General features: G+C 72.8%; 93 protein-coding genes, 3 tRNA genes and 2 pseudogenes (2 of these 98 running past the window's edge). 51 read left to right on the plus strand and 47 right to left on the minus strand.

Annotation, left to right across the window (positions count from 1 at the left end):
- The 5 genes from AB0I16_RS10270 to AB0I16_RS10290 all read left to right on the plus strand — a co-directional run.
- Positions 1–772, plus strand: partial view of a hypothetical protein gene (locus AB0I16_RS10270; RefSeq protein ID WP_363248866.1) — the 3' portion only. Its footprint begins 548 nt before the window's first position; the window shows 772 of its 1,320 coding nt (coding positions 549–1,320); the start codon falls outside the window, past its left edge; its stop codon occupies positions 770–772.
- A 47-nt stretch (positions 773–819) separates the two neighbouring features.
- The gene (locus tag AB0I16_RS10275; RefSeq protein WP_363249023.1) at positions 820–3,282 is read left to right on the plus strand and encodes a tetratricopeptide repeat protein; all 2,463 of its coding nucleotides are present in this window, start codon (positions 820–822) and stop codon (positions 3,280–3,282) included.
- A 3-nt stretch (positions 3,283–3,285) separates the two neighbouring features.
- Positions 3,286–4,587: a PP2C family serine/threonine-protein phosphatase gene (locus AB0I16_RS10280; RefSeq protein ID WP_363248867.1), complete on the plus strand. Its 1,302-nt coding sequence runs from the start codon at positions 3,286–3,288 to the stop codon at positions 4,585–4,587.
- Positions 4,588–4,703: 116 nt separating this feature from the next.
- Positions 4,704–6,059 (plus strand): VWA domain-containing protein, encoded by a 1,356-nt coding sequence (locus tag AB0I16_RS10285; RefSeq protein WP_363248868.1) that lies wholly within the window; start codon positions 4,704–4,706, stop codon positions 6,057–6,059.
- A gap of 70 nt (positions 6,060–6,129) precedes the next feature.
- Entirely contained in the window at positions 6,130–7,554 is a 1,425-nt protein-coding gene (locus AB0I16_RS10290) for an FHA domain-containing protein (protein WP_363248869.1), read from the plus strand.
- A 37-nt stretch (positions 7,555–7,591) separates the two neighbouring features.
- Here the strand turns inward: AB0I16_RS10290 and AB0I16_RS10295 are convergent, their stop codons facing one another.
- Positions 7,592–8,557, minus strand: a complete 966-nt coding sequence (locus AB0I16_RS10295; protein ID WP_363248870.1) for a methyltransferase domain-containing protein — start codon at positions 8,555–8,557, stop codon at positions 7,592–7,594.
- A 114-nt stretch (positions 8,558–8,671) separates the two neighbouring features.
- Between AB0I16_RS10295 and AB0I16_RS10300 the strand changes: the two genes are divergently transcribed.
- A complete protein-coding gene (locus AB0I16_RS10300; protein ID WP_363248871.1) occupies positions 8,672–9,085 on the plus strand; it encodes a globin in 414 nt (137 codons plus the stop codon).
- A 10-nt stretch (positions 9,086–9,095) separates the two neighbouring features.
- On the opposite strand, the gene AB0I16_RS10305 is transcribed toward AB0I16_RS10300, so the two are convergent.
- From AB0I16_RS10305 to AB0I16_RS10335, 7 genes are all read right to left on the minus strand, one after another.
- Positions 9,096–9,782, minus strand: coding sequence for a hypothetical protein (locus AB0I16_RS10305; protein WP_363248872.1), 687 nt, complete (start codon positions 9,780–9,782; stop codon positions 9,096–9,098).
- Complete coding sequence (locus tag AB0I16_RS10310) at positions 9,779–10,219, minus strand: thioesterase family protein (protein WP_363248873.1); 441 nt, start codon at positions 10,217–10,219, stop codon at positions 9,779–9,781. Before AB0I16_RS10310 ends, AB0I16_RS10305 begins: the two co-directional genes overlap by 4 nt.
- Before the next feature lie 7 nt (positions 10,220–10,226).
- The gene (gene ettA, locus AB0I16_RS10315; protein ID WP_363248874.1) at positions 10,227–11,891 is read right to left on the minus strand and encodes an energy-dependent translational throttle protein EttA; all 1,665 of its coding nucleotides are present in this window, start codon (positions 11,889–11,891) and stop codon (positions 10,227–10,229) included.
- Positions 11,892–11,990: 99 nt separating this feature from the next.
- Positions 11,991–13,376, minus strand: a complete 1,386-nt coding sequence (locus tag AB0I16_RS10320) for a Cys-Gln thioester bond-forming surface protein (protein WP_363248875.1) — start codon at positions 13,374–13,376, stop codon at positions 11,991–11,993.
- Between the two features lie 420 nt (positions 13,377–13,796).
- Positions 13,797–14,219 carry a single-stranded DNA-binding protein gene (locus AB0I16_RS10325; RefSeq protein WP_363248876.1) on the minus strand — a complete coding sequence of 141 codons (423 nt, stop codon included), beginning with the start codon at positions 14,217–14,219 and terminating at the stop codon, positions 13,797–13,799.
- Between the two features lie 151 nt (positions 14,220–14,370).
- On the minus strand, positions 14,371–16,182 hold the full coding sequence (locus tag AB0I16_RS10330) for a GTPase (protein ID WP_363248877.1): 1,812 nt from the start codon (positions 16,180–16,182) through the stop codon (positions 14,371–14,373).
- Between the two features lie 4 nt (positions 16,183–16,186).
- Positions 16,187–17,848 carry a dynamin family protein gene (locus tag AB0I16_RS10335; protein ID WP_363248878.1) on the minus strand — a complete coding sequence of 554 codons (1,662 nt, stop codon included), beginning with the start codon at positions 17,846–17,848 and terminating at the stop codon, positions 16,187–16,189.
- A gap of 309 nt (positions 17,849–18,157) precedes the next feature.
- On the opposite strand from AB0I16_RS10335, the gene AB0I16_RS10340 reads away from it, so the two are divergent.
- A tRNA-Arg gene (locus tag AB0I16_RS10340) sits at positions 18,158–18,230 on the plus strand.
- A gap of 141 nt (positions 18,231–18,371) precedes the next feature.
- Here AB0I16_RS10340 and AB0I16_RS10345 read toward each other — a convergent pair.
- The 3 genes from AB0I16_RS10345 to AB0I16_RS10355 form a co-directional block, all read right to left on the minus strand.
- Entirely contained in the window at positions 18,372–19,148 is a 777-nt protein-coding gene (locus AB0I16_RS10345) for a hypothetical protein (protein WP_363248879.1), read from the minus strand.
- Positions 19,145–19,420 carry a hypothetical protein gene (locus AB0I16_RS10350; RefSeq protein WP_261678799.1) on the minus strand — a complete coding sequence of 92 codons (276 nt, stop codon included), beginning with the start codon at positions 19,418–19,420 and terminating at the stop codon, positions 19,145–19,147. Before AB0I16_RS10350 ends, AB0I16_RS10345 begins: the two co-directional genes overlap by 4 nt.
- A gap of 212 nt (positions 19,421–19,632) precedes the next feature.
- Positions 19,633–19,968 (minus strand): hypothetical protein, encoded by a 336-nt coding sequence (locus tag AB0I16_RS10355; RefSeq protein WP_363248880.1) that lies wholly within the window; start codon positions 19,966–19,968, stop codon positions 19,633–19,635.
- Between the two features lie 271 nt (positions 19,969–20,239).
- Between AB0I16_RS10355 and AB0I16_RS10360 the strand changes: the two genes are divergently transcribed.
- The gene (locus tag AB0I16_RS10360) at positions 20,240–20,674 is read left to right on the plus strand and encodes a VOC family protein (protein ID WP_363248881.1); all 435 of its coding nucleotides are present in this window, start codon (positions 20,240–20,242) and stop codon (positions 20,672–20,674) included.
- 38 nt (positions 20,675–20,712) lie between these two features.
- Here AB0I16_RS10360 and AB0I16_RS10365 read toward each other — a convergent pair whose 3' ends face one another.
- Positions 20,713–22,635 (minus strand): AMP-dependent synthetase/ligase, encoded by a 1,923-nt coding sequence (locus AB0I16_RS10365; protein WP_363248882.1) that lies wholly within the window; start codon positions 22,633–22,635, stop codon positions 20,713–20,715.
- A 138-nt stretch (positions 22,636–22,773) separates the two neighbouring features.
- Here AB0I16_RS10365 and AB0I16_RS10370 point away from each other — a divergent pair, with 138 nt between their 5' ends.
- A complete protein-coding gene (locus AB0I16_RS10370; protein WP_363248883.1) occupies positions 22,774–23,250 on the plus strand; it encodes an SCP2 sterol-binding domain-containing protein in 477 nt (158 codons plus the stop codon).
- A 167-nt stretch (positions 23,251–23,417) separates the two neighbouring features.
- Positions 23,418–25,166, plus strand: a complete 1,749-nt coding sequence (locus AB0I16_RS10375) for a hypothetical protein (protein ID WP_363248884.1) — start codon at positions 23,418–23,420, stop codon at positions 25,164–25,166.
- A gap of 6 nt (positions 25,167–25,172) precedes the next feature.
- On the opposite strand, the gene AB0I16_RS10380 is transcribed toward AB0I16_RS10375, so the two are convergent.
- The gene (locus tag AB0I16_RS10380; protein WP_363248885.1) at positions 25,173–26,042 is read right to left on the minus strand and encodes an ABC transporter permease; all 870 of its coding nucleotides are present in this window, start codon (positions 26,040–26,042) and stop codon (positions 25,173–25,175) included.
- Positions 26,039–28,726, minus strand: coding sequence for an alpha/beta fold hydrolase (locus tag AB0I16_RS10385; RefSeq protein WP_363248886.1), 2,688 nt, complete (start codon positions 28,724–28,726; stop codon positions 26,039–26,041). The genes AB0I16_RS10380 and AB0I16_RS10385 overlap by 4 nt, the downstream gene beginning before the upstream one ends.
- Positions 28,727–28,875: 149 nt before the next feature.
- Between AB0I16_RS10385 and AB0I16_RS10390 the strand changes: the two genes are divergently transcribed.
- Positions 28,876–30,105, plus strand: a complete 1,230-nt coding sequence (locus AB0I16_RS10390) for a pyridoxal-phosphate dependent enzyme (RefSeq protein ID WP_363248887.1) — start codon at positions 28,876–28,878, stop codon at positions 30,103–30,105.
- Positions 30,106–30,148: 43 nt separating this feature from the next.
- On the opposite strand, the gene AB0I16_RS10395 is transcribed toward AB0I16_RS10390, so the two are convergent.
- From AB0I16_RS10395 to iolC, 6 genes are all read right to left on the minus strand, one after another.
- A complete protein-coding gene (locus AB0I16_RS10395) occupies positions 30,149–31,564 on the minus strand; it encodes an APC family permease (RefSeq protein ID WP_363248888.1) in 1,416 nt (471 codons plus the stop codon).
- A 383-nt stretch (positions 31,565–31,947) separates the two neighbouring features.
- A complete protein-coding gene (gene mmsA, locus AB0I16_RS10400; protein ID WP_363248889.1) occupies positions 31,948–33,459 on the minus strand; it encodes a CoA-acylating methylmalonate-semialdehyde dehydrogenase in 1,512 nt (503 codons plus the stop codon).
- A 17-nt stretch (positions 33,460–33,476) separates the two neighbouring features.
- Entirely contained in the window at positions 33,477–35,366 is a 1,890-nt protein-coding gene (gene iolD, locus AB0I16_RS10405) for a 3D-(3,5/4)-trihydroxycyclohexane-1,2-dione acylhydrolase (decyclizing) (protein WP_363248890.1), read from the minus strand.
- Positions 35,363–36,175, minus strand: coding sequence for a 5-deoxy-glucuronate isomerase (iolB, locus tag AB0I16_RS10410; protein ID WP_363248891.1), 813 nt, complete (start codon positions 36,173–36,175; stop codon positions 35,363–35,365). Before iolB ends, iolD begins: the two co-directional genes overlap by 4 nt.
- Before the next feature lie 28 nt (positions 36,176–36,203).
- Positions 36,204–37,088, minus strand: coding sequence for a deoxyribose-phosphate aldolase (locus tag AB0I16_RS10415; protein WP_363248892.1), 885 nt, complete (start codon positions 37,086–37,088; stop codon positions 36,204–36,206).
- Positions 37,089–37,429: 341 nt separating this feature from the next.
- The gene (iolC, locus tag AB0I16_RS10420) at positions 37,430–38,383 is read right to left on the minus strand and encodes a 5-dehydro-2-deoxygluconokinase (protein ID WP_363248894.1); all 954 of its coding nucleotides are present in this window, start codon (positions 38,381–38,383) and stop codon (positions 37,430–37,432) included.
- 137 nt (positions 38,384–38,520) lie between these two features.
- Here iolC and AB0I16_RS10425 point away from each other — a divergent pair, with 137 nt between their 5' ends.
- The 4 genes from AB0I16_RS10425 (at position 38,521) to AB0I16_RS10440 (ending at position 42,773) form a co-directional block, all read left to right on the plus strand.
- The gene (locus AB0I16_RS10425; protein WP_363248895.1) at positions 38,521–39,420 is read left to right on the plus strand and encodes a sugar phosphate isomerase/epimerase; all 900 of its coding nucleotides are present in this window, start codon (positions 38,521–38,523) and stop codon (positions 39,418–39,420) included.
- Between the two features lie 225 nt (positions 39,421–39,645).
- The gene (locus tag AB0I16_RS10430; protein ID WP_062778237.1) at positions 39,646–39,843 is read left to right on the plus strand and encodes a MerR family transcriptional regulator; all 198 of its coding nucleotides are present in this window, start codon (positions 39,646–39,648) and stop codon (positions 39,841–39,843) included.
- A gap of 143 nt (positions 39,844–39,986) precedes the next feature.
- A complete protein-coding gene (locus AB0I16_RS10435) occupies positions 39,987–40,310 on the plus strand; it encodes a heavy-metal-associated domain-containing protein (protein WP_363248896.1) in 324 nt (107 codons plus the stop codon).
- Between the two features lie 108 nt (positions 40,311–40,418).
- Positions 40,419–42,773: a heavy metal translocating P-type ATPase gene (locus tag AB0I16_RS10440; RefSeq protein ID WP_363248897.1), complete on the plus strand. Its 2,355-nt coding sequence runs from the start codon at positions 40,419–40,421 to the stop codon at positions 42,771–42,773.
- A 443-nt stretch (positions 42,774–43,216) separates the two neighbouring features.
- On the opposite strand, the gene AB0I16_RS10445 is transcribed toward AB0I16_RS10440, so the two are convergent.
- The 5 genes from AB0I16_RS10445 to AB0I16_RS10465 form a co-directional block, all read right to left on the minus strand.
- Entirely contained in the window at positions 43,217–44,515 is a 1,299-nt protein-coding gene (locus AB0I16_RS10445; protein ID WP_062778233.1) for a citrate synthase, read from the minus strand.
- A gap of 197 nt (positions 44,516–44,712) precedes the next feature.
- Positions 44,713–46,956 carry an ATP-dependent RecD-like DNA helicase gene (locus AB0I16_RS10450; RefSeq protein ID WP_363248898.1) on the minus strand — a complete coding sequence of 748 codons (2,244 nt, stop codon included), beginning with the start codon at positions 46,954–46,956 and terminating at the stop codon, positions 44,713–44,715.
- 252 nt (positions 46,957–47,208) lie between these two features.
- Positions 47,209–48,045 carry a sugar phosphate isomerase/epimerase family protein gene (locus tag AB0I16_RS10455; protein WP_363248899.1) on the minus strand — a complete coding sequence of 279 codons (837 nt, stop codon included), beginning with the start codon at positions 48,043–48,045 and terminating at the stop codon, positions 47,209–47,211.
- Complete coding sequence (locus tag AB0I16_RS10460) at positions 48,042–49,202, minus strand: dihydrodipicolinate synthase family protein (protein WP_363248900.1); 1,161 nt, start codon at positions 49,200–49,202, stop codon at positions 48,042–48,044. Before AB0I16_RS10460 ends, AB0I16_RS10455 begins: the two co-directional genes overlap by 4 nt.
- A complete protein-coding gene (locus AB0I16_RS10465) occupies positions 49,199–50,350 on the minus strand; it encodes a Gfo/Idh/MocA family oxidoreductase (protein WP_363248901.1) in 1,152 nt (383 codons plus the stop codon). Before AB0I16_RS10465 ends, AB0I16_RS10460 begins: the two co-directional genes overlap by 4 nt.
- Before the next feature lie 127 nt (positions 50,351–50,477).
- On the opposite strand from AB0I16_RS10465, the gene AB0I16_RS10470 reads away from it, so the two are divergent.
- Positions 50,478–51,521: a LacI family DNA-binding transcriptional regulator gene (locus AB0I16_RS10470; RefSeq protein ID WP_363248902.1), complete on the plus strand. Its 1,044-nt coding sequence runs from the start codon at positions 50,478–50,480 to the stop codon at positions 51,519–51,521.
- Between the two features lie 35 nt (positions 51,522–51,556).
- Here AB0I16_RS10470 and AB0I16_RS10475 read toward each other — a convergent pair whose 3' ends face one another.
- Positions 51,557–53,041 carry a PLP-dependent aminotransferase family protein gene (locus tag AB0I16_RS10475; RefSeq protein ID WP_363249024.1) on the minus strand — a complete coding sequence of 495 codons (1,485 nt, stop codon included), beginning with the start codon at positions 53,039–53,041 and terminating at the stop codon, positions 51,557–51,559.
- A gap of 229 nt (positions 53,042–53,270) precedes the next feature.
- Between AB0I16_RS10475 and AB0I16_RS10480 the strand changes: the two genes are divergently transcribed.
- The 3 genes from AB0I16_RS10480 to AB0I16_RS10490 all read left to right on the plus strand — a co-directional run bounded on the left by AB0I16_RS10480 (position 53,271) and on the right by AB0I16_RS10490 (position 55,769).
- Positions 53,271–53,870, plus strand: coding sequence for a LysE family translocator (locus AB0I16_RS10480; RefSeq protein WP_363248903.1), 600 nt, complete (start codon positions 53,271–53,273; stop codon positions 53,868–53,870).
- A gap of 76 nt (positions 53,871–53,946) precedes the next feature.
- Positions 53,947–54,924 carry a bifunctional helix-turn-helix transcriptional regulator/GNAT family N-acetyltransferase gene (locus AB0I16_RS10485; RefSeq protein WP_363248904.1) on the plus strand — a complete coding sequence of 326 codons (978 nt, stop codon included), beginning with the start codon at positions 53,947–53,949 and terminating at the stop codon, positions 54,922–54,924.
- 44 nt (positions 54,925–54,968) lie between these two features.
- Positions 54,969–55,769: a sugar phosphate isomerase/epimerase family protein gene (locus AB0I16_RS10490; RefSeq protein ID WP_363248905.1), complete on the plus strand. Its 801-nt coding sequence runs from the start codon at positions 54,969–54,971 to the stop codon at positions 55,767–55,769.
- Between the two features lie 10 nt (positions 55,770–55,779).
- On the opposite strand, the pseudogene AB0I16_RS10495 reads toward AB0I16_RS10490, so the two are convergent.
- Positions 55,780–56,626: pseudogene (locus AB0I16_RS10495) on the minus strand (EamA family transporter); the annotation flags it as partial.
- A 148-nt stretch (positions 56,627–56,774) separates the two neighbouring features.
- Between AB0I16_RS10495 and AB0I16_RS10500 the strand changes: the two are divergent.
- The 3 genes and pseudogenes from AB0I16_RS10500 (at position 56,775) to AB0I16_RS10510 (ending at position 60,570) form a co-directional block, all read left to right on the plus strand.
- Positions 56,775–57,670, plus strand: a pseudogene (locus AB0I16_RS10500) (LysR substrate-binding domain-containing protein).
- Between the two features lie 356 nt (positions 57,671–58,026).
- Entirely contained in the window at positions 58,027–59,796 is a 1,770-nt protein-coding gene (locus AB0I16_RS10505; protein ID WP_363249025.1) for a glycoside hydrolase family 3 protein, read from the plus strand.
- 114 nt (positions 59,797–59,910) lie between these two features.
- Positions 59,911–60,570 (plus strand): hypothetical protein, encoded by a 660-nt coding sequence (locus AB0I16_RS10510; RefSeq protein WP_363248906.1) that lies wholly within the window; start codon positions 59,911–59,913, stop codon positions 60,568–60,570.
- On the opposite strand, the gene AB0I16_RS10515 is transcribed toward AB0I16_RS10510, so the two are convergent.
- From AB0I16_RS10515 to AB0I16_RS10540, 6 genes are all read right to left on the minus strand, one after another.
- Positions 60,542–61,984 (minus strand): aminopeptidase, encoded by a 1,443-nt coding sequence (locus AB0I16_RS10515; protein WP_363248907.1) that lies wholly within the window; start codon positions 61,982–61,984, stop codon positions 60,542–60,544. The two genes, AB0I16_RS10510 and AB0I16_RS10515, sit on opposite strands and share 29 nt — an antisense overlap.
- A gap of 134 nt (positions 61,985–62,118) precedes the next feature.
- Positions 62,119–62,526 (minus strand): hypothetical protein, encoded by a 408-nt coding sequence (locus AB0I16_RS10520; RefSeq protein WP_363248908.1) that lies wholly within the window; start codon positions 62,524–62,526, stop codon positions 62,119–62,121.
- Positions 62,527–62,635: 109 nt separating this feature from the next.
- Positions 62,636–66,376: an ABC transporter ATP-binding protein gene (locus AB0I16_RS10525; RefSeq protein ID WP_363248909.1), complete on the minus strand. Its 3,741-nt coding sequence runs from the start codon at positions 66,374–66,376 to the stop codon at positions 62,636–62,638.
- A 105-nt stretch (positions 66,377–66,481) separates the two neighbouring features.
- Entirely contained in the window at positions 66,482–67,414 is a 933-nt protein-coding gene (locus AB0I16_RS10530; protein ID WP_363248910.1) for a serine hydrolase, read from the minus strand.
- Between the two features lie 73 nt (positions 67,415–67,487).
- Positions 67,488–67,829 carry a hypothetical protein gene (locus tag AB0I16_RS10535; RefSeq protein WP_363248911.1) on the minus strand — a complete coding sequence of 114 codons (342 nt, stop codon included), beginning with the start codon at positions 67,827–67,829 and terminating at the stop codon, positions 67,488–67,490.
- Positions 67,826–67,954, minus strand: a complete 129-nt coding sequence (locus AB0I16_RS10540; protein WP_363248912.1) for a hypothetical protein — start codon at positions 67,952–67,954, stop codon at positions 67,826–67,828. Before AB0I16_RS10540 ends, AB0I16_RS10535 begins: the two co-directional genes overlap by 4 nt.
- 135 nt (positions 67,955–68,089) lie before the next feature.
- Between AB0I16_RS10540 and AB0I16_RS10545 the strand changes: the two genes are divergently transcribed.
- Genes AB0I16_RS10545 through AB0I16_RS10555 form a run of 3 tightly spaced genes read left to right on the plus strand, consistent with a single transcriptional unit; the run spans position 68,090 to position 69,328 of the window.
- Positions 68,090–68,884 carry a helix-turn-helix transcriptional regulator gene (locus tag AB0I16_RS10545; RefSeq protein WP_363248913.1) on the plus strand — a complete coding sequence of 265 codons (795 nt, stop codon included), beginning with the start codon at positions 68,090–68,092 and terminating at the stop codon, positions 68,882–68,884.
- The gene (locus tag AB0I16_RS10550) at positions 68,877–69,098 is read left to right on the plus strand and encodes a DUF397 domain-containing protein (protein WP_363248914.1); all 222 of its coding nucleotides are present in this window, start codon (positions 68,877–68,879) and stop codon (positions 69,096–69,098) included. The genes AB0I16_RS10545 and AB0I16_RS10550 overlap by 8 nt, the downstream gene beginning before the upstream one ends.
- 8 nt (positions 69,099–69,106) lie before the next feature.
- A complete protein-coding gene (locus AB0I16_RS10555) occupies positions 69,107–69,328 on the plus strand; it encodes a DUF397 domain-containing protein (RefSeq protein ID WP_363248915.1) in 222 nt (73 codons plus the stop codon).
- 95 nt (positions 69,329–69,423) lie between these two features.
- On the opposite strand, the gene AB0I16_RS10560 is transcribed toward AB0I16_RS10555, so the two are convergent.
- From AB0I16_RS10560 to AB0I16_RS10570, 3 genes are all read right to left on the minus strand, one after another.
- Positions 69,424–71,109, minus strand: coding sequence for a thiamine pyrophosphate-binding protein (locus AB0I16_RS10560; protein ID WP_363248916.1), 1,686 nt, complete (start codon positions 71,107–71,109; stop codon positions 69,424–69,426).
- Positions 71,106–72,107 (minus strand): agmatinase, encoded by a 1,002-nt coding sequence (gene speB, locus AB0I16_RS10565; protein WP_363248917.1) that lies wholly within the window; start codon positions 72,105–72,107, stop codon positions 71,106–71,108. The genes AB0I16_RS10560 and speB overlap by 4 nt, the downstream gene beginning before the upstream one ends.
- Positions 72,108–72,217: 110 nt before the next feature.
- On the minus strand, positions 72,218–73,696 hold the full coding sequence (locus tag AB0I16_RS10570) for a sodium:solute symporter (protein ID WP_363248918.1): 1,479 nt from the start codon (positions 73,694–73,696) through the stop codon (positions 72,218–72,220).
- Positions 73,697–73,876: 180 nt separating this feature from the next.
- Between AB0I16_RS10570 and AB0I16_RS10575 the strand changes: the two genes are divergently transcribed.
- Positions 73,877–75,412, plus strand: coding sequence for a PucR family transcriptional regulator ligand-binding domain-containing protein (locus AB0I16_RS10575; RefSeq protein WP_363248919.1), 1,536 nt, complete (start codon positions 73,877–73,879; stop codon positions 75,410–75,412).
- 142 nt (positions 75,413–75,554) lie between these two features.
- Complete coding sequence (locus tag AB0I16_RS10580; RefSeq protein WP_363248920.1) at positions 75,555–76,343, plus strand: phosphatase; 789 nt, start codon at positions 75,555–75,557, stop codon at positions 76,341–76,343.
- Here AB0I16_RS10580 and AB0I16_RS10585 read toward each other — a convergent pair.
- The 4 genes from AB0I16_RS10585 to AB0I16_RS10600 form a co-directional block, all read right to left on the minus strand.
- Complete coding sequence (locus AB0I16_RS10585; protein WP_363248921.1) at positions 76,304–77,299, minus strand: cation diffusion facilitator family transporter; 996 nt, start codon at positions 77,297–77,299, stop codon at positions 76,304–76,306. The two genes, AB0I16_RS10580 and AB0I16_RS10585, sit on opposite strands and share 40 nt — an antisense overlap.
- Before the next feature lie 60 nt (positions 77,300–77,359).
- On the minus strand, positions 77,360–78,220 hold the full coding sequence (gene tesB / locus AB0I16_RS10590; protein ID WP_363248922.1) for an acyl-CoA thioesterase II: 861 nt from the start codon (positions 78,218–78,220) through the stop codon (positions 77,360–77,362).
- Between the two features lie 46 nt (positions 78,221–78,266).
- Entirely contained in the window at positions 78,267–79,424 is a 1,158-nt protein-coding gene (locus tag AB0I16_RS10595; RefSeq protein ID WP_363248923.1) for an acyl-CoA dehydrogenase family protein, read from the minus strand.
- 95 nt (positions 79,425–79,519) lie between these two features.
- Positions 79,520–80,110, minus strand: coding sequence for a TetR/AcrR family transcriptional regulator (locus AB0I16_RS10600; protein ID WP_363248924.1), 591 nt, complete (start codon positions 80,108–80,110; stop codon positions 79,520–79,522).
- A gap of 87 nt (positions 80,111–80,197) precedes the next feature.
- Between AB0I16_RS10600 and AB0I16_RS10605 the strand changes: the two genes are divergently transcribed.
- The 5 genes from AB0I16_RS10605 (at position 80,198) to AB0I16_RS10625 (ending at position 87,153) form a co-directional block, all read left to right on the plus strand.
- A complete protein-coding gene (locus AB0I16_RS10605) occupies positions 80,198–81,829 on the plus strand; it encodes a carboxyl transferase domain-containing protein (protein WP_363248925.1) in 1,632 nt (543 codons plus the stop codon).
- A gap of 73 nt (positions 81,830–81,902) precedes the next feature.
- Positions 81,903–83,858: an acetyl-CoA carboxylase biotin carboxylase subunit gene (locus AB0I16_RS10610; RefSeq protein ID WP_363248926.1), complete on the plus strand. Its 1,956-nt coding sequence runs from the start codon at positions 81,903–81,905 to the stop codon at positions 83,856–83,858.
- Positions 83,855–84,811 carry a hydroxymethylglutaryl-CoA lyase gene (locus AB0I16_RS10615; protein ID WP_363248927.1) on the plus strand — a complete coding sequence of 319 codons (957 nt, stop codon included), beginning with the start codon at positions 83,855–83,857 and terminating at the stop codon, positions 84,809–84,811. The genes AB0I16_RS10610 and AB0I16_RS10615 overlap by 4 nt, the downstream gene beginning before the upstream one ends.
- 7 nt (positions 84,812–84,818) lie before the next feature.
- The gene (locus AB0I16_RS10620; protein ID WP_363248928.1) at positions 84,819–85,973 is read left to right on the plus strand and encodes an acyl-CoA dehydrogenase family protein; all 1,155 of its coding nucleotides are present in this window, start codon (positions 84,819–84,821) and stop codon (positions 85,971–85,973) included.
- 124 nt (positions 85,974–86,097) lie between these two features.
- Complete coding sequence (locus tag AB0I16_RS10625) at positions 86,098–87,153, plus strand: ABC transporter substrate-binding protein (protein ID WP_363248929.1); 1,056 nt, start codon at positions 86,098–86,100, stop codon at positions 87,151–87,153.
- A 75-nt stretch (positions 87,154–87,228) separates the two neighbouring features.
- On the opposite strand, the gene AB0I16_RS10630 is transcribed toward AB0I16_RS10625, so the two are convergent.
- On the minus strand, positions 87,229–88,842 hold the full coding sequence (locus AB0I16_RS10630) for a beta-N-acetylhexosaminidase (protein WP_363249026.1): 1,614 nt from the start codon (positions 88,840–88,842) through the stop codon (positions 87,229–87,231).
- Between the two features lie 142 nt (positions 88,843–88,984).
- Between AB0I16_RS10630 and AB0I16_RS10635 the strand changes: the two genes are divergently transcribed.
- The 3 genes from AB0I16_RS10635 to glmS all read left to right on the plus strand — a co-directional run bounded on the left by AB0I16_RS10635 (position 88,985) and on the right by glmS (position 92,047).
- Positions 88,985–89,875 (plus strand): DUF4429 domain-containing protein, encoded by an 891-nt coding sequence (locus AB0I16_RS10635; RefSeq protein ID WP_363248930.1) that lies wholly within the window; start codon positions 88,985–88,987, stop codon positions 89,873–89,875.
- Between the two features lie 86 nt (positions 89,876–89,961).
- Positions 89,962–90,219, plus strand: coding sequence for a hypothetical protein (locus AB0I16_RS10640; RefSeq protein ID WP_363248931.1), 258 nt, complete (start codon positions 89,962–89,964; stop codon positions 90,217–90,219).
- Between the two features lie 10 nt (positions 90,220–90,229).
- A complete protein-coding gene (gene glmS, locus AB0I16_RS10645; RefSeq protein ID WP_363248932.1) occupies positions 90,230–92,047 on the plus strand; it encodes a glutamine--fructose-6-phosphate transaminase (isomerizing) in 1,818 nt (605 codons plus the stop codon).
- A gap of 245 nt (positions 92,048–92,292) precedes the next feature.
- On the opposite strand, the gene AB0I16_RS10650 is transcribed toward glmS, so the two are convergent.
- Positions 92,293–92,817, minus strand: a complete 525-nt coding sequence (locus AB0I16_RS10650; RefSeq protein ID WP_363248933.1) for a universal stress protein — start codon at positions 92,815–92,817, stop codon at positions 92,293–92,295.
- Positions 92,818–93,317: 500 nt separating this feature from the next.
- On the opposite strand from AB0I16_RS10650, the gene AB0I16_RS10655 reads away from it, so the two are divergent.
- The 4 genes from AB0I16_RS10655 to AB0I16_RS10670 all read left to right on the plus strand — a co-directional run bounded on the left by AB0I16_RS10655 (position 93,318) and on the right by AB0I16_RS10670 (position 96,043).
- Positions 93,318–93,581 carry a hypothetical protein gene (locus tag AB0I16_RS10655; protein WP_363248934.1) on the plus strand — a complete coding sequence of 88 codons (264 nt, stop codon included), beginning with the start codon at positions 93,318–93,320 and terminating at the stop codon, positions 93,579–93,581.
- A 432-nt stretch (positions 93,582–94,013) separates the two neighbouring features.
- Positions 94,014–95,246 carry a helix-turn-helix domain-containing protein gene (locus AB0I16_RS10660; RefSeq protein ID WP_363248935.1) on the plus strand — a complete coding sequence of 411 codons (1,233 nt, stop codon included), beginning with the start codon at positions 94,014–94,016 and terminating at the stop codon, positions 95,244–95,246.
- 10 nt (positions 95,247–95,256) lie between these two features.
- Positions 95,257–95,859, plus strand: coding sequence for an oligoribonuclease (orn, locus tag AB0I16_RS10665; protein WP_363248936.1), 603 nt, complete (start codon positions 95,257–95,259; stop codon positions 95,857–95,859).
- Positions 95,860–95,970: 111 nt separating this feature from the next.
- Positions 95,971–96,043, plus strand: a tRNA-His gene (locus tag AB0I16_RS10670).
- A gap of 131 nt (positions 96,044–96,174) precedes the next feature.
- Here the strand turns inward: AB0I16_RS10670 and AB0I16_RS10675 are convergent.
- Positions 96,175–97,230 carry a LacI family DNA-binding transcriptional regulator gene (locus tag AB0I16_RS10675; RefSeq protein ID WP_363248937.1) on the minus strand — a complete coding sequence of 352 codons (1,056 nt, stop codon included), beginning with the start codon at positions 97,228–97,230 and terminating at the stop codon, positions 96,175–96,177.
- A gap of 303 nt (positions 97,231–97,533) precedes the next feature.
- On the opposite strand from AB0I16_RS10675, the gene AB0I16_RS10680 reads away from it, so the two are divergent.
- The 4 genes from AB0I16_RS10680 (at position 97,534) to AB0I16_RS10695 (ending at position 102,338) form a co-directional block, all read left to right on the plus strand.
- Positions 97,534–98,847: an ABC transporter substrate-binding protein gene (locus AB0I16_RS10680; protein ID WP_363248938.1), complete on the plus strand. Its 1,314-nt coding sequence runs from the start codon at positions 97,534–97,536 to the stop codon at positions 98,845–98,847.
- A gap of 5 nt (positions 98,848–98,852) precedes the next feature.
- Entirely contained in the window at positions 98,853–99,857 is a 1,005-nt protein-coding gene (locus AB0I16_RS10685; RefSeq protein WP_363248939.1) for a sugar ABC transporter permease, read from the plus strand.
- A gap of 116 nt (positions 99,858–99,973) precedes the next feature.
- Positions 99,974–100,786, plus strand: a complete 813-nt coding sequence (locus AB0I16_RS10690; RefSeq protein ID WP_363249027.1) for a carbohydrate ABC transporter permease — start codon at positions 99,974–99,976, stop codon at positions 100,784–100,786.
- 133 nt (positions 100,787–100,919) lie between these two features.
- Positions 100,920–102,338 carry a GH1 family beta-glucosidase gene (locus tag AB0I16_RS10695; protein ID WP_363248940.1) on the plus strand — a complete coding sequence of 473 codons (1,419 nt, stop codon included), beginning with the start codon at positions 100,920–100,922 and terminating at the stop codon, positions 102,336–102,338.
- 135 nt (positions 102,339–102,473) lie between these two features.
- On the opposite strand, the gene AB0I16_RS10700 is transcribed toward AB0I16_RS10695, so the two are convergent.
- On the minus strand, positions 102,474–103,334 hold the full coding sequence (locus tag AB0I16_RS10700; protein WP_363248941.1) for a fused MFS/spermidine synthase: 861 nt from the start codon (positions 103,332–103,334) through the stop codon (positions 102,474–102,476).
- A 67-nt stretch (positions 103,335–103,401) separates the two neighbouring features.
- Complete coding sequence (locus tag AB0I16_RS10705; RefSeq protein ID WP_363249028.1) at positions 103,402–103,905, minus strand: hypothetical protein; 504 nt, start codon at positions 103,903–103,905, stop codon at positions 103,402–103,404.
- Between the two features lie 294 nt (positions 103,906–104,199).
- Between AB0I16_RS10705 and AB0I16_RS10710 the strand changes: the two genes are divergently transcribed.
- A complete protein-coding gene (locus AB0I16_RS10710) occupies positions 104,200–105,690 on the plus strand; it encodes a tetratricopeptide repeat protein (RefSeq protein ID WP_363248942.1) in 1,491 nt (496 codons plus the stop codon).
- A gap of 10 nt (positions 105,691–105,700) precedes the next feature.
- On the opposite strand, the gene AB0I16_RS10715 is transcribed toward AB0I16_RS10710, so the two are convergent.
- Positions 105,701–106,294, minus strand: coding sequence for a histidine phosphatase family protein (locus AB0I16_RS10715; RefSeq protein ID WP_363248943.1), 594 nt, complete (start codon positions 106,292–106,294; stop codon positions 105,701–105,703).
- A 272-nt stretch (positions 106,295–106,566) separates the two neighbouring features.
- Between AB0I16_RS10715 and AB0I16_RS10720 the strand changes: the two genes are divergently transcribed.
- From AB0I16_RS10720 to AB0I16_RS10750, 7 genes are all read left to right on the plus strand, one after another.
- Positions 106,567–107,523: a phosphatase PAP2 family protein gene (locus tag AB0I16_RS10720; RefSeq protein ID WP_363248944.1), complete on the plus strand. Its 957-nt coding sequence runs from the start codon at positions 106,567–106,569 to the stop codon at positions 107,521–107,523.
- Positions 107,474–108,604 (plus strand): hypothetical protein, encoded by a 1,131-nt coding sequence (locus AB0I16_RS10725; RefSeq protein WP_363249029.1) that lies wholly within the window; start codon positions 107,474–107,476, stop codon positions 108,602–108,604. Before AB0I16_RS10720 ends, AB0I16_RS10725 begins: the two co-directional genes overlap by 50 nt.
- Positions 108,595–110,184 carry a hypothetical protein gene (locus tag AB0I16_RS10730; protein ID WP_363248945.1) on the plus strand — a complete coding sequence of 530 codons (1,590 nt, stop codon included), beginning with the start codon at positions 108,595–108,597 and terminating at the stop codon, positions 110,182–110,184. Before AB0I16_RS10725 ends, AB0I16_RS10730 begins: the two co-directional genes overlap by 10 nt.
- A 58-nt stretch (positions 110,185–110,242) precedes the next feature.
- Positions 110,243–111,604, plus strand: a complete 1,362-nt coding sequence (locus AB0I16_RS10735) for an AAA domain-containing protein (RefSeq protein WP_363248946.1) — start codon at positions 110,243–110,245, stop codon at positions 111,602–111,604.
- A 103-nt stretch (positions 111,605–111,707) separates the two neighbouring features.
- Complete coding sequence (locus tag AB0I16_RS10740; protein WP_363248947.1) at positions 111,708–112,061, plus strand: hypothetical protein; 354 nt, start codon at positions 111,708–111,710, stop codon at positions 112,059–112,061.
- Positions 112,062–112,520: 459 nt separating this feature from the next.
- The gene (locus AB0I16_RS10745) at positions 112,521–113,162 is read left to right on the plus strand and encodes a hypothetical protein (protein WP_363248948.1); all 642 of its coding nucleotides are present in this window, start codon (positions 112,521–112,523) and stop codon (positions 113,160–113,162) included.
- Positions 113,153–113,226 (plus strand) — tRNA-Lys (locus AB0I16_RS10750). Before AB0I16_RS10745 ends, AB0I16_RS10750 begins: the two co-directional genes overlap by 10 nt.
- A gap of 91 nt (positions 113,227–113,317) precedes the next feature.
- Here AB0I16_RS10750 and AB0I16_RS10755 read toward each other — a convergent pair.
- Positions 113,318–113,997, minus strand: partial view of a M6 family metalloprotease domain-containing protein gene (locus AB0I16_RS10755; RefSeq protein WP_363248949.1) — the 3' portion only. The gene runs 604 nt beyond the window's last position; 680 of the gene's 1,284 nt are visible here — the last part of the coding sequence; the start codon falls outside the window, past its right edge; its stop codon occupies positions 113,318–113,320.

Genomic DNA, 113,997 nt, shown 5'->3' on the forward strand with positions numbered 1-113,997 from the left:
CTCCGTGGGCGTGCGCCCGGGCGAGCACCCGTCGGGCGACGACCTGGAGCGCATCACGCGCAGCCTGACCGCCCTGCGGGAGCAGGTGATCAGCGATCCGCTCGCCTTCTGGCAGCGGGCCGAGGGCAGTTCGGCGCCGGGCGGCGGCCGTGCGCACACCGATCGCTACGACCGCGAGGCGCGCGCCCTGGAGGAGGTGCGCCGCGAGATCGAGGCGGTGCTCACCGTCCGCCAGGACGCGGAGGCCAGGCTCGGCAGGCTGCGCGACGTGCTCTCCCGCGCCGACCGCACCCTCGCCGAGGCGAGGAACGCCCGCGGTGAGGTCCTCGCGAAGATCGCCGCCTCCGAGGTGCCCGCGGTCAGCGGCCCGCCGACCGCGCTCCAGGAGCAGCTGGCGATGGCGTCGGACTACCGCAGGAACGCCCAGTGGCACCGCCTCTCGCCGCTCCTGGAGTCGCTGGAGCAGAAGGCCGAGGAGGAGCTGCTGCGGGCCCGCGAGTCGCTGACCGCCGTCACGGCGCCGCTCGCGGTCCGCGCGGAGCTGCGGGGCCGCCTCGACGCGTACAAGGCGAAGGTGGCGCGGCTCGGCCACGCCGAGGACCCGCTCCTGATCGAGCGGTACGACGCGGCGCGCCGGATGCTGTGGAGCGCCCCCTGTGACCTGCGCGTCGCCGAGGAGGCGGTGCTGCGCTACCAGCGGGCCGCCGCCGAGGTGCTCGTGCCCGGGGTCCCGCAGCAGGGCGGGACCGCCGACCGGAGGGAGGAAGCGTGAGCCAGCGGCAGTGCCAGCGGCCCGGATGTGCGGGGTCGTACGAGGACATGGGCGGCGGCGAGCTGTACTGCGACACGTGCGGTCTGGCTCCCGTGGTCTCGCCCACCGGCATGGTGGGGTCGTCGCCGACCGGCGTCACGGGCGGCGGCAAGGGCTCGCGGGGCTCGGGCAGCGGCTCGGGACCGTCGTCGCGCTCGTCGCGTTCCGCCCGTTCGCAGTCCTCGCGCAGGTCGGTGTCGGGGCGGCTCTCGCGCTCCGTCTCCGGCCGCTCGACGTCGCGTTCGGTCTCGGTGCGCAGCTCGGGCTCGGCGGCCCCGTCCTCGGGGCGCGGGCGGCTCGGCGTCGGCCTGGTCGCGGTGCCGGACGTGCCGCGCCCCGACCCGCGCGGCGCGGTGCAGGACAACCCGGAGGTGCCCGAGCGGAAGCGGTTCTGCTCGCGCTCGGACTGCGGGGCGCCGGTGGGGCGGGCGCGGGGGGACCGGCCGGGGCGCACCGAGGGGTTCTGCACCAAGTGCGGCCACCCGTACTCCTTCGTGCCGAAGCTGAACCCCGGTGACATCGTGCACGGGCAGTACGAGGTCGTGGGCTGCCTGGCGCACGGCGGCCTCGGGTGGGTGTATCTCGCGATAGACCGCGCGGTGTCGGACCGCTGGGTGGTGCTGAAGGGCCTGCTCGACACGGGCGACCAGGACGCGATGGCCGCCGCGATCTCCGAGCGCCGCTTCCTCGCCGAGATCGAGCACGCCAACATCGTCCGCATCTACAACTTCGTCGAGCACCTGGACCAGCGCACCGGCTCCATGGACGGGTACATCGTCATGGAGTACGTCGGCGGCAAGTCCCTGAAGGAGATCGCCAACAGCCGCCGCTCGGCGGACGGCAGGCGGGACCCGCTCCCGGTCGAGCAGGCGTGCGCGTACGGCATCGAGGCGCTGGAGGCCCTGGGGCACCTGCACAGCCGCAACCTCCTGTACTGCGACTTCAAGGTGGACAACGCCATCCAGACCGAGGGCCAGCTCAAGGTCATCGACATGGGCGCGGTCCGCAGGATGGACGACGACGAGTCCGCGATCTACGGCACGGTCGGCTACCAGGCCCCCGAGGTGGCGGAGGTCGGGCCGTCGGTGGCCTCCGACCTCTACACGGTCGCGCGGACGCTCGCCGTCCTGACCTTCGACTTCCAGGGCTACACGAACGTCTTCGCGGACTCCCTGCCCGACCCCGACAACATCGAGGTCTTCCGTACCTACGAGTCCTTCTACCGGCTCCTGGTGCGCGCCACCGACCCGGACCCGGCCCGCCGCTTCGCCTCCGCGCAGGAGATGGCCGAGCAGCTCACGGGCGTCCTGCGGGAGGTCGTCGCGCTCCAGACGGGCAAGCCGCGCCCGTACCTGTCCACCCTGTTCGGGCCCGAGGTGAAGGTCACGGACACCGAGCTGTTCGCGGAGCTGTCGGGCGACGTGTCGCGGCTCGGGGTGCGCCCGGCCCCCCCGGAGGGCGGCAACGGCCACCGGGCGCTGCCTCCCGCGCCCCCGGTGTCCACGCTCGTGCGTCCGCTGGACGCGGCGGCGACCGCGCTGGCCCTTCCGGTGCCGCACGTCGACCCGAACGACCCGAACGCGGGTCTCCTCGCCGGGCTCCTGACGTCCGCGCCCGCCGAGCTGATCACCGCGCTCGCGGCGGCGCCCGCCGACTCGGTGGAGCTGCGGCTCCGCGGCCTGCGGGCCCGGCTCGCCATGGGGGAAACGGCCTCCGCTTCGCAGGCCCTCGCCGATCTGGAGCGGCAGCGTCCGGACGACTGGCGGGTGGTCTGGTACCGGGGCGTGGCGGCCCTGGCCACCGGCGACTTCGAGACCGCGGCGCTCTCGTTCGACGCGGTCTACGACGCGTTCCCCGGCGAGCCCGCGCCGAAGCTGGCACTCGGCGTCTGCGCGGAGGTCCTCGGCCAGCTCGACAACGCCGCCGAGTACTACCGCCTGGTGTGGACCACCGATCCGAGCTATGTGAGCGCCGCGTTCGGCCTGGCCAGGGTGCGGCTCGCCGCCGGTGACAGGGCGGGCGCCGTGCGCACCCTGGAGTCGGTGCCCGAGTCGTCGATCCACTACACCGCGGCCCGTGTCGCCGCGGTGCGGGCGCGGCTCCGCCAGCGCCTCGAAGGACCGGCGGCGTCGCCCGACGCCGCCTTCCTCGACGACCTGACGGCCGCCGCGGGGCAGATCGACGCCCTCTCCGGCTTCGGTCTCGACGCGGTGCGCAGGGAGCGCCTGTCGACCGAGGTTCTGGGGACGGCACTCGACTGGGTACTCTCCGGTAGGCACTCTGGTCACGTTTCCGCGCCGCCGGCCACCGGCTCGCGGACCGTACTGCTCGGCAGTGAACTGGACGAGCGCGGTCTCCGGTTCGGACTGGAGCGTTCGTACCGGACACTGGCCCGGCTCGCACAGGGTGGCGAGGAGAGGATCGAACTGGTGGAGCGGGCCAACCGTTTCCGCCCCCGGACGTGGGTGTGAGTGATGTCGCAGATGCCCCAACTGTCTGCCTGCCCCAGCTGCGAGGAGCCGCTGGAGTCGGGTGACCTGTTCTGTGGAGCGTGCGGGTACGACCTGTCGGCGGTGCCGGCCCGTCCCGCCGCCTCCCCCAACGGGTCGGCCGGGCACCCCGCCCCGGAGGAGCCCTGGCCGGCCGCCCCCGAGGTGGACAGCTCCGACACCCCCGCGCCCACGCACCTGCCCACCGACCTGCCGGGGACGGACTCGACGGGCGGTGAGCTGCGGGAGCCCGACGAGTACCCGCTGCCCGCGCCGGCCGCCGTCCCGCCGCTCCCCGCCGAGGCCCCCGCGGTCCCCGCCGGGTCCGCCGACCCGCGTACGGCCGTGCCCGGCCCCGACCCCGCCGCGGGCGCCAAGGTCTGCGTGGCCTGCCGCTCGGGGCGCGTCGACGCCGACGGGTACTGCGAGAACTGCGGGCACGCGCAGCCGCGCGAGCGCGACCACATGGAGCAGGAACTCGACGCCGTCGCCGCGGTCAGCGACCGCGGGCTCCGCCACCACCGCAACGAGGACGCGTTCGCGATCTCGGCGGCCGCCCTGCCCGACGGCTCGTCCGCCGTCGTCGCCATCGTCTGCGACGGCGTCTCCTCCGCGACCCGCCCCGACGACGCCTCGCTCGCCGCGTCCCGCGCCGCCAACGAGACGCTGCGGGAGGCGCTCCCCCGCGGCACGCACCCGCAGCAGGCCATGCACGACGCCATCCTGTCGGCGGCCGACGCGGTCAACGCCCTCGCGGCCGAGCCCCCTTCGGCCCGCGAGCACAGCCCGCACCAGAACGCGCCCGCCTGCACCCTGGTCGGCGCCGTCGTCGCCGGCGGCCTGCTCGTCGTCGGCTGGGTCGGCGACAGCCGCGCCTACTGGGTCCCCGACGACCGCGAGGGCCCCACCGTCCGCCTCACCGAGGACGACTCGTGGGCCGCGCAGATGGTCGCGGCGGGTCTGATGAACGAGGCCGAGGCGTACGCCGACGAGCGCGCGCACGCCATCACGGGCTGGCTCGGCGCCGACGCCTACGAACTGGAGCCGCACACCGCTTCCTTCAAGCCCGACCGCCCGGGTGTAGTGGTGGTGTGCACGGACGGACTGTGGAACTACGCCGAGGCCGTCGAGGAGATGGCCCGGGCCGTGCCCGCCGACGCCGCGGACCGGCCGCTGCACAGCGCCCAGGTCCTGGTCGGCCACGCGCTGGACGGCGGGGGCCACGACAACGTAACAGTGGCCGTCGTCCCGTTCCCCTTCGTGCCGCAAGGGGCAGGATCGGCCTAGCATCCGGCGCGGACGCACGCGCCGCACACCGCCGGCGCGTGCGCGGCGGTCACATCGCCGGCCGGGGGAGGCCGGGGACGCATGAGGACATGAGGATCTGAGGGGGAGCAGCATCCATGGCCATCTTCTCGAAATCGAACGTGCCGCAGTTCTCGGTCGACGTCTACCAGAACGAGTTCCTGCCCGAGGGCGGCCGCGAGGTCAACGCCATCGCCACGGTCAGCTCGACCGGCGGCGGCACCATCGGCGCGGCCGTCGGCGCGCCGCACCTGTACTCCGCGGGGCAGGGCCCGGACGCCGCCGTGGCGATCATGGTCGACTGCTCGGGTTCCATGGACTACCCGCCGACGAAGATGCGGGGCGCGCGGGACGCCACGGCCGCCGCGATCGACGCCCTGCGCGACGGGGTGCGCTTCGCGGTGATCGGCGGCACCCACGTCGCCCAGGAGGTCTATCCCGGCAACGGCCGCCTCGCGGTGGCGGACGCGGCCACCCGCGCCCAGGCCAAGCAGGCGCTGCGCAGGCTGAGCGCGGGCGGCGGCACGGCGATCGGCACGTGGCTGCGCCTGGCCGACCGCATCCTCGCCTCCGCCGACGTCGCCGCGTCGTCGGTGCGCCACGGCATCCTGCTCACCGACGGCCGCAACGAACACGAGTCCCCCGAGGACCTCAGGGCCGCGCTCGACTCCTGCGCGGGCCGCTTCACCTGCGACGCCCGCGGTGTCGGCACGGACTGGGAGGTGAAGGAGGTCAAAGGGATCGCCTCCGCGCTGCTCGGCACCGCCGACATCGTCGCCGACCCGGCCGGGCTCGCCGCCGACTTCACCTCGATGATGGAGGCGGCCATGGGCAAGGAGGTGGCCGACGTCAGCCTGCGCCTGTGGACACCGGTGGGCGTGGAGATCAAGTTCGTCAAGCAGGTGGCGCCCACGGTCGAGGAGCTGACCGACCGCCGCACGGAGGCGGGCCCGCGGGCCGGGGACTACCCCACCGGGTCCTGGGGCGACGAGTCCCGCGACTACCACATCTGCGTGCGGGTGCCCGGCGCCGACCTCGGCCGGGAGATGCTCGCCGCCCGCGTCTCCCTGGTCGTGCCGCAGGACGACGGGAGCGTGCAGACGCTGTCGCAGGGCCTCGTGCGCGCGGTGTGGACGGACGACATGGCGGCGTCCACCAGCATCAATCCGCAGGTCGCGCACTACACGGGACAGGCCGAGCTGGCCCAGGTGATCCAGCAGGGACTCGACGCGCGCAAATCGGGAGATGTCGACGGGGCGACCGCGAAGCTCGGCCGGGCCGTCCAGCTCGCCGCCGCCTCCGGCAACGCGGATACGGCGAGACTGCTTTCCAAGGTGGTGGACGTCGTGGACGCCGCGGAAGGTACTGTTCGATTGAAGGCGAAGGTCGCCGAGGCCGACGAGATGACACTCGAGACCCGGTCGACGAAGACGGTTCGCGTGAAGAAGCGGTAGCTTTCGCGCGGACCACCACACGTGACACGTACGGCCCTCGGGCCGGAGAAGGAGAGGGGGAAGCGCCGACATGCCGACCTGCCCGAACGGACACCAGTCGGGTTCCGATGACTGGTGCGAGGTCTGCGGTCACCGCATGGCCGGTGCCGTACCGCCGCCGCCTCCGCCGCCGCCCGCGGCCGGATACAGCTATCCCCCGCCGCCGCCCGGCCAGGACCCGAACTTCTCGCAGCCCGCGCCCGGGCGCCCGCATCCGGCCGCCGTGCCGGACCCGGGCCCCGAGGCGGAGCTCTGCCCGCAGTGCCGCACGCCCCGCGAGGCGAACGCGCCGTTCTGCGAGGAGTGCCGCTGGAACTTCCTGACGAACACCGCCACGTCGTACACCCCCGCCGCGCCGAACCCGCCGCTGCCGGCCACGCACGGCGGCCCCGGCATGCCGCCTCCGCACCCGGGCCGGCAGTTCTCGCAGCCCGGCCCCGGCGGCCCCGGCCCAGGCGGTCCCGGCCCCGGTCCCGGCGGGCCCCCCGGGCGTCCGGGCCAGGACTCGTACGAGTACCAGGGCTCGCGCCCCTCGCAGATGAACCGCCCCGCCGAGCCGATCCCGCCCTTCGGGAACGGCAACGGCGGGCAGCCCGGCCCGTCCGGTCCGCAGGGCCCCGGCGCCCCGCAGGCGTTCCAGCAGCCGGGTCCGCCCGCGCCGCCCGCGCCCGCGTTCCCGCAGCAGAGCGGCGCGCCGCAGGGCCCGCCCCCGCCACCCGGCACCGGGGGGCCGTCCTCCGGGGGGCCGTCCTTCGGCGGTGGCGACGACGACTGGGTGATCTCCCCGCCCTCGTCGTCCGCCGCGGCGCCGCCCGCCCCGGCCGAGCCGTTCCGGCAGGGTCCGCCGCGGCAGGAGCAGCCTCCCTCGGGGCCGCCCCGGCAGCAGGAGCCCTTCCAGCGGTCGGACGTGTTCCAGAGCCCGGCGCCCCAGCAGGGCCGGCCGCCGCAGGGTCCGCCCCCGCAGCAGGGCCCGCCGCCGCAGCAGCAGGACCCCTTCCCGCAGGGGCCCCCGCAGCAGCAGGCGCCGCAGCAGCAGGCACCGCAGGGCCCTGGCACGTGGACGGCGACCATCGGTCCCGACCGCGAGTACTTCATGGCGATGATGCAGCGCAGCGGCCCCGAGGCGTCGGGGCTCAACCTGCCCGCGTACTCGCCGGAGCAGCAGCGCCCGCTGGCCGGCAACCAGCTGACCATCGGCCGCCGCCGCCACTCCACGGGCGACACCCCGGACATCGACCTGTCGGTGCCCCCGGAGGACCCGGGCGTCTCGCACCAGCACGCGGTCCTGGTCCAGCAGCCGGACGGGAGCTGGGCGGTCGTCGACCAGAACTCCACGAACGGCACGACGGTCAACGACGGCGATGAGCCCATCCAGCCGTTCGTGCCCGTCCCGCTCCAGGACGGCGACCGCGTACACGTGGGCGCCTGGACCACGATCACGGTCCGCCGCGACTGACCCGCACGCGCACCGGCCACGGGCCGGACGCGGACCGTCACAGCGGCCAGACGTACGGCCCTTCGGGGTCGTCGAGCCAGGCCCACTCGTACGGTCCGCGCACGGTCACCCCGAAGCGCTCGCGCACCGGCCGCCGCTCGCGCTGCCACAGCGCGAGCGCCTCGTGCGGGTCGAGGCTGCCCGCGGTCAGCTCCAGAAGGAACCGGAAGAGTTCATTCCCTAGGACTTCGCGCGGCAGCCCCCCGATGTGCCGCTCGTAGGGGCCGCGTACGTCGCCGCCGCGCAGCGGCACGAAGTAGGCGGGCGTGTGCAGGAAGCGCCCCTCGGCGTGGTCGGCGTCCCGCACGGTCAGCGCGATCAGGCCGGTGGCCAGCGGCGTGAGGATGCGGGCGCCGGGGCGGCACTGGGCGAGCCAGGCGCGCGGCACCGAGCTGAGGGTGCAGGTGGCGATGATCCGGTCGTACGGCGCGCGCTCCCGGCAGCCCGCGGCCCCGTCGCCGGTCACCACGGCCGGGCGGTAACCGGCGGCGGCCAGGTGCCGGCGCGCGGACTCGGTGATCTCCGGGTCGAGGTCGACGGTGGTGACGCGGTCGTCACCGAGCCGGTGGGCGAGCAGCGCGGCGTTGTAGCCGGTGCCGGCGCCGATCTCCAGGACGTCGCAGCCGGCCCCGTCCCGCACGTCGAGCCACGCCAGCATCTTCGCCATGAGGGACGGCTGGCTGCTGGAGGAGATCAGCTCTCCGTCGCGTACGCGGGTGGCGAGCGGGGCGTCGGCGTAGGCCCCGCGCAGCCAGCGGGCGCGGCGCCCGGCGTCGGGGTCCTCGCACCACAGCCGTTCGTACCCGCCGGGCACCCCGAGGTAGTAGTACGGCACGAACAGGTGCCGCGGCACGGCCTCGAACGCCGCACGCCAGGCGGGGTCCTCCGCCCAGGCGCCGCCGGCCTCCAGCTCGCGCACGAGGGAGGCCCTGGCGTCGGCGACACGTGCGGGGTCGGGTTCCATACGTCCACTGTCCTGCGCCGAAGCCGCCGATGCGAGCGGCCGGGCGGGGGTGGACCGCGACCGGCACCGGGGGCGGTCCTAGGCCTTCCGTACTCGGCCGTGCCGTCTGAGACCATGGACAGCGTGACAGAGATCCCACACGGCACGGTCCAGGAGCAGACCTACTACGAGCAGGTCGGCGGCGAGGAGACCTTCCGGCGCCTGGTGCACCTCTTCTACCAGGGAGTCGCGGACGACCCGCTCCTTCGGCCGATGTACCCCGAGGAGGACCTCGGTCCCGCCGAGGAGCGCCTCGCGCTCTTCCTGATGCAGTACTGGGGCGGCCCGCGCACCTACAGCGACAACCGCGGCCACCCGCGCCTGCGCATGCGGCACGCCCCGTTCACCGTAGACCGCGCGGCGCACGACGCGTGGCTGAAGCACATGCGGACGGCCGTCGACCAGCTCGGCCTCTCCGAGGAGCACGAGCGGACACTGTGGAACTACCTGACGTACGCGGCGGCCTCCATGGTCAACTCCGAGGGCTGACCGGCCCCGGTCAGGCGGGTGTGACGGAGAGCCCCGGCGCACCCGCCCGGCGCACGGCCACGGACCCGTAGGGCGTACGCAGCCGGAGCCACGCCCCCGACGACAGCAGGGTCAGCGTGTCGCCCCGCAGGAAGCCGAGGGACTGCGCGGCGTGCGCGGCGCGCACCGGCAGGCCCGTGCCGCCGATGGTCCTGGACCAGATCTCCCGGCCCACCCGGTCCAGCTCGGCGCGGACCCGCCGCTCGGCGGGCAACTCCTCGATCCGGGTACGGAATTCGGTGACGGCGACCCGGACCAGGTCCCGCACCGCCTCGGGGGCCGGGAGCCCCGGCTCCTGCCGCCAGCCGCCGCGGGGCGGAAGGACGCCCGCCCAGGGCGGCCCGGTGACGGCATCCGGCACGGCGGCGACGCCCGCCGCGAGGACCGACTGGGCGGCCTCGCCCACGGACTCCAGGAACTCCCCCGCCGAGACGGTGACGTCCAGCGCGGTGCCGCGCCCGTGCTCGTACGGCTCGGCGAGCCGCGCCGTACGGATGGCGAGCACCTCGAACGACGGCGGCCGCCCGAACACGGCGAGCGTGTCCCCGGCGGCCTGCAGCCGCACGGCGGCGGCCTTGTCGTAGTGGATCAGCCTGGCCAGGAAGGCGGCGAGGTCCGCCGCCTCCCCGGCATCGGCGAAGTGGAGCCGCTCAGTCATGCGGCGAGCGCCCCCGAGCCGCTGTCGGAGCCGTCGTCCACGTACCTCTGGAGGAACGCCTTCTCCTCGGCGGTGATCCGCCGGGGCCGCTGCGCCTCCAGGTCGAAGGGCACGACCACGGTCGAGGCCCGCACATACACCTGTTCCGCGTCCTTGATCTCGTACGCGATGGTGAGCGACGCCGCGCCCATCTTCGTCACCCACGACTCGATGGTGACCGGCTCGTGCCGGTGCACCAGCGGGCGTACGTAGTCGATCTCGTGGCGGGCCACGACGGAACCGCCGGAGAACGACGGCGACCCGTCACCGGGCGCGAGCCGGAACATGAAGTCGATGCGCGCCTCTTCCAGATACCGCAGGAAGACGACGTTGTTGACGTGCCCGAAGGCGTCCATGTCCGACCAGCGCAGCGGGCACTGGTATATGTGTCGAGCCACAGCCGCCTCAGCCTCGCGTGAGCTTCTTGTAGGTGGCGCGGTGCGGACGGGCCGCGTCCGGGCCGAGACGCTCGATCTTGTTCTTCTCGTACGACTCGAAGTTGCCCTCGAACCAGTACCACTTGGAGTCGCCCTCGTAGGCGAGGATGTGCGTGGCGACCCGGTCGAGGAACCACCGGTCGTGGGAGATGACCACGGCCGCGCCCGGGAACTCCAGGAGCGCGTTCTCCAGGGAGGACAGGGTCTCGACGTCGAGGTCGTTCGTCGGCTCGTCGAGGAGGAGCAGGTTGCCGCCCTCCTTGAGGGTCAGCGCCAGGTTGAGGCGGTTGCGCTCACCGCCGGAGAGCACCCCGGCCGGCTTCTGCTGGTCCGGACCCTTGAAGCCGAAGGCGGAGACGTACGCCCGGGAGGGCATCTCGACCTGGCCGACGTTGATGTAGTCCAGCTCGTCGGAGACGACGGCCCACAGCGTCTTCTTGGGGTCGATGTTGGCGCGGCCCTGGTCGACGTAGGAGACCTTGACCGTGTCACCGATCTTGATCTTGCCGGAGTCGGGCTGCTCCAGGCCCTGGATCATCTTGAACAGCGTGGTCTTGCCCGCGCCGTTCGGACCGATGATGCCGACGATGCCGTTGCGCGGCAGCGAGAAGCTGAGGTCGTCGACCAGGACCTTGTCGCCGAAGGCCTTCGAGAGGTGCTCGACCTCGACGACGATCGAGCCCAGACGCGGGCCCGGCGGGATCTGGATCTCCTCGAAGTCCAGCTTCCGCATCTTGTCCGCCTCGGCGGCCATCTCCTCGTAGCGCGCCAGACGCGCCTTGGACTTGGCCTGACGCCCCTTGGCGTTGGACCGCACCCACTCCAGCTCTTCCTTCAGTCGCTTGGCGCGCTTGGCGTCCTTCTGGCCCTCGACCTTCAGACGCGCGGCCTTCTTCTCCAGGTACGTGGAGTAGTTGCCCTCGTAGGGGTGGGCGCGCCCGCGGTCGAGCTCCAGGATCCACTGGGCGACGTTGTCCAGGAAGTACCGGTCGTGGGTGACCGCCACGACGGCGCCGGAGTACTGGGAGAGGTGCTGCTCCAGCCAGTTCACCGACTCGGCGTCGAGGTGGTTGGTGGGCTCGTCGAGGAGGAGCAGGTCGGGCGCCTCGATGAGGAGCTTGCAGAGCGCGACGCGGCGCTTCTCACCGCCGGAGAGGGTGGTGACGGGCCAGTCGCCGGGCGGGCAGCCGAGCGCGTCCATGGCCTGTTCGAGCTGGGCGTCGAGGTCCCAGGCGTTGGCGTGGTCCAGGTCCTCCTGGAGCTTGCCCATCTCCTCCATCAGCGCGTCGGAGTAGTCGGTCGCCATCAGCTCGGCGACCTCGTTGAAGCGCTTGAGCTTGCCCATGATCTCGGCGGCGCCGTCCTGCACGTTCTCCAGGACGGTCTTCGACTCGTCGAGCTGCGGCTCCTGCATGAGGATGCCGACGCTGAACCCGGGCGAGAGGAACGCGTCACCGTTCGACGGCTGCTCCAGACCCGCCATGATCTTGAGCACCGTGGACTTGCCGGCGCCGTTGGGGCCCACGACACCGATCTTCGCGCCAGGAAGGAAGCTCAAGGTGACGTCATCGAGGATCACCTTGTCGCCGTGCGCCTTGCGCGTCTTGCGCATGGTGTAGATGTACTCAGCCAAGAGAAACCGTCCGGCAATCAGTGAGTGGGCAGATACACCCCATCTTGCCGTACGGCCAGCCCTGGGCGGAAACCGGCTGGTTCCGCGCCCGGGGCCGGGTCAGCCCTTCTTCTTGCGGAGGAGGAAGACCACCGCTCCGCCGAGGACGACGAAGGCCACCGCGACGCCGGCCATCAGCGGCGTGTCGCCCGAGCTGCCGGTCTCGGCGAGGTCGCCGCCGCCCATGCCCGTGGTGCCGCCGGCCGACGCGGGGGCGGGCTCGTTGGCCTGCTGGGACTTGCCGGTGATCGCCGCGCCCTCGGTCCTGCAGTCCAGGACGCCCCTGAAGCGCTTCTCGAAGCCGCTGGGCGCCCGGATCGTGAAGTCGTACGCCTGGTCCTCCTGGAGCGGGACCGTCACGGTCTGCGACGTGCCCGCCTCGATGGTGTGCTTGAACCCCATGAGGCGGAAGGTGAAGGGCTTGTCGCCCTTGTTGCTCGCCGTGATGTCCACGCCGCTCTTGGCGCAGTTCTTCTCCGCCGACAGCGCGGGTATCGCCCCCTCGGTGGCCCAGTCGGCCGTCGCCGTGGCCGACACGGTCGACTCGCTGGAGCCGGCGAGGATCTGCGTCTGGCTCCGGGTCTCGGAGGTGAACGCCCGGCCGACCGGCACGGTGGTCGACGCCTGGACCGAGAGCGCGGCCGTGCCGTCGGGGGCGTCCTTCGGCACCTCGAAGTAGAGCCGGGTGCCGTCGCCCGCGGACTTCACGGGCTTGCCGTCCTTGCCGACGATCCGCACCCCGCTCGTCACGGAGTCCGTGGGCGGCGTCACGGTGACCGCCTCCGCGTCGGTCCGCACGGTGACGGGGCCGAGCCGCTCCCCCGCGCGCCCGGAGACGGCGGGCGGTTCGAGGGTGAGCGAGGCCCTCGGCTCGGCGCTGGTGCGCGCGCTCCGCTCCAGGTAGTCGGCGAGCTTCTCGGCCTGCGGGTCGACGGCTTCGACCTCGGCCCGGTCCGAGTACCGCCAGATCGCCACCTGGGTGCCCGCCGCGGCGGTCTGCTCGGTGAGGGACTTCGCGCCGGCCTTCTCGGCGAGCGCCGCGAGGTCGTTCACCTGGGGGTAGGAGTGCTGCAGGATCCAGCGGATCTTCCCCGCGTCACGGTTGCCGTGCAGCGAGGTGCCGCTCCACGGGGTCTCCTGGTAGCCGGCGTCCTTGCGCGTGGGGTTGTGGATGTCCACGCAGTAGGTCTGCAGGGTGCCGCCGTTCTCGACGGACATCTCGAAGAGGCCCGCCGGCACCTGCTGGGAGCTGCCGTTCTCACGGATGACGGCCTGGTCGTAGGTCTGCAGTCCGCCCAGCGTGGCGGTCGCCCCGCCCCGGTGCTGCGGCGACTCTTCCGCCGCGGCCGGTCCGGCGGTGGCCAACGCGCCCGTGGCGACGAGCCCGGACGCCGCGGCCACCGCGGCGAGGCGCGCGACGCCTCCGCCACGTATGGCGCCGCGCACGGCACTGCCCAGGGCGCTACGTATGGACCGCGCAGAAAACACTGAATTCCCCTCCGTGCGGGACCCGTTGAGAACGAGGGGGGTGGTCCCGCCAGCAGATTGAAAGAGGCAGGAACACCTGCCACCTGCGTGGCCTCTCCTGCCAACTGCCCCGTGAGTTACGTTCGGCATCCTAAGGAAACGGCCCACCGCTCCCCGCGGTCATACCGTCCGATGGCTGATCCGACTCGGAATCGTTATCGCAACACCCTTTCCGAGCTGGGCTTATCGACAAATCCATGGCAAGCAAATGCCGATAAGCCGCACATGGGCCGCCGTCTGACGGTTCGTCGGCTCCCCGTGACGCGGGGCGCGGGTCGCGGCCCGCCGGTCGCGGTGCGCGGCTCGCGGGTACCAGGGGGCGGGCGGGCTTCCCTCGGGTCAGCCCACTGGCTCCGGCTCCGGACGCTCCCTGGCCGTCGCGGCTTCCGTCAGGGACCCGTCGCCCTTGAGCACCCGCCGGAACGCCGCGGTGCCGCGCGACAGGTCGTGGCCGATGGTCTGCGCGTCGATGTCGGCCGACGTCCAGTGCTGGCCGCCCCGTTCCTCGTCGCGCACCTTCAACCGGCCCTGCACGATGACCGGTTCGCCGACCGCGAGCGAGCCCTGCACGTTGGCGCCGAGTGCGCGCCGCGCCCACACCGTGAAGAAGTTCGTGTGCCCGTCGTTCCAGGTGTTCTTCACCGCGTCGAAGTACCGCGCCGTCACCGCGAGCCTGAACCGTGCCACCGGTCCCGACGGCAACTCCCGGTACACCGGTGTCGTCGCCACGTTCCCCACCACCGTGACCGTCGTCTCGTTCATCGCGCTCTCCCCGTGCGTCCGCTGCTGCCTCCGCCGCGCCTCCCGCGGCTGCGTTCTCAGACTGCACGGGCCCGGCCGATCCCGCTGGGACCTGTGGGCTACCCGCCGGTTGTGGAAAACTCCGTCACCCTCGCGGGGCCCCCGCCCGGGCTCACCACAGGGGCGCCCGCGCCCCCGTCACCCGCACGTACTGCTCCCGCACCTCCCGGTAGCGCAGCAGTTCCGCCGCCACCGGGTCGAGGACCCTGGCCCGGCCGCACCCCGCGGCGGCCTCCCGCAGCCGCCGTTCCGCCTCTGCCCCGTACCGCCTCGCCGGTCCGCGCGCCGCGAGGCGGCTCGTCCACTCCACGCAGGGGCCGCCCAGGATGCCGGTCAGCATCAGGAGCACCGGGACGCCCAGGTTCGGCGTGGCGATGCCGATGACCTGGGCCAGGAGCCAGAGGCCGCCGATCACCTGGAGCAGGCTCATCGCCGCCTGCGCGAGCACCGCACCGGGCCACCAGTTGGGCCTCGGCGGCCGTCCCGCGGGCACGCCCGCCCGTACCGCGAGGAGGTCGAGCGTCTCGGGCAGCCCTTCGGCGCCGCGCACCGCGGCCTCGCGTACGGCCTGTCCCCAGGGCTGGGGCAGCCCTGCGGCCGCCTCGTCGGCCACCGCGCGCACCGCGTGCTCCACGCGCTGGCGCGCCGTCACCTCCTCGTCGACGGGGCCGGGCGCGAGGGGCGAGGTCGAACCCTCGGCCGAGCGCCGCGCCTCGTACCACCGCCACAGGTGCAGCCAGGGGTCGCCGCACGCCTTGACCGCGTTCCTGCACCAGGCCCGTTCCGCGGCCTCGCCCGCGGTGGTGGCGCCCACGGCCTCGGCGAGGCGGTCGGTGAACTCCTCGCGCGCCTCCTCGCTGAGCCCGATGCGGCCCCGGTTGCGGCCCGCCGACGCCCCCGCCACGTACACCGGACGCAGTCGTTCCGCCGCGGCGTCCAGGTCGGCGGTGATGCGCCGGGCCGCGGCCGACCTCTGCCGGATGAACTGGCTCAGGGACTCGCGCAGCTCCTCCATGCCCTGGCCGGTGAGCGCGGAGAGCGCGAGGACCGTGGCGCCGGGTTCGCCGTGCTCGCCGAGCGCGAGGCCGTCCTCGTCGAGGAGCCGTCGCAGGTCGTCGAGGACCTGGTCGGCGGCGTCGCCGGGCAGCCTGTCGATCTGGTTGAGCACCACGAACGTGACCTCGGCATGGCCTGCCATGGGCCGCAGATAGCGCTCGTGGAGCATCGCGTCGGCGTACTTCTCGGGGTCGACGACCCAGATGACGGCGTCGACGAGCCCCAGGATGCGGTCGACGTGCTCGCGGTGCTCGACGGCCGCCGAGTCGTGGTCCGGCAGGTCGACCAGCACGAGCCCCTTCAGCTCGTCGGCGCCGGGCCCCTGGAGCGGGCGGCGGCGCAGCCGTCCGGGGATGCCGAGCCGGTCGAGGAGGCCCGCCGCGCCGTCCGTCCAGCTGCACCCGAGGGGCGCGGCGGTCGTCGGCCTGCGGACGCCGGTGTCGGAGATCATCACGCCGGCGAGGGCGTTGAAGAGCGTCGACTTGCCGCTGCCGGTGGCGCCCGCGATGGCGATGACCGTGTGCCGTCCCGACAGTTTGCGCCGGGCGTCGGACTCGTCGAGGACGCGGCCCGCCTCGGCGAGGGTGCTGGTGTCGAGGCGGGGGCGGGAGAGCCCGACCAGTTCCCGCAGCGCGTCGAGCCGCTCCGCGAGCGGTCCCTCGTACGAGGCGGGGGGCTGCGTGGACGGGGCGTACGCGCGTACCGTGCTCTCCGCCGGCCGCTGCGGCCGGCCCTCCACGACACGCCGCGCGATGAGACCGTCCCCCCAGGTCTCCCGGGAGCCCTGGGTGCTCCGGCCGGGGCTCCCCGGGCGCTCGCCCCGCTCGCCCCGCTCGTCGTGCTCGGTGTGATCAGTGACGGTGGTCACCGCGTCACCTCTCCTTCTGCAGTACGGACAGGGCGGCGATGAGTGCGGCCTGGGGTTCGGGGTGCACGGCGAGGGCGTCCAAGGGGGCGAGCCTGCGCTCGCGCTCGATGGCGAGGACCTTCTCCAGGTAGCCGACGAGCAGGTGGGCGCCCCTGTCGCGCAGCCGGACGGCGGCCTGGGCGCCGATCCGCTGGGCGAGCACCTCACCGGCCACGCGCGCGCGGTGGCCGCCGAGGAGCGCGGTGGCCAGCAGCGCGGCGATCGTCTCGGGGTCGGGGAGCGTGTTCCTCTCCACGCTCTGCAGGACGCGGACCTCGTCCTCGGCGTACTCCTCCAGGACGCGCCGCCATCTGCGGACGGCCATCCCGATGCGGTGCTCGGCGCTGTCCATCGAAGGATCGCGGTCGGCGAGGCCGGGGGCGCCCGCGGCGGGCTCCCGCCGCCAGGCCTCGTCGATGCGCTCGTCGGCAGCGGTCACCGCGCACAGCAGGAGCGCCTCCAGGCTCTCGCAGATGGCGTCGAGGAGTTCGTCCGCCGCGCAGTCCAGCGGGTAGCTGCGCCAGCGTTTCAGGGCGCCTCCCGCGAGTACCGCCCCGGCCTGCAGGCGGCCCCGCACGCGTGCGTGCTCGGTGTCGTACGCCTCGTCGACGGCGGAGGTGAGCCGTAGCGCGGCGGCGTGCTGGGCGGCGACCGCGCCGGCCAGTTCGGGCATGCGGGTGTCGAGCGAGTCGAGTACCCCGTTCGCCGTACGGGTGAGGGCCTGGGCGCGGGCCTCGGGGTCCTGCACCCGGTGCGTGAGCCAGGCGCGCAGGGGCGCGACGGCGGTGGCGGGCAGGAGGCCGCCGCCGCCCGCGGACTCGGGCAGCTCCGGCACGGTGAAGCGCGGTACGTCGCCGAGCCCCGCCTTCGTCAGGAGCGCCGCGTACTGCCGTGACACCTCGGTCACCACCTGGTGGGGCACGCGGTCGAGGACGGTGACGAGGGTGGCGTCGTACTCCTTGGCGGTGCGGAGCAGGTGCCAGGGCACCGCGTCGGCGTAGCGCGACGCGGTGGTCACCAGGACCCATACGTCGGCGGCGGAGAGCAGCTCCGCGGCCAGGACGCGGTTGTCCGCGAGGAGGGAGTCGATGTCGGGCGCGTCCAGCAGGGCCAGCCCGCGCGGCAGGCTGGGCGCCGTCTCGATGCGCAGGGCGCGCTCGTCCTCGGCCGCGAGGCCCAGGACGGCGTCGTCCTCGTCGTCCTCCTCGCCGTTCTCCCCGTTCACGCCGCTGTCCATGGGGTCCCGCTGCGGCACCCACACGCGCGTGAGGTCGGGCAGGACGCGCATCCCGGCGAACCAGAGATGGTCGTCCGGATGGCAGACGAGCACGGGTGTACGTGTCGTGGGCCGCAGCACGCCCGCTTCGCTGACCCGCCGTCCGACCAGGGAGTTCACCAGTGTGGACTTCCCCGCGCCGGTGGAACCGCCGATGACGGCGAGCAGGGGCGCTTCGGGTGCCTTGAGCCGGGGCACCAGATAGTCGTCGAGCTGCGCGAGCAGCTCGTCCCGGTTGGCACGCGCGCGTGGCGCCCCCGCGAGGGGGAGCGGAAAGCGTGCGGCGGCGACACGCTCGCGCAGGGCGGAGAGTGCGTCAAGCAATTGAGGCCGTACGTCCAAGGTCACCACATGCGAAGAATGCCCAATTTTATCGGTTTTCTAAAGCATATGGACCGTTCTGCGCGCCGATCGGACACGGGTGACGGAAGGGGCGGCCGGGGCGCAGGCATAACGAGTGCACAACACCCGTGGCACGAGACGCCAAAAGCGATGCGAGATTCGCACCTGCCTGCGATTATCAGGACCGCTTCACTGAACCTCCACATCGTGGCGCGGAGGCGGAGCACCAGGGACACGGACCCGAAACCCCTATCCTTGTCCCCGGCAAGGTCACGGATGCCCCCACATCCGGCCCCCTTCGCCACCCGGCCACACCCGGCCCCCGTAGCTCAGTGGATAGAGCAGGCGCCTTCTAAGCGCTTGGCCGCAGGTTCGAGTCCTGCCGGGGGCGCACTTACCCTCTCCCTGCGGAAACGCGCGAGGGGTTCTTTGATGCCCGGATGTGCATCGCTGTGAGACCAAGCGCCTCGCCTGCCCACGATCGTGGACAACCCAGACATCGGGGTTGCAGTTCGCGCCGACGGACGCCTGGCTACCCCATCTCGTCCAGCACTTGGGCGGCCGCGCGTGGGTCCATGAGGTTGGACCACGCCTGTTCGGCCGGGAGCAGGTCCCGCTCAGGCAGGGCGTACTCCGGGTACCAGCCTTCAGCCTCGCAGCCGGGGACGTTGCGCAGGATCAGCACGGTCAGGTTCGGCGGAACGGAGCCGGTGATCCGGACGGCGAGGTAGGTCTCATGGCCGTCGTCCGCCCGCACCTGGAGGCCAAGGGTGAAAGTGTCGAACTCGCGCGTGTGCTCACGGCCGTCGCGCAGCGTGGCGTGCGCCAGGTCCAGCAGAGTCGCCCGCAGGCGGCGCACGAAGCGGACACCTGCCTCGGCGCGGTACCGGACGTGGTCCTCGCGCGCGGGCAGGAGGTAAGCGGTGTGCGTCGTGGTCTTCAGGCCGTCGGAATGTTCCGCGTTGTAGCGAGCCCGGCCAGCGCGTCCATCGGCCTCGAGGGCTGCATAGAAGTCACCGCCCGAGCCGTCCTCGCGCCGACCCGCCGCGACCAGCCACGGCAGGTCGGCGTCCAGCCATACCGCGCCGCGCCACCGTTGCACCTTGACCTTGAACAGCACCTGGTCATCCACGGACAGGATGCGTTCGTGCTTGCCGTCCTCATCCGCGAACTGCTCGGACGCTTTGGCCAGCACCGGGTGGTCGATCTCGTCCAGCGGTGCCGTGACCGGCGGCACCTCGAGGCGCAAATCCTCGCGTAAGCAGCGCAGCGTCGGGCGGGCCGGGCGCAGCGGGCCGGGTCCGCTCATTCCCCGATTCCCCCGACCGCGTCGATCTCCTCCGCGGTCAGCCCGGTCAGCAGCATCACATCCGATTTCAGCGACCCATCCAGCACGCTGAGCGCTTCCACCATGCCGGATCGCAAATCCTCACGGCGTTGCTCCAGATACGCCCGGACCGCCTCGGCCACCAGGTCCTTCTTCGTCAGCCCCAGGAAATGAGCGCCCTGGCTGATCAACTTGTCCGTCGCCGGGTCCACCTTCAGCGGGGACTGGCGTACCGGCTTCGCCGCCGTCGTCATTGTTGATACACCTCCGCCGCCATAGTACCCAAATACCTCACGGTGTCGGCCTCCGGTCGACGGCACGCGGCTTCGCTGCCCGAGACGCCCATCGGGCAGCGATCCCGGAATCGACAGCAAGCGCTTGGCCGCAGGTTCGAGTCCTGCCGGGGGCGCAAACCGCCTCTCACCTGCGGTGACGTCAGCCTCTCGCGCTTGTCCAGGGCGCGGCGTCACTTCTTGACCGGCGGGCAGGTGCCCGTGTCCTCGCCGATGGAGTTGATCTCCGCGTTGGATCGCGCGTCGCCCGCGTAGTCGAGCCGGTCCGTGCACTTCCCGCCGGAGTTGCCCTCGGGCTTGGCGGGCGTGCTCGCCGACGTGCCCTCCGCGGCGTCGGACTTCTTCGGCGGGGTCTTCGATGCCGTCGCCGAGCTGCTCGCGGAGGAGGAGGAGGGGGAAAGGGAGGGGGAGGAGGACGTGTCGGCGCTGTCGTTGTTGCCGCATGCCGTCAGGGCCAGGCTGAAAGCCACTGCCGTCATGGTCAGTACCGAGATCTTCCGAGTGCGCATGCGATGTCCTCTGCGTGGGGCTGTAGCTCGTGGGGAGTGGTCGGGCGGGGTGGGAGCCGAGGGCGAGTGCCGGGCGACTGTTCGTTCGCGGGTCATCCGTGTGGCTTTCCGTCCTCCCAGACGGCAGACGCGATCACTCCCGTTTCATCCTGATCGTCTTCACGACACGTTCGTGACATGACAGTGGTCGCACCGTGAAGTCCGCGTCAGGGGACCGGACCGACTCCGCCGGAGGGTTCCGGTGACCGGTGAGCGTGGATACCGTGGCCCGATGATGTCGATCAAGAAGTTCCAGGTCACCTTCGACTGCGCGGAACCCGAACGCCTCGCCCGCTTCTGGTGCGAGGTGCTGGGCTACGTCGCGCCGCCGCCGCCGGAGGACTTCGCCACCTGGGACGACTACAACAGCGCGCAGCCGCCCGAGGAGCGGGACTCCTGGTTCGCCTGCAGTGACCCCTCGGGCGTGGGCCCCCGGCTGTACTTCCAGCGCGTCCCCGAAGGCAAGTCCGCCAAGAACCGGGTGCACCTCGACGTACGGGTCGGCACGGGGCTCGTGGGGGACGAGCGCCTCGCCGCCCTTGAGGCCGAGTGCGCGCGGCTCGTCGCGCTCGGCGCGGTACACGTGCGCACGCTGTACGCCGATGACGAGAACGAGTCGTGCATCCCGATGCTGGACATCGAGGGGAACGAGTTCTGCGTCGACTGATGCCGACCGAGGGGCCGAGGGGACACGGGTGTGTCCCCTCACCGCCCGTAGAGCTCCTCGATCTCCCGCGCGTACGCCTCCGTCACCGCATGGCGTTTGATCTTCAGGGAGGGGGTCAGGAGGCCGTTGGCCTCGGTGAAGTCGCCGTCGACGACGGCGAAGGCGCGGATGGACTCGGCCCGCGAGACCGCCGCGTTCGCGTGGTCCACCGCCTTCTGGATCTCCGCCCGCAGCTCCGGGTCCCGCGCGAGTTCCGCCGGCGGGGTGTCACGGGGGCGCTTGCGCACCGTCAGCCAGTGTTCGACCGCCTCCGGGTCCAGCGTGACGAGCGCGGCCACGTACGAGCGGTTGTCGCCGACCACGATGCACTGGCCCACCGGGGCCCGGCTGCGCAGGCGGTCCTCCAGGATCGCGGGCGAGACGTTCTTGCCGCCCGACGTGACGATGAGGTCCTTCTTGCGACCGGTGATCGTGAGGTAGCCGTCGGCGTCCAGGGCGCCGATGTCGCCCGTGGCGAACCACGCGTCGCGCAGCACCGCGTCCGTCGCCCCCGGGTTGTTCCAGTAGGCGGTGAAGACCGTGTCGCCCTTGATCAGCACCTCGCCGTCGTCGGCGATGCGCACCGCCGTGCCCGGCACCGGCAGGCCGACCGTGCCGGGGCGCGGCCTCAGCGGGGGCGTGATGGTGGCGGCCGCGGACGTCTCCGTGAGGCCGTAGCCCTCGTAGATGATGATTCCGGCGGCGTAGAAGAAGAGGTTCAGGTCGCGGTCGAGGGGCGAGCCGCCGCTGATGGCGTAGCGCAGCCGGCCGCCGACCTCTTTGCGGATGCGGCGGTAGACGAGGAGTTCGTACAGCGCCCAGCCGAGCCGGAGGCCGAGGGACGGGCCCGGAGCGTCCTTGGACAGGAACCTGTTCAGGTGCGCCTCGCCGAACCGCACCGCCACCCGTTCCGCCCGGTCGAAGGAGGCGCCGCGGCCGATCTTCTCCGCCGTCGCCCGCCCCGTGTCGTGGATCTTCTCGAAGAGGTAGGGGACGCCGACGACGAACGTCGGCCTGAAGGCGCGCAGCTCCGGGCGGAGTTCGTCCGGCCTGATGACCGGGCAGTGGCCCAGCTCGATGCGGGCCAGCAGGCAGGCGATCTGGATCGAGCGGCCCAGGATGTGCGCCAGGGGCAGGAAGAGGAGCGTGGACGCCACCTGGCCGGTGATCTCCTTGAAGACGGGGTGCAGCAGTTCGACCGTGTTCGCGGCCTCCGCGTGCAGGTTGCCGTGGGTGAGGACGCAGCCCTTGGGGCGGCCCGTGGTCCCCGAGGTGTAGCAGAGCGTCGCCACGGAGTCCGCGGTCAGCGCGTCGCGGCGTTTCGTCACCTCCTCGTCGGAGATCTTCCGGCCCGCCTCCGTCAGTTCCGTCAGAGCGCCGCCGTCGAGGCAGCGGACGCGGGGCGGGGCGGCCAGGGAGGCGCAGGCCCCCTCCGCCGTGGCCGCGTTCTCCCCCGTCTCCGCGATGAGCAGGGCGGCGCCCGAGTCGCGGACGATCCACTCGATCTGCTCGGCCGACGACGTGGCGTAGACCGGCACGCCCACTCCGCCCGCCGCCCATATCGCGAAGTCGATGACCGCCCACTCGTAGCGGGTACGGGACATCAGTGCGACCCTGCCGCCCGGTTCGAGGCCCGCCGCCACCAGGCCGTTCGCCACATCGGTCACCTCGCGCGCGAAGGCCGCGGCCGTCACCGGGAGCCATCGGCCGTCCTGTTTGCGGCGGAGCACCACGGCGTCCGGTGCCTCGAACGCGTTGGTGAACGGGATGTCGGCGACGCTGCCCGTCGTCGGGGCCGCCGCCAGGGCGGGGGCGCGGACCTCGCGTACGGTGCCGTCCTCGTCCTCGACCAGCTCGGTCTTCACGCGCTCGGCGAGACCGCCGTGCCGCTGTGCCCTGCGCAGGTCCTTGCGTACGCCCATGACGGCTCCCGACTCGCGGTTGTCGACTCCCGGCCGGCTCGCTCTCCTTACTCAGGAGTCAACTTACCGACACGTAAGAAAAGTTCAATGGGTCGCGTCCGTGTCAGACTCGACAGTCAGTTTCTAAGGAGTAGGGAAATGGCCTTGGCGGACGACGTCAGCAGGATCGCTGGGCTCGACTTCGCGAGCGTGACCCCCCAGGAGTTCGCCCGCCTGGTGAAGGAGCTCCCCGACCGGGCGATCGCCGCGATCGCCCGTGACGGCGCGCTGCGCCCCCGCGTCCTGCGCGAGGTCTTCGGCCGCGTGGAGCGGCAGTTCAGGCCGGACGCGGCCGGCTCGCTCAAGGCGCTGATCCGCTGGCGGATCACGGGCAGCGGTGGCAATGAGGACGCCGTGTACGAGACGGAGATAGCCGACGGCGCCTGCGCCGTGCGCGAGGGGCGCTCGGACGCCGAGCCGCGCCTCACGCTCGTCCTCGCCGACCCCGAGTTCCTCAAGCTGGTCTCCGGGAACGTCGGGCCCGTCAAGCTCTTCATGCTGCGCAAGGTCAAGGTCATGGGCGACATCGCCCTGGCCGCCGGCCTCACCCGCTACTTCGACATACCGAAGGCTTAGCCGCATACCGAAGGCTCAGCCCGTATGCCGAAGGCTCAGCCCGTATACCGAAGGCTCAGCCGCGCGCCCGCCGACCTCATGCCCCCTGGCCCTCCTGCCCCCAACCTCCTCTGCCCCGGGGCCCGCGTCGGCTCAAGCCGCGACTGACCTGCGCCGATGTAGCGTGCATGACGTCTACGTACTCCTCCGGTGTCCGTCCAGCGCGGTCCGCCGCCGCGCGCCCCGAGGACGCGGGGCGCGGGCGGTGGCGCGGGGCGCGCGTCGGGCTCTGCCTGCTGCCCGCCCTCGCCGTCGCCGTCGCCGGGTTCCAGCGGCGGTGGATGTCGGACGACGGCCACATCTACGTGCGTACGGTCCGGCAGGTCCTCGCGGGCAACGGGCCCGTCTTCAACGCCGGGGAGCGCGCCGAGTCGTCCACCGGGACCCTGTGGCAGTGGCTGCTCGTGGGGGCCGGCGCGCCCGGCGCCGACGTCGCTGCGGCGGCCGTGTACGGCGGGCTGCTGCTCACCGCCGCCGGCTTCGCGCTCGCCGGTCTGGCGGCGCTCCGGCTGTACGGCGGGGACCGCCCGCTGCTGCCCTGCGGGGCCCTGGTGCCGCTCGCGCTGCCGCCCGTGTGGGACTTCGCCACCTCCGGCCTGGAGACCGGGCTCGCCACCTGCTGGATCGCCGGGGCCTGGCTCGCGCTCGTGACACGGCCCCGGGCCCTGGTGACGTGCGCGGTGCTCGGCCTCGGGCCGCTCGTGCGGCCCGACCTGGCGCTGGTGTCCGTGGTCTTCCTCGCGGCACAGTGGATGATCGCGCGCCCGTCGTGGCGGGGCGTGTGCGCGGGCGCGGGGGCCGCGGGGGCGCTCCCCGTCGCGTACGAGGTCTTCCGCATGGGGTACTACGGGCATCTGGTGCCGCTGCCCGGCGTCACCAAGGAGGCGTCGCGCAGCCTGTGGGGGCGCGGCCTCGGCTATCTCCGCGACTTCGCCGGGCCCTACGTGCTGTGGCTGCCGCTGCTGATCATCGTCGCGGCGGCCCTGACGTACCTGCCCGCGGGCGGGCGGGGCCCCGCCCTCCGCCTGACCGCCGCGCGCGCCGGGCGGCTCGTCCCGGTGGCCGCCCCGCTGGTCGCGGGCGCCCTGTGCTGGCTGTACGTCATCAGGGTCGGCGGCGACTTCATGCACGGGCGGATGTTCCTGCCGGGGCTGCTCCTGATGCTGCTGCCCGTCTTCCTGGTGCCCCTCACGCGCGCGTGGACGATCGCGGTCGCCGGGGTCGCGGTCTGGGCCGTGGCCTGCGCGGCACTCCTGCGGGTGCCCTACGAGGGGCGAATCGGCCCGCAGGGGGTCGCGGACGAGCGCGGCGTGTACGTCCGCCAGAACGCCGCGGCCCACCCCGTGCACCACGACTTCGCCGGGCAGCCGGGCAACATGGCGTACGCCCGGCTCGTGCGCGGGAGCGCGCGGCAGGGCGAACTCACGGGCGAGCGCACGCTGCTGCTCGCCCACACCGCCCTGCCGGCCGCGCGCCCCGGCGTGACCGGCGTCTACAACACCCTCGGCTTCAGCGGCACCGTCATCCCCCTCTCCGGCGCGGCGCTCGATCCGATCGGGCTCGCCTACCCCCTCGCCGCCCACTCCGAGAGCTTCGACGGCCGGGTCGGCCACGACAAGCGGCTCCCCGACGAGTGGATCGTCGCCGAGCGCGGCGTGCCCGGCGCGCTGCCGACGGGGATGGACCCCGTCCGCGTCGACGCCGCACGGCGGGCCCTGCGCTGCGGGGCGTTCGCCGAGCTGCGGGCGGCCACGCGGGCGCCGATGACGGCGGGGCGGTTCTGGCGGAACCTGACGGGGGCCGTGGGGCGCACGTCCTTCCGGTTCTCCAACGATCCGGTGCGCGCGGAGCGTGAGGCGTGCGGACCCCGGGGCTGAACCGGCCTACGACACCACGTCCTTGCGCGCGAACCCCCGGAAGGCCAGCGCGAACAGCACCAGTGCGTACGTCACCGACACCGCCGAGCCCTGGATCATGCCTCCCCACTCGGGGGTCGGCTGGATGGCGTCGGCCCAGGCGAACTGCCAGTGGGCGGGGAGGAAGTCCCGCCAGTGGCCGAGGGCCGTGACGGCGTCGAGGACATTGCCGACGATGGTCAGGCCGACCGCGCCGCCGACCGCGCCCAGCGGCGCGTCGGTGCGCGTGGACAGCCAGAACGCGAGCCCCGCGGTGACCAGCTGGGAGACGAAGATGAACGCGACGACGACGAGCAGGCGCTCCACCGCCGTGCCCGCGGGCAGCGCGCCGCCGGTCGGTATCTCCAGCGGCCCCCAGCCGTACGCCGTCGTGCCGATCGCCAGCGCGACCAGCGGCAGCAGCACCATGGCCGCCGCGCTGAGGCCGAGCGCGACGGCGAGCTTGGACCAGAGCAGCCGGGACCGCGGCACGGGCGCCGCGAGCAGATAGCGCAGGGACGACCAGCTCGCCTCGGAGGCGACCGTGTCCCCGCAGAACAGCGCGACGGGGATCACGAGGAGGAACCCCGCGGAGACGAACAGCGCGGTCGCCGTGAAGTTCACGCCGGACGCCGTGGCCGTGTCCATCAGCGTGACCCGGCCGCCGCGGGACTCGGGAGAGCCGCCCGCGACGGCGAAGGCGATGACGAGCACCACGGGCAGGAGCGCCATGACGGCGCCCATGACGAGGGTGCGGCGCCGCTTGAGCTGGCGGACGGCCTCGACCCGCAGGGGCAGGGTGCGGCCCGCGCGGTAGCCGGGGGCCGTGGCGCGCTCCGGGGGTGCGGTGGCGGTCATGCGGCGCCTCCTCCGATCAGGGTCAGGAACGCGTCTTCCAGGCGGCGGTGCGGGCCCAGGGACTCCACGGGCACGTCGAGGCGGACCAGTTCGGGCAGGAGCCGTGCGGCGGTGCCCGCCTCGGTGCCGTCGAGCCGCACGAGCAGGCCGTCGTCCGCGCGGACCGCCGAGGCGACGCCGGGCAGGGCGGCGACCTTCTCGACGAGCGGGTCGGAGACGTCCCGCGCGAGGCCGACCAGGAGCGTGTCCCCCGAGCCGACGATCTCGGTGACGGGTCCGGCCTGGACGAGGCGGCCGCGGTCCATGACGACGAGGTGCGTGCAGGACTGCTCGACCTCGGCGAGGAGGTGGCTGGAGACGATGACGGTGCGCCCGCCGCGCGCGTACCGGATCATGACCTCGCGCATCTCGCGGATCTGCGGCGGGTCGAGGCCGTTGGTCGGCTCGTCGAGTATCAGCAGGTCGGGCAGGCCGAGCATGGCCTGGGCGATGGCGAGGCGCTGCCGCATGCCCTGGGAGTACGTCCGCACGGCGCGGGCCAGCGCGGTGCCGAGCCCGGCGATCTCCAGGGCCTCGTCCAGGTGGGCGTCCTCCGCGGGGCGCCCGGTGGCCTTCCAGTACAGCTCCAGGTTCTCCCGGCCCGAGAGGTGCGGCAGGAAGCCGGCGCCCTCGACGAACGCGCCGACCCGGGAGAGGACCGGCGCGCCCGGCCTGACGGCCTGCCCGAAGACGCGGATCTCGCCCGCGTCGGGCCTGATCAGGCCCATGAGCATGCGCAGGGTCGTCGTCTTGCCCGCGCCGTTCGGTCCGAGCAGGCCGAGGACCTGGCCCTTCTCGACGCGGAAGGAGACGTCGCGCACGGCGTACCGGTCGCTGGACTTCGCGTACCGCTTGCTGAGGTCCGTGATCTGCAGCGGGACGTCGGCGAGGTCCGGGTCGGGTGCGGGGGCCGTGGTGCGGCGCCGCCCGGTGACCAGGAGCGCGAGCGCGACGACGGCTCCGGCGACGGGCAGCCACCACACCCAGGCGGGCATCGGCGCGGCGGCGGTCCGCACGCCGGGCGCCGTCGGCACCTCCAGGTCGCCCTTGAGCGAGACCGTGTACTCGGCGGGTTCGGCGGGCGAGGCGTACCCGAGGTCGGTGGAGGCGAGGACGAGACGCAGGCGGTGGCCCTTGCGCGCCTCGTGGTCGACGGCGGGCAGCCGCAGCTCGACGTCCTTGCCGGCCCTGGCGCCCTCGACCCGTATCGGCGCGACCAGTTGGGAGGGCAGGACGCGCTGCTTGCCGCCGGGTCCGACGTCGTAGACCTTCGCGAAGAGCACGGCGTCCTCGCCGGAGGACTTCACGTGCACGCGCGCGGTCGGCGCGCCGGTGATCCGGAGGTCCTCCTCCAGCGGCTCCGAGTCGAACTTCGCGTACTGCCCGGGGACGTCGAGGGAGACGCCGACGCCCAGCGAGGACATCTGGCTGAGGTTGCCCGCGCCGAGGCCCGGCAGGCCGGAGATGGCGGGCGGGTTGGCGCCCGCGGGGTTGTCGAAGGTCTGCTCGCGACCGCCGAGCGGCACGGCCCGCGGGTTGCTCCCCAGGCCCGGGTAGCGGTCGGAGCTCGCGCCCCGCTGCTTCGCCGCCCCGTCGGTGGAGTCCATGCCCCCGGTGCGGGTGACGCGGAACGCGGGGCCGGTGTCGACGCCCTTGTCGTCCTTCAGATAGCGGTCGAACCACGAGGTGACGCGCTGCTCGACGCGTCCGCGCTCGCGGTCGCCCCCGTCGTGGCCGCCCGCGATCCAGTCCACCTTCACGGGCGCGTGGTTGGCGCGGACCGCCTTGGCGATGGCGTCGCCGTGGCCGAGCGGGAAGAGGGAGTCGGTCTGCCCCTGGGCGAGCAGTGTCGGCACCTTGATGCGGTCGCCGACGGCGGCCGGGCTGCGCTCGGCGAGGAGCTTGCGCGCCGCGTCGTCGGGCTTCCCGGTGACCGCGACCCGCTCGTACATGGCGCACAGCCGCTTCTCGAAGCGGTCGCAGCCGCCCCCGGCGTTGATGAACGTGCCCGCCCAGAGCTTCTTGAAGACGCCGCCGGGGAAGAGGGCGTCCGCGAGGTTCCAGTACGTGATCTGGGGGGCGATGGCGTCCACCCGCTCGTCGTGCCCGGCCGCGAGCAGCGACACCGCTCCCCCGTACGAGGAGCCGGTGACGCCGACGCGCGGGTCGCCGTCCTTGTCGAGCCGCACCTCGGGCCGCTTCGCCAGCCAGTCGATCATCTTCGAGACGTCGGCGACCTCGCCCTCGGGGTCGTTCAGACCGATCTTGCCGGTGGACTTGCCGAAGCCGCGGGCCGACCAGGTCAGGACCGCGTACCCGTCCCGCGCCAGCTGCTCCGCCTGCTCCCGCACGTCGGCCTTGCTGCCGCCGAAGCCGTGGCCGATGAGGACCGCGGGGCGCTTCTTCTCGGAGTCGCCCGCCGTGAAGTAGGAGGTGTCGATCCGCGCGCCGCCGGTGTCGAGGGTGCCGTCGGTCCTGTGCACCGCCGGTCCCTCGTCCGAGGCGACGGCCGTCCAGGTGCCGGCGCCCGCGAGCAGCACGACGGCGGCCGCGGCGGCGATCAGCCCGCGCGGCCCGCCCCTGGCGCGTCCGGTCCCGCTCGCGGGCCCCGTCCCTCGTCCGGGCCTGGGCAGTCGTAGATCCATGACGTCAACCGTACGGGTGGGCACCGACAACCGGGGCAGCCGCCGGACTGAACTGTGCGACCTCCCGGGGGAGTAGGCTCCGCGCCCGGTGTACCGCCGTCGCGGTACGCGTGGCCGCGGGGCGTCAGGGGTGAATAGAGTCTGCACCCATGACATCCCCGTCCTCGCCCACGACAGCCCGGGATTCCCTCGCCGTCGGCCAGCGCTCACTCGGTGACCCCTCCGTCCGTTTCCCGCTGTGGCCGCCGCTCACCGCCGGTTGCCCGGTGACCGGCACAGAAGACGTCTCGTACCCCGTAGAGGTCGACTACGCCTATGAGAAGGTCCCGGCCGGTCTCTTCACCACCGCGCCCGGGCGGCCGGGCGGCCACGACCGGTGGGCCCCGCTCCTGCCGCCGCTGCGCGCGCCGGGGCTCGGGGAGGGCGGCACGCCGCTGGTGTCCCTCGGCGACGGCCTCTGGATCAAGGACGAGTCCCGCAATCCGACCTGGAGCCACAAGGACCGCATCAACCGCGTCACCGTCAGCGCCGCCGTCGGCGCGGGCGCGGAGGGCGTCGTCGTCGCCTCGTCGGGCAACCACGGCGCGTCGGCCGCGGCGTACGCGGCGCGGGCCGGGCTGCGGTGCGTGGTGATCGGCTCGGCGGAGACGCCGCCCGCGGTGGAGGCGTTCCTGCGGGCGTACGGAGCCGTGGTGCTCTCCGTGCCCGTGGACGCGCGGTGGCCGCTGCTGCGCAAGATCGTGGAACGGTTCGGCTACCACCCCGTCAGCAACGTGACGCCCACCCACACCGGACACGCGTTCGGGCCCGAGGGGTACAAGACCCTGGCCTACGAGATCTTCACGGAACTCGGCGTGCCGGGAGCCGTGTTCCTGCCCACCGGGTACGGGGAACTCCTCTTCGGCGTCTGGAAGGGCTTCGCGGAGCTGGTCACGCTCGGGCTCGCCGAGCGGGTGCCGCGGCTCTACTCCTGCGAGCCGGCGGCCGGCGGGCCGCTCGCCGCCGCGCTGCGGGCCGGGCTGCCCGCCACGCGGGTGCCCGTCGGGGAGACCGCCGCCTACGCGATCGGCTCACCGGTCGGCGGCTACCGGGGGGTCGTGGCGGTGCGGGAGAGCGGCGGCGCGGCCCTGCTCGTCTCCGACGCGGAGATGGCCGCGGCGCGCGCGGAGCTGGCCGGGTCCGGTCTGTGGGCCGAGCTGTCCGCTGCCGCCGGGCTCGCGGGGTACCGGCAGCTCGGCCCCGCCGTCGACGGGCCCGTGGTGTGCGTGTCCACGTCCAGCGGCTTCAAGGACCGCGACCTGCTGGCCGGGGGCGGCTCCACCGCGGTCGACCCGGAGGACTGGGCGGAGGTGGAGCGGCGGGTGGGCACGCGGGCCTGATCCGCACGGGCACCGCTCCCCCGGCCACCCCGGACGAGGGGCCCTACTCCTCCGGCACGCTGACCAGCCACCGCGTGTCGCGCCGGGGCCGCAGGTAGAGCACGAAGTACAGCGTGGCCGCCACCACGATCCCCCCGGTCCACCCGAGGTAGGACAGCTCCTGCCGGCTGAGCACGTAGGCGAGGACCGCGATGAGCAGCACGGGGACCGCGGGCCACAGCGGCATCCGCCAGGCGGCGCGGTGGCCGTGCCCGCCGCGCCGCGCGAGCAGCGCGGCCACCGCCACCAGCAGGTACATGCCGGTCACGGAGACCCCGGTGACCCCGTAGAGGGTGTCGAGGTTGACGAAGCAGAGGAGGGCGCCGGGGACGCCCACGAGGAGCGTGGCCACCCAGGGCGCGCCCGAGGCGCCCAGCTTGGACAGGGCCTTGTTCACCGGTGCGGGCCACGCCTTGTCGCGGGCCGACGCGAAGAGGACGCGGGAGTTCTGGATGACCATGACGATGCCCGCGTTGATGATCGCGAGGGCCACGCAGAGGCTGACGAACGTACCGACGGCCGAGCTGGACCAGGCCGTCACCATGGCGCTGATGTCGCCCTCGGTGAGGGCCGTCAGGCTCTCCGCGCCCATGGTGATCGCGACGACCGGCACCAGGATGATGACGGAGGAGATGGCGAGGGTGGCGAGGACGGTGCGCGCGACGTTGCGGCGCGGGTTCTCCAGCTCCTCGGAGAGGTAGACGGCGGTCGAGAAGCCCTGCGTGACGAAGAGGGCGATGGCGAGGCCCGAGACGATCAGCATGGCCGTGACGGTGTCGACGCCGCCGGGACCGGAGCCCGCGACCGAGAGGTCCACCAGGCTGCCCGCGCCCCGCTCGGCGTGCGCGAAGCCGAGGACGGCGACGACGCCGGCGGCGATGACCTCAAGGACGAGGAAGATGCCGGTGATCCAGGCGTTGGCGCGCAGGTCGAGCAGGCCCGCGAGGGTGGCGAGGATCATGACGCCCGCGCCCGCGTAGGCCGGGTCGAGGTCGAGGACCGGCGCCAGGTAGTCGGCCGTGCCCATGGCGATCACGGGCGGCACGATCATCACGACGAGCAGCGAGAGGACGAAGACCAGCCAGCCGGCCAGGCGTCCCGCCATCGTGGAGACCATCGCGTACTCGCCGCCGGCGCTGGGGATGAGCGTGCCGAGTTCGGAGTAGCAGAACGCCACGCCGACGCAGAGCAGCGAGCCGATCGCGATGGTGAGCGCGGTCGCGGTGCCGAGCGAGGAGAAGAGGTCGGGGACGACCACGAAGAGCGTGGAGGCGGGCGTCACGCAGGACAGCGTGAGGAGGGTGCCTCCCACGACGCCGATGGAGCGCTTGAGCTTCTGGGGATCACCCGGCACGGCCACCGGCGCCGGAGGGGCGTCGGCCGCGGGAGCGGGCGTGGGCGGGCGAAGCGTATCGGTCATACAGCGCGGTTCCGATCGACTCGTGCGGCAGGTGTTGCGGCGGGAGCCCTATCGCCTCCGAAGGCAGTCGAGCGTCTTCCAGTGGCTCCCGGCGCGTCATCGAACCCCGGCGATAACCGGAACGTCAACGGTCATTTACCTACGGAATCCGCAGCGCCGCACCGACCCAAGTCGCCTGGCTTTCCCAAGAGTTTGCGTCAGTGGGTAGCAATGAGTAGACGATCATCCTTGTTGACCTTGCCTTCACAGGCATATCCATGCGGGCACCTTCACTGCCCGGATTGCACCGTGTGCACGGGAACCGCAAAGACGGCGTCAAAAAATATGGGCGGCCGTCCGGAATCCGGACGGCCACCCTCTACGCGCCGTGACGCGGCGGTGACTCAGTGATTGCGCGGGAAGCCCAGGTCGACCCCGGCCGGCGCGTCCGACGGGTCGGGCCACCGCGTGGTGACGACCTTGCCGCGCGTGTAGAAGTGCGTGCCGTCGTTGCCGTAGATGTGGTGGTCCCCGAAGAGGGAGTCCTTCCAGCCGCCGAAGGAGTGGTAGCCCACCGGTACCGGGATCGGCACGTTCACGCCGACCATGCCCGCCTCGATCTCCAGCTGGAAGCGGCGGGCCGCGCCGCCGTCGCGGGTGAAGATCGCGGTGCCGTTGCCGAACGGCGAGGCGTTCATGAGGGCGACGCCCTCCTCGTACGTGTCGACGCGCAGCACGCACAGGACCGGGCCGAAGATCTCGTCCTGGTAGGCCCTGGCGGTCGTGGGGACGCGGTCGAGCAGGGAGAGGCCGATCCAGTGGCCGTCAGCGCACTCGGGGCGCCCCTCGACCGTGTACCCCGTGCCGTCGAGGACGACCTCGCAGCCCTCGGCCGCGGCGCCCGTGACGTACGAGGCGACCTTGTCGCGGTGGGCAGCGGTGATCAGCGGGCCCATCTCGGACGCGGGGTCGTTGCCCGGACCGATCTTGATCTTCTCGGCGCGCTCCTTGATCTTGCCCACCAGCTCGTCCGCGATCGAGCCGACCGCGACGACAGCCGAGATGGCCATGCACCGCTCGCCGGCGGAGCCGTAGGCGGCCGAGACGGCGGCGTCGGCCGCCGCGTCCAGGTCCGCGTCGGGCAGGACCAGCATGTGGTTCTTGGCGCCGCCGAGCGCCTGGACGCGCTTGCCGTTGGCGGAGGCGGTGGCATGGATGTGGCGGGCGATGGGGGTGGAGCCGACGAAGGAGACGGCCGCGACATCCGGGTGCTCCAGGAGGCGGTCCACGGCCACCTTGTCGCCGTGCACGACGTTGAACACGCCGTCGGGGAGGCCGGCCTCGGCGAGCAGCTCCGCGATCTTCATCGAGGCGGACGGGTCCTTCTCGCTCGGCTTGAGCACGAAGGTGTTGCCGCACGCGATGGCCAGCGGGAACATCCACATCGGGACCATGGCCGGGAAGTTGAACGGGGTGATGCCCGCGACGACGCCCAGCGGCTGGCGGATCGACGCCACGTCCACGCGCGAGGCGACCTCCGTGGACAGCTCGCCCTTGAGCTGCACCGTGATGCCGCAGGCGAGGTCGACGATCTCCAGGCCGCGGGCGACCTCGCCGAGCGCGTCGGAGTGCACCTTGCCGTGCTCGGCGACGATCAGCTCGGCGACCGCGTCGCGGTTGGCGTCCAGGAGGGCGCGGAACTTGAAGAGGATCGCGGTGCGCTTGGCGAGCGAGGAGGTTCCCCAGGTCGCGAAGGCCTCGCGGGCCGCCGCGACCGCCGCGTCCACCTCGTCGGCGCTCGCGAGGGCGACCTGCGTCGTGACGACGCCGGTCGCCGGGTCGGTGACCGGGCCGAACGTACCCGAGGCCCCCTCGACGGCCTTCCCGCCGATCCAGTGATTGACCGTCTTCGTCATGACAAGCATCCCTACTCTCACAGGTGGCGGCGCCGGGCTGCGACGTGCCGGTCGTACTCTTCCCTGGCCTTGACCGCGGACGCCCGGGTCGCCGTCTCGGCCACGGGCACATCCCACCACGCCTGTGCCGGGGGCGGGCCCGACACTGTGTCTGCCGTTTCCGTCTCCACATAGACACATGTGGGACGGTCTGCCCCGCGTGCGTCGCGCAGTGCCTCACGCAGCTCGCGGACGGTCTTCGCGCGCAGGACGCGCATGCCGAGCGAGGCGGCGTTCGCGGCCAGGTCGACCGGCAGCGGCGCCCCGGTGTACGCGCCGTCGTCCGCCCGGAAGCGGTAGGCCGTCCCGAACCGCTCGCCGCCCACCGAGGCCGAGAGCCCGCCGATCGAGGCGTAGCCGTGGTTCTGCAGGATGACGACCTTGACCGGGATGCCCTCCTGGACGGCCGTGACGATCTCGGTCGGGTTCATCAGGTACGTGCCGTCGCCGACCAGCGCCCACACGGGCCGCCCCGGCGCCGCGAGCGCCACGCCGATCGCCGCCGGGATCTCGTAGCCCATGCACGAGTAGCCGTACTCGACGTGGTACTGCCGCGCCGACCGGGTCCGCCAGAGTTTGTGCAGGTCACCGGGGAGCGACCCGGCGGCGTTGATGACGATGTCCTCCTCGGTCACCACCTCGTCGAGCGCCCCGAGCACCTGCGTCTGGCTGGGCCGCACGTCCGGCTCGTCCGCGAGGTAGGCGGCGTCGACACGCTGCTCCCAGCGCGCCTTGTCGCCCCGGTAGTCGAGGGAGAAGGCGGGCTCGACGCGGTATCCGTCCAGTTCCGCGGTGAGCGCTTCGAGCCCGGCGCGCGCGTCGGCGATCACGGTGGCGCCCGCCATCTTGTGCCCGTCGAAGGGCGCGACGTTGAGGTTCAGGAAGCGCACGCCCGGCGTCTCGAAGAGGGTGCCCGAGGCCGTGGTGAAGTCGCTGTAGCGGGTGCCGACCCCGATCACCAGGTCGGCGGCGCGGGCCAGTTCGTTCGCGGGCGCGGTGCCGGTGTGCCCGATGCCGCCGACGTCCGCCGGGTGGTCGAAGCGCAACGAGCCCTTGCCCGCCTGGGTGGAGGCCACGGGGATGCCGGTGGCGTCGGCGAGGCGGCACAGGGCGTCCTCGGCGGCGCTGTGGTGGACGCCGCCGCCCGCGACGATCAGGGGCCGCCGCGCCGCGCGCACCAGACCGGCGGCCACGGCGAGCTCCCGCGGGTCGGGGGCCTGCCTGCGGACGGTCCACACCCGCTCTGCGAAGAACTCCTCCGGCCAGTCGTACGCCTCCGCCTGCACGTCCTGCGGCAGGGCGAGCGTGACGGCGCCGGTCTCGGCGGGGTCGGTGAGCACGCGCATCGCGGCGAGGGCGGCCGGGATCAGGGCCTCGGGGCGGGTGACGCGGTCGAAGTACCGCGACACGGGCCGCAGGCAGTCGTTGACGGAGACGTCGCCCGCGTAGGGCACTTCGAGCTGCTGGAGCACGGGGTCGGCGGGCCGGGCGGCGAAGGTGTCGCCGGGCAGCAGGAGCACCGGCAGGCGGTTGACGGTGGCGAGGGCGGCGCCGGTGACGAGGTTGGTGGCGCCGGGCCCGATGGACGTGGTGACGGCGTGGGTGGCGAGCCTGCCGGACTGGCGGGCGTAGCCGACGGCGGCGTGCACCATGGCCTGTTCGTTGCGGCCCTGGTGGAACGGCATCTCCTCGGCGTGCTCCACGAGCGCCTGGCCGATCCCCGCCACGTTGCCGTGCCCGAAGATGCCCCAGGTGGCGCCGATGAGCCGCTGCCGGGTGCCGTCCCGCTCGGTGAACTGCCGGGCCAGGAAGCGCACGAGTGCCTGCGCGGTGGTCAGCCGGACGCTGCCCGCCGGGGTCGCCGTCATCGGTATCCCTCCGTGTGGTCGGGGTGGAAGCGGATCCGCCACTCCCTCTCCTCGCCGGGTCCCGCCATCACGTTCAGGTAGTACATCCGGTGCCCCGGCTGGGCGACGGACGGGCCGTGCCAGCCGTCGGGCACCAGCACGGCGTCACCGGTGCGGACCTCGGCGAGAACGTCGGTACCACCCGGGCGCGAGGGGGAGACCCGCTGGTATCCGAAGCCCTCCCGGCCTCCGCTCGCCTCGATCTCGAAGTAGTAGATCTCTTCGAGCTCGGTCTCGACGCCCGGGCGGTGCTCGTCGTGCTTGTGGGGCGGGTACGAGGACCAGTTGCCGCCCGGCGTGATCACCTCGACCGCGATGAGGCGGTCGCAGTCGAAGGCGTCCGCGGCCGCGAAGTTCCTGACCTCGCGGGCGCAGGTGCCGCTGCCGCGGCTCTCGACGGGTACCTCCGGCGCGGAGCCGTAGCGGGCGGGGAGTCGACGCTCGCACTTCGCTCCTGCCAGGGCGAAGCGGCCTCCCGCGCCGGAGGCGATCTGGATCTGGGCGTCACGGGGCACGTACGCGAAGTCGGAGACTCCGCTGAACACGCTCTCGCGGCCCAGGAGTTCGATGATCCCGCCTTCCGTGTGCACCGTACAGCCGCCGGTCAGCGGCAGTACGATCCATTCACTCTCACCGGTGGTGAAAGCGTGCGTGCCGCCCGGCGGAATCTCGACGACCCGCAGGGCGGAACAGGCCCAGCCCGCCCTCTTGGGGTCGATGTCGAGGGCGTACGGTCCATCGCTCGCACTCCCTTTCGGTACGTACGTCATGCGGGCCTCCCGAGCCTCTCCTGTCCCGTCAGAGCAGTCCTACGGCGGTGTCGACCGCCCCCGCCACATCGCCGTCCGGCGGATAGAGCAGCGCCCTGCCGACGACGAGTCCCTGCACGGTGGGCAGCCGCAGGGCGCCGCGCCACTTCTCGAAGGCGGCGTCCGCGTCCTCGGCGCCGTGCCCCACGTCGCCGCCGAGCAGCACCGCCGGCAGGGTCGACGTCTCCATGACCCGGGCCATGTCGTCGGGGTTCTCGGTGACGGGGACCTTCAGCCAGGTGTACGCGGAGGAGCCCCCGAGCCCGGAGGCGATGGCGATGGCCCGCGCCACGGCCTCGGCGCTCAGGTCGTTGCGGACGGGCCCCGGCCCCTCGCGCCGACTGAGGAACGGCTCGACGAACACCGGAAGTTCCCGCTCCGCCATCGCGTCGACCGTGCGCGCGGCGGAGTGCAGGGTGCGCAGCGACCCCGGGTCGTCGTAGTCGACGCGGAGCAGCAGCTTGCCCGCGTCGAAGCCGAGCCGCGCCAGGTCCTCCGGCCGGTACCCGGTGAACCGGTCGTCCATCTCGAAGGCGGCCCCCGCGAGCCCGCCGCGGTTCATGGACCCCATGACGACCTTGCCGTCGAGCACGCCGAGCAGCAGCAGGTCGTCCAGGATGTCGGCGGTGGCGAGCACCCCGTCGACCCCTGGCCGGGACAGCGCCAGGCAGAGCCGCGCGAGCAGATCGCCGCGGTGGGCCATGGCGAGCGGATCGCCTCCCGCGGCGAGGGACCCCCGGGCGGGATGGTCGGCGGCCACGATCATCAGCCGCCCGCTCCCCCCGACCAGGGGCCGCCGCCCCCGCCGAGCAGCGGCCTCGGCAACGGCTTCGGGATGCCGGGCACGCGTGCGCGCGAGCGCCCCGACGTCCACACCGTCAAGCCCCCGCGGCCCGGTGATACCCAGCCCCTCCGGCACGGAGGCAGATCCCAGCCCCTCCGGCACGGTGGCAGATCCCAGCCCCTCCGGCACGGTGGCAGATCCCAGCCCCTCCGGCACGGTGGCAGATCCCAGCCCCTCCGGCACGGTGGCCGTTTCCAGCCCCTCCGGCACGGGGGCAGTTCCCACCCCCTCCGGCACGGAGGCAGTTCCCACCCCCTCCGGCACGGAGGCAGTTCCCAGCCCCTCCGGCACGGTGGTGGTTTCCAGCCCCTCCGGCGTTTGAGGAGCGGGGTCCGGGGCGGAGCCCCGGGAACGGCCACCCCGAGCGGCGCTCACAGAACACCCCCGGCAGCAACCGCGGAGGCGACCTCGCCAGGAAAAGGCATGGCGGAAGAGCATTCGAGCCGCGACGCCACGATCGCCCCCGCGGCATTGGCGTACCGCATGACCCGCTCCAGCTCCCAGCCGCTGAGCAGCCCGTGGCACACCGCCCCGCCGAACGCGTCTCCGGCACCGAGCCCGTTCAGCACCGTCACGGGCAGCGGCGGCACCTCGGCGACGTCACCGGCCCGGTTCATCGCGAGCACCCCCTTGGGCCCCTGCTTGACCACGGCGAGTTCGACCCCGGCGTCGAGCAGCGCCCGCGCCGCCGCGGCCGGCTCCCGGCACCCCGTGGCGATCTCGACCTCGTCGACGTTGCCGACGGCGACCGTGGCGTGCGCGAGGGCGGCGGCGTAGTGCGGCCGGGCTTCGGCGGGGTCGCTCCAGAACATGGGCCGCCAGTCGAGGTCGAACACCGTGGTCCCCGCGGTCCGCGCGCCGAGCGCCGCCAGCGTGGCCGCCCTGCTGGGCTCCGCGCACAGCCCCGTACCGGTCATCCAGAAGATCCGGGCGGCGGCGATGGCGCCGAGGTCGAGCTCGCTCTCGTGGATCTCCAGGTCGGGCGCCTTGGGCAGCCGGTAGAAGTACAGCGGGAAGTCGTCCGGCGGGAAGACCTCGCAGAACGTCACGGGTGTCGGCAGCCCGGGGACGGCGCTCACCCAGCGGTCGTCGACGCCGAACTCCCGCAGCGCCCGGTGCAGATACACCCCGAAGGGGTCCTCACCCGTGCGCGTGACGACGGCGGCGCGGCGGCCCAGCCGCGCCGCGGCCACCGCGACGTTGCTCGCCGAGCCGCCGAGGAACTTCCCGAACGAGGTGACCTCGTCGAGCGGCACCCCCGCCTGCAGTGGATAGAGGTCCACCCCGATCCGGCCCATGGTGATGACGTCGTACGGATCACTCACCCTGTGCGTCCCTTCGCCGGGCCGGTCGGTCGTGTGTCCTCAGGTCTAATCCCGCCCACGGAACCCTGTCAACATTTTGTCCTTACATTCGGACCACTCCTTGACACTGTTCCGAGGGCGCCAGGAGGCTGGCCGACATGACGACGCTGTCTCGCATCCGGATCGGTTCGGCGCCCGACTCGTGGGGCGTGTGGTTCCCCGAGGACCCGCGGCAGGTCCCCTGGCGCCGCTTCCTCGACGAGGTCGCCGCTTCCGGGTACGAGTGGATCGAGCTCGGCCCGTACGGCTATCTGCCCACCGACCCGGCCGTGCTGGCCGAGGAGACGGGCCGCCGCGGCCTCAAGGTGTCGGCCGGCACGGTCTTCACGGGCCTGCACCACGGCCCCGCGGTCTGGGACAGGACGTGGGCGCACGTGGCGGACAACGCCGCCCTCGCCCAGGCGACGGGCGCGGGCCACCTCGTCGTCATCCCCTCCTTCTGGCGCGACGACAAGACCGGCACGGTCCTGGAGGACCGCGTCCTGACGCCGGGACAATGGCGCGAACTGACCACCCAGACCGAGCGCCTGGCCCGCGAGGTCCGCGAGTGCTACGGCCTGCGGGTCGTGGTCCACCCGCACGCGGACACGCACATCGACACCGAGGAGAACGTCACCCGCTTCCTCGACGCCACCGACCCGGACCTGGTCTCGCTCTGCCTGGACACCGGTCACTACGCGTACTGCGGCGGCGACAGCGTCGAGCTCATCGAGACCTACGGCGAGCGCATCGGCTACCTGCACCTCAAGCAGGTCGACCCCGAGGTCCTGGCCGGCGTGCACGCCGAGCAGGTGCCGTTCGGGCCCGCCGTGGCCCGCGGCGTGATGTGCGAGCCGCCCTCCGGGGTACCCGCCCTCGAACCCGTGCTCGCCGCGGCGCAGAGGCTCGGCGTCGAGCTCTTCGCGATCGTGGAGCAGGACATGTACCCGTGCCCGCCGGACCAGCCGCTGCCGATCGCCCGCCGCACCCGCGCCTTCCTCCGTTCCTGCGGCGCGTGACGCGGGCGCGACTGCGGAGCATGCGTCACTTCCGTCACAAAGACCGCTTTCCTGTCACACATGTCCCGCGTACGCGCCCTCCGCGTCACAGAAGGTCAACAGCCGCTCACTCCAGGCAACCCGGCGGCGTTCGCGGGGCAGAGGCTGAGTGATCGCCGCGCGCCGCGCCCGGCTCCCCCGTCGGCCACATCCCGGCCGCCCGGGCGCGCGCAGGGAGGTGTCGCCATGACCGACCGCAGGCTCTGGTCGTACAAGGAGATCGCCGCGCACATCAAGGTGCAGCCCGACACCGTGCGCTCCTACCGGAAGCACGGACTGCTGCCCGACCCCGACCACGTGGAGGGCGGCAAGCCCTACTGGTACGCGGACACCGTCCGCGCCTGGGTCGCCGCCCGCCCCCGCAACAGAGGACGCAGAGACTGAAGGCCCCTCCACGAGGCGCCCCCGTCTCGTTGATAAATACCCCCTAGGGGTATAACCTTCGGAGTGTGAGGAGGCCCCCGGGACCGCGGGGTTCTCCTTCGCACGTTACGCCGCACACGTATACGCCTCCCGAGGAGAACGACATGAGCGCCCAGACCGAGCTCCCGCAGGCCGCGTCCGAGACGACCGGCTCCTGCTGCTCCCCCAGCGGTTCCTGCCACGGCGGTGGCGCCGCGGAGGCGCCGCAGGGTGCCGTCACCACGGTGTACGAGGTGACGGGGATGACCTGCGGGCACTGCGAAGGTGCCGTCAGCTCCGAGATCTCGGAGATCGCGGGTGTCGGCTCCGTCGAGGCCGTGGCCGCCACGGGCCTGGTGACCGTGGTCTCCGCGGCCCCGCTGGACGAGGAAGCGGTCCGCGCCGCGGTGGACGAGGCGGGTTACGAACTCGTCGGCGTCAAGGCCTGACCCCGTCCGACCCGGCCCCCCGCCGGGTACCCCGGGCCCTGTGGTGTCACCCCCGACACCACGGGGCCCGCAGCCGTTCCCCGAGCCGAGAAGCAGTACGAGAGAGCCATGCCCGAAGTCCCCGCGCCGCCCCCGGCCGCCGATGCCCCCGACGTCTCCGCTGCCCCCGACACCTCCGCGGTCGAGCTGGCCGTCGGCGGGATGACCTGCGCGTCCTGCTCGTCCCGCATCGAGAAGAAGCTGAACCGCATGGAGGGCGTGACCGCCTCGGTCAACCTCGCGACGGAGAAAGCACGGGTCGAGTACGCCGAAGGGGTGACGGTCGCCGACCTCATCGCCCTGGTGGAGAAGCTGGGCTACACGGCGGAGGAGATCCTTCCGCCCAAGCCCGAGCCCGAGCCCAAGCCCGGGCCGCAGCCCGAGCCGGAACCCGGACCGTCGGCCGGTCACGGCCCGCCGCCGACCACCGCCGACATCACCGAGCCCGACACCCTGCGGCAACGCCTGACCGTCTCCGCGCTGCTCTCCCTGCCCGTCGTCCTGCTCGCGATGGTCCCCGCCCTCCAGTTCGACAACTGGCAGTGGCTCTCGCTGACCCTCGCCGCGCCGGTCGTCGTCTGGGGCGGCCTGCCCTTCCACCGGGCGGCGGCCACCAACCTGCGGCACGGCGCGGCGACCATGGACACGCTGGTCTCGGTCGGCACGCTCGCCGCCTTCGGCTGGTCGCTGTGGGCGCTGTTCGCCGGGGACGCCGGGATGCCGGGGATGCGGCACGGCTTCACCTTCACGGCCCGGCCCGGCGACGGCGCGTCGACGATCTACCTCGAAGTCGCCGCGGGCGTCGTCACCTTCATCCTGCTCGGCCGCCGGCTGGAGGCCCGCTCCAGGCGGAAGGCGGGCGCCGCCCTGCGCGCCCTGCTCGAACTGGGCGCCAAGGAGGTGACGGTCCTGCGGTCCGGCTTTGAGGAACGCGTCCCGGTCGGCCGCCTGGCCGTCGGCGACCGTTTCCTCGTACGGCCGGGCGAGACGGTCGCCACCGACGGCACCGTCGTCGAGGGCGCTTCGGCGGTCGACGCCTCGATGCTGACCGGCGAGTCCGTACCGGTCGACGTGGCCGTGGGCGACGCCGTCACGGGGGCGACCGTGAACACCTCGGGCCGCCTGGTCGTACGCGCCACCCGCGTCGGCTCCGACACCCAGCTCGCCCGGATCGCGCGGCTCGTCGAGGACGCCCAGACCGGCAAGGCCCGGGTGCAGCGCCTCGCCGACCGGATCGCCGGGGTCTTCGTGCCGGTGGTCCTGCTCATCGCGGCCGGCACGCTCGCCTGCTGGCTGGGCGCCACGGGCGACGTGACCGCCGCGTTCACCGCCGCCGTCGCCGTGCTGATCATCGCCTGCCCGTGCGCGCTGGGCCTCGCCACCCCGACAGCCCTGATGGTCGGCACCGGGCGCGGCGCCCAGCTCGGCATCCTGATCAAGGGCCCCGAGGTTCTTGAGTCCACGCGACGCGTCGACACCGTCGTCCTGGACAAGACCGGCACGGTGACCACGGGCCGCATGGAACTGGAGGACGTGTACGCCGCAGGGGACACGGACGAGAAGCAGCTCCTGCGGCTCACCGGTGCCCTGGAGCACGCCTCCGAGCACCCGGTGGCCCGCGCCCTCGCGGCGGGCGCGGCCGGCCGCCTCGGCCTCGGCGCCGGGGAGCTGCCCGCCCCCGCGCGCTTCGAGAACGTCCCCGGGCTCGGGGTGCGGGGCACGGTGGAGGGCCACGAGGTCGTCGCGGGGCGGGAGCGGCTCCTCGCGGAGGCCGGGGTGACGGGCCTGGAGACGCTGACGGCCGCCGGGGAGCGGGCGCGGGCCGCCGGGCGCACGGCCGTGCTCGTCGCCTGGGACGGGGCCGCGCGCGGTGTGCTCGCTGTCGCCGACGCCGTGCGGGAGACCAGCGCGGAGGCGGTCCGCGACCTGCGCGCGCTCGGCCTGGAACCGGTGCTGCTCACCGGGGACAACAAGGCGGTGGCCGAGGCGGTGGCCCGGCGGGTGGGCATCGCGCCGGACGCGGTGTACGCGGAGGTGCTGCCGCAGGACAAGGTGGACGTCGTGACGCGGCTGCGGGGCGAGGGCCGGGTCGTGGCGATGGTCGGCGACGGCGTGAACGACGCGGCGGCGCTCGCCGCCGCCGATCTCGGACTCGCGATGGGCACGGGCACGGACGCGGCGATCGAGGCGAGCGATCTGACGCTGGCGCGCGGGGATCTGCGGGTCGCGGCGGACGCCATCCGGCTCGCCCGGCGGACCCTCGCCACGATCAAGGGCAACCTCTTCTGGGCCTTCGGCTACAACGTCGCCGCGCTGCCGCTCGCCGCGGCCGGGCTCCTCAATCCGATGATCGCGGGGGCCGCCATGGCGTTCTCGTCGGTCTTCGTCGTCACCAACAGCCTGCGGTTGCGGACCTTCTCGTAGTCCTCAAGCCATTCTCATGGGCCCTTCACATGTCCGTTTCAGCACCTTCACACCCTTGCCCCTATCCACATACCGGGCTTCTTGCGGATAGACGGGACATATGCAAGAGACGCAGATCACATTGATCTGAACGTAACCATCTTGGGGGGTCGCGAGTCTAATGGGACGATGCCAGAAGATGTCTTGGGGGACGTCTTCCGACATCGGAGGACATCTTGGGGGATGTTCTCGGAGTGTGTTGTTGGCCGGGGCACGTGCGTCGGGGAGCTTTGAGCGGCCCTCCCGTCGTTACGCGTCCCGGCGGACCGCAGGGCCACCGAAACGCCCGGCCGGATCCCGTGGGGGGAATCCGTACCGGGAAAAAGGGAAGCGCCCCGACCGTCGACCCGTGGGGGGATCGACGGCGGGGCGCTTTCCGCTTGTGCGGACGCCTCGGCGCGGGGTCAGCGGCCCTCGACCGGGACGAAGTCGCGCAGGACCTCGCCGGTGTAGATCTGGCGCGGACGGCCGATGCGCGAACCGGGCTCCTTGATCATCTCGTGCCACTGGGCGATCCAGCCCGGCAGACGGCCGAGGGCGAACAGGACCGTGAACATCTCGGTCGGGAAGCCCATGGCGCGGTAGATGAGGCCCGTGTAGAAGTCCACGTTCGGGTAGAGCTTGCGCTCGACGAAGTAGTCGTCGGCCAGCGCGTGCTCCTCCAGCTTCAGCGCGATGTCGAGCAGCTCGTCGGACTTGCCGAGCGCCGAGAGGACGTCGTGCGCCGCCGCCTTGATGATCTTCGCCCGGGGGTCGAAGTTCTTGTAGACGCGGTGCCCGAAGCCCATGAGCTTCACGCCGTCTTCCTTGTTCTTCACCTTGCGGATGAAGGTGTCGACGTCGCCGCCGGTGGCCTGGATGCCCTCCAGCATCTCCAGGACCGACTGGTTGGCGCCGCCGTGCAGCGGGCCCCACAGGGCCGAGATGCCGGCCGAGATCGAGGCGAACATGTTCGCCTGCGAGGAGCCGACCAGGCGCACGGTGGAGGTCGAGCAGTTCTGCTCGTGGTCCGCGTGCAGGATGAGCAGCTTGTCGAGCGCGGAGACGACGACCGGGTCCAGCTCGTACTCGGCGGCGGGCACCGAGAAGGTCATGCGCAGGAAGTTCTCGACGTAGCCGAGGTCGTTGCGCGGGTAGACGACCGGGTGGCCCTGCGACTTCTTGTACGCGTAGGCGGCGATCGTGGGCAGCTTGGCGAGCAGGCGGATCGTCGAGAGGTGGCGCTGCTTCTCGTCGAACGGGTTGTGGCTGTCCTGGTAGAACGTCGACAGCGCGCTGACCACGGACGACAGCATCGCCATCGGGTGGGCGTCGCGCGGGAAGCCGTCGTAGAACCGCTTGACGTCCTCGTGCAGCAGGGTGTGCTGCGTGATCTCGTTCTTGAACGAGGCCAGCTCGTCGACCTTCGGCAGTTCGCCGTTGATCAGCAGGTACGCCACCTCGGTGAAGGTGGAGCGCTCGGCCAGCTGCTCGATCGGGTAGCCGCGGTACCGGAGGATGCCCTGTTCGCCGTCGAGATAGGTGATGGCGGATTTATAGGCGGCGGTGTTGCCATAGCCGCTGTCCAGGGTCACCAGACCGGTCTGGGCGCGGAGCTTCCCGATGTCGAAGCCCTTGTCGCCGACGGTCGAATCGATCACCGGGTAGGTGTACTCGCCATCGCCGTACCGCAGTACTACAGCGTTGTTACCGTTCTCGCTCACGTCATCCCTCACCGACGTTGTGCCTCTTCTTCGAGGTGCCCTGACTGTCTCTACCATCCCCCATTTGGCCCTGGAGAGTGCACTCGGGGTCGACCATTGGGCCTATTGACGGCACTCAGTGCCGCCAACCTGCTCATCCTGCCCCCTTCGCCCCGGTTGCGAAAGTGCTGTGTGACGTTTCCGACTCGTTTGATCGATCAAATCTCTTCGAGAGCCGGGAGCCGGCGGCCCGCGAGCCGGAAATCCAGGGCCGTGCAGCGCCTGCCCGCGGAGACCGTGCGTACGGCCTGCCCCAGAGCCTTGCGCGATCCGACGAGGACGACCAGCCTTTTCGCGCGTGTCACGGCGGTGTAGAGCAGATTGCGCTGGAGCATCATCCACGCGCCCGTGGTGACGGGGATGACCACCGCCGGATACTCGCTGCCCTGGGAGCGGTGGATCGTGACCGCGTACGCGTGCGCCAGCTCGTCCAGCTCGTCGAAGTCGTACGGAACCTCCTCGTCCTCGTCGGTGAGGACCGTGAGCCGCTGCTCGTCCGGGTCGAGGGCGGTGACGACGCCCACCGTGCCGTTGAAGACGCCGTTCTGCCCCTTCTCGTAGTTGTTGCGGATCTGGGTGACCTTGTCGCCGACGCGGAAGACCCGGCCGCCGAACCGCTTCTCGGGCAGCCCCGGGCGGGCGGGCGTGATGGCCTGCTGGAGGAGGCCGTTGAGCGCGCCCGCGCCCGCGGGGCCGCGGTGCATGGGGGCGAGGACCTGGACGTCCCTGCGGGGGTCGAGGCCGAACTTGCGCGGGATGCGGTGCGCGGCGACGTCCACCGTGACGCGGCCCGCATCCTCGGTCTCGTCCTCGACGAAGAGGAAGAAGTCCTTCATGCCCTGGGTGAGCGGCGGCACCCCGGAGTTGATCCGGTGGGCGTTGGTGACGACGCCGGACTCCTGGGCCTGGCGGAAGATCTGGGTCAGCCGGACGGCGGGGACGGGGCTGCCGTCGGCGAGCATGTCCCGCAGGACCTCGCCGGCGCCGACGCTCGGGAGCTGGTCGACATCGCCCACGAAGAGCAGGTGCGCGCCGGGCGGCACGGCCTTGACCAGCTTGTTGGCGAGGAGCAGATCGAGCATCGAGGCCTCGTCCACCACGACGAGATCGGCGTCGAGCGGGCGCTCCTTGTCGTACGCCGCGTCTCCCCCCGGCCGCAGCTCCAGCAGGCGGTGCACGGTCGATGCCTCCGCGCCCGTCAGCTCGGCGAGGCGCTTGGCGGCGCGTCCCGTGGGGGCGGCGAGGACGACCTTGGCCTTCTTGGCGCGGGCCAGCTCGACGACGGAGCGGACCGTGAAGGACTTGCCGCAGCCGGGCCCGCCGGTCAGGACGGCCACCTTCCGCGTCAGCGCGAGCCGCACGGCCTCCTGCTGCTCGGGGGCGAGCCGGGCGCCCGTGCGCTTCGCGAGCCACGCCAGGGCCTTGTCCCAGGCGACGTCGCGGAAGGCGGGCATGCGGTCGTCCGGCGTCTTGAGCAGGCGCAGGAGCTGGGCGGCGAGGGAGAGCTCGGCGCGGTGGAAGGGGACGAGATAGACGGCGGTGACGTCGTCGCCCCCGTCCGGGGCCGGGAGCGTCTCGCGGACGACGCCCTCCTCCTCCCCCGCGAGCTCGGCGAGGCAGTCGATGACGAGGCCGGTGTCGACCTGGAGGAGCTTCACCGCGTCGGCGATGAGGCGCTCCTCGGGGAGGTAGCAGTTGCCCTGGTCGGTGGATTGCGAAAGGGCGTACTGCAGGCCCGCCTTGACGCGGTCGGGGCTGTCGTGCGGGATGCCGACCGCCTGGGCGATGCGGTCGGCGGTCAGGAAGCCGATGCCCCAGACGTCGGCGGCCAGGCGGTACGGCTCGTTCTTCACCACGGAGATGGAGGCGTCGCCGTACTTCTTGTAGATCCGCACGGCGATGGAGGTGGAGACGCCCACTCCCTGGAGGAAGACCATGACCTCCTTGATGGCCTTCTGCTCCTCCCAGGCGGCAGCGATCATCTTGGTCCGCTTGGGGCCGAGGCCCGGCACCTCCACGAGCCGCTTCGGCTCGGTCTCGATGACGTCGAGGGTGTCCACGCCGAAGTGGGTGGTGATGCGGTCGGCCATGACGGGGCCGATGCCCTTGATGAGTCCGGAGCCGAGATAGCGGCGGATGCCCTGGATGGTGGCGGGCAGCACCGTCGTGTAGTTCTCCACGGTGAACTGCTTGCCGTACTGCGGGTGGGAGCCCCAGCGGCCCTGCATGCGCAGGGACTCGCCGACCTGCGCGCCGAGCAGCGAGCCGACGACGGTGAGCAGGTCGCCACCGCCGCGCCCGGTGTCGACGCGCGCCACGGTGTAACCCGTCTCCTCGTTGGCATACGTGATGCGTTCGAGGACCCCCTCTAGTACCGCGGCCGCCGCTGCTGGACTCGACATGATCCGACGCTACAGCCCGGCACCGACAGCCGGAACGCCGCCCGGACATCGAAGGGGCCCGGTCCGTGGACCGGGCCCCTTCGCTCCCTCCCCCGTGCCAGGAATCCCGTGTATCCCCCCGGATACCCCCCTGGTTCCCCCGGATCGATCCCCCCAGATCCGCCTCAGGAAGTCCTGACGCAGAGTACGACACGGTTCGTGGCCGAAGGGTTGCACGCCGTCGCGGAGAATTTGTCGCGGAGGAACGTCGGCTCACGCGTGCGTGCGGAAGCGCTCGGCCGTCTCCCGCAGCACCTCGGCGCCGTCCCGCTCCCACAGCGCCTCATTGAAGATCTCGACCTCGATCGGCCCGTCGTACCCGGTGGCGTCCACCAGTGCGCGGAAGGCCCTGAAGTCGACGCTGCCCTGCCCCAGTTGGCCGCGGCCGAGGAGGACGCCCGCGGGCAGCGGAGTGATCCAGTCCGCGAGCTGGAAGGCGTGCAGGCGTCCGCCCGCGCCGGCCCGCGCGATCTGCGAGGGCGCCTGGTCGTCCCACCAGACGTGGTACGTGTCCACGACCACGCCCACCTGGTGCGCCGGGAAGCGCTCCGCGAGGTCGAGCGCCTGGCCGAGGGTGGAGACGACGCAGCGGTCCGAGGCGAACATCGGGTGCAGCGGCTCGATGGCCAGGCGCACGCCGCGCTCCTCGGCGTAGGGCCCGAGGAGCGCGAGGCCGTCCGCGACGCGCTCCCTGGCCCCCGCGAGGTCCTTGCTGCCGGGCGGCAGGCCGCCGGAGACCAGGACCAGCGTGCCCGTGCCGAGCGCCGCCGCCTCGTCGATCGCGGCGCGGTTGTCGTCGAGGGCACGCGTGCGTGCCGCTTCCCCGATGTCCGTGAGGAAGCCGCCCCGGCACAGGCTGGTCACCGCGAGGCCCGCCTCGCGCATGAGGCGGGCGGCGCGCTCGACCCCGTACGCCTGGACGGGCGCTCGCCAGAGGCCGACCGAGGTGATGCCCTCCCGCGCGCAGCCCTCGGCCAGTTCGGGCAGGGACCACTGCCTGACGGTCTCCTGGTTGACGCTGAGCCGGGACAGGGGCGGGGCGGCGCTCATCGCGGGACTCCGTGGACGGTCAGCAGGGCCCGCATGCGGGCGGCGGCGAGTGACGGGTCGGGGAACAGGCCGAGGCCGTCGGCGAGTTCGTAGGCGCGGGCCAGGTGCGGCAGGGAGCGGGCCGACTGGAGGCCGCCCACCATGGAGAAGTGCGTCTGGTGCCCGGCCAGCCAGGCGAGGAGGACCACGCCGGTCTTGTAGTAGCGGGTGGGTGCCTCGAACAGGTGGCGCGACAGCTCGACGGTGGGGTCGAGGAGCCCGCGGAAGGTTTTCACGTCCCCGGTGTCGAGCGCCCGTACCGCCTCGGCGGCCAGCGGCCCCAGGGGATCGAAGACGCCCAGCAGGGCGTGGCTGAAGCCGTGGTCGTCGCCCGCGATCAGTTCGGGGTAGTGGAAGTCGTCGCCGGTGTAGCAGCGCACGCCCCGCGGCAGGCGGCGGCGCAGGGCGATCTCGCGCCCGGCGTCCAGGAGGGAGACCTTGATGCCGTCGACCTTGTCGGGGTGGGCGGCGATGACCTCCAGGAAGGTCTCCGTCGCGGCGTCCAGGTCGGTCGAGCCCCAGTAGCCCTCAAGGGCCGGGTCGAACATGGGGCCGAGCCAGTGCAGGATCACCGGCTCGCTCGCCTGGCGCAGGAGGTGGCCGTACGTCTCCAGGTAGTCGTCCGGCGAGGTGGCCGCCGCCGCGAGGGCCCGCGACGCCATCAGGATCACCTGGGCGCCGGCCTCCTCCACGAGGGCCAGCTGCTCCTCGTACGCCTGGACGACCCGCGGGAGCGTGGCGGGCGGGGTCAGCTGGTCGGTGCCGGCGCCGCAGGCGATGCGCCCGCCGACCGCCTCGGCCTCCGCTGCCGAGCGGCGGATCAGCTCGGCCGCTCCCGCCCAGTCGAGGCCCATGCCGCGCTGGGCGGTGTCCATGGCCTCCGCGACGCCGAGGCCGTGCGACCAGAGGTGGCGGCGGAAGGCGAGCGTGGCGTCCCAGTCGACGGCCGCGGGGCCGTCGGGCGAGACGTCGGCGAACGGGTCGGCGACGACGTGGGCGGCGGAGAGGACGGTGCGCGAGGTGAGCGGCGGGCCGCCCGCCGTGGCCGGCGGCGGTTCGGTGCGCGGGGTGTACGCGCGCGTGCCGCCGCCGGCGACGGGGAGCAGGAGGGCGGTCACGGCGCGATCTCCGGTACGTCGACGCGGCGGCCCTCGGCGGCGGACCTCAGGCCGAGTTCGGCGAGCTGGACGCCGCGGGCGCCCGCCAGGAGGTCCCAGCGGTAGGGGGCGTCGGCGTAGACGTGCTTGAGGAACAGCTCCCACTGGGCCTTGAAGCCGTTGTCGAACTCGCCGTTGTCGGGCACCTCCTGCCACTGGTCGCGGAAGGAGTGGGTGGCGGGCAGGTCCGGGTTCCACACGGGCTTCGGGGTCGTACCGCGGTGCTGCACGCGGCAGTTGCGCAGGCCCGCGACGGCGGACCCCTCGACCCCGTCGACCTGGAACTCCACCAGCTCGTCGCGGTTGACGCGCACCGCCCAGGAGGAGTTGATCTGCGCGACGACGCCGCCCTCCAGTTCGAAGATGCCGTAGGCGGCGTCGTCGGCGGTGGCGTCGTAGGGCTTGTCCCGCTCGTCCCAGCGCCGCGGGACGAGCGTGGCGGTGAGCGCCTGGACGGTGCGCACGCGCCCGAACAGTTCATGGAGCACGTACTCCCAGTGCGGGAACATGTCGACGACGATGCCGCCGCCGTCCTGAGCGCGGTAGTTCCACGACGGGCGCTGGGCGGGCTGCCAGTCGCCCTCGAAGACCCAGTAGCCGAACTCGCCGCGCACCGACAGGACGCGGCCGAAGAAGCCGCCGTCGATGAGCCGCTTCAGCTTGAGCAGCCCCGGCAGGAAGAGCTTGTCCTGGACGACGCCGTGCTTGATCCCCGCCTCCTCGGCGCGGCGGGCGAGGTCCAGGGCCCCCGCGAGGCCGGTGGCGGACGGCTTCTCGGTGTAGACGTGCTTGCCCGCGGCGATGGCGCGCTCGACGGCGTCCTCACGGGCGGAGGTGGCCTGCGCGTCGAAGTAGATGTCCACGGACGGGTCGGCGAGGACGGCGTCGAGGTCGGTCGAGACGTGCTCCAGGCCGTAGCGGTCGGCCAGGGCGCGCAGCGCGAGCTCCCTGCGGCCGACCAGGACGGGCTCCGGCCACAGCACGGTGCCCTCGCCGATGTCGAGGCCGCCCTGTTCGCGGAGGGCCAGGATCGAGCGGACCAGGTGCTGGCGGTGGCCCATGCGTCCCGTGACGCCGTTCATGGCGATGCGCACCGTCTTGCGTGTCACGAAAGTCCCTCCGTCAAGACGGCCCCCGGCCGCCGTAGCAAGCGCTTTCTACCCAGACAGAAGCTAGCCTGCCGCACAAGGTCCGGACAAGGGCTCCGGGCCACGGCAGTGACCGAAGGACGACGAGATGACCGTGACCCTGGCGGACGTGGCGGCCCGCGCGCAGGTCTCCCCCGCCACCGTCTCCCGCGTGCTGAACGGCAACTACCCGGTGGCGGCCGCCACCCGCGAGCGCGTCCTGCGCGCGGTGGACGACCTCGACTACGTCCTGAACGGCCCCGCGAGCGCACTCGCCGCGGCCACGTCCGACCTGGTCGGCATCCTGGTCAACGACATCGCGGACCCCTTCTTCGGGATCATGGCGGGCGCGGTGCAGTCCGAGATCGGCGGCCCCGGGGGACGCGCGGGCGGCGAGCGGCTCGCCGTGGTCTGCAACACCGGCGGCTCCCCCGAGCGCGAGCTGACCTACCTCACGCTCCTCCAGCGCCAGCGCGCCGCCGCCGTGGTCCTCACCGGCGGCGCGGTCGAGGACCCGGACCACGCCGCCGCCGTGGCCGGGAAGCTGCGGCGCCTCGCGGACGCGGGCTCACGGGTGGTGCTCTGCGGCCGGCCGCCCGCGCCCGGCACCGACGCGGTGGCGCTCACCTTCGACAACCGCGGCGGCGGACGGCGGATCGCCGAGCACCTCATCGCCCTCGGCCACCGCCGCATCGGCTACATCGCGGGTCCGGAGGAGCGCACCACCACCCGCCACCGCCTGGAGGGCCACCGGGAGGCGCTGGCCGCGCACGGCATCGCCGACGACCCGGCGCTCACCGTCCACGGCCGCTACGACCGCCGCTCCGGCCACGAGGCCACCGCCGAACTCCTGCGCCGCGCCCCCGGCATCACCGCCGTGGTCGCCGCCAACGACACGGTGGCGCTCGGCGCCTGCGCGGCACTGCGCGACCACGGGCTGCGCATCCCCGACGACGTCTCCGTGGCGGGCTTCGACGATCTGCCGTTCAGCGTGGACGCCGTCCCCGCGCTGACGACCGTCCGCCTCCCGCTGTACGAGGCGGGTGCGCGGGCGGGCCGCATCGCCATGGGCAAGGAAGGGGCGCCCGCGGGGGACGTGGCCACGGTGAGGGGCGAGCTGATGGTGCGGGGTTCGACCGGCGCTCCGGCGTAGGGCGCCGCAGGGAAGGCCCGCCCGGAGCACCCCGTTCACCGCCTATCGCCGGGACCTTCCCGCAGCCCCCTGATGTTCTGCGCCCGTGCCAGGCGGCCCAGTTCCGCCAGCGCCTCCGTGAGGGGGGCCGGGGGGACGGCCGCGTAGCCCAGGACCAGGCCCGGGGGGTGGGGGCGCTGGGTGTGCCAGGACAGCGGGTGGACCTTGATGCCGCTGCGCAGGGCCGCGGTCGCCAGCGCCGTGTCGGCGTCGGCCGCCGTGCCCCCGGCCGCGTCCGTGTCCGCCTCGTGGGGCCACGTCAGCGTCAAGTGCAGGCCCGCCGCCGCGCCGTGGACCGTGGCGCCCGGCAGGTGGGTGCGGATGCCCGCGATCATCGCGTCCCTGCGGCGGCGGTGGTGGCCGCGGATCAGGCGCAGGTGGCGTTCCAGGTCGCCGCTCTCCATCAGGCGGGCCAGCGACGCCTGCGGGAGCGCGGCGCTGCCGAGGTCGGCCAGGCGCCTGGCGTCCACGAGGGCGGGGCGGTACGCGCGCGGGGCGAGCAGCCAGCCGATGCGCAGGGCGGGCGCGAGGAGCTTGGAGACGCTGCCGGTGTAGCAGACGTGTTCGGGGAGTTGGGCACGGAGGGCGGGGACGGCCGGGCGGTCGTAGCGGTGTTCGGCGTCGTAGTCGTCCTCGATGATCAGGCCGCCCTCACGGGCCCACTCCATCAGCGCGCGGCGGCGCTCGCCGCCGAGCACGACGCCGGTGGGGAACTGGTGGGCGGGCGTGAGCAGGACGGCGGCGGCGCCCTCGGCACGCAGGGCGTCGACGCGGACGCCCTGCGCGTCGACCGGGACGGGCGGGGTGGGCAGCGGGTGCAGGTGCTGGCGGACACCGAGCGACCCCGGGTCCTCCACGGCCACGCGGTCGACGCCCTCGGCGCGCAGGACGTCGACGAGGAGCCGCAGCGCCTGGGCCGTGCCGTTGACGATCATCACGTCGTCGGGGCCGGCGTTGATCCCGCGGTTGCGGGAGAGCCAGCGCGCGACGGCCTCGCGCAGGGCCGGGGCGCCGCGCGGGTCCCCGTACCCGAAGGCGGCCGGGGACAAGTCCGCGAGTGCGGCGCGCTCGGCGCGCAGCCAGGCCGTGCGGGGGAAGGCGGCGAGGTCGGGCCGGCCGGGGGTGAGGTCGACGCGGGCGGGGGCGGCGCGCAGGGCCTCGAAGACGTCGGGGCCCGGGGGTGCGGTGAAGAGGTGCCGGGCGGCGGGGGCCTCGGGGGGCGGCGCCGGGGCGGGCGCGGGGCGGTGCGGTACGGCGAGGACGACGGTGCCGCCGCGCCGCCGGCCGGCCACGTGCCCGTCCTCGCCGAGCCGCCGGTAGGCCTCGGTCACCACACCGCGGGAGACGCGGAGCTCGTCGGCGAGGGTGCGGGTGGCGGGCAGTCGGCTGCCGGTGGCGAGCCGGCCGTCCGCGATGGCGGACCGGATCTCCCGCGCCAGCCAGTCCGCGAGACCGCCCCTGGGCGCGGTACGCGGGTCCAGCTGGAGGAAGTCGGACGTCGCGGCGGGGCGGCGCCCGTCGGCGGGCCGCGGCGGCGGGACGGTCGGTGGGTGCGCGACCGGTGGGTACGCGACCGGTGGGTGCGCGACCGGTGGGTGCGCGACCGGTGGGTGCGGCCCCGCGCTCCCGGGCGCCGGCGGTGTTATGGCCCTGTCCGTGGGAGATCCTTTGGACCTGTTCATGGAGCCATTGTGGCGACAGGGTCGAGGCATGGAATTCTTCCTCACCTCCCTCGTCGTCTGCGTGACGCCCGGCACCGGGGCGCTGTTCACGATCGCGGCGGGCCTGTCGCAGGGCACACGGGCCGCCGTCATCGCGTCCGTCGGCTGCACGCTGGGCGTGGTCCCGCACATGGTCGCCGCGATCACGGGCCTCGCGGCGCTGCTCAACGCCAGCGCGGTCGCGTTCGAGACCCTGAAGTACCTCGGCGTGGCCTACCTGCTCCACATGGCGTGGAGCACGCTGCGGGACAAGAGCGACCTGACCGCCGAGCGGGAGCAGGAGCCGCGGTCTGCGGGGCGCACGATCCTGACGGCCGTGCTGATCAACGTCCTCAATCCGAAGCTGACCCTGTTCTTCTTCGCGTTCCTGCCGCAGTTCGTGAGCGCCGGCGAGCCGTACGCCCTGCTGCGCATGACCGAACTCAGCGCGTACTTCATGCTGATGACGTTCGTGGTCTTCATGGCCTACGGGCGCTTCGCCGCGGCCATGCGCCACCACGTCATCGGCCGCCCCCGGGTCGTCTGCCGGATGCGCCGCACCTTCGCCGCGGCCTTCGCGGCGCTCGGCGTGCGCCTCGCGTTCCTCTGAGTGGCGGCAGCGGACTTCCGTCGGCGCCCGGCCCGGCGTACTGTTGACTCAGTCAAAGGTAAGTCGGGTGATCCTCATGACGAAACCGCTGGAGAAGACGGTGCGGACGCCGTCGGCGATGCGCGCGCCCATCCAGGAGATGCGGGCCTTCAACCGCTTCTACACCAACCTCATCGGCGCCCTGGACTACAGCCGCCATCTGTACGTGCCGTACACCCTCACCGAGTCGCGCGTCCTGTACGAGCTGGCGCACTCGCCGCACACCGACGCGGCCGACCTGCGGGTCGCGCTCTCCCTCGACGCGGGGTACCTGAGCCGGCTGCTCGCCAAGTTCGAGCGGGACGGGCTCGTGGAGCGGGCGCCGTCCGCGCCCGACCCGCGACGGCAGCGCATCACGCTGACCACGCGGGGGCGCGACGCCGCCGACCTGCTCGACGAGCGCTCGCGGGAAGCCGTCGGCTCGCTCGTCGCCGACGTACCGGCCGCGGAGCGGGTCCGCCTCACGACGGCCATGCGCACCGTGCGGGACATCCTCGAAGGCACCGGGCGGCGGCGCGGCGGTGTGAGACTGCGGGAGCCGCGGGCGGGCGACCTCGGCTGGATCGTGCAGCGCAACGCCGCGCTGTACGCCGCCGAGTACGGATGGAACACCGAGTACGAAGGGCTGGTCGCCCGCATCGTCGCGGACTTCGCCCAGGACCACGACCCGCACCTGGAGCGGGTGTGGATCGCCGAGCTCGACGGGCACCCGGCGGGGAGCGTGATGTGCGTGCGCGACAAGAACCCCGGCACGGCACGGCTCCGCCTCCTGCTCGTCGAGCCGGACGCGCGCGGCCTGGGGATCGGGGACCGCCTCGTGAGCGCCTGCGTCGGCTTCGCGCGCGAGGCCGGGTACCGGGAGATGGTGCTCTGGACCAACGACGTGCTCGCCGCCGCCCGTGTGATCTACCAGCGCCACGGCTTCGTCCTCGTCGACGAGAAGCCGCACCGCTCCTTCGGCGCCGACCTCGTCGGGCAGGACTGGCGGCTGCCCCTGGGCGACAGGCCCGCCTGACGGCGGAGGCTTGACCGTGCGGTCCCGCCGCCTACTGTCGGACCATGAGATTCGCCTTCTCCACCCTCGGCGTGCCCGGCCTGCCCCTCGGCGACGTACTGCGGCTCGCCACCGGCCACGGCTACCACGGCGTGGAGCTGCGCGCGCACCCCGAGGAGCCCGTGCACCCCGGGCTCGGCCTCGTCGAGCGGGCGGACGTCGCCGCCGAGTTCAAGGCGGCCGGCGTGGACGTCCTCGGCATCGCCGGGTACGCGCGCGTGGCCGCGCCCGGCGACGACGAGCCCGTCCTCGACGAGGTGCGCTCGCTCGTCGCCCTGGCCCGTGACGTCGGCGCCCCCTTCGTCCGCGTCTTCCCCGGCGGCGGCACCGGGCAGAGCGCGGCGGACGCCGACGCGACGGCCGCGAGGCGGCTCGGCGCCGCCGCGGGGTACGCCGCGGACGCCGGTGTGCGCATCCTCCTGGAGACCCACGACTCGCACCGCACGGCGGCGGACGCCGCCCGGGTCCTCGGCGCGGTCGGGCACCGCCGGGTCGGCGCGCTGTGGGACGTCATGCACACCCTGCTCGGCGGCGAGCCGGTCGCCGACAGCTTCGCGGCCCTCTCCCCCTACCTCGGCTACGTCCAGGTCAAGGACATCGCGTCCCCGCACGACACGACCCCGCTCGCCCTCGGCACCGGCACGCTGCCGCTCGCCGAGACCGTGGCGCTGCTCAGCGCGGAGGGCTGGGACGGCTGGCTGTGCTGGGAGTACGAGAAGCGCTGGTACGAGGCGGCGGCACCGCTGCCGCCCCTGCTCGGCCCGGGGCGTGCGTACCTGTCACGCCTGCTGGGCCGCTCGGCCTGACGCCACCCGGTCCGGCGAACGAGGTGAGCGCCACGCCGCCCACCAGCAGGGCCGCCGCGCACCAGCGCAGGCCGCCCACCGGCTCGCCGAGGAAGAGGGCCGCCGACGACGCCGAAGACGGGTACGAGGAGCGAGAACGGGGCGACGGTGGACGCGGGGTAGCGGCGCAGCAGGAACCCCCAGACGCCGAAGCCGAAGACGGTCGTGACCCAGGCGACGTAGACGATGATCCCCGCGCCCGGCCAGTCGAGGGAGCGCAGGGCGTCCGCGTCCCGCCCGGGCCCCTCGAAGAGCAGGGAGAGGCCGAGCAGCGGCAGGACGGGGACGGTGCTCACCCACACCATGAAGTTCAGCGAGTCCGACGGCGACGCCTTGCGGGTCAGGACGTTGGAGACGCCCCAGCACGCCGCCGCGCCGATGACCACCGCGAAGGCGGTGAGCGGCCCGGTCTCCCCCTCGTCGACGGCCGCGACGCCGATCCCGGCAAGGGCGACGGCCATGCCGATGACCCGTACGCGTCCGGGCCTTTCGCTCAGCGCCACGGCGGCGAAGAGGGCGGTGAAGACGGCCTGGATCTGCAGGACCAGCGAGGAGAGCCCGGCGGGCATCCCGGCGTCCATGCCGACGAAGAGCAGCCCGAACTTGGCCACGCCGAGGGTGAGTCCCACCCCCACGATCCACTTCCACGCGACCTTGGGGCGCCCCACGAAGAAGACGGCGGGCAGGGCCGCGACGAGGAAGCGCAGGGCGGAGAAGAGCAGCGGCGGGAAGTGGTCGAGCCCCACTTCGATGACGACGAAGTTGACGCCCCACAGGGCGGCGACGAGGACGGCGAGGCAGAGGTGTACGGGGCGCATGCGTCGAGGATCACTTGACCGGACCATGTAGCACCAGCACGGATCTCTGCATGGTTGGATGAAGCAACGCTTACGTATGACGGTGATGCGTCCGCTGGTGCTCAGCCGGTGCGTGAGCGCGGGCAAGAGCTGCTCCATGGAGGGACCCGTGCTCGATCTCGCCAGGCTGCGCGCGCTGCACGCCGTCTCCGTGCACGGGACGGTGGGCGCGGCGGCCACCGCGCTCGGCTACACCCCTTCGGCGGTCTCGCAGCAGATAGCGAAGCTGGAGCGGGAGACGCGGACCACCCTCCTCGAACGCCGCGGCCGGGGGTGGCGCTCACCGACGAGGCCCTGCTCCTCGTCGAGACGGCGGGGCGGCTGATGTCCCTCGTCGAACGGGCCGAGACCGAGCTGGAGGAGCGGCGCGGGGTGCCCGCGGGGCGGCTGGCCGTCGCCGCGTTCGCCTCGGCGGCGCGGGGGCTCATGCCGCGGGTCCTCGCCGATCTCGCGGAGCGGCATCCGGCGCTCGACGCCCGCATGTCGGAGGTCGACCCGCACCTCTCCGTCGACCTGGTGGCCAGGGGGGCGGTCGACCTGGCGGTGGCCCACGACTGGGACATCGCTCCGCTGCCGGCGCCGCCGGGCGTGGAGCAGGCCGTCATCGGCGACGACCTGTGCGACCTCCTCGTGCCGGTCGGGCACCGGCTCGCCGGCCGTTCCTCCGTACGCCGCGAGGACCTGCGCGGCGAGCGCTGGATCGCGCAGCCGCCGGGGCTCGTCTGCCACGACTGGCTCGTGCGCACGCTCAGGGAGGCGGGGTGCGAGCCCGACATCGCCCACACGGCGGAGGAGAACCCCACGCTGGTGGCGCTCGTCGCCGCCGGGCTCGGCATCGCCCTGATCCCCCGCCTGGGCCGCGGGCCGCTGCCGGAGGGGGCGGTCACGGTCCGCCTCGACCCCCTGCCGGTGCGCCGCCTGTACGCGCTGTGGCGCACCGGGGCCGCACGCCGCCCCGCCATCACCGCCGCGGTCGAAGCCCTCCAGGCCCACTGGACCCCGTAGCGCCGGGAGGCACCGGAACACGGCAGGGCTCTCCCCGCACCACTTCGCCGGAACCGGGAACCCATGCCCGCCCCCGTCCGTCCAACCGGCACGCTGCCGGTGAGTCTCCGCAGGGCGGTGTCGGCATCGCTGCTGGCTGCGAACGCTGACCACCCTCTCCGCCGCCTGCGGCCGGCAGCCCGCCGTCACCGGTGCGCCCCCTTCCACACAGCGCCGGTGACGGCCCCTCACGTCCGCCCCGCCCTTGACCGGCAGAAATCTTCGGGATATCCGTAGCTCCTGAAAGTTTCCTTCGGCCCGCAGGAGCGCCCGTGCCCCAGCCCGACGACCACACGCTCCGCGCCCTCGTCGCGAGGATGAGCCTGGAGGAGAAGGTCGGCCAGCTCTTCGTGATGCACGTGTACGGGCACACGGCCACCGCGCCCGACCAGCAGGACATCGACGTGAACCGCAAGGAGTTCGGCGTCGACGACGCGGCCGGACTGATCGCCCGCTACCACCTCGGCGGCATCATCTACTTCGGCTGGGCCCACAACACCCGCTCCCCGCACCAGATCGCCGACCTCTCCCGGGGCATCCAGCAGGCGGCGGCCCGGGCGCTCCCCTCGGGCATCCCCGTACTGATCTCCGTGGACCAGGAGCACGGGGCCGTGGCCCGCGTGGGCGCCCCCGCGACGCTCCTGCCCGGCGCGATGGCGCTGGGCGCCTCCGGTTCGCCCGAGCACGCCCGCGAGGCGGCCCGGATCGCGGGCACCGAGCTGCGCGCCCTCGGCATCCGCCAGGACCACGCGCCCGCCGCCGACGTGAACGTCGATCCGGGCAACCCGGTCATCGGCGTACGCTCCTTCGGCTCCGATCCGGAGGCGGTCGCCCGCTTCGTGACGGCGCAGATCGAGGGCTACCGGAGCGCGGGCATCGCGACGGCCGCCAAGCACTTCCCCGGGCACGGCGACACGACGGACGACAGCCACACCGAACTGCCGCACATCCACCACACCCGCGAGGAGTGGGAGAGGTACGACGCGCCGCCCTTCCGCGCGGCGGTCGCCGCGGGCACGGACTCCGTGATGACGGCCCACATCGTGGTGCCCGCCCTCGACCCGTCGGGCGACCCTGCGACGCTCTCGTACCCCATCGTGACGGGCGTCCTGCGCGAGGAGCTGGGCTACGACGGCGTGATCGCCACGGACTCGCTGGCGATGCGGGGCGTGCGCACGAAGTACGGGGACGACCGCGTGGCCGTACTGGCGCTGAAGGCGGGCGTGGACCAGCTCCTCAACCCGCCGCAGCCGCAGGTCGCGTGGGACGCGGTGCTCCAGGCGGTCGCCGACGGCGAGCTGAGCGAGGACCGCGTCGACGCGTCCGTGCTGCGCGTCCTGCGCATGAAGGCGCGGGTCGGCCTGATCGCCGAGGACGGCACGGCGGCCCCGGACCTCATGGCCGGGACGGACCCCGCCGTGGGCGGCGCCGCGCACCTGGCGGCGGCCGACCGCATCGCCGACGCCACGACGACGCTGCTGAGCAACGACGGCGACACGCTGCCGCTGTCGCCCCGCACGCACCGCGACGTCCTGGTGGTCGGCGCCGACCCGCGCTCGCCCTCGGGCACGACGGGCCCGCCCACGTCGGTCCTCGCCAAGACCCTGACCGGCCTCGGCTTCACCGCCACCGCCCTGCCGACGGGCACCTCGCCGGATGCGGCGCTGATCGAGAAGGCGGTGGCCGCCGCGGAGGGCGTGGACGCGGTCGTGGTGGCGACGTACAACGTCGCGACGCACGCGGCCACGGCGCGGGACAACACCCAGGCCGCGAACGCCGCGCTGTTCGCGGCGCTGCCCGCCGGGGACGCCGGGGCGGCGGACGGCCAGGCCGCCCTGGTGGCCGCGCTCAAGGCCACCGGTGTGCCCGTCGTCGCCCTCGCGATCCGCAACCCCTACGACGTGGCCCGCCTCCCCCACGTCGACGCGGCGCTCGCCTCGTACTCCTGGACCGACGTCGAACTGCGCGCCGCCGCCCGGGTGATCGCGGGCCGCACCACACCGCGCGGACGGCTGCCGGTGCCGGTGCGGCGGGCGGACGACCCGGCGCAGGTGCTGTACCCGGTCGGCCACGGGCTGACGTACTGACGCCTACGCGGGTCCGTCGGCGCCGCACCGCCGATCGCCGCAAAGCACCCTCCGTGCCTGGCACGCCCCCGCTCCCCGGGGTCACGCTGGAGCGCACGTATCGGGGGGAACGCCATGCTTGCCTGCAACGCCGCGCCGCGCGCGGCCACGGGGACGCTCTGCGCGCTGCTGCTCGCCGCGGCGGTCACGCTGACCGGCTGCCAGAGGTCCGGCGGCGCGGAGGGCACGGACGGCCGCACGGCGGTGGCGTCGCGCCCCTCGGGCCACGGCGAGGTGTTCCTCGCCGTCGACGAGTGCAGCTCACGGGGGCGGGCCGGGTTCTCGGAGGTGCCGTGCACCAGCGAGCGGGCGGCGGCACGGGTGCTCGCGCGGCACCACGGCAAGGGGCGGCAGGGCCCCGCCTGCCCGGCGCGCACCGATTTCGTGCTGCACATCAGCGAGAGCAGGCCCGCCGAGGACGAGGACGGCGACGGCGCGGTGCCCCGGGGCCACGCCTGCATGCGCAACCTCGAACCGCCGCACCCCGGCGACCCCGGGGGCGGCGGCGGTCCGAGGACCGTCGTGGGCGACTGCGTCTACTCCGCCCGGCGGGGCGAGGTCCGGGAGACCGCCTGCGACGGGAGCGGCGGGCGGGCCCCCGAGTACCGGGTCGCCTCGGCGGTGCGGAGCCGCGCCCTGTGCGGCCCGGCGACCGCGCTGTACGTCACCCTCGGCGGGACCCGTCCCGTCGGATGCGCCGAACCGGTCACGGCCGCAGCGTCATCTCCTTCTTGACGTCCCTGCGGTCGAGCCGCGCGTCGTACTCGGCCAGCGGCTTCGACGTCGCGGTGGAGACACCCGCCCACGCCTTGATCCGCTGCGTGGCCTTCGCCTTCTCCGCCGGGACGAGCTGCCCGACCGTCGCCCCGTGGTTGGCGCCGGGGGCCGTGAAGACGTACGAGTCGTGCTTGGCGCCCCGCGCGGGACGGAACCGCTCGGCGCCGTACGGGTCGTACTCGCCGTACACGTACATCATCCGGTGCGCGTGGTGCCGCACCCAGCGGTCGACGTCCCGCATCGCGCCCGGCCTGAACTCCATCGGGATGTCGCGGGGCACGAAGTTCCGCGGCGGCTGGTAGCCGTAGCGGCTCAAGTCGCCGAGCCAGGGCTGGCCGATGGTGGGCGCGCCGAGTTCCGTGCCCGCCTGGTAGTAGTACGGCGTGTACGGCTCAAGGCCCTGGTCGGTGTAGGAGGACCAGCCGCCCACGGCGTCGACGTAGTCGAAGAGGTCCTGGTCGGACACGGTGGCGGCGTCCGGGATCTCGCCGCAGGCGGTGGCCGCGGGCTGGTACTGCCAGAAGCCCCACGTCAGATCGAGGACGACCGCTTCGAATGCCTTGTCCAGGGTGCCGACGGTCTTGAAGGTGCGGTTCTCCGCGGCGGCGAGGGCCGCGAGCTTCTTCGACAGCGGCTTCCTGCGCTCCAGCGCCTCGCGCTGCACGGCCTGGATGCGGTCGCGGCACTCCTTGGTGCCGACGTTCGCGAGGAACGCGTCGTACGCCGAGTCCTCCTTGTCCACCACGTCGTTGGGCGCGACGTAGGAGACGACGCCGGCCATGTCGCGGGGGTAGAAGCGCTCGTAGTACGTCGCCGTCATGCCGCCCTTGGAGACGCCGGTGGCCAGCCACTTCTTGCCGTAGACGGGCTTCAGCGCCCGGTGGATGCGGTGCTGGTCGGTGGCGGCCTGCCAGATGTCGAGCTTGGACCAGTCGGCCGGGTCGGGGCGCGAGGACGAGAAGAAGCGGTACTCCATGGAGATCTGGTTGCCGTCGACGATCTGCGTCGGCTCACGGCGGCTGGGGTTCGTGGAGACGCTGTAGCCGCTGGTGTAGTAGACCGTGGGGCGGCTGGTGTCCTTGTGCAGGACCGTCAGGCGCTGCTCGAACGTGCCCTTGGAGGGGCGGCGGTGGTCCACCGGCTGGGTGTAGTCCAGGACGAAGAAGCGGTAGCCGGGGTACGGCTTCTCCTCGACGAGGCTCATGCCGGGTATGGCGAGCAGCCTGTCCTTGATGTCCGGTCCGGCGGTGGTGGGCCGCTCGCCGGCGGTGGTCCGGTCGGCGGCGGTGGCCGCTCCGGACGTCGCTCCGGCCGCGCCCACCGTGCCTATCAGCACGACGAGCGACACCAGCCATCTGAGCGCCTTGCGCATGCACCCTCCCCTGTCGACACAGCAGTGCCCCGGAACCTAACGGAGCGGCCGGGCCCGCACCAGAGGCATTCAGGCGCGGCTGACGCGCCTCGGCGGACGCGGGGGATGCGGGGGATGCGGGGGAGGCGGCGAAGTCAGCAGAGAATCCACCCCGAGGTGACGCCCCGCCCGCTGATCTTCCCCGTCACGCGCACGCACCGGTGCCCCGCGTGGACCGTCACGGGGCCCGCGCGGTGGGTGAAGCGCCCCTTGTCCCGCACGGCACGGCTGCCGCGCGCCTGGACGCTCACCGACATGCTCTTGCGGACGCCGGGACGCTTGGCGACCAGCACGACGCAGACGTAGCCGCGGGTCTTGAAGACGTCGACCCGGCCCTTGCTGAAGGGCAGGACCCGTACCTTGTGCCCCGCGCAGACGCCGGAGAGGGCGTGCGCCGAGCCCACGCCGGGGCCCGCGAGGGCCAGCAGGAGCGAGGCGGCGAGCCCGGCTGCGCCGAGCGTCAGCCGCCGGCGTATGCGGCCCCGGCCGCGACCACTGCTCACGGTGTTCCCTCCCGCCACTGCGGCATCAACGTACTGATGTACGGACGCGGCACACCGCCCCCACGGTTGCGGCTTTCCCCGGCTTTTCTCCGTCCGCCCCCGGCCGCGCTCACACCGCCTCGACCGGCTCCCCGACGAACGTGCGCCACAGCCGCGCGTACCGCCCGTCGAGCGCGAGCAGTTCCTCGTGCGTGCCGTCCTCCGCGACGCGTCCGTGGTCCATCACGACGACGCGGTCCGCGCGGGCGGCCGTGGTGAGGCGGTGGGCGACGACCAGCGTGGTGCGCCGGCCCGCGATGCGGTCCGTGGCCTGGTTGACCTGCGCCTCCGTGGCGAGGTCGAGTGCGGCGGTCGCCTCGTCGAGGAGCAGGATGTCGGGGTCGACCAGCTCGGCGCGGGCGAGCGCGATGAGCTGCCGCTGCCCGGCGGAGAGGTTGCGTCCGCGCTCGGTGACCTCGTGGAGGTAGCCGCCGTCCAGGGTGGCGATCATCTCGTGCGCGCCGACCGCGCGGGCGGCGGCCTCGACCTGGGCGTCGGTGGCGTCGGGGCGCCCGTAGGCGATGGCGTCGCGGACCGTGCCCGCGAAGAGGTAGGCCTCCTGCGGCACCACGCCGAGGCGGTGGCGGTACGAGGTGAGGTCGAGGGAGCGCAGGTCGGTGCCGTCGACGGTGACCCGCCCGCTCGTCGGGTCGTAGAACCGGGCGACGAGCTTGACCAGCGTGGACTTGCCCGCGCCGGTCTCGCCGACGAAGGCGACGGTCTGCCCGGCGGGTATCCGCAGGTTCACGTCGCTGAGGGCGTCCTCCTCGCCGGTGTAGGCGAAGCGCACGTCCTCGAAGGCGATGTCGCCGCGCAGCGAGCGCACCCGCGTGGGTTCGTCGGCGGCCCGGGTCGAGGTCGGCTCCTGGAGCAGCTCCTGGATGCGGCCGAGCGAGACGGTGGCCTGCTGGTAGCCGTCGAAGACCTGGGAGAGCTGCTGCACGGGCGCGAAGAACAGGTCGATGTAGAGCAGGTAGGCGACGAGCGCGCCGGTCGTCAGCGTGCCCGCCTCGACCCGGCCCGCGCCGACGACGAGGACGGCGACGACGGCCACGGACGACAGGAACTGCACGAACGGGAAGTAGACGGAGATCAGCCACTGGCCCCGGATGCGGGCCTTGCGGTAGCTGTCGCTGTTCTTCGCGAACCGCTCGGCGCCGGAGCGCTCGCGCCGGAAGGCCTGCACGATGCGGAGTCCCGCCACGGACTCCTGGAGGTCGGCGTTGACGACGGAGACGCGTTCGCGCGCCAGTTCGTACGCCTGCACGCTGGACCTGCGGAAGAAGTACGTGCCGACGACGAGCAGCGGCAGCGTCGCGAAGACGACGAGGGCGAGCTCCACGTCGATGACGAGCAGGGCGACCATGATGCCGAAGAAGGTGACGACGGAGACGAAGGCGGTGACGAGCCCGGTCTGCAGGAAGGTGGACAGCGCGTCCACGTCCGTGGTCATCCGGGTCATGATGCGCCCGGTCAGCTCCCGCTCGTAGTAGTCGAGCCCGAGCCGCTGGAGCTGCGCGAAGATCTTCAGCCGCAGCGAGTACAGGACCCGCTCCCCGGTACGTCCCGTCATCCGCGTCTCGCCGGTCTGCGCGGCCCACTGCACGACCACGGCGGCGAGCGCGAGGCCGGCGGCGGTCCAGACGGCGCCGAGGGCGAGCTGCGTGACGCCCTCGTCGATGCCGTGCCGGATCAGGACGGGGAGCAGCAGTCCCATGCCCGCGTCGACGGCGACGAGCAGCAGGCTGAACAGCAGGGGGAGGCCGAAGCCGGCGAGCAGCCTGCGCAGGCCGTAGGACTCCTCGGGCGTGACGGCCCGCGCCTCGTCGATGCCGGGCTTGTCGTCGGCCGGGGGCAGCGCGTCGACCTGGGCGAGCAGCTCGGGCGTGGACGGCATCCCGGAGAGCGCGGTGTCCTTCGGCTCCCGGTCGCCGGTCCACAGGGCGGGGGTGATGCCGCGCTCGGCGTCGAACTCGGCGTCCAGCTCGTCGCGTACGGAGGTGTCCTCCGGCACGTCGACGGGGAGCGCGTGGCCGGGCGAGACGCCGCCCAGCTCGTCGGGGTCGGTGAGCAGGCGCCGGTAGAGGGGCGAGCGCTCCTCCAGCTCCTGGTGGGTGCCGATGTCGGCGAGGCGTCCGCCGTCGAGGACCGCGATGCGGTCGGCGAGGTTGAGGGTGGAGCGGCGGTGGGCGATGAGGAGGGTGGTGCGCCCGGCCATGACGCCGCGCAGGGCCTCGTGGATCTCGTGCTCGACGCGGGCGTCGACGGCGGAGGTGGCGTCGTCGAGGACGAGGAGGCGGGGGTCGGTGAGGATGGCGCGGGCGAGCGCGACGCGCTGGCGCTGGCCGCCGGAGAGCGTGAGCCCCTGCTCGCCGACCTTGGTGTCGTAGCCGTCGGGCAGCTCGGAGATGAACCCGTGGGCCTGGGCGGCCCGCGCCGCGGCCTCGATCTCCTCCCGGGTGGCCCCGGGGTGGCCGTAGGCGATGTTGGCGCCGACGGTGTCGGAGAAGAGGAAGGAGTCCTCGGGCACGAGTCCGATGGCGGCGCGCAGGGAGTCGAGCGTCAGCTCGCGCACGTCGTGACCGCCGATGAGGACGGCGCCGTGCGTCACGTCGTAGAAGCGCGGCAGGAGCAGCGAGACGGTCGACTTGCCGCTGCCGGAGGAGCCGACGACGGCGAGGGTCTCGCCGGGGGCTATCTGGAAGGAGAGCCCGTCGAGGACGGGCCGGTCGTCCTCGTACGCGAAGGCGACGTCGTCGAACTCGACGGTGGCGGGCGCGTCGGCGGGCAGTTCCCTGGTCCCGTCGCTCATGCTCGGCTCGGTGTCGATCAGCTCCAGGACGCGCTCGACGCCCGCGCGGGCCTGCTGGCCGACGGTGAGGACCATGGCGAGCATCCGCACGGGCCCGACGAGCTGTGCGAGGTAGGTGGAGAAGGCGACGAAGGTGCCGAGCGTGATCTCCCCGCGCACGGCGAGCCAGCCGCCGAGGGCCAGCATGGCGACCTGGCCGAGCATGGGCACGGCCTGGAGGGCGGGGGTGTAGCGGGAGTTCAGCCTGATGGTCCGCAGCCGCCCCGCGAAGAGCTTGCGCCCCACCTCTCTCAGCTTCCCGGTCTCCTGCTCCTCCTGCCCGAAGCCCTTCACCACGCGGACGCCGCTGACGGAGCCGTCGACCACTCCGGCGACGGCGGCGGCCTGGGCCTGCGCGTACCAGGTGGCGGGGTGCAGGCGGGAGCGGGAGCGGCGGGCGATGAACCAGAGGGCGGGGGCGACGGCGAGGGCGACGAGGGTGAGCGGCAGGGAGAGCCACGCCATGATCACCAGGGAGATCACGAAGAGCAGGATGTTGCCGATCGTCATCGGCAGCATGAACAGAAGCCCCTGGATGAGCTGGAGGTCGCTGGTGGCGCGGCCGACGACCTGCCCGGTGGACAGCTCGTCCTGCCGCCGCCCGTCGAGCCGCGTGATCGTTCCGTACATCTCGGTGCGCAGGTCGTGCTGGACGTCGAGGGCGAGCCGGCCGCCGTAGTAGCGGCGGATGTAGGTGGCTATGTAGACGAGGACGGCGGCACCGATCAGTGCCCCGGCCCACGGCCCCATGGACCTGCCGCCGCCCTGCCCGTCCTGCCCGATGACGTCGTCGATGATCACCTTGGTGATCAGCGGTACGAGGGCCATGACGGCCATGCCGGCGAGCGAGGAGCCGAGCGCGAGCACGACGTCCTTCGGATACCGCCACGCGTACCCGGCGAGCCTCTTGGCCCAGCTCTTCGCCTCCGGACCGCCGGAACCGCCCCGTTCCTCCGTCACGTGCGCTGCCTCCCGTAGACCTGACCTGCCGAGAGGCCCAACGCGGCGGGCGGCGGATTTCATCCCGCCGTAACAAAGTGGGGGCGGGAAGGCGCGGGCTTTCGGTCAGCTTCCGGGGCTCGCGGGGGCGTGCCGCCGTGCTGCGGACGCCAGGTCCCTGTGGATGACCCGGGCCACGCCCTGGATCGTGGCGACGCCGTAGTCCATGGTCGTGTTGCCGTGGGTGAGCACGGACATCGTGTAGTCGTGGCCGCCGCCGTGGAACGTGCCGATGCTGTGCACGCGCCAGCCGTGCGTCGACCGCTTGAGCCAGCCGTTCTTGACGTGCTTCGAGACGCCGGACGGCGCGCCCGCGGGGGTGCCCCAGCGCTGCGCGGGGACGACCTTGCCCATCAGTTCCAGGACGTAGGAGCGGGAGGCGCCGGTCAGTACGGTGTTCTCGCCGGTGACCAGGGAGAGCAGCCGCTCCTCGTCCGTGACGTTGATCCGGGTGAGCCCCCAGGAGCCGCCCGGGCCCGGCACGGTGCGGCTCATCCCCGCGGCCCGCAGGAAGCCCTTGACCCCGGCCGCACCGCCGAGCTGCCGCCACAGGGTGCTGGTGGCCGCGTTGTCGGACTTCGTGATCATGCCGGTGGCGAGGCTCTTCTCGCGTGCCGACAGCTTCCGCCCGGTCTTCTGGGCGTCCCACAGGAGCGCGGCGAGGACGGTCACCTTGACGACGCTGGCCGAGTCGAACGAGGTGGTCGCCCGCAGGGCGCAGGTGGTGCCGGTGCCCCGGTCCCTGAGCCCGACCGCGACGGTGCCCTTGCGGTTCCTGAGCGCGGCGGTGATGTCCCGGCTGAGCGTGGCGGCGAGACCAGCCTGCGCGGAGGCGCAGGTCACCTTCGGTGCGGTGGCGGCCGCGGCGGGGCCGGCGGCCGTGACCGCACCGAGCGGTACGACGACGGCCGCGGCGAGGCCCGCGGAGAGCACGCGGGCGCGCGTGGACGACGAGAGCACGCGGGCGCGCCCGGATATCCCGGATGCCGGGTGAGTCATGGAGGGTTCCCGTTCCCTTGGGTCCGTGGACGCTATCCGAAAGGCACCCCTGCCAGAAAACGGCCTCCGCCGCCTACGCCTCACGCCCCTCCCCGAAATCGCCGTCATTCCGGGCCACGGGGAGACGGTCCCCGCGGCTGTGTGCGATACGGCTCACATCCCGCAGCGACTCGGCGAGGCGAGCGGCCAGGTAGCGGAGCTGCGGCGCGGTGGCCGCCGGGTCACCGGTCAGGTCACCGGCGTGCGTGAGGATCTGGTCGGCCATGCCGAGCTGGACGGATTCGACGCGGTCGGCGACGCGGGAGACGTGACCGGTTCCGTCACCGACGAGGTAACAGGGGCGGCCGTCGGGGGTGGACCAGGGAAGGAGCCGGGGCCGGGTGGCCGCCCCCGTGTCGTGGCTGCGGTGGATCACGCGACCACCTCGACGCCGCGGGTCGCGAGGTGCCGTGCCCTCTCGGACAGCCGGTGCCGCCCGGAGGCGGGCCACGGCAGCCGCAGCAGCGGCTCGATGAGACGGCGGCGCAGGGGGTGCGGCATGGCGTCAACTCCGGTTGTGGCGGGGGGCTACGCACGGCCCCGCTGCGTAGCGATTCGCTCACACAGTGCAACAGGTCGGTCTAGGCTCGCCAGAGGGTCGGATGTGACAAGGCATCTGTCACAGGGGAGTTGACGATGAGCAACATCTATGGGGACTGGTTGCGGGCCCAGCGTGAGGCGGCGGGCCTGACGCAACAGGAGCTGGCCACGGCGACCGTCATGACGCGTTCGCACATCGCGCACATCGAGGCGGGCCGCCGACTCCCCTCCAAGGAGGACGCACGACGCCTGGACAAGGCGCTGAACACGGGGAACGTACTGAGCAGCTTTCTGCCGGATGACGATACGGCGGTGGCGGAGTACTTCCAGTCGGCGCTGCAACTCGAACAACAGGCGACGATGATCCGGGAGTTCGCCCTGTCGTTCGTCCCCGGCATCCTCCAGACGGAGGGGTACGCGCGTGCGGTTCTGGGCACGTCGTTCCCTCCTGTGAGTGAGGAGGAATGTGACAGGCGCCTTGTCACACGCCTGGAGCGCGCGAAGATCCTCGCGGACCCGGTGACGCCCGTAGTGTGGGCCCTGCTCGATGAGGCGGTGCTGCGCCGGGTCGTTGGTGGCCCCCGCGTGATGGCGGAGCAGATCGACCATCTCGTATGCCTCGCCGAAAGCCGTCGCATCCAGGTGCATGTGGTGCCGTTCACGTTGGGGCTCCACCCCCTCTTGAACAACATGCTCACGCTGATGTGGTTCGAGGACCAACCGCCTATGGCGTACGGGGAGGGGCTACGCATGGGCAAGATCCACGACAGTCCGTCCGTGGTTCAGGAGCTGCAACACCGCTACGATTTCACATTGGCCAACGCGCTTCCCCGCAAAGAGACGCTGCATCTTCTTCGGGCAACAGCAAAGGGTTACCGAGACCATGACTGAGCGAACCATCCCGAACGCGTCAGCGCTGGCAGGCTGGCGGAAGTCCTCCTACAGCAACGACGAAGGCGGCAGCTGCGTCGAGGTCCAGGACGGCCACCCGGCAGGCGTCCCGGTCCGCGACTCCAAAGCCCCCAACGGCCCGGCCCTGGTCTTCCCGTCCCCGGACTGGTCGGCATTCATCACAGCACTCAAAGCCGGACAACTCACCGACTGAGGTGGACCATGACTGAAGGCGCCCTCCCGAACACTTCCACGCTGACCGGCTGGCGCAAGTCGACGTACAGCAACGACCAAGCCGGCAGCTGCGTCGAGGTCCAGGACGGCCACCCGAGAGGCGTCCCCGTCCGCGACTCCAAGGCACCGCACGGCCCCGCCCTGCTCTTCCAGCCGCCCGGCTGGTCCTCGTTCGTCACGGCGCTGAAGGCCGGACGCCTCGCCCCCTGAGCCGCACCCGGCCGCAGCAACAACGTCCCGGCGATACGCCGTCAGACTCGGCGTGTCGCCGGGACTTTCCCGCAACCCGCGCCGCCGCAACCGCCTCAGAGGTGCGTCGGCTCGAACATCCGCAGGACCGCCGGGAGTACCACCACCGACGGGCCCGGCTCGGCCAGCGCCTTCGCCAGGTCGGCCCGGAGCGTCTCCGGGGTCGTGCGGACGCCCGGGACCCCGAAGGACTCCGCGAGGGCGACGAAGTCGGGCCGCGTCAGTTCCGTCGCCGTCGCCTCGCCGAACGCGTCCGACATGTACTCCCGCAGGATGCCGTAGCCCCCGTCGTCGACGATCAGCCACGTCACCGGCAGGTCGTACTGCCGGGCCGTGGCCAGCTCCGCGATCGAGTACATCGCGCCGCCGTCGCCCGAGACCGCGAGGACCGGGTGGGAGGGGTCCGCGACCGCCGCGCCGAGGGCGGCGGGGAAGCCGTAGCCCAGGCCGCCCGCGCCCTGCGCCGAGTGCATGGTGTTCGGGCGCCGCGCGTCGAAGGCGGACCAGGCCCAGTAGGCGAGGATCGTCATGTCCCAGAAGGACGGCGACGCGTCGGGCAGGGCTGCCCGGACGGCGGCCAGGATCTCCTGCTCAAGGGTGAGGTCCTGCCCCGCGATCCGCTCGCGGACCCGGGCGAGGAGCGCCGCTGCCCGCTCGGGCGCCGACGGGTCCACGCGAGGCGCCTCGATCGTCTCCAGGAGCGCGGACAGGGCGAGCCTGGCGTCCGCGTGGATGCCCAGCGCCGGATGGTTGGACTCCAGCTTGCCCGCGTCCGCCTCGATCTGGATGATCCGGCCGCGCGGCCTGAACGTGTGGTAGTTCGAGGAGAGCTCGCCGAGGCCGGAGCCGACCACCAGCAGGACGTCCGCGTCCTCCAGGAAGTCCGTCATGTGGCGGTCCTCCAGCCAGGACTGGAGGGACAGCGGGTGCTCCCAGGGGAAGGCGCCCTTGCCGCCGAACGTCGTGACCACGGGGGCGCTCACCCGCTCCGCCAGGGCGAGGAGCTTGCCGGAGGCGTCCGCGCGCACCACGCCGCCGCCCGCGATGATCGCCGGGCGCTCGGCCCGGGACAGCAGGTCGGCGGCCACGGCGGTCAGCTCGGGGCGCGGCACGACCTCGTCGGGCGTGGCGTCCATGGCGGTGACCACCGGCAGCGAGGTCGGGGCGAGCAGGACGTCCTGCGGGATCTCCACCCAGACCGGGCCGTGCGGTGCCGTCAGCGCCGACTCCCAGGCCGCCGCGATGGCGGAGGGGATCTGCGAGGGCGTCCGGACCGTGTGGACGGACTTCACGACGTCCCGGAAGGACGCCTGCTGGTCGCGCAGCTCGTGGAGGTACCCGTGGCGTCCGCCGCCCAGACCGGCCACCGGGACCTGGCTGCCGATCGCGAGCACGGGCGAGGAGCCCGCCGCCGCCTCCTGGAGCGCGGCCAGCGACATGAGCGCGCCGGGCCCGGTGGAGAGCAGCAGCGGGGCCACCTCGCCGGTGATCCGGCCGTACGCGTCCGCCGCGAACCCCGTGTTGTTCTCGACGCGCAGACCCACGTACGACAGCGAGGAGCGGCGCAGGGCGTCGAACATGCCGAGCGCGTGCTGGCCCGGCAGGCCGAAGACCGTGGTGGCGCCGAGTCCGGACAGGGTCTCCACGACGAGGTCGCCGCCGTTGCGCCCCGGGGGCGGGTTCAGCGCGGCCTCGGTCTGGGCGGCCGTGGGCCGGAGGACTACGTCGTGGTCGTGGCTCACCGCTCGCTCACCGCCTGGCGGGGCAGGCGCGCCTCGGCGATCTGGCGGGACATGATCGTCGTCAGCTCGTACGCCGTGTGGGAGGCGGCGACCGCGGTGATCTCCGCGTGGTCGTAGGCCGGGGCGACCTCGACGACGTCGGCGGAGACGAGGTTGCAGGAGGCCAGGCCGCGCAGGATCTCCAGGAGCTCGCGCGAGGTCATGCCGCCGGCCTCGGGGGTGCCGGTGCCGGGGGCGTGAGCCGGGTCGAGGCAGTCGATGTCGATCGAGATGTACAGCGGGCGGTCGCCGATGCGCTGGCGGAGCTGGTCGGCGACCTCGTCGGCGCCGCGGCGGTAGATGTCCGCCGAGGTGACGATGCCGAAGCCCATCTTCTCGTCGTCGGTGAGGTCCTGCTTGCCGTACAGCGGGCCGCGGGTGCCGACGTGGGAGAGCGCCTCGGTGTCGAGGATGCCCTCCTCGACGGCCCTGCGGAACGGCGTGCCGTGGGTGTACTCCGCGCCGAAGTAGGTGTCCCAGGTGTCCAGGTGGGCGTCGAAGTGCAGCAGGGCGACGGGGCCGTGCTTCTTGGCGACCGAGCGGAGCAGCGGCAGCGCGATGGTGTGGTCGCCGCCGAGCGTCATCATGCGGGCGCCGGAGCCGAGCAGGTCGTCGGCGGCGGCCTCGATCGTCTCCACCGCCTCGTTGATGTTGAACGGGTTGGCGGCTATGTCGCCCGCGTCGGCGACCTGGGCCAGCGCGAAGGGCGAGGCGTCCTGCGCGGGGTTGTAGGGACGCAGGAGGCGTGATGCCTCGCGGATCGCGTTGCCGCCGAAGCGGGCGCCCGGGCGGTAGGAGACGCCGGTGTCGAAGGGCACGCCGACCACCGCGACGTCCGTCTTGCCGCCGACCTCGTCGAGGCGGGGCAGCCGCGCGTACGTCGCCGGACCCGCGTACCGGGGGATGCGGGACGAGTCGACGGGGCCGCGGGGGGTCGTCGGGGTCTCGGCGCTGCTCATGGGCGGTTTCCTCCTGCTGGTGCGAGTGCTGCGTTTCAAGTGTCGCGCGGCCCACTGACATCGGGGCCCGCATCGGGCCCGGCAGCGGGCCGCGCGAGGATCAGGGCGGTCTAGACGGTCGCCGGAGCGGCTGCCTCCGGTTCGGCGCCCCGGCCGGCCAGGCGTTCGCGCCAGGCGGCGAGGACCGCGGCGTCGGTGGGCCTGGTGGCGAGGGAGACGCCGACGTACACGGCGAGGGAGATCAGAAGACCGTAGAAGACGGGCTCGTTGGCGAGGATGCCGTAGCCCCACATGAGGCCGGTGACGGACAGGCCGCCGGCGGCCACGGCCGCGAGCGCGCCCGCCGCCGTGCCGCGCCGCCACAGCAGCCCGCCGAGGATCGGCACGAGGAGGCCGCCGACGAGCAGGTTGTAGGCGACGGTCAGCGCCTCGACGACGTCGTTGAGCGCGATGGCGATGACGATCACGGCGACGCCCATGGCGAGGATGAAGGCGCGGTTGCCCTTCACCTCGTCGTGCGCCTCGCCCTCGTGCGCCTCACCGCCCGCGCCGGTCCTCACGACGCCCCGCAGCCGCGACCAGATGTCGTTGTTGGCGACGGTCGCGCAGGCGATCAGGGCGCCGGAGGACGTCGACATCACGGCGGCGAGCGCGGCGGCGAGGACGAGGCCGCGCACGCCGACGGGGAGTTCGTCCTTGACGATGGTCGCGAACGCGGCGTCGGCGCTCGGCAGCCTGGGGTACATCACCTTGGCGGCCGTGCCGATGACGGCGCCCGCGATGGCGTAGACGAGGCAGTAGGTACCGGCGACGGTGCCTCCGTAGCGGGCGACCCTGTCGCTGCGCGCGGTGAAGACGCGCTGCCAGATGTCCTGCCCGATCAGCATCCCGAAGGTGTAGATCAGCACGTACGTGAAGATGGTCTCGCCGCCGACGCCCAGCGGGTCGAAGTACTCGGTCGGCAGCTTCGCCCTCATCTCGCCGAAGCCTCCCGCCTTGACGACGGCGATGGGCAGCAGCAGGAGGAGCACGCCGATGGTCTTCACCACGAACTGCACCATGTCGGTGAGCGTGATGGACCACATGCCGCCGAGCGTGGAGTACGCGACGACGATCGAACCGCCGATGACGATCGCCACGGTGCGGTTCAGGTCGAACAGGACGTCGAAGATCGTGGCGTACGCGATGGTCGAGGTCACCGCGAGCATCAGCGTGTACGCCCACATGACCACTCCGGAGATGACGCCCGCGCGCCCTCCGTAGCGCAGGTCGAGCATCTCGGAGACGGTGTAGACCCTCAGCCGCGCGATGCGGGCCGAGAAGAACACGCTCAGCGCGAGCAGCCCCAGGCCGATGGTGAAGACCATCCAGGCGCCGGAGAGGCCGTACTGGTAGCCGAGGCCGACGCCGCCGATGGTGGAGGCGCCGCCGAGGACGATGGCGGCCATGGTGCCGGAGTACATCCACGGTCCGAGGCGGCGGCCCGCGACCAGGAACTCGGACTTGGACCTGGCGCGGCGCATGCCCCACCAGCCCATGGCCAGCATCCCGGCGAGATAGACGACGATCACTGTGTAGTCGACGGCCATAAGGGGGGCCTCCTTCGCGCACCTCGGTGGCGTGTCGTGCAGATGGGGGTGATGACCGGCCGCGGGGACATCCGCCCGTACCCGCGGCCTGCGGTCGGCACGACCCTAGGTGGCCGGAAAGCAACGCTGAAGTGTACGTTTCCTCCACTTTCCACGATCGATACGGATGGAACGTCCACCATGGCCGATCCCTCGGCGCACGCCGCCCCCGCGGCCCCCGCCGCTCCCCCGACCCCGCCCGTCCCGCTCGCCGCCCTGCTGGCCCGCGACGACCTGGGGCTGCGGCAGATCGCGGGCCCGGACGCGCGCGCGTCGGCCACGGCCGTGCAGTGGGTGCACACCTCGGAGATGACGGACCCCTACCCGTATCTGCTCGGGGGCGAGCTGCTCCTGACGGCGGGCGTCCACATCACCGACCAGGCGGCCCCCGACGGTTCCCTCGACGGCTATGTGTCCCGCATCGTCGCCGCGGGCGGCGCGGCCCTCGGCTTCGGCGTGGCGCCGGTCCACGACACGGTGCCGCACGCCCTGGTGGACGCCTGTGAACGCCTCGGGCTCCCGCTCGTGGAAGTGCCGCCGCGCACCACGTTCAGCGGCGTCGCGCGCGCCGTGTGGAGCCTGATGGCCGAGGCCGGCCACGCCGAGCTGCGGCGCGTCGCCCAGGCGCAGCAGGGCCTCGCCACGGCGGCGGCGCGGCCCGATCCGGTCCCCGCGGTCCTGCGCCGGCTCGCGGCCGGGCTGGGCGGCCTCGCCGTGCTGTACGGGCCCGACGGCGCCGAACTCCAGGCGGCGGGGCGGGCTCCGGACGCGGCGCACGAGGCGCTGCGGGAGCTGACCCGGGTCGTGCGGCGGGGCGCCCCCGCGGCCCCCGCGTCCGCCGCCGACACGGCCGGGGACGTCCACCTCGCCGCCTACGCGCTCGGGGGTGGCCGCGGCTTCGCCCTCGGCACCGCCACGGAGCGCCGCGAGCCCGGTGACCACACCATCGCGGGGGCGGCGGTCGTCCTGCTCTCGCTGCTCACCGGGGAGCACCAGGGCGCGTCGGAGAGCTCCCGCTCGGCGGCCCTGGTACGGCTGCTGCTCGGTGCGACCGCCGGGGACGTCGCGCCGCTCCTCGGGGGCGAGCGCTGGCACGTGGTGCACGCGCGCGTGACGCACGCCGAGGGCGCGCAGCCCACCTCCCTCGCCGCGTCCGCGCTCGCCGCGGCACTCGGCACCGCCCTCGTCGACCCGGGCGGCCCCGGAGGGGCGGTGCGCCTCCTCGTACCCGCCGCCTCGGCCGACACCTCCGTCCCCGCCGGCCGGGAGGTCGCGCCCGCCGACGGCTGGGTGCTCGGCGTCTCCGCCGCGGCCCCGCCCGGCGGGCTCGCCGCCGCCGACGCCCAGGCGGCCCGCGCCCTGCGCCGCGCGGAGGCCACTCGCCGCCCCCTCGTACGCCACCACGCGAACGGCATCGCCGCCCTGGTGGCGCCCGCCGAGGCCGACGCCCACGCGCGCGTGCTGCTCGCCCCGCTCGCGGGCAACGAGACCCTGCTCCTGACGCTGCGCACCTGGCTGTCCCTGCACGGCAGCTGGGACCGCACGGCGGTGGCCCTCGCGGTGCACAGGAACACGGTCCGGCAGCGGATCAGCCGCTGTGCCGCCCTCCTGGAGGCGGACCTGGACGACCCCGACGTACGCATGGAGCTGTGGTTCGCGCTGACCAGGGACTCGTGAGGGGCCGCTTGACGGGCCCCGCCAGGGGCGCGGGGAACTGCGCGACGAGCCACGGCACCCCTGCGGGAAACCCGTGAGCCGCGCCGCCCCACGCCCTCAATCCCTCCCAGGCGCAGAGCACTCGTCCCGCACAATGGGGGGCATGCCGATACCCAGCCGTGCCGCGCTCATGGAGCATCTCGTCCGCACCCGCATCGCGGGCGACGTCGCCACCCCCCGTGACAACAACCTCAGCCACTACCGCAGGCTCGCGAACGGCGACCGCCACTACTGGCTCGGGCTGGAACTCGGCGACCGCTGGACCGACGAGCAGGACGTCCTCGCGGTGATGGCCGAGCGCTGCGGCGTCGTCGACGACCCGGAGCACCGGTACGGACAGGACACCATCGACCCGGAGCTGACGGTCGCCGCCCTGGAGCGCATGGCCGCCCGCCTGCGCAAGGCCGCCGAGGGCAAGGAGAGCGTCCTGTTCGCCACCGGCCACCCGGGCGGCCTGCTCGACGTGCACCGCGCCACGGCCGCCGCCCTGCGCGCGGCGGGCTGCGAGATCGTCGTGATCCCCGAGGGCCTCATGGCCGACGAGGGCATGGTCTTCCAGTTCGCGGACGTCGCCGTCCTCGAACGCGGCGCGACGCTGTGGCACACGCACTCCCCCGAGCCGATGAACGCGATCCTGGACGGCCTGGAGCGCGAGGGCCGCCCGCAGCCGGACCTGGTCGTCGCCGACCACGGCTGGGCGGGCCGGGCGGGCCAGCGCGGCCTGGACTCCGTCGGCTACGCGGACTGCAACGACCCGGCGCTCTTCATCGGCGAGGCCGAGGGCACGGTGCAGGTCACGGTGCCCCTGGACGACCACGTGACGAGCCCCCGGCACTACGACCCGATGACGGCCTACCTGCTCGACGCGGCGGGGCTCTCCGGCGGCTCCTGAGACGGCGGCTCCTGAGCCGGGCCCGGCGTCGGGTCCAGGTACACCCGCCGGATCGCGGGGAACCGCTCCCGGACGCGGCGGGCCATGGCGTCGCAGGCCCGCTCGACGTCCGCGGCCGAGTCCATGTCCCGGAAGTCGACCTTGGCGGCGACCAGGGCCTCGTCGGGGCCCTGGAGCAGCGTGGTCAGCTCGATGACGTCGACGACGTGCGGGTCGGTGAGGAGCTCGGCGCGGACCGCGGCCCGCATCTCACGGGGCAGCGGCCGTCCGATCAGCAGCTCGGAGTTGGCGTGGCCGAGGACCCAGGCCACGTACACGAGCAGGACGCCGATGCAGAGCGAGGCGACGCCGTCCCAGACGCCGGACCCGGTGAGCTGTCCGGCGAGCAGGCCGGCCGCGGCGAGCAGGAGGCCCGCGAGCGCCGCGGAGTCCTCCATGACGACGGCCTTGACCGCGGTGTCAGGGGTGTGGCGCAGGTACCTCTTGAGTCGTACTCCGAGGCGGTCGGCCGCACCGCGGGCCTGCTTCAGGCCGGTGCGCAGCGAGTAGCCCTCAAGGATGAAGGCGACGGCCAGCACGATGTACGAGATGAGCGGGTCGCCCGGGTCCTCGCCGTGCGTCAGGGTGTGGACGCCGTCGTAGATCGCGAAGACGCCGCCGCCCACGAAGGTGGCGACGGAGGCCAGCAGCGCCCAGATGTAGCGGGCCCCTCCGTAGCCGAGCGGATGCTCCTCGTCGGCGGGCTTGTCGCTCGCCTTCAGGGAGACCAGCAGCATCAGCTCCGTGACGGTGTCGGCGACGGAGTGCGCCGCTTCGGAGAGCATGGCGCTCGATCCGCTGATGACGCCCGCGACGGCCTTGGCCAGCGCGATCCCGAGGTTGGCGACGGCAGCGACGACGACCGTGGTGGTGCTCTCGCCGCCGCCCTGTGACTCCCGCGCCGGTTGATCGCTCATGCATCGGACGGTATGTCCGATCAGCGGCGAACGCGAAACAGGGTGCTCCGTGGGGCCCGCTCAGCGCGGGACGCGGACCACGCCCTCCTGGATGACCGTCACCGCGAGCCGTCCGTCCCGCGTCCAGATCCGCGCCTGGCCGAGGCCGCGCCCGCCGGACGCGGACGGCGACTCCTGGTCGTACAGGAGCCATTCGTCGGCGCGGAAGGGGCGGTGGAACCACATGGCGTGGTCCAGGGAGGCGCCGACGACGTCGCCGACCGCCCAGCCGCCCCTGCCGTGCGCGAGCAGGACGGAGTCGAGCAGCGTCATGTCGGAGACGTACGTGGCGAGGCAGACGTGCAGCGGGGAGTCGTCCGCGAGCTTGCCGTTGGCGCGGAACCACACCTGGGAGCGCGGCTCGCGCGGCTGCCCGACGGTGCCCCAGGGCGGCACGTCGGCGTAGCGCAGGTCGACGGCGGCGCGGGCCTCGACGAGGCGCTCGGCGACGTCCGCGGGCAGGTGGCGCGGCAGCATCTCGGCGGCCGTGGGCAGCGTCTCCGGGTCCGGCGCTTCCGGCATGCCCGCCTGGTGCTCCAGGCCGTCCTCGTACGTCTGGAAGGACGCGGAGAGGTGGAAGATCGGCTGCCCGTGCTGGACGGCGACGACGCGGCGCGTGGTGAAGGAGCGGCCGTCGCGGATGCGGTCGACGGTGTAGACGATGGGCGCGCCGGGGTCCCCGGGGCGCAGGAAGTACGCGTGCAGGGAGTGGGCGGGACGGTCGGCGGGGACCGTGCGTCCCGCGGCCACCAGGGCCTGTGCGGCGACCTGGCCGCCGAAGACGCGGGGCACGAGCGCCGAGCGGCTCACGCCCCGGAAGATGTCCTCCTCGATCTGCTCCAGGTCGAGCAGATCGAGGAGGGCGTCAAGTGCCTGGTTCATGAAGGTAGTTCTACAGGGCGTCTCTCGGGGTGGGTTTCCGCAGCCCCTACAGGCCCATGTTCTTGGCGATGATCATCTTCATGACCTCGCTGGTGCCGCCGTAGATGCGGTTGACGCGGTTGTCCGCGTACAGGCGGGCGATGGGGTACTCGTTCATGAAGCCGTAGCCGCCGTGCAGCTGGAGGCACTTGTCGATGACGCGGTGGGCGACCTCGGTGGTGAACAGCTTGGCGGAGGCCGCCTCGGCGGCGGTCAGCTCGCCCGCGTCGAGGGCCTCCAGGGCGCGGTCGACGACGGCCTCGGCGGCGTCCACCTCGGCCTGGCAGGCGGCAAGCTCGAACTTGGTGTTCTGGAAGGAGGCGACCGTCTTGCCGAAGACCGTGCGGTCCTGGACGTACTCCTTGGCGAACCGGACGGCGGCCTTGGCCTGCGCGTAGGCGCCGTAGGCGATGCCCCAGCGCTCGGAGGGCAGGTTGCTGCCGAGGTAGTAGAAGCCCTTGTTCTCCTCGCCGAGGAGGTCCTCGACGGGGACCTTGACGTCGACGAACGCCAGCTCGGCGGTGTCGGAGGTCTTCAGGCCGAGCTTGTCGAGCTTGCGGCCGATGGAGTAGCCCTCGGACTTGGTGTCGACGGCGAAGAGGGAGATGCCGAAGCGGCGGTCCTCGGCGGTGGGCGCGGAGGTGCGGGCGCAGACGATCACGCGGTCGGCGTGGACGCCGCCGGTGATGAAGGTCTTGGAGCCGTTGAGGACGTAGTGCGTGCCGTCCTCGGAGAGCTTGGCGGTGGTCTTCATGCCCGCGAGGTCGGAGCCGGTGCCCGGCTCGGTCATCGCCAGGGCCCACATCTCCTCGGCGGAGACGAACTTCTCCAGGTAGCGCTTCTTCTGCTCATCGGTGGCGAGCATCTTGATGTAGGGCAGCGCGAGCAGCACGTGGACGCCGGAGCCGCCGAAGGAGACGCCCGCGCGGGCGGTCTCCTCGTACTGGATGGCCTCGAACTTGTGGGTGTCCAGGCCGGCGCCGCCGAACTCCTCGGGGACGTTGATGCCGAAGAGGCCGAGCTCGGCGAGCTTGTAGTAGAACTCGCGCGGCACCTGGCCCGCGGCGAACCACTCGTCGTGGACGGGGACGACCTCGGCCTCGATGAAGGCGCGCAGGGTCTCCCGGAACGCCTCGTGGTCCTCATTGAAAACGGTACGGCGCACGGAATGCTCCCTCTGCCTGCATCTGCCCGACAACGACTAAGCGCTTGCTCAGAGGCAGGTTACCCGGCGGTCACCAGAGCGTCCAGAGACGCACATCACTCCGCGGCGGCCTCGAACGCCCCGCGCGCCAGGCGGTGCAGGAGCCCCGCCATGGCCTCACGGCTCGGCAGCGCGTCGCGGCGGCTCAGGTGCGGCGTGGAGTTCAGCAGCCCGAAGACGGCGTGCACGGAGACCCTGGCCGCGTTCTCCGCGAGGTCCGGATAGACCTTGCGCACCACGTCGACCCAGATCTCCACGTACTGCCGCTGGAGCTGGCGGACCAGCTTGCGGTCGCTGTCGCGCAGCCGGTCCAGCTCGCGGTCGTGCAGCGTGATCAGGGCGCGGTCGTCGAGGGCGAAGTCGATGTGCCCGGCGATCAGGGCGTCGAGGATTCGCTCCGCCGAGCCGTCCGCGTCGTTCACGCACCGCTTGCCGCCCGTCAGGAGCTGCCCGCTGATGCCGACGAGCAGCTCGGCGAGCATCGCGTCCTTGCCGGCGAAGTGCCGGTAGAGGCCCGGGCCGCTGATGCCGACGGCGGCGCCTATCTCGTCGACGCCGACGCCGTGGAAGCCGCGCTCGGCGAAGAGCCGGGCGGCCTCTTTGAGGATCTGCTCGCGGCGGGTGGGGGCGTCGGTTCTCGTGGCCATGGAATTGATTCTAGACAGGCCGGTTAGCGCTCGTTAACCTGTGGCGAAGGCGTTAACGCTCATTAACCGGGCAAGGGGGCTCGACTGATGCGGCAGGCACCAGTGCTGACGAGTGCGGCTGATCCCGCGTCGGAGGCATGGCGGGCGAACGAGGCGGCGCACACCGCCCTCGTCGACGAACTGCGGGCCAGGCTCGCGGCGGCCAGGCTCGGCGGCGGCGAGCGGGCAAGGGCCCGCCACGTGGCGCGCGGCAAGCTGCTGCCGAGGGACCGCGTGGACACCCTCCTTGACCCCGGCTCGCCCTTCCTGGAGCTGGCACCGCTCGCGGCCGAGGGGCTGTACGGCGGGGACGCCCCGGCGGCCGGCGTCATCGCGGGGATCGGCCGGGTCTCGGGCCGCGAGTGCGTGATCGTCGCCAATGACGCCACCGTCAAGGGCGGCACGTATTACCCCATGACGGTCAAGAAGCACCTGCGCGCCCAGGAAGTGGCCCTGGAGAACCGCCTCCCCTGCCTCTATCTGGTCGACTCGGGCGGCGCGTTCCTGCCCATGCAGGACGACGTCTTCCCCGACCGCGAGCACTTCGGCCGGATCTTCTACAACCAGGCGCGGATGTCGGGCGCCGGCATCCCGCAGATCGCCGCGGTCCTCGGCTCCTGCACGGCGGGCGGCGCGTACGTCCCGGCGATGAGCGACGAGGCGGTCATCGTGCGCGACCAGGGCACGATCTTCCTCGGCGGCCCACCGCTGGTGAAGGCGGCCACCGGCGAGGTCGTGACGGCCGAGGAGCTGGGCGGCGGCGAGGTCCACTCGCGCACCTCCGGGGTGACCGACCACCTCGCCGAGGACGACGCGCACGCCCTGCGGATCGTGCGCACCATCGTCTCCACGCTCCCCGAGCGCGGCGAGCTGCCCTGGCCGGTGCGGCCCGTGGACGAGCCCAAGGTCGACCCCCTCGGACTGTACGGCGCGGTGCCGACCGACTCCCGCACCCCCTATGACGTCCGCGAGGTCATCGCGCGCGTGGTCGACGGCTCCCGCTTCGCCGAGTTCAAGGCGGAGTACGGCACGACGCTGGTCACGGGCTTCGCGCACATCCACGGCCACCCGGTCGGCATCATCGCGAACAACGGCATCCTGTTCTCCGAGTCCGCCCAGAAGGGCGCCCACTTCATCGAGCTGTGCGACCAGCGCGGCATCCCCCTGGTCTTCCTGCAGAACATCTCGGGCTTCATGGTCGGCAGGGACTACGAGGCGGGCGGCATCGCCAAGCACGGCGCGAAGATGGTGACGGCCGTGGCCTCCACGCGCGTGCCGAAGCTGACGGTCGTGGTCGGCGGTTCGTACGGCGCGGGCAACTACTCCATGTGCGGCCGGGCCTACAGCCCCCGCTTCCTGTGGATGTGGCCGAACGCCAAGATCTCCGTCATGGGCGGCGAGCAGGCCGCGTCCGTCCTCGCCACGGTCAAGCGCGACCAGCTGGAGGCCCGCGGCGAGCAGTGGGCGGCCGAGGACGAGGAGGCCTTCAAGGACCCGATCCGCGCGCAGTACGAACAGCAGGGCAGCGCGTACTACGCCACGGCCAGGCTCTGGGACGACGGCGTGATCGACCCCCTGGAGACCCGGCAGGTCCTCGGCCTCGCCCTGACCGCGTGCGCCGGAGCGCCCCTTCCCCAGAAGGACCCCGCTGCGCCCGGCTTCGGCGTCTTCCGGATGTGAGGGGCGGACGATGAGCGACTTCCGGCCGGGGACCAGCACGGTCCCACGAGGCACCACCCCGGGGAGAGGGAACATGTTCGACACGGTTCTCGTCGCCAACCGCGGCGAGATCGCGGTCCGCGTCATCCGGACCCTGCGGACGCTCGGCGTCCGCTCGGTCGCCGTCTTCAGCGACGCGGACGCGGACGCGCGCCATGTGCGCGAGGCCGACACGGCCGTCCGCATCGGCCCGGCACCGGCGACGGAGAGCTATCTGTCGATCGAGCGCATCCTCGCGGCGGCTGCGACCTCCGGCGCCCAGGCGGTGCACCCGGGCTATGGCTTCCTCGCGGAGAACGCCGCGTTCGCGCAGGCGTGCGCCGACGCGGGGCTCGCCTTCATCGGCCCGCCCGCCTCCGCCATCGAGCTGATGGGCGACAAGATCCGCGCCAAGGAGACGGTGAAGGCCGCCGGGGTGCCCGTCGTCCCCGGCTCCTCCGGCAGCGGTCTGACCGACGCCGAGCTGGCCGGGGCGGCGCGCGAGATCGGCACCCCCGTACTGCTCAAGCCGAGCGCGGGCGGCGGCGGCAAGGGCATGCGCCTGGTCCGGGACGAGGCCCTGCTCGCCGAGGAGATCGCGGCGGCCCGGCGCGAGGCCCGTGCCTCCTTCGGCGACGACACGCTGCTCGTGGAGCGGTGGATCGACCGCCCCCGGCACATCGAGATCCAGGTCCTCGCGGACGGCCGGGGGAACGTGATCCACCTGGGTGAGCGCGAGTGCTCCCTCCAGCGCCGCCACCAGAAGATCATCGAGGAGGCGCCCAGCGTCCTCCTGGACGAGGCCACGCGCGCGGCGATGGGCGAGGCGGCGGTCCAGGCCGCCCGCTCCTGCGGGTACGCGGGCGCGGGCACGGTGGAGTTCATCGTCCCGGGCAAGGACCCCTCCTCGTACTACTTCATGGAGATGAACACCCGCCTCCAGGTGGAGCACCCCGTCACCGAGCTGGTCACCGGGCTCGACCTGGTGGAGTGGCAGCTGCGGGTGGCGGCCGGCGAGGAGCTGCCGTTCACACAGGACGACATCGCCCTCACCGGGCACGCCGTCGAGGCCCGTGTCTGCGCCGAGGACCCGGCCCGCGGCTTCCTGCCATCGGGCGGCACGGTCCTCTCCCTGCGCGAGCCGCGCGGGGAGGGCGTGCGCACCGACTCGGGCCTGAGCGAGGGCTCCGAGGTCGGCAGCCTCTACGACCCGATGCTCTCCAAGGTCATCGCCTACGGCCCCGACCGCGCGACGGCCCTGCGCAAGCTGCGCGCCGCCCTCGCGGAGACGGTCACCCTCGGCGTCCCGACCAACGCGGGCTTCCTGCGCAGGCTCCTCGCCCACCCCGCGGTGGTCGCCGGCGACCTCGACACCGGCCTCGTCGAGCGCGAGGCGGACTCACTGGTCCCGCACGAGGTGCCCGTCGAGGTGTACGAGGCGGCGGCCGCCGTGCGCGAGGCGGCGCTCGCCCCCTCGGGGGACGGCTGGACGGACCCCTTCTCGGTGCCCAGCGGCTGGCGCATGGGCGGCACCCCGAAGCCCGTAACCCACTGGCTGCGCGTGGCCGGCCAGGACCCCGTGGAGCACCGGCTCGGCAGCGGCGCCCGCACCGTCACGGCCGACCGCGTCTCGGTCACCGTGGACGGCACCCGGCACACGTTCCAGCGCGCGGGCGACTGGCTCGGCCGGGACGGGGACGCCTGGCAGGTGCGGGACCACGACCCCGTCGAGGCGAGCCTGACGGGCGCCGCGCACGCGGGGGCCGACGCGCTCACCGCCCCCATGCCGGGCACCGTCACGGTCGTGAAGGTGGCCACCGGTGACCGGGTGAGCGCGGGCCAGAGCCTCCTCGTGGTCGAGGCGATGAAGATGGAGCACGTCATCTCCGCCCCGCACGCGGGCACCGTCACCGAGCTGGACGTGACCCCGGGGTCGACGGTCGCCATGGACCAGGTGCTGGCCGTGGTGGACCCGGACGAGACGCCCGACACCGCCGAGGAGACGCCGTGACCGGCACCGGACTGCCCATGACCGTCCCGGCCGCCGGGCTGCCGGCCCGGGTCCGCATCCACGAGGTCGGCGCGCGCGACGGCCTGCAGAACGAGAATGCGGTCGTCCCCACGGAGGTCAAGGCGGAGTTCATCCACCGCCTGGCCGACGCGGGCCTGACCACCGTCGAGGCGACGAGCTTCGTGCACCCCAAGTGGGTGCCCCAACTGGCCGACGCCGAGCAGCTGTTCCCGCTCCTGGACGACCTCCGGGACGGCCCCGCGGGCGTCCGCCTGCCGGTCCTCGTGCCGAACGAACGCGGCCTCGACCGCGCCACGGCCCTCGGCGCGGACCGCGTGGCCGTCTTCGCCAGCGCCACCGAGTCCTTCGCCAAGGCCAACCTCAACCGCACGGTGGACGAGGCCCTCGCGATGTTCGCCCCGGTGGTCTCCCGCGCCAGGGAGCGGGACATGCACGTCCGCGGCTATCTCTCGATGTGCTTCGGCGACCCCTGGGAGGGCCCGGTCGAGGTCGGTCAGGTCGTCCGGGTCTGCCGCGCCCTGCTCGACCTGGGCTGCGACGAGCTGAGCCTCGGCGACACCATCGGCGTGGCCACACCGGGCCACGTCACCGCCCTGCTCACCGCGTTGAACGAGGCGGGGGTCCCCACGGACCGCATCGGCGTCCACTTCCACGACACGTACGGCCAGGCGCTCGCCAACACCCTGGCGGCCCTGCGGCACGGCGTGAGCACGGTGGACGCCTCCGCGGGCGGCCTCGGCGGCTGCCCGTACGCGAAGAGCGCCACCGGCAACCTCGCCACCGAAGACCTCGTCTGGATGCTGCAAGGACTCGGCATCGAGACCGGGGTCGACCTCGGCCGTCTCAGCGCCACGAGCGCCTGGATGGCCGACCGGCTGGGCCGACCGAGCCCGTCCCGCACCGTCCGCGCCCTGACCCACCAGGAGCAGTGAGTAAACGATGGACCACCGCCTGAGCCCCGAGCTCGAAGAACTCCGCCGCACCGTCGAGGCGTTCGCCCACGACGTCGTCGCCCCGAAGATCGGCGACTTCTACGAACGGCACGAGTTCCCCTACGAGATCGTCCGCGAGATGGGCCGCATGGGCCTGTTCGGCCTGCCCTTCCCCGAGGAGTACGGCGGGATGGGCGGCGACTACTTCGCCCTCGGCATCGCCCTGGAGGAGCTGGCCCGCGTCGACTCGTCCGTGGCGATCACCCTGGAGGCGGGGGTCTCGCTCGGCGCCATGCCGCTGCACCTGTTCGGCACGGAGGAGCAGAAGCGCGAGTGGCTGCCGCGCCTGTGCTCCGGCGAGATCCTCGGCGCCTTCGGGCTCACCGAGCCGGACGGCGGCTCGGACGCGGGCGGCACCCGTACGACGGCCGTGCGCGACGGCGACGACTGGGTGATCAACGGCTCGAAGTGCTTCATCACCAACTCGGGCACGGACATCACGGGCCTGGTCACGGTCACCGCCGTCACGGGGCGCAAGCCGGACGGCCGTCCGCTGATCTCCTCGATCATCGTGCCGTCGGGGACGCCGGGCTTCACGGTCGCGGCGCCGTACTCCAAGGTCGGGTGGAGCGCGTCGGACACCCGTGAGCTGTCCTTCTCCGACGTCCGCGTCCCCGCTGCGAACCTGCTGGGCGAGGAGGGCCGCGGGTACGCGCAGTTCCTGCGCATCCTCGACGAGGGCCGCGTCGCGATCTCCGCGCTCGCCACCGGGCTCGCCCAGGGCTGCGTGGACGAGTCCGTGAAGTACGCCAGGGAGCGGCACGCCTTCGGCAAGCCGATCGGGTCGAACCAGGCCATCCAGTTCAAGCTCGCCGACATGGAGATGCGGGCGCACATGGCGCGCGTCGGGTGGTACGACGCGGCTTCGCGCATGGTGGCCGGGGAGCCGTTCAAGAAGGAGGCGGCGATCGCCAAGCTGTACTCGTCGACGGTGGCGGTGGACAACGCCCGCGAGGCCACGCAGATCCACGGCGGCTATGGCTTCATGAACGAGTACCCCGTGGCCAGGATGTGGCGGGACTCCAAGATCCTGGAGATCGGCGAGGGCACCAGCGAGGTGCAGCGGATGCTGATCGCGAGGGAGCTGGGCTTCGCGGGCTGAGCGGCCCGGCAGGGCGGGACGTGACGGCATGGGCGGGGGCCCTGGACCCAGTGAGCTTAGGCTAGCCTAAGCTTCACTTCCGGCCAGTGGCCCCGCCACCGCACCGTCACGAAAGCAGAGACCCATGTCCCAGTCCCGTCCCTCCCGACTGCCCGCCCCGTCCCGCCGTGGCATCCTCGCCGCCGGCGGCGCCCTCGGCCTCACCGCCGTCCTGGCGGCCTGCGGCGACGAGAAGAAGGACGGCGGCAAGGCCGGGGGCGGGGCGGACAAGAGCGGTCCGTGGAGCTTCAAGGACGACCGCGGCACGACGGCGAAGCGCGACGCGACGCCGAAGAACATCGTGGCGTTCACGGGCGTCGCCGCGGCCCTGTTCGACTACGGCATCGAGGTCAAGGGCGTCTTCGGCCCGACGAAGACCAAGGACGGCAAGGCCGATGTCCAGGCCGGCGACATGGACGTCGACAAGCTGACGGTCCTCGGCAACGAGTGGGGCCGGTTCAGCATCGAGAAGTACGCGAGCCTCGCCCCCGACCTGCTCATCTCCACGATGTTCGACGACCAGGGCACCCTCTGGTACGTCCCGGAGGAGAGCAAGGACAAGATCCTCAAGCTGGCCCCCAGCGTCGGCATCAGCGTCTACGACCGGCAGCTGACCCACCCCCTCCAGCGCATCCAGGCCCTCGCCGAGTCGCTGGGCGCGGACGTGAAGTCGGACAAGGCCGTCAAGGCGAAGAAGCGCTTCGAGGATGCCTCCGAGCGGCTGCGCACGGTGGCCAAGGCACGCAAGGACATCAAGGTCCTCGTCGGCTCCGCGAGCCAGGACCTGTTCTACGTCTCGGGGTCGAACCTCTCCGTCGACCTGGAGTACTTCAAGTCCCTCGGCGTGAACTTCATCGAGCCGCCCGAGAAGGCCAAGAAGGAGTCCGGCGGCTGGTTCGAGAACCTGAGCTGGGAGAACGTCGACAAGTACGACGCGGACCTCATCATGATGGACAACCGCACCTCGGCGATCCAGCCGGCCGACCTCGACGAGTCCAAGCCGACCTGGAAGAAGCTGCCCGCGGTCAAGGCGGGGCAGGTCATCTCGCGCGTCACCGAGCCCATCTTCTCGTACGACAAGTGCGCGCCGATCCTGGAGGACCTCGCGGACGCGATCGAGAAGGCGAAGAAGCTGAAGTAGCCCCCCAAGGCCGCGGGGCTCCCGAGACGGTCCTCGGGAGCCCCGCTTCCGGCCGTCACGGCCCCTGGTGGACGCCTACGCGGTGGGCCAGGGGACCTGCGGCGACCTGTAGTAGCCGATGCCGAGCGCGTCCCAGCGGGGTGCCTGCGCGGCGAGCCGCGCCTTGTAGGCGTCCCAGTCGTGCGTGGCCGCGGGTGACCAGCCGAGCTCGGCGATCCCGGGAAGGCGCGGGAACGCCATGTAGTCCAGGTGCGCGGAGGTCGACAGGGTCTCCGTCCACAGCGGCGCCTCGACGCCCATGACCGCGTCCGCGGGCGCGCCCTGGAGGTAGCTGCCCGGGTCCCAGTCGTAGGAGCGCTGCACCTCGACGAGGCCCGCCCAGGACAGGCCGAGCGGGGTGTCCTTGGTGTACTTGTGGTCGAGGTAGGAGCGGTCGGCCGGCGAGAGGACCAGCTTGGTGCCGTTCCTCGCGGCGTTCACGACCTGCTCGCGCTCGGCGGCGCCCGTCCTGTCGTAACCCCAGTACTGGGCGACGGCGCCCTTCGCGGGCCTGGCGCCGGTGAGCTGGTGCCAGCCCATCACCTTCTTGCCGTACTTGGCGACCACCGGCTGCACCTTGTCCATGAACGCGACGAAGTCCTCGTGGCTGGTGGAGTGCGCCTCGTCGCCGCCGATGTGCAGGTACTCGCCCGGCGTCATGGCGGCCAGCTCACGGATCACGTCGTCCACGAAGTCGTACGTGACGTCCTTCTTCACGCACAGCGAGCTGAAGCCGACCGCGGTGCCGGTGTAGAGCGGCGGGGCCACGCCGTCGCAGTTCAGCTCGGCGTACGAGGCGAGCGCGGCGTTGGTGTGCCCCGGCATGTCGATCTCGGGCACGACCTCCATGTACCGCGAGGCGGCGTAGGCCACGATCTCCTTGTACTGGGCCTTCGTGTAGTAGCCGCCCTCGCCGCCGCCGACCTGCGTGGAGCCGCCGTAGGTCGCGAGGCGCGGCCAGGAGTCGATGGCGATGCGCCAGCCCTGGTCGTCGCTGAGGTGCAGGTGCAGCTTGTTCATCTTGTACAGGGACGCCTGGTCGATGTAGCGCTTGACCTGGTCGACGGTGAAGAAGTGCCGCGAGACGTCGAGCATCGTGGAGCGGTAGCCGTAGCGCGGCATGTCCTTGATGGTGCCGCCCGCGATCCGCCAGGGGCCGCGCTGCTTCGACTTCTTCTCCACGGCGGCGGGCAGTTGCTGGCGGACCGTCTGGACGCCGTGGAAGAGGCCGGCGCCGGACCAGGAGGTGATGGTGAGGGAGCCGCGTTCGGAGATGACGCGGTACCCCTCGTTGCCGAGGACCTTGTTCGCCGGTTCGGCGCTGATGCGCAGCCGGATGCCGTCGCCGCCCTCTCCGCTGGTGACGGGCAGCTTGTAGCCGGTGGAGGGCCGCAGCACCCGGGCGAGGTACTCGCCGACGCGGCGCTCGTCGGGGTTGCCGTCGCCGACGCGGATGCGCGTCTTGGCCGTGATCCGGTACCCGGCGCCGCCCGCCTCGGCCTTCAGGGGGGCGGGCACCACCTCGCCGAGCGGGGTGACGGAGGGCCGGGCCGCCTCGGGGGCGGGAGCGGCGGCGAGGGAGGAGATCCCGGCGGCCGCCACGAGCAGCAGCGAGCCGAGGATGCGGGTCGATCTGTGCGTTCTCACCAGCGGGTCCCTTCGACGAAGTGTCAGTGAAGGTGGCGCAACTGTGGTGCATCGCAATCGAACGGTCCCCATTGGTAGCCCCGGGCCCACAAGGGGTCAAGGGGTTTAGACCATTTGTCCGAGGGGTCGGTGCGAGAATCCCGGCATGGCGGAAATCATCCAGCGGGACGGGACCTGGACCTTCGACGGAGAGGTACTGCGCCTCGTGCCCGGCCACGACAAGAACGTGTCGCTGCTGCGCAAGACCCTCGGTGAACTGGCCGTGCCGCTGGAGGCGTTGGCGGGCATAGCCTTCGAACAGGGCAAGAAGGCGGGGCGGCTGCGGCTGCGCCTGCGGGACGGCGCCGACCCGCTGCTCCAGGCGACGGGCGGCCAGCTCACCGACGCCTCGGACCCGTACCAGCTCACCGTGGAGCCGAGCCGCCACGGGGTCGCGGAGTACCTGGTCGACGAGGTCCGCAACGCCCATCTGCTCGAACAGGTGCCGAGCACCCCCTGCGAGTCCTATCTCCTGGCGGGCCCGCCCGTGCCGCTGTCGGTCTCGGCGGGCGACGGCACCGCGAGCTTCGACGGGGACCACGTGCGCCTGGAGTGGAACTGGAAGACCGAGGAGGCGAAGTCGGCGGTCGGCACCAGGTCCCTGGCGCTCGCCGACATCGCGGCGGTGGAGTGGCAGCCCGCGGTCGGCCTGGAGAACGGCTGCCTCCGCTTCACCGTGCGGAATGCCCCGACCAAGGCCCCGCCGAAGTACGACCCGAACGCGATCGAGCTCTGGGGCTTCAAGAAGGACCCGCTGATGGCCCTGGTCGCCGCCGCGGTCCAGGCCCGCCTGCCGCACCCCCTGGCCCCCGCTCCCCCGCCGGCCGCGGAGGACGCCCCGCCCGCCGTCACCAAGACCCTCGCGCCCGCGCCCCCGGCCGACGACCACGACGCCCTGCTGCGGCGCCTGCGGGAGCTGGGCGAGCTGCACCGGTCGGGGATCTTGACCGACGAGGAGTTCACCACGGCCAAGCAGGCCGTCCTGCGCCGCATGTAGGCCGACGCGGGCCCATTCCGACGCGCTCCTGCCCGATTCCGGGCAGGATTCTTGCGAAAGCGGTGGAGATCCCCCAGGATCATCGAATGCACGACGACCTGGTGGACCACCTCACCCGCAGCACCCCGCTCCAGCGGGGCGAAGCCCTGCGGGTCGTCCAGGACGTGCTCGCCTACTTCGACGAGACGACCGAAGAGTTCGTCCGTCGCCGCCACCGCGAGCTGCAGGGTCAGGGCCTGCTGAACGCGGCGATCTTCGAACAGATCTCGGCGGATCTCGGATATCGCGCGGTCGCGCCGCCCGAGCTCACGCTCCGGCAGCTGCGCCGCATCATCTACGGCTAGGACACCCTCTATGTGCGGAATCGTCGGATACATCGGCAAGCGTGACGTCGCCCCGCTCCTCCTCGAAGGACTGCAGCGCCTGGAGTACCGCGGCTACGACTCCGCGGGCATCGCCGTCACCAGCCCCAAGGCCTCCGGCCTGAAGATGGTGAAGGCCAAGGGCCGCGTGCGCGACCTGGAGGCCAGGGTCCCGTCCCGCTTCAAGGGCACGACCGGCATCGCCCACACCCGCTGGGCCACCCACGGCGCCCCCTCCGACGAGAACGCCCACCCCCACCTGGACGCCGGGGAGAAGGTCGCCGTCGTCCACAACGGCATCATCGACAACGCCTCCGAGCTGCGCGCCAAGCTCACCGCCGACGGCGTCGAGTTCCTCTCCGAGACCGACACCGAGGTCCTCACCCACCTCGTCGCCCGCTCCCAGGCGGACACCCTCGAAGAGAAGGTGCGCGAGGCCCTGCGCCACATCGAGGGCACGTACGGCATCGCCGTCCTGCACGCCGACTTCAACGACCGCATCGTCGTCGCGCGCAACGGCTCCCCGGTCGTCCTCGGCATCGGCGAGAAGGAGATGTTCGTCGCCTCCGACGTCGCGGCGCTCGTCTCGCACACCCGCCAGGTCGTCACCCTCGACGACGGCGAGATGGCCACCATCAAGGCCGACGACTACCGCACGTACACCACCGAGGGCTCGCGCACGACCGCCTCGCCGACCACCGTGGAGTGGGAGGCCGAGTCGTACGACATGGGCGGCCACGACACGTACATGCACAAGGAGATCTTCGAGCAGCCCGACGCGGTGGACCGCGTGCTCCGCGGCCGCATCGACGACCGCTTCTCCACCGTGCACCTCGGCGGCCTCAACCTCGACGCGCACGACGCCCGCAAGGTGCGCCGCGTCAAGATCCTCGGCTGCGGCACCTCGTACCACGCGGGCATGATCGGCGCCCAGATGATCGAGGAGCTGGCCCGCATCCCCGCCGACGCGGAGCCGGCGAGCGAGTTCCGCTACCGCAACGCGGTCGTGGACCCCGACACCCTCTACGTCGCCGTCTCCCAGTCCGGCGAGACCTACGACGTCCTCGCCGCCGTCCAGGAGCTGAAGCGCAAGGGCGCCCGCGTCCTCGGCGTGGTCAACGTCGTCGGCTCCGCCATCGCGCGCGAGGCGGACGCGGGCGTGTACGTCCACGCGGGCCCCGAGGTCTGCGTGGTCTCCACCAAGTGCTTCACCAACACGACCGTCGCCTTCGCCCTGCTCGCCCTGCACCTGGGCCGCATCCGCGACCTCTCGGCCGCCGACGGCAAGCGGATCATCGAGGGCCTGCGCATGCTGCCGGGCCAGATCTCGGAGATCCTCAAGCGCGAGGACGAGATCAAGAAGATCGCCAAGAGCTACGCCGAGGCCCGCTCGATGCTCTTCATCGGACGCGTGCGCGGCTACCCCGTCGCCCGCGAGGCCTCCCTCAAGCTCAAGGAGGTCTCCTACATCCACGCCGAGGCCTACCCCGCGTCGGAGCTGAAGCACGGGCCGCTCGCCCTCATCGAGCCCGCGCTGCCGACCGTCGCGATCGTCCCGGACGACGACCTCCTGGAGAAGAACCGCGCCGCCCTGGAGGAGATCAAGGCCCGCAGCGGCAAGATCCTCGCGGTCGCGCACCAGGAGCAGGAGAAGGCCGACCAGACGATCGTCGTGCCGAAGAACGAGAACGAGCTGGACCCGATCCTGATGGGCATCCCGCTGCAACTCCTCGCCTACCACACGGCGTTGGCGCTCGGCCGCGACATCGACAAGCCGCGCAACCTGGCGAAGTCCGTCACCGTGGAGTAGTCGGGGCCTCCCGAGGAAATGAACGGCTCCCCGCGCGTGCCACCAGCGCACGGGGAGCCGTTCCTCAAGGGTCGGGGTCGCCCATTACCCCGACCCGCGCCCACATCGGCCGGCAGCCGTCACCCCGGCCGGCAGGGCGGTGTGCCGACGTCCTCCATGTACCCTTCAGCGCCGCGCCCGGCACCTCTACGCGCAAGTAGATTTATCTGCCCTGAAGCAGCCTGTCCCCCGCCGGCGGACCACCGTTACGGGATGACGATGACCGGCCGCTGCGCGCGCCGCGCCAGACGGCCCGCGACGGAGCCGAAGATGCGTCCGACGATGCCGTGCGTGGAGCCGACGACGATCGCGTCCGCGCTGTACTCGTGGCCGACCTCCTCCAGCTCGTGGCAGATGTCGCCGCCGCGCTCGACGAGAATCCACGGCACCTCGGAGAGGTAGTCCGCGCAGGCCAGTTCGAGACCGAGCACTTCCGTGCGGTGGTCGGGCACGTCCACGAAGACCGGGGGCTCGCACCCCGCCCACACCGTGGTGGGCAGCCGGTTGGCGACGTGGACGATGATCAGGCCCGAGCCCGAGCGGTGGGCCATCCCGATCGCGTAGGCGAGGGCCCGCTCACTGGAGGTCGAGCCGTCGAAGCCGACGACGACACCGTGCTGGAAGGCGGGATCGCAGGAGTGACGTGGTTCTTCCGCCGCCTGGGGGGTCGCTGTGGGATCGGCGACCTGCCGCTTGCGGTCCGCGGGTTCGGAGAATTCGTGACCGGCCATGGGTGTCTCGGCGAAGGAGTCCTCTGTGGGAGGGTCGGCTTTTCGGGTGACGCGTAGTGTCGGTGACGCCTGAGGATCAAGGCCTGGAAGGTAGTCCGGGAATCATCTTTCCAAGCCCATACCCCCAAGGGTACGGCGGCACTCCTCTCCTGCCCAGAGCCTGCGAAGGGCCTGCCAGAGGCCCTCGCCGGGCCGTGCACAGGGCCTCCCGGCGTTCACCGGAGCATGCATGAGCCTCGCCCGTATGGCAATGGTTGCTGCCACGTACAGGCGGTTTGCCCACCCGTCTGGCGTCCGCGGGATGGCTCGCCAGTGACCGCCCGCCCCGCCGCGCGTTGAACCCCTGTCCCGCCGCCGCCACAGGGAGCACGCCCGTGCCCGGATCGCCGACCGCGTCCCCACTCTCGTCCCGCACCCCGTCTTCACCCGAGCAAGCCCGGGCGCGCGGTCCGCGCGCCCGTCGGCCGCGCGACGCGCCCCCTCAGGAGTCGGCGAGCGAGGTGGTCCGCTGGGCCGCGTTCAGCTGCGTCCTGGTTCCCGTCGTCCTCGTGGGGTACGGGATCTCGATGGCGGGGGCGGGTGGCGCCGCGCTCGGTCTCGCGGCCGTCACCGGAGTCTGCCGGGTGCTGCTCAGACAGTCCGAGCGGTGTGCCGCGCGACTGCTTGCAGAACAGAACACCGCACACCGCGGACGGCACGGCAGGACGGCTTCGGGAGCACACCGGGGCATGCGCCACGGCCTCGGCCACCCCCCGGTCGATTGACGTATTCGTACACACGATCCCGTAGCTTTTCAGCCAACTTCCGGGGCCTCCGCATTTCTTGCGGGAAGGGGCCTCCAACCCCCGGTTGACCAGGGCTGAAAGGTGCCCCGAACGCGCGCGCACCCTACGGGGACCGGCCATGGAGCGGAGGCGCACTTCCCAGCGCGGCCCACGAGTGCAACGCTTCGTGATCGAATGCTTCACGCCAAGTTGCCATGTCGACATTCTGCCGGGTGCTGAACTGGTCACCCCGGTGGCACGGGACACAGTAGATTCGATCTTGACTGTATTACGGCGGGGGACTGGTGGAGGACCGAGGGGAAACGTGCAGCAGCGACAAGCGAGGCAAGCGCGGCAAGCGCGTCAAGCACGTCAGGCACGCCAAGCACGCCAAGAACAGGGAGCCGCGACGACCGAGGGGGGTTTAGCAGCATGAGTCACGACTCCACTGCCGCGCCGGAGACCACGGCTCGGAAGCTGTCCGGGCGCCGCCGCCGGGAGATCGTAGCGGTGCTGCTCTTCAGCGGTGGACCCATCTTCGAGAGTTCCATACCGCTCTCCGTCTTCGGCATCGACCGGCAGGACGCAGGCGTGCCCCGCTACCGGCTGCTCGTGTGCGCCGGCGAGGAGGGACCGCTGCGGACCACCGGCGGGCTCGAACTCACCGCGCCGCACGGCCTGGAGGCCATCGGACGGGCGGGCACCGTCGTCGTACCGGCCTGGCGGTCGATCACCTCGCCGCCGCCGCCGGAGGCACTCGACGCGCTGCGCCGCGCGCACGAGGAGGGCGCCCGCATCGTCGGGCTCTGCACCGGCGCGTTCGTGCTCGCCGCCGCGGGGCTGCTCGACGGCCGCCCGGCGACCACCCACTGGATGTACGCGCCGACGCTCGCCAAGCGCTATCCGTCCGTGCACGTGGACCCGCGCGAGCTGTTCGTCGACGACGGGGACGTCCTGACGAGCGCGGGCACCGCGGCCGGAATCGATCTCTGTCTGCACATCGTGCGCACGGACCACGGCAACGAGGCGGCGGGCGCGCTCGCCCGCAGGCTCGTGGTGCCGCCGCGCAGGGCCGGCGGCCAGGAGCGCTATCTCGACAGGTCTTTACCCGAGGAGATCGGCGCCGACCCGCTCGCCGAGGTCGTCGCCTGGGCCCTGGAGCACCTCCACGAGCAGTTCGACGTGGAGACGCTGGCCGCACGCGCGTACATGAGCAGGCGCACCTTCGACCGCAGGTTCCGCTCGCTCACCGGCAGCGCGCCGCTGCAGTGGCTGATCACCCAGCGGGTGCTTCAGGCACAGCGGCTCCTGGAGACCTCCGACTACTCCGTCGACGAGGTCGCGGGCCGCTGCGGCTTCCGCTCGCCGGTGGCGCTGCGGGGCCACTTCCGGCGCCAGCTCGGCTCCTCCCCCGCCGCCTACCGGGCCGCCTACCGGGCCCGCAGGCCGCAGGGCGAGCGAGCGCTTGAGGCCGCTGCCACGGCGGCCGCCCAGGCGATGCCGACGCTGGTCGAGGCGGGGCCCGTGCCCTCCCAGACCCGGCGCACGGCTGCCGCGAGCGCGCTCGGGCCCTCGGCCTCGGTGCCCACCGAGGCGGGCAGGCCGAACCCGGACGTCTACGCCACCGGCCGTGCGCCCCTGCCCGGCCAGAGGAGTGCGCCGTAGGGTTGGGCGCATGAACGATCGCATGGTGTGGATCGACTGCGAGATGACCGGGCTCTCGTTGACGGACGACGCACTTATCGAGGTGGCCGCACTGGTCACCGACTCGGAACTGAACGTGCTCGGCGAAGGGGTGGACATCGTGATCCGCCCGCCGGACGCGGCGCTGGAGACCATGCCCGAGGTGGTGCGCACCATGCACACCGCCTCGGGGCTCCTCGACGAGCTGGCCGGCGGCACCACGCTGGCCGACGCCGAGGAGCAGGTCCTCACGTACGTACGTGAGCACGTCAAGGAGCCGCGGAAGGCTCCGCTGTGCGGGAACTCGGTCGGCACTGACCGCGGCTTCCTCGCGCGGGACATGCGGACCCTGGAGGAGTACCTCCACTACCGCATCGTCGACGTCTCCTCCATCAAGGAGCTGGCCCGGCGCTGGTACCCCCGGGCGTACTTCAACAGCCCGGACAAGAACGGCAACCACCGCGCGCTCGCCGACATCCGCGAGTCCATCGCCGAGCTCCGGTACTACCGCGAGGCGGTCTTCGTCCCGCAGCCGGGACCGGACTCGGACACGGCGAAGGCGATCGCGGCGAAGCACGTCCTGTCTGCGGAGTAGCCTCCGCGCAAGCCCTGTGTACGGGGTCCGCGAAACGTGTGCGCGAGCACCCCTTCGGACCCTGTACACTTTTTCTCGGCCGGTCGGAAGAGCGACAGAAGACCGGACATGGTGGGTGTAGCTCAGTTGGTAGAGCACCTGGTTGTGGTCCAGGTGGCCGCGGGTTCAAGTCCCGTCACTCACCCTGAAGGAAAGGGCCCCGGTTCGAGAGAACCGGGGCCCTTTCCGCGTGTGCGCGGCCTTCGCGGGCGCGCGGGCGTCCCGGAAGGGTCCACCGCCCCCGGCGGAGACCGGGAGGGGTTATGACACGGGCTCTTACGAAGAGGCCCGCTCCACCAGCCGCGTCGGGAGGACGAGCTGGCGCCGCTCAAGGCGCCGGGCGGCGAACGGGCGGCTGTCCGCGATCTCGGCGAGCAGCAGGTCGATCATGGCCCGGCCCATCTCCTCGATGGGCTGGCGCACGCTGGTCAGCGGCGGGTCCATGTGACGGGCGATCGCCGAGTCGTCGAAGCCGACGAGCGCCACGTCGTCGGGTATGCGGCGGCCCGCCTCCCGCAGCGCCTGGCGGGCGCCCGCCGCCATCACGTCGGAGCCCGCGAAGACCGCGTCGACGCCGGGGCACGCTTCGAGCAGCTCCCGCATCGCGCGCCGGCCGCCCTCCTCCGTGAAGTCACCCGGCACGATCATCCGCTCGTCCACCGGGCGGCCCGCGTCCCGCATCGCGGCGCGGAAGCCGTCGAGGCGACGCTGGGCTCCGTACACGTCGAGGCGGCCGGTGATCGTGGCTATGGAGGTGCGCCCGCGGGAGAGCAGGTGCTCCACGGCCGAGCAGGCGCCGGCGAAGTTGTCGGAGTCGACCGAGGGCAGCGGCTCGTCGGCCGACCTGCGGCCGCTGATCACGGCGGGGATCTCCAGCTGGGAGAGCAGGTCGGGGAGCGGGTCGTCGGCGTGCACGGAGACCAGGAGCACCCCGTCGACCCGGTGGGCCGCCAGGTACTGGGCCAGGCGCTGGCGCCGCTGGTCACTGCCCGCGAAGATCAGCAGGAGCTGCATCTCGGTCTCGCTGAGCTCGGCGCCGACCCCGCGCAGGACGTCGGAGAAGTACGGCTCGGCGAAGAAGCGGGTCTCGGGCTCGGGCACGACCAGGGCGATGGCGTCCGTGCGGTTGGCTGCCAGGGCGCGGGCGGCGGTGTTCGGGACGTAGCCCAGCTCGGCCACCGCGGCCTCCACGGCGGTCCTGGTCGCCTCGCTGACCCGCGGCGATCCGTTGATCACGCGGGAGACCGTGCCCCGGCCGACGCCGGCCCGTGCGGCGACCTCTTCCAGGGTGGGCCGTCCGCCGCTGCGGCCGCGCGCTGGGTGAGCTGCCATTGTCCGCCTCCCGTCACCATTCCCCCGGCCAGGAATGTAACAGCCGCGTCCGCGCCGGGCCGCCGCGCCGGAACCGCGGGCCTCCCGGTAACGGCCCGATAACCGAACACAGATCTCTGTGTCCGGTCCCTTGACACCCATGTCCGGAGCCACGAGTCTTCAACTCATCACCTGTGGGAGCGCTCCCACACTACCTGACACGTACACAACCCGCACGTTCCCCGCCCGAGCCGCAGCGTGAACCAACGGGCCCAGCAGAGCAGTTGGCCGGGGGGTCGGCACGTCAGGCAACAGGAGGACGTAATGCGCAGCAATTTCCGCCGGTCCCGGCGGCTGGTGGCCTACGCGGCGGTGACCGCACTGGCCACGAGCCTGCTGGCCGCTTGTTCCAGCGATGACGAGGGCGGTTCCGCGGGCAGCGACGGCAAGATCACGCTGAACGTGGGCACGTTCGGCGTGCTGGGCCTGAAGCAGGCCGGGCTCTACGACGAGTACGAGAAGTCGCACCCGAACATCACGATCAAAGAGAACGTGATCGAGCGGAACGACGCCTATTACCCGAAGCTGCTCACCCAGCTCCAGTCCGGCGCCGGTGTCAACGACGTGGCGGCCATCGAGGTCAGCAACATCACCGAGGTCGTCACGACGCAGGGCGCCAAGTTCGAGGACCTGGGCAAGGCCGAGGGCGTCGAGAAGTCGACGTACCTCGACTGGAAGTGGAAGCAGGCCACGACCAAGGACGGCAAGACGGTCGCCCTCGGCGTCGACATCGGCCCGACCGCGCTCTGCTACCGCAAGGACCTCTTCAAGAAGGCCGGGCTCCCCACCGACCGCGAGGAACTCGCGAAGGAGTGGGCCGGCGACTGGGACAAGTACGTCGCGCTCGGCGAGAAGTACATGAAGAAGGCGCCCAAGGACACCAAGTTCGTCGACTCCGCCTCCAGCGTCTACAACGCCGTCTTCGCCGGCGCTAAAGAGCGGTACTACGACAAGAGCGGCAAGGAGATCTACGAGGACAGCCAGGGCCGCAAGGACGCCTGGGACGCGGCCATGAAGGTCGCGGAGGGCGACATGTCCGCCAAGCTCAAGCAGTTCGACCCGACGTGGGACCAGGGCTTCGCCAACGCCAAGTTCGCCACGGTGGCCTGCCCCGCCTGGATGGCCGGGTACATCCAGGAGAAGACGGGACCGGAGGGCAAGGGCCAGTGGGACATGGCCAAGGCCCCGACGGACGGCAACTGGGGCGGCTCGTTCCTCGGGGTGCCGAGCGCGGGCAAGCACAAGAAGGAGGCGACCGAGCTCGCCGTCTGGCTGACCCAGCCCGAGCAGCTCGCGAAGGTCTTCGCCAAGCAGGCCAGCTTCCCCTCGACCCCTTCGGCGTACGACTCGCTGAAGCCGTCGGCCGCCACCAAGGCGTACTTCAGCGACGCCCCGATCACCGAGATCTTCGCCGGCATCGCGAAGAACACCCCCTCGGCCGTCTACGGCGTCAAGGACGCCCAGATCGGCCAGTCCATCACGGACATCGGTGTGCTCCAGGTGGAGCAGCAGGGCAAGTCTCCCGAGGAGGGCTGGGAGGCGGCCCAGAAGGAGATCAAGGATGTTCTGGGACAGTGACCCCCATGTCCGAGACCGCTGAGTACGCCGAGACCGCGTCCCCCGAGAAGGGGGGCGCGGCCCCGGCCGCGACCGGGAGCACGTCCTCCCGCACGCCGTCCCCCTGGCGCAGTCGCCTGTACCGCTGGGACATCAAGGCGTCGCCCTACGTCTTCGTCGCGCCGTTCTTCCTCTTCTTCGGCGCCTTCGGCCTCTTCCCGCTGCTCTACACGGGCTGGGCCTCGCTGCACCGCCTGGAGCTGACCAACCTCGACGACAGCACCTGGCTGGGCCTGGAGAACTACACCAACCTGCTGCTGAGCGACTACTTCTGGAACGCGCTCGGCAACACCTTCACCATCGGTGTCATCTCCACCGTCCCCCAGCTCGCCGTCGCGCTCGGCATCGCGCACCTGCTCAACTACAAGCTGCGCGGTTCCACGCTGTGGCGGGTCGCGATGCTCGCTCCGTACGCCACGTCGGTGGCGAGCGCCTCGCTGGTCTTCACGCTGCTGTTCGCCTGGGACGGCGGCATGGTCAACTGGCTGATCGGTTCGGTGGGCTTCGACCCCGTCAACTGGCGCGAGTCGTCCTGGGGTTCGCAGTTCGCCGTGTCGTCGATCGTCATCTGGCGGTGGACCGGCTACAACGCGCTGATCTACCTGGCGGCGATGCAGGCCGTGCCCCACGACCTGTACGAGTCGGCCTCGCTGGACGGCGCCTCGCGCTGGCAGCAGTTCCGGCACGTGACGATCCCGATGCTGCGGCCGACGATCCTGTTCACCGTGGTCGTCTCCACCATCGGGGCCACCCAGCTCTTCGGCGAGCCGCTGCTCTTCGGCGGCACGGCCGGGTCCAAGGGCGGCGCCGACCACCAGTTCCAGACGCTGGGGCTCTATCTGTACGACCAGGGATGGATCAACGGCCACCTGGGGCGGGCCTCGGCGGTCGCCTGGCTGATGCTCGCGATCCTGCTGATCATCGCCGCGGTCAACATGCTGATCGCCCGACGACTGAGGAAGGACCGATGAAGGCCCGCACGGTGGACCCGAAGGCCGACCGCCCCGAGGCCCCGCCGACCGACCGCGTCCCGGCCCCCAAGGCCGGGGGCACGGTGCGCCCGCTGGGCCAGAGGGCAGGCCGGACGATGCACGCGGGCCCGCTCACGTACATCGTCCTCGCGCTGTTCACTGCCGTCTCGCTCGCCCCGCTGATCTGGACGGCGATCGCGGCCTCGCGCACCAGCGGGCGGCTCGCGCAGACGCCGCCGCCCCTGTGGTTCGGCGGCAACCTCTTCAAGAACCTGGAGCGGGCCTGGACCGAGGCGAGCCTGGGCGACGCGATGCTGAACACCACGATCGTGGCGGGCAGCATCACCGTCGGCACCGTCCTGTTCTCCACGATCGCCGGTTTCGCCTTCGCCAAGCTGAAGTTCCGGTTCAGCGGGGCGCTGCTCCTGCTGACCATCGGCACGATGATGGTGCCGCCGCAGCTCAGCGTCGTACCGCTGTACCTGTGGGTCGCGGACCTGCAGTGGACCAACCAGCTCCAGGCGGTGATCCTGCCGACGTTCGTGAGCGCCTTCGGCGTCTTCTTCATGCGGCAGTACCTGCTGCAGGCGCTGCCCGGAGAGCTGATCGAGGCGGCCCGGATGGACGGGGCGAGCAGCCTGCGGATCATCTGGCACGTGGTGTTCCCGGCGGCGCGGCCCGCGATGGCCGTGCTGGGCCTCCTGACGTTCGTCATGGCCTGGAACGACTTCCTCTGGCCGATCATCGCGCTCAACCAGTCGAACCCGACGGTGCAGGTGGCACTCAACTCCCTCGGCACGGGGTACATCCCCGACCGGGCGGTCATCATGGCGGGCGCCCTGCTGGGCACGCTGCCGCTGCTGCTCGCGTTCGTCCTGTTCGGCAAGCAGATCGTGAGCGGGATCATGCAGGGTGCCGTGAAGGGCTGAATCTCCGGGGGCCCCGCACCGGGCTCCCGGACACCTTCCCCTTCCCCGTCCCCCTCCCGTCCCCTCCCCCGGCCTCTCCCTCCCGCTCTCTCTTCTTCTTTCTCTTCCTCCTACGCTTCATGGGAGCGCTTCCATGCCTGAACCCATTACCTTCCCCCAGGGCTTCCTCTGGGGCTCCGCCACCTCCGCGTACCAGATCGAGGGCGCCGTGCGCGAGGACGGCCGTACGCCGTCCATCTGGGACACCTTCAGCCACACGCCCGGCCGCACCGACGGCGGCGACACCGGTGACGTGGCCGTCGACCACTACCACCGCTACCGCGACGACGTCGCGCTCATGGCCGGTCTGGGCCTGGGCGCCTACCGCTTCTCCGTCTCCTGGTCCCGCGTGCAGCCCACCGGGCGCGGCCCCGCCGTGCAGCGCGGCCTCGACTTCTACCGGCGCCTGGTCGACGAGCTGCTCGCCAAGGGCATCGAGCCCGCCGTGACCCTCTACCACTGGGACCTGCCGCAGGAGCTTGAGGACGCCGGGGGCTGGCCGGTGCGGGAGACCGCGTACCGGTTCGCGGAGTACGCGTCGATCGTCGGCGAGGCACTCGGCGACCGCGTCGACTCCTGGATCACGCTCAACGAACCGTGGTGCAGCGCCTTCCTCGGCTACGGCTCCGGCGTCCACGCCCCCGGCCGCACCGAGCCGGCCGCCACCCTGCACGCCGCCCACCACCTCAACCTGGCGCACGGCCTCGGCACACAGGCCCTGCGCACCGCCCTGCCGGCCCGTGCCCGCGTCGCGGTGAGCCTCAACTCCTCCGTGGTCAGGGCGGTCTCCGAGGCGCCCGGGGACCTCGACGCGCGGCGGCGCATCGACAACCTCGCCAACGGCGTCTTCCACGGGCCGATGCTGCACGGCGCCTACCCGGACGACCTCCTCGCGGACACGGCGCGGATCACCGACTGGTCCTGCGTACAGGACGGCGACCTGGCGGTCATCCACCAGCCGCTGGACGCGCTCGGCCTCAACTACTACACCCCGGCCCTGGTGTCGGCCGCCGAGGACGGCGCGGGGTCCGCCCGCAACGACGGGCACGGCGCCAGCGACCACTCGCCGTGGCCCGGCGCCGAGGACGTCGCCTTCCACCAGACGCCCGGCGAGCGCACCGCGATGGGCTGGAGCATCGACCCGACCGGGCTGCACGAGCTGATCATGCGGTACACCCGCGAGGCGCCCGGACTGCCGCTCTACATCACCGAGAACGGCGCGGCCTACGACGACAAGCCCGACCCGGAGGGCCGCGTCCACGACCCCGAGCGCATCGCGTACCTCCACGGCCACCTGGCCGCGATCCGGCAGGCCATCACGGACGGGGCCGACGTCCGCGGCTACTACCTCTGGTCGCTCATGGACAACTTCGAGTGGTCCTACGGGTACAGCAAGCGCTTCGGCGCGGTCTACGTCGACTACGAGACGCAGGCCCGCATCCCGAAGTCCAGCGCCCAGTGGTACGCGGAGGTCGCCCGCGCGGGCGCGCTGCCGGAACTCGTGCTCGACTGAGCCGCCCCGAGGGGGACGAGGAGGACGAGGGGGAAGGGGCGGCGGGCCGGCCGGTGCGGACGTGGACGCGGGAGAGCACCTGGCACGGCTCGGCGCCCCGTGTGGAGATCGTCCGGCCCCGACGGCGGCCGGGGCTCAGCGGAAGACCGAGGGCGGTGGCGCGGGTGAGGCGACCGCGCGCGCGTCCGTCACGGCGACCGCTCCCCCGCTGAAGTCCCGCAGCGCGCGGCCGTGTTCGACCCGGGCCGGGTGCGGATCGCTCGCGCTGCGCCGGGTCAGCTCCGCCACGGGCAGCGCCTGGTCACCGGCGAGCAGCACGGCGTTGCCGAACCGCTTGCCGCGCAGCACGGTGGGGTCGGCGACGAGCGCGAGTTCGGGGAAGAGAGCGGCGGCGGTGGCGAGCTGGCCGCGCAGATGCGCGAGGGGCGGCCCGTCGGCGAGGTTGGCGGCGTAGAACCCGCCGGGGCGCAGCACCCTGCGTACGTCGGTGAGGAACTCCGTGCTGGTGAGGTGCGCGGGGGTGCGGGCGCCGCTGAAGACGTCGGCGACGACGAGGTCCGCCCAGCCGTCGGCGATCTTCGCGAGTCCTTCGCGGGCGTCGGTGCCGCGCACCCGTATGCGGGCCCCCGGGTCGAGCGGCAGTTCGCGGCGGACGAGTGCGATGAGGGCGGTGTCGCGCTCGACGACCTGCTGGGTGGAGCGGGGGCGGGTCGCCGCTATGTAGCGGGCGAGGGTGAAGGCGCCGCCGCCCAGGTGCAGGGCCTGTATCGGCTTGCCCGCGGGCGCGACGAGGTCGGCGACGTGACCGAGCCTGCGCTGGTACTCGAAGTCGAGGTACGCGGGGTCGTCGAGGTCCACGTGGGACTGCGGGGCGCCGTCCACGAGCAGCGTCCACGCGCGGGGCCTGTCCCGGTCCGGCAGGAGCTGGGCGAGCCCGCCGTCCACCTGCTCGACGACCGCGTCGGACTCTTCCCGTGACCGCCTGTTCCTTGCCATCGGACCATTATCGGCGCCGGGTACCGCGCGGGCCCGGCGAGGGGTTGCGGGCCGCCCGGGGCCGGCGTCAGCGGCAGTTGTCGGCGGCCTCGATCGTGCGGGCCGCCTGGCCGAGCGCGGCGCGCAGGACGGCGGGGTCCGTGACGGGGTCGGTCTCCTCGCCCGGCGGCAGCAGCCAGCCGGTGCCCGCGACCGGCGGCTCGGGGACGGCGGGTCCGGGGTCGGGCTCCGCGCGCGGGTCCGTGCCGCGGCCGAAGGTCTGCGTGCAGGCGCTGCCCGGCAGGTCCCAGCCGTCGGCGGTGCCGGGCGGCACGAGGAATCCGAGGGTGTCGCAGCCGCCGTCGTGCAGGACGGGGCCGATGGTGTCGCCCGCCCCGCGGCGCAGGATGTCCACCGCTTCGAGCCCCTGCCGCGCCGGGACCGTGACCAGGTCGCAGCACTCGTCCTCGCACGCGGTCCCGCCCGGCGGCGGAGCGCTGCCGTCGTGCGTGGGCCGGTGCCGGGCCGTCGTCAGTGACGGTACCGCGCCGCTCTCCGTACGGGAGTCGCTGTTCTCCATGCCGATCTCCAACAAGGGGACCCTCCTCGCGAGTACGGGAGCTGTTGCGGTCTCCCTCTCCACATGGTCCAACGCCGGCCGGCGTCAACAGGCACTGCGGCACGCCGCCGCAAAGGATGGCAGTTCATGGCAGATCGTGGGTGAGATGACCGGTTTGTAGACGAACTCCGCGTGTCGGGGCCCGCACAGCCGGTACGTTCGTGCTCCGCCGGAACAGGGGCACCCCGCGAGATCCCGTGCGCGGGCGTGACCGCTGTGCGCGAGCAGGTGCGCCCGTCCGGCACGACCGCACGAGAGGGTCCGGCCATGGCGACCTCACCGATGGCATCGTCGACTCGGTCCCCGCGACCGAACCTCGTCTTCCGGCGGCTGCGCGGACAGCGCTCGCCCGGCGAGTTCGCGGCGGCGGTGCGCCGGGCCGCCCGCGAGATCGGCGAGCGCGTGTGCTGCGACGCGCGCTACATCGGACGCGTGGAGGCCGGTGAGATCCGCTGCCCCAACTACGCCTACGAGCGCGTGTTCCTGCACATGTTCCCCGGCCGGACCCTGACCGACCTGGGGTTCGCGCCCCGGTCGCAGGTGCGCGGCAGGAGTTCGCGCCCCGGCCCCGACGCACCGCCGCCACCGGCCGTCCCCACCGGCTCCCCCGCCCCGGCCCCCGCAAGGAACCACCCGCACACCCCGATCCACTGGTACGAGTCCCGTCCGTCCGGGTCCGACCCCAGCACCCGCGGTCCGTACGCGATCCAGACTCCAGAGGGGAGCGACGTGCGACGTCGCGCATTCATGACCGGCTCGACGGCCGCCGTGGCCGCCGCGTCCCTCGGCTCCGTCGGGCTCGCCCTCGACGGTTCGGCCGAGGCCGCCGTCCGGCGCGGCCGCCGGGCGGGCGACGCCGAGGCACACGCGGTCGAGGAGGCCGTGCGCCGCATCCGGCTGCTCGACGACCGGCACGGCGCCGACGGCCTGTACCGCAGGGCCGCCGCGCCCCTGCGGACCGCCTACGCCCTGCTCGACGCGGGCACCACCCGGCAGTCCACCGCCGACCGGCTGCACGCGGGCGCGGGGGAACTCGCCATCTCCGTGGGCTGGCTCGCGCACGACTCGGGCCGCTTCGACGACGCCCGTTCGTACTACTCCGAGGCCCTCTCGACCGCCCGCGTCGCCGACGACGCCGCCCTGGAGGCCCACGCCTTCTGCAACACCGCCTTCCTCGCCCGCGACACCGGGCGCCCCCGCGAGGCGGTCAGGGCGGCCCAGGCGGCCACCCGCGCCGCCCGGCGGCTCGGCTCCCCGCGGCTGCTCTCGCTCCTCGCGCTGCGCGAGGCCGGGGGCTGGGCCGGGCTCGGCGACCGCGCGGGCTGCGAGCACGCGCTGACCCGCGCGCACGCCCTCTTCGACCGCGGCCCCTCACCGGACGACCCGGAGTGGATGAGCTTCTACGGCGAGGCCGAGCTGAACGGCCTGGAGGCGCAGTGCTGGTCGGCGCTCGGCGACTGGGCGCGGGCCGCCACGCACGCGCGGCGCGCCGCCGTCACCGCGGCGTCCGAGACCCCGCAGTTCACCAGGAACATCGCGCTGTACACCGCCGAGCTGGCCGACGACCTGGCGCGCGCCGGGCGGCCCGACGAGGCGGCGACGGCGGGGCTGCGGGTGCTGTCGTTCCTCGACGAGGTGCAGTCCTCGCGCGTGCAGTCGATGCTCGCCACGACGGCGCGGGTGCTGCTGCCGCACCGCAGGGCCTCGGGGGTCGGCGGCTTCCTGGAACGGCACGCGGCGCTGCCGCGGGCCGTGTAGGCGCCCGCCGCTACGACAGGTGGCCCGTCTCGTTCCACGATTCGATGGCGGGCTCTCCGTAGGCCCAGCCGAGGACCGAGAGGGACGTCGGGTTGAGGCGGACGCGGGACGCGAACGCGATGTCCTCGCCGAGCCAGCGCGCGCCGATGACCCGCAGGATGTGGCCGTGCGCGAAGACCAGCACGTCGCGGTCGGCGCTCCTGGCCCACTCGACCACCTCGTCCGCGCGCGCGGAGACCTGGGCCAGCGTCTCGCCCCTCGGGACGCCGTCGCGCCAGATGAACCAGCCGGGGCGGACGGCCTGGATGTCGGCGGGGGTCATGCCGTCGTAGGCGCCGTAGTCGAACTCCATGAGCGCGTCCCAGGTGGCGGCGCGGTCCCCGAAGCCGGCGATCTCGCAGGTCTCCCGCGCCCGGGAGAGCGGGCTCGTGCGCACCTCGACGTCCGGCAGGCCGTCGTAGGGTGCCCGGTGCAGCCGCTCGCCCAGGAGCTTCGCGCCGCGCCGGCCCTCGTCGAGGAGCGGGATGTCCGTCCTGCCGGTGTGCTTCCCGGACAGCGACCATTCCGTCTGTCCGTGCCGGGCCAGCAGGATGCGCGGTGCCATGGGGGCTCTCCAACTCGTACGCGGCCTCGGGCGCGGGCTCCGAGGGACTTCTGCAGCTTTCTACGGACAGGTGGGCGCCCGTTCTCTCCATCATCACCCACCCGTGTCAGGACGTTCGCCCGGGTCGGCAACCCGGCGGGCGATCTCTGCGTCTTGGACGAGCGGGGGACGCCGCGGCCTCGTCCGCGCAGCCCGTAAGGTGATGCGGCGCCCAACGCGGGTGACCCGAGCGGCGAGCGCCGAGTGAACAGAGATGATGGGGGACCGACCGGATGCTGCCCAAGAGCGAGGCGCCAGGCACGGGCGGCCCGTCCGGACAGCGGTTGCGCTGGTGGACGGAGCTGCCGCTGATCGTGCTGGTGTACGCCGCGTACTCGGCGGGGCGGCTGGTCGTCAGGGGCGACGTCGCCGCGGCGGTCGACCACGGCATCGGCATCCTGAGGGCCGAGCAGTTCCTGCGGCTGAACGCCGAGAGCCCGCTGAACCGTCTCTTCACCTCGCAGCCGTGGATCGGCGTCCCCGCCGACTTCTGGTACGCCTCCCTGCACTACCTGGTGACGCCCGCCGTCCTCGTCTGGCTCTTCCGCAGCCGCGCGGTCCACTACCGTGCCGCACGCGCGTGGCTGATGATCTCCACGATGATCGGCCTGGTCGGCTTCACGCTCCTGCCGACGTGCCCGCCCCGGCTGCTGGACGCGAGCCACGGCTTCGTCGACACCATGGCGCAGTACAGCGGTTACGGCTGGTGGGGCGGCGAGGCGAGCGCCCCGCGCGGGCTCGGCGGCATGACCAACCAGTACGCGGCGATGCCCAGCCTGCACGTGGGGTGGGCGCTGTGGTGCGGCGTGATGCTGTGGCGGCACGGGCGCACGCCGCTCGCGCGCGTCGCCGGCGTCGCCTACCCGCTGATCACCACGATCGTCGTGATGGGCACCGCCAACCACTACTTCCTCGACGCGGTCGCGGGCGCCGCCGTGATGGGCGTCGGACTGCTCCTCGTACGGCCCGTGCGGCGGCTCAGCGACCCCGTGACGGCCCGGCTGCGGACGCGGTTCATCCGCTCCTCGGGCACCCCGTCCGCCACGGAGTCCTCGATTGTCGGTGCCGGGTGCCAGACTTCGGTGGGTGAGCGACTTCCCCGACAGCGCAAGCAGAGCGTCGACCTCAGTGCCGAGCCGAGTGCCGGCCCCGCCACGGCGGAGGACGGCGCTCCGGCAGCGGCTCGCTGAGCTGCGAGGCCCCGACGTCCCCGCGCGCCCGCTGGACGCCAGGGCGCTCGCCGCGCTGGCGGCCAACCCCGGGTGCAGCCGGCGCTCGCTGCTCGACGGCGCGGGCGTGGACAAGACGGTGCTCGCCCGGTCGCTCGGCGCGCCCTCCGGCTTCGGCCAGTCCCAGTTCGCGTTCATGCGGGGCAACGCCTTCGAGGCGCGGGTCAAGGGCGACGGCGGCGCGGAGCTGCTCCGGCTCACGCACCGGTTCCTGGGCGGCGGGCCCGAGCCCGTGCCCGGCGAGAGCACCGTCCCCGACCTGGCCGCGGCGGGCCCCGAGGGCCGCGCCGCGCGCACGGCGCTCGCCCTGCGGGAGGCCACGGCGTCCGGCGGCTGGACCCTCCTCGACCACCCCATGCTGGCCATCGACGTGGCGGGGACGCCCGCCTTCCTGGAGCCGGACGCGGTCGTCGTCCACCCCGACGGGGGCTGGACGGTCGTGGAGATCAAGTCCTTCCCGATGGTCGACGGCTCGGCGGACGCGGCGAAGGTGGGCGCCGCGGCCCGCCAGTCCGCGGTGTACGCACTGGCCCTCGAACAGGTGGCCGCGCGGATCGAACCGCCGCCGGAGGTCCGCCACCACGTCCTGCTCGTCTGCCCCAAGGACTTCTCCAACCTGCCCACGGCGTCCGCGATCGACGTCCGCAAGCAGCTCTCGGTGACCCGTCGCCAGCTCGCCCGCCTCACCCGCGTCGAGGACATCGCGGCGGAGCTGCCCGAGGGCACCACGTTCGACGTGCGCCGCCCCGCCGCCGAGCTGACCGCGGCGGTCGAGGCGGTCCCCGCGACGTACGCCCCCGAGTGCCTGTCCGCCTGCGAGCTGGCCTTCCACTGCCGGGCGCGCGCCCGCGAGAAGGGCGAGGTGACGGCGCTCGGCCGCTCGATCCGGGGCGAGCTCGGCGGCCTGACCTCCATCGACGACGTCCTGTCGGCGGCCTCCGGCACCACGGGCGACCCGGCCGACCCGGTAGTGGCGACCCTGCGCAGGGCGGCGGAGCTGCGGGCCGAGGCCCTGGCGGGAGAGGCGGCGGCATGTCACTGATCGACGGCCTCGCCCGGCTCGAAGCGGTCTCCACGGGGCGGGCGCAGCCGCGGGCCACCGTGCGTCACCGGCATCTGTCCCAGCGGCCCCTCGTCCTCGTGCCGCTCACCACCGCCGGCGAGGCGGGCGCGCCGCTCGGCGCCCTCGTGGGGACGGAGCGGACCTCGCCGCGGCTCCTCGTCGTGCCCCAGCCGCGCGACCGCGACCTGCGCTTCGCGTTCCTGTCGGAACTCGCCGAGATCGTCCTGCCGTACGTCGACTCGTTCGCCGACGACGTGGAGGCGGCCGAGCGCAGCGAGACGGACCCCGAGACCGGCAAGCGCGTCAAGGTCGAGGTCGAGCTCTGCGCGGACGCCCCGCAGCTCATCGTCCCCAGCCGGGCCGGCATCGAGTTCGTGCGGCTGCTCGGCCGCTCCACGCGTTTCCGCCGCACCGCCGAGCAGGACCCCGAGGCGCCCTATCCGGCGCCGCCCCGCGTCCCCCTCCTCGGCCGCTGGCTGACGCACTTCGGGGAGCGGGCCCGCGTCCCCGGCTCGTCGCTGCTGCTCGCCATGACCGAGCTGCTCTCCCGGCACTGGGCCACCGGCCAGTCCAGCCTGGAGGACCAGCACCTGGGCGCCCTGCTCGCCTGGATCGAGGCCCCGGAGGGCACATCGGGCGCCGAGGCCGCCTTCCGCGCGGAGCTGGCGCGGGACGAGGCGGGCCAGTTGCTGTGCCCGCCGGCGGGCCCGGCCACGGACCCGGCGTTCGACAACACCCTGCTCGCCCCGGCCATGGAGCGCTTCGACCGCGCCCGCGGTGCCCTCGCCGCCGCCGAGGACGGCGTCGAGGCCGACGTCGGGCTCGCCGCGCTCACGGCGGCGGAGCGTGAGATCCACGCCCTGATCGACAGCAGGACCCGCCCCACCTGGGACGCCGTCTGGCGCGGCCTGGACGCCCTGTGCACGCTGCCCGTTGCGGCGCACGACGCCGACCGGTGGACGCGCGACCGCTGGTCGTTCACGGGCCACCGGGACCGGGTCGTCGCGGGCGAGCCGCCGCAGCCGCGCGTCGACGACGCGGTCACCGCGGCGAACAAACTGGCCGCGCGGGAGCGCGAGCAGTCCCGCCTCGAAGCCCAGGAGGCGCTCGACGACCCCCTGGTGATGGCGGGCCGCCGGCTCGCGGGCGAGGCCTTCGCGGGCGAGGTGACGGAGGTCGTCATGGCGTACAACGAGGCCAAGAGCCCACGGCCGCGCCCGCTGGTCACCGTGCGCACCGACGACCGCCCGCACCTCGGCGAGCGCACGAAGGTGTACCGCGCGCTGGGCGGCAAGCCGCAGACCGCCGAGTTCGTGGCGTACGAGGGCGAGGGCGTCGTCGTGCTGCGCCTGACCGACAAGATGGGCCGCGGCAAGGAGCCCGACCCCGGCTCGGTGCCCGGGAAGGGCGACCGGATCTGCTGGACGCTCTTCGAGCACGAGCAGCGCGGCGGTCCCAAGCTGCCGGACCCCGAGGAGACCCCGTGGACCCACGGCGGCCCGCCGTCGGACGAGGCCGCGGAGCGCCCCGATCCGGTGACGCCGGAGGACACCCTGTGACGTACGCGGAAAGCGCACCCCGAGAGAGTGCCGTGACCCACGCGGAAAACACCCAGTGATGCAGCTCGCCCCGCCCGCGGGCGGCGCCTTCGACCCCGGCGCCGAGGCCGCGCGCGCCACGGAGGCGATCCTCCACGACACGCTGCACGGTACGCACCGGGGCGTCGTGGTCGACTCGCCGCCGGGCGCGGGCAAGTCCACGCTGGTGGTCCGCGCGGCCCGGGAACTGGCCGCCGCCGGCCGCCCCCTGATGGTGATCGCCCAGACGAACGCGCAGGTGGACGACCTCGTCCTGCGGCTCGCCGAGAAGGACCCCGAGCTGCCGGTCGGCCGTCTGCACAGCAGTGACCCCGACCCGTACGACAAGGCGCTCGACGACCTGCCGAACGTCCGCAAGTCGACCAAGGCCGGTGACCTCGCGGGGCTCGACGTCGTCATCTCCACGGCCGCGAAGTGGGCGCACGTCGAGGCCGGCCGGCTCGACGCGCCGTGGGGGCACGCGATCGTCGACGAGGCGTACCAGATGCGGTCGGACGCGCTGCTCGCCGTGGCGGGGCTCTTCGAGCGGGCGCTGTTCGTGGGCGACCCGGGGCAGCTCGACCCGTTCTCGATCGTGGGCGCCGAGCAGTGGGCCGGGCTGGCGTACGACCCCTCGGCCTCGGCCGTGACGACGCTGCTCGCCCACAACCCCCAGCTGCCGCAGCACCGCCTCCCGGTCTCCTGGCGGCTGCCCGCGTCGGCGGCGCCGCTGGTCTCGGGCGCGTTCTATCCGTACACGCCCTTCCGCAGCGGCACGGACCACGGCGACCGCGCGCTGCGCTTCGCGGTGGCTTCGGACGGTTCGGCCGCGGACCGGGTGATCGACGAGGCGGCAGAGGCGGGCTGGGGCCTGCTCGAACTGCCCGCGCGGAACACTCCGCGCACGGACCCCGAGGCGGTCGGCGCGCTGGCCCGGGTGGTGCGGCGGCTCCTCGACCGGGGCGGGGCGGCCACGTCGGAGCGCGGGCCGGAGCCCGCCCCGCTCACGGCCGGCCGCATCGCCGTCGGCACGGCCCACCGCGACCAGGCGGCGGCGGTCCGGGCGGCCCTCGCGGACCTCGGCGTCAGGGACGTCACGGTCGACACGGCGAACCGCCTGCAGGGCAGGGAGTACGACGTGACGGTCGTCCTGCATCCGCTCTCCGGCCGCCCCGACGCCACGGCGTTCCACCTGGAGACGGGGCGCCTGTGCGTCCTGGCCTCCCGGCACCGCCACGCCTGCATCGTGGTCTGCCGCGCGGGCGTGGACACCCTCCTGGACGACCACCCGTCGACGGAACCGGTCCAGCTCGGCGTGACCGTGAAGTTCCCCGACGGCTGGGAGGCGAACCACGCGGTGCTCGCACGGCTGGCCGAGCACCGGGTGCGGTGGGCGGGGTGAGCCGCCGCGAGGTGGGTCCCGTGGCCCACTTGTGCGGCGGGGGACAATGGGAGATGGCCTGAACGCCGCACGGACGGCGCGCACCGTACGAGGAGGACCCACCATGGCGGAGCCCGAGCGGCCCCGGACCGAACAGCGCATGCGTCCCGCGCCCCTGCTCTTCGAGCCCGCGGAGGCGGTGGCCGACACCGAGCACTTCTTCGACCTGGAGTCGATCGAGGACCCCCGGCGGCTGCTCGACCGCGCGACGGAGCTGACCCACGCGTTCCGCGCCGCGACGGACCGCTCCGTGGAGTTCCAGGCCATGGCGGCGGCCCAGCTCGCCGACCCGCGCCGCTTCGACCGGATGACGACCGCGCTGATCGCGGAGCGCGCGCAGTGGACGGAGGACTACGCCAAGAAGATGGTGGAGTTCGGCCGCGACCTGCTGCGCGGTGACGCCGAGAAGCACCCCTAGCCACGCCCCACCCGAAGCCACCGCCGGCCTACCCGAAGCAGCCCGGAGCCGCCCGGCCCGCCCGGAGCCTCCCGGAGCCGCCCGGCCCGCCCGGAGCCTCCCGGAGCCGCCCGGCCTGCCCAGAGCCGCCCGGCCTGCCGGAGACCGCCCGGTGGCGCCCGGCGCGCTTGAATGACGGCCCGGAGCCGCCCGGCCCCCCGAGGACCGCCTGGTGTCCGCCCGCCTGCCGGAAGACCGCCCGGAGCCGCCCGGCCTGCCCGGAGACCGCCCGGCGCGCATGAATGACGGCCCGGAGCGTCCGGCCTGTTCGAGGGCCGCCCGGCCCGGCGGGAGACCGTTCGTGGCGAACATATGTCCGGCATATGCCGCGAGGGCAAGGTACCGCACCGCTTCCGCCGTTGTCCCCGGTTCCGGCAACCCTGGGCGACGGGATGCTCACCAGGAGTAGACGTACCTGGCATGAGCGCCCGCACCCCCTCGCCCCCGCATGCCGCCCCCTCCCCGCTCGGCCTCGGTCCCGGTCCCGTCCACGACACGGCCTGTGACGTCACCGCGGAGGGTGCCGCGTGGCTGGCCTCCGCCGAGGTGTATCCGCGCAGCGCGCTCGCCCACTGGCGGGCCAGGCCCTGCGCCCCCGCCGTCCTGCCCTGCGGCTCCGCCTTCGACGTCGTCAGCGTCCCCGCCGTCTTCGGCCGGCGCATGCTGGACCACCTGTGGGACGAGGGTCCGGGCTCGGGCCCGGTGGCCGTGCACCGCGGCCGCACGCTCCTGTTCGCCGCCCCCCGCACCGCCCAGCGCCTGCCCTCGCTGCTCGGCTGGGAGGAGTGGGGCGCCCGCGTCCCTTCCGTGCTCTGCCACGGCGCCGGCGACGCGATCACCGTGCCGCCGCTCACGGCCCCCGCCGACGCCACGGGCCTCCGCCCCGAAACGCGCTGGCTGGTGGCGCCCGGCACCCGTCACCCCTGGCTGCCGGGTCCCGAGGTGCTGCTCTGGGCCTGCGTGCGGGCGGCCCGCGGGGCCGGGCCCCCCGCGGCGCGCACAGCGATTTTTCCCGGCGGCGATCAGGATGCTAAGGTCTACGACGTCAGCAGGCGCCGCTAGCTCAGTTGGTTAGAGCAGCTGACTCTTAATCAGCGGGTCCGGGGTTCGAGTCCCTGGCGGCGCACAGACAGTGGGAAGCCCCTCGCGGAAGCGGGGGGCTTCTCGCATTCCGCGACCGCGCGGGCAAGCCCCCCCTCGGCGGCCCTCGCCCCGCGTCACTCCCCCGTCGACACCTGCACCGTCCAGGCCCCCGAGGCCGTCCTCGCCTCCACCTCCACGCGCACGTCCTCCCCGGGGACGGAGAAGCTCTCCCCCGTCCGGACCGGGGCGTCCGCCAGCTGGGGGTGGACCGAATCGCCCCAGCAGGACTTCGTGTCCGGGTGGGCGTCGACGACCCGGACGGGGCCGCTGCCGGAGGCCGTCTCGTTCCGCACCTCGTAGACGAGCACGCCCTCCGTGCACGTCGCGTGGTCGTTGCCGGTCCGGCTGCGGGCCTCCAGGGCCAGGGCCGAGTCCCGCCCGGTGCGGATCACCGCGAGCCGAGTGCCGCCGACGGCGCCGCGCACCGGGTCGGCCGACAGGGGCTCCAGGGTCAGCCGCTCGGCGCCCGAGGTGACGCAGTGCACCTGGCCGGGTTCGAGCCAGCCCAGTTTCCACTTGTGCCAGCCGAAGAGGTCCGGCGCCAGGCCGAACTGGCTGCCCATGACGTCCCAGTCCCCCACATGGGTGTCCCAGTCGCCCTTGCCGTCGGTGGGGCGGTGGTAGAGGTCGGGCAGGTCGAAGACGTGCCCGGTCTCGTGGGCCAGGACGTTGCGGTCCGGCGGGTGGCGCTCGAAGACGGTGACGATGCGCCGGATGTCGGCGCCGTCGGCCCGCATCGGCCGGTCGAAGTTGA

Source organism: Streptomyces sp. NPDC050703 (assembly GCF_040654435.1).
Lineage (GTDB): Bacteria > Actinomycetota > Actinomycetes > Streptomycetales > Streptomycetaceae > Streptomyces.

Bases quoted from the DNA above. Each gene is read 5' to 3' on its own strand.
- AB0I16_RS10275 (WP_363249023.1), top strand. From the start codon at position 820: ATGGGCGGCGGCGAGCTGTACTGCGACACGTGCGGTCTGGCTCCCGTG.
- AB0I16_RS10280 (WP_363248867.1), top strand. From the start codon at position 3,286: ATGTCGCAGATGCCCCAACTGTCTGCCTGCCCCAGCTGCGAGGAGCCG.
- AB0I16_RS10285 (WP_363248868.1), top strand. From the start codon at position 4,704: ATGGCCATCTTCTCGAAATCGAACGTGCCGCAGTTCTCGGTCGACGTC.
- AB0I16_RS10290 (WP_363248869.1), top strand. From the start codon at position 6,130: ATGCCGACCTGCCCGAACGGACACCAGTCGGGTTCCGATGACTGGTGC.
- AB0I16_RS10295 (WP_363248870.1), bottom strand. From the start codon at position 8,557: ATGGAACCCGACCCCGCACGTGTCGCCGACGCCAGGGCCTCCCTCGTG.
- AB0I16_RS10300 (WP_363248871.1), top strand. From the start codon at position 8,672: ATGGACAGCGTGACAGAGATCCCACACGGCACGGTCCAGGAGCAGACC.
- AB0I16_RS10305 (WP_363248872.1), bottom strand. From the start codon at position 9,782: ATGACTGAGCGGCTCCACTTCGCCGATGCCGGGGAGGCGGCGGACCTC.
- AB0I16_RS10325 (WP_363248876.1), bottom strand. From the start codon at position 14,219: ATGAACGAGACGACGGTCACGGTGGTGGGGAACGTGGCGACGACACCG.
- AB0I16_RS10345 (WP_363248879.1), bottom strand. From the start codon at position 19,148: ATGAGCGGACCCGGCCCGCTGCGCCCGGCCCGCCCGACGCTGCGCTGC.
- AB0I16_RS10350 (WP_261678799.1), bottom strand. From the start codon at position 19,420: ATGACGACGGCGGCGAAGCCGGTACGCCAGTCCCCGCTGAAGGTGGAC.
- AB0I16_RS10355 (WP_363248880.1), bottom strand. From the start codon at position 19,968: ATGCGCACTCGGAAGATCTCGGTACTGACCATGACGGCAGTGGCTTTC.
- AB0I16_RS10360 (WP_363248881.1), top strand. From the start codon at position 20,240: ATGATGTCGATCAAGAAGTTCCAGGTCACCTTCGACTGCGCGGAACCC.
- AB0I16_RS10365 (WP_363248882.1), bottom strand. From the start codon at position 22,635: ATGGGCGTACGCAAGGACCTGCGCAGGGCACAGCGGCACGGCGGTCTC.
- AB0I16_RS10370 (WP_363248883.1), top strand. From the start codon at position 22,774: ATGGCCTTGGCGGACGACGTCAGCAGGATCGCTGGGCTCGACTTCGCG.
- AB0I16_RS10375 (WP_363248884.1), top strand. From the start codon at position 23,418: ATGACGTCTACGTACTCCTCCGGTGTCCGTCCAGCGCGGTCCGCCGCC.
- AB0I16_RS10380 (WP_363248885.1), bottom strand. From the start codon at position 26,042: ATGACCGCCACCGCACCCCCGGAGCGCGCCACGGCCCCCGGCTACCGC.
- AB0I16_RS10385 (WP_363248886.1), bottom strand. From the start codon at position 28,726: ATGGATCTACGACTGCCCAGGCCCGGACGAGGGACGGGGCCCGCGAGC.
- AB0I16_RS10390 (WP_363248887.1), top strand. From the start codon at position 28,876: ATGACATCCCCGTCCTCGCCCACGACAGCCCGGGATTCCCTCGCCGTC.
- AB0I16_RS10395 (WP_363248888.1), bottom strand. From the start codon at position 31,564: ATGACCGATACGCTTCGCCCGCCCACGCCCGCTCCCGCGGCCGACGCC.
- mmsA (WP_363248889.1), bottom strand. From the start codon at position 33,459: ATGACGAAGACGGTCAATCACTGGATCGGCGGGAAGGCCGTCGAGGGG.
- iolD (WP_363248890.1), bottom strand. From the start codon at position 35,366: ATGACGGCGACCCCGGCGGGCAGCGTCCGGCTGACCACCGCGCAGGCA.
- iolB (WP_363248891.1), bottom strand. From the start codon at position 36,175: ATGACGTACGTACCGAAAGGGAGTGCGAGCGATGGACCGTACGCCCTC.
- AB0I16_RS10425 (WP_363248895.1), top strand. From the start codon at position 38,521: ATGACGACGCTGTCTCGCATCCGGATCGGTTCGGCGCCCGACTCGTGG.
- AB0I16_RS10430 (WP_062778237.1), top strand. From the start codon at position 39,646: ATGACCGACCGCAGGCTCTGGTCGTACAAGGAGATCGCCGCGCACATC.
- AB0I16_RS10435 (WP_363248896.1), top strand. From the start codon at position 39,987: ATGAGCGCCCAGACCGAGCTCCCGCAGGCCGCGTCCGAGACGACCGGC.
- AB0I16_RS10440 (WP_363248897.1), top strand. From the start codon at position 40,419: ATGCCCGAAGTCCCCGCGCCGCCCCCGGCCGCCGATGCCCCCGACGTC.
- AB0I16_RS10450 (WP_363248898.1), bottom strand. From the start codon at position 46,956: ATGTCGAGTCCAGCAGCGGCGGCCGCGGTACTAGAGGGGGTCCTCGAA.
- AB0I16_RS10455 (WP_363248899.1), bottom strand. From the start codon at position 48,045: ATGAGCGCCGCCCCGCCCCTGTCCCGGCTCAGCGTCAACCAGGAGACC.
- AB0I16_RS10470 (WP_363248902.1), top strand. From the start codon at position 50,478: ATGACCGTGACCCTGGCGGACGTGGCGGCCCGCGCGCAGGTCTCCCCC.
- AB0I16_RS10480 (WP_363248903.1), top strand. From the start codon at position 53,271: ATGGAATTCTTCCTCACCTCCCTCGTCGTCTGCGTGACGCCCGGCACC.
- AB0I16_RS10485 (WP_363248904.1), top strand. From the start codon at position 53,947: ATGACGAAACCGCTGGAGAAGACGGTGCGGACGCCGTCGGCGATGCGC.
- AB0I16_RS10490 (WP_363248905.1), top strand. From the start codon at position 54,969: ATGAGATTCGCCTTCTCCACCCTCGGCGTGCCCGGCCTGCCCCTCGGC.
- AB0I16_RS10505 (WP_363249025.1), top strand. From the start codon at position 58,027: ATGAGCCTGGAGGAGAAGGTCGGCCAGCTCTTCGTGATGCACGTGTAC.
- AB0I16_RS10510 (WP_363248906.1), top strand. From the start codon at position 59,911: ATGCTTGCCTGCAACGCCGCGCCGCGCGCGGCCACGGGGACGCTCTGC.
- AB0I16_RS10515 (WP_363248907.1), bottom strand. From the start codon at position 61,984: ATGCGCAAGGCGCTCAGATGGCTGGTGTCGCTCGTCGTGCTGATAGGC.
- AB0I16_RS10530 (WP_363248910.1), bottom strand. From the start codon at position 67,414: ATGACTCACCCGGCATCCGGGATATCCGGGCGCGCCCGCGTGCTCTCG.
- AB0I16_RS10540 (WP_363248912.1), bottom strand. From the start codon at position 67,954: ATGCCGCACCCCCTGCGCCGCCGTCTCATCGAGCCGCTGCTGCGGCTG.
- AB0I16_RS10545 (WP_363248913.1), top strand. From the start codon at position 68,090: ATGAGCAACATCTATGGGGACTGGTTGCGGGCCCAGCGTGAGGCGGCG.
- AB0I16_RS10550 (WP_363248914.1), top strand. From the start codon at position 68,877: ATGACTGAGCGAACCATCCCGAACGCGTCAGCGCTGGCAGGCTGGCGG.
- AB0I16_RS10555 (WP_363248915.1), top strand. From the start codon at position 69,107: ATGACTGAAGGCGCCCTCCCGAACACTTCCACGCTGACCGGCTGGCGC.
- speB (WP_363248917.1), bottom strand. From the start codon at position 72,107: ATGAGCAGCGCCGAGACCCCGACGACCCCCCGCGGCCCCGTCGACTCG.
- AB0I16_RS10570 (WP_363248918.1), bottom strand. From the start codon at position 73,696: ATGGCCGTCGACTACACAGTGATCGTCGTCTATCTCGCCGGGATGCTG.
- AB0I16_RS10575 (WP_363248919.1), top strand. From the start codon at position 73,877: ATGGCCGATCCCTCGGCGCACGCCGCCCCCGCGGCCCCCGCCGCTCCC.
- AB0I16_RS10580 (WP_363248920.1), top strand. From the start codon at position 75,555: ATGCCGATACCCAGCCGTGCCGCGCTCATGGAGCATCTCGTCCGCACC.
- AB0I16_RS10585 (WP_363248921.1), bottom strand. From the start codon at position 77,299: ATGAGCGATCAACCGGCGCGGGAGTCACAGGGCGGCGGCGAGAGCACC.
- tesB (WP_363248922.1), bottom strand. From the start codon at position 78,220: ATGAACCAGGCACTTGACGCCCTCCTCGATCTGCTCGACCTGGAGCAG.
- AB0I16_RS10600 (WP_363248924.1), bottom strand. From the start codon at position 80,110: ATGGCCACGAGAACCGACGCCCCCACCCGCCGCGAGCAGATCCTCAAA.
- AB0I16_RS10605 (WP_363248925.1), top strand. From the start codon at position 80,198: ATGCGGCAGGCACCAGTGCTGACGAGTGCGGCTGATCCCGCGTCGGAG.
- AB0I16_RS10610 (WP_363248926.1), top strand. From the start codon at position 81,903: ATGTTCGACACGGTTCTCGTCGCCAACCGCGGCGAGATCGCGGTCCGC.
- AB0I16_RS10620 (WP_363248928.1), top strand. From the start codon at position 84,819: ATGGACCACCGCCTGAGCCCCGAGCTCGAAGAACTCCGCCGCACCGTC.
- AB0I16_RS10625 (WP_363248929.1), top strand. From the start codon at position 86,098: ATGTCCCAGTCCCGTCCCTCCCGACTGCCCGCCCCGTCCCGCCGTGGC.
- AB0I16_RS10635 (WP_363248930.1), top strand. From the start codon at position 88,985: ATGGCGGAAATCATCCAGCGGGACGGGACCTGGACCTTCGACGGAGAG.
- AB0I16_RS10640 (WP_363248931.1), top strand. From the start codon at position 89,962: ATGCACGACGACCTGGTGGACCACCTCACCCGCAGCACCCCGCTCCAG.
- glmS (WP_363248932.1), top strand. From the start codon at position 90,230: ATGTGCGGAATCGTCGGATACATCGGCAAGCGTGACGTCGCCCCGCTC.
- AB0I16_RS10650 (WP_363248933.1), bottom strand. From the start codon at position 92,817: ATGGCCGGTCACGAATTCTCCGAACCCGCGGACCGCAAGCGGCAGGTC.
- AB0I16_RS10660 (WP_363248935.1), top strand. From the start codon at position 94,014: ATGAGTCACGACTCCACTGCCGCGCCGGAGACCACGGCTCGGAAGCTG.
- orn (WP_363248936.1), top strand. From the start codon at position 95,257: ATGAACGATCGCATGGTGTGGATCGACTGCGAGATGACCGGGCTCTCG.
- AB0I16_RS10675 (WP_363248937.1), bottom strand. From the start codon at position 97,230: ATGGCAGCTCACCCAGCGCGCGGCCGCAGCGGCGGACGGCCCACCCTG.
- AB0I16_RS10680 (WP_363248938.1), top strand. From the start codon at position 97,534: ATGCGCAGCAATTTCCGCCGGTCCCGGCGGCTGGTGGCCTACGCGGCG.
- AB0I16_RS10685 (WP_363248939.1), top strand. From the start codon at position 98,853: ATGTCCGAGACCGCTGAGTACGCCGAGACCGCGTCCCCCGAGAAGGGG.
- AB0I16_RS10690 (WP_363249027.1), top strand. From the start codon at position 99,974: ATGCACGCGGGCCCGCTCACGTACATCGTCCTCGCGCTGTTCACTGCC.
- AB0I16_RS10695 (WP_363248940.1), top strand. From the start codon at position 100,920: ATGCCTGAACCCATTACCTTCCCCCAGGGCTTCCTCTGGGGCTCCGCC.
- AB0I16_RS10700 (WP_363248941.1), bottom strand. From the start codon at position 103,334: ATGGCAAGGAACAGGCGGTCACGGGAAGAGTCCGACGCGGTCGTCGAG.
- AB0I16_RS10710 (WP_363248942.1), top strand. From the start codon at position 104,200: ATGGCGACCTCACCGATGGCATCGTCGACTCGGTCCCCGCGACCGAAC.
- AB0I16_RS10715 (WP_363248943.1), bottom strand. From the start codon at position 106,294: ATGGCACCGCGCATCCTGCTGGCCCGGCACGGACAGACGGAATGGTCG.
- AB0I16_RS10720 (WP_363248944.1), top strand. From the start codon at position 106,567: ATGCTGCCCAAGAGCGAGGCGCCAGGCACGGGCGGCCCGTCCGGACAG.
- AB0I16_RS10730 (WP_363248945.1), top strand. From the start codon at position 108,595: ATGTCACTGATCGACGGCCTCGCCCGGCTCGAAGCGGTCTCCACGGGG.
- AB0I16_RS10735 (WP_363248946.1), top strand. From the start codon at position 110,243: ATGCAGCTCGCCCCGCCCGCGGGCGGCGCCTTCGACCCCGGCGCCGAG.
- AB0I16_RS10740 (WP_363248947.1), top strand. From the start codon at position 111,708: ATGGCGGAGCCCGAGCGGCCCCGGACCGAACAGCGCATGCGTCCCGCG.
- AB0I16_RS10745 (WP_363248948.1), top strand. From the start codon at position 112,521: ATGAGCGCCCGCACCCCCTCGCCCCCGCATGCCGCCCCCTCCCCGCTC.